This is a genomic window from Erwinia rhapontici (assembly GCF_020683125.1).
In the GTDB taxonomy this organism is placed as follows: domain Bacteria; phylum Pseudomonadota; class Gammaproteobacteria; order Enterobacterales; family Enterobacteriaceae; genus Erwinia; species Erwinia rhapontici.
In genome coordinates, this window is record NZ_CP085627.1 from 1,491,653 (window position 1) to 1,606,995 (window position 115,343).

The 115,343-nt window shown below is 53.6% G+C and carries 96 protein-coding genes (2 of these 96 running past the window's edge); 55 read left to right on the top strand and 41 right to left on the bottom strand.

The genetic code is table 11. The features are described 5' to 3' along the window. From LJN55_RS07120 to LJN55_RS07140, 5 genes are all read left to right on the top strand, one after another. Positions 1-1,029: the 3' portion of an HlyD family secretion protein gene (locus tag LJN55_RS07120; protein ID WP_133841106.1), read on the top strand. The gene continues 90 nt to the left of window position 1, outside the view; the window shows 1,029 of its 1,119 coding nt (coding positions 91-1,119); its start codon lies beyond the left edge, outside the window; its stop codon occupies positions 1,027-1,029. Next, on the top strand, positions 1,026-2,594 hold the full coding sequence (locus LJN55_RS07125) for a DHA2 family efflux MFS transporter permease subunit (RefSeq protein ID WP_227535931.1): 1,569 nt from the start codon (positions 1,026-1,028) through the stop codon (positions 2,592-2,594). The genes LJN55_RS07120 and LJN55_RS07125 overlap by 4 nt, the downstream gene beginning before the upstream one ends. A gap of 1 nt (position 2,595) precedes the next feature. Further along, complete coding sequence (locus LJN55_RS07130; RefSeq protein ID WP_159338100.1) at positions 2,596-4,146, top strand: efflux transporter outer membrane subunit; 1,551 nt, start codon at positions 2,596-2,598, stop codon at positions 4,144-4,146. Between the two features lie 618 nt (positions 4,147-4,764). Then, a complete protein-coding gene (locus tag LJN55_RS07135; RefSeq protein ID WP_159338101.1) occupies positions 4,765-6,255 on the top strand; it encodes a sugar porter family MFS transporter in 1,491 nt (496 codons plus the stop codon). Between the two features lie 133 nt (positions 6,256-6,388). Next, complete coding sequence (locus tag LJN55_RS07140; protein ID WP_133841102.1) at positions 6,389-7,981, top strand: ABC-F family ATPase; 1,593 nt, start codon at positions 6,389-6,391, stop codon at positions 7,979-7,981. 149 nt (positions 7,982-8,130) lie between these two features. Here LJN55_RS07140 and LJN55_RS07145 read toward each other — a convergent pair whose 3' ends face one another. From LJN55_RS07145 to moeA, 3 genes are read right to left on the bottom strand one after another with little or no spacing between them, the layout of a single operon-like run. Further along, positions 8,131-9,693 carry a sensor domain-containing diguanylate cyclase gene (locus tag LJN55_RS07145; protein WP_227535932.1) on the bottom strand — a complete coding sequence of 521 codons (1,563 nt, stop codon included), beginning with the start codon at positions 9,691-9,693 and terminating at the stop codon, positions 8,131-8,133. A 36-nt stretch (positions 9,694-9,729) separates the two neighbouring features. Further along, positions 9,730-10,500: a molybdopterin-synthase adenylyltransferase MoeB gene (moeB, locus tag LJN55_RS07150; protein WP_227535933.1), complete on the bottom strand. Its 771-nt coding sequence runs from the start codon at positions 10,498-10,500 to the stop codon at positions 9,730-9,732. A gap of 1 nt (position 10,501) precedes the next feature. Then, positions 10,502-11,737, bottom strand: coding sequence for a molybdopterin molybdotransferase MoeA (gene moeA / locus LJN55_RS07155; protein ID WP_227535934.1), 1,236 nt, complete (start codon positions 11,735-11,737; stop codon positions 10,502-10,504). Between the two features lie 261 nt (positions 11,738-11,998). Here moeA and LJN55_RS07160 point away from each other — a divergent pair, with 261 nt between their 5' ends. From LJN55_RS07160 to LJN55_RS07185, 6 genes are all read left to right on the top strand, one after another. Further along, a complete protein-coding gene (locus LJN55_RS07160; RefSeq protein WP_133841098.1) occupies positions 11,999-12,955 on the top strand; it encodes an isoaspartyl peptidase/L-asparaginase family protein in 957 nt (318 codons plus the stop codon). Further along, positions 12,955-14,805, top strand: a complete 1,851-nt coding sequence (gene gsiA / locus LJN55_RS07165) for a glutathione ABC transporter ATP-binding protein GsiA (protein ID WP_133841097.1) — start codon at positions 12,955-12,957, stop codon at positions 14,803-14,805. The genes LJN55_RS07160 and gsiA overlap by 1 nt, the downstream gene beginning before the upstream one ends. 40 nt (positions 14,806-14,845) lie before the next feature. Next, complete coding sequence (gene gsiB / locus LJN55_RS07170; protein ID WP_227535935.1) at positions 14,846-16,384, top strand: glutathione ABC transporter substrate-binding protein GsiB; 1,539 nt, start codon at positions 14,846-14,848, stop codon at positions 16,382-16,384. A 41-nt stretch (positions 16,385-16,425) separates the two neighbouring features. Continuing rightward, a complete protein-coding gene (gsiC, locus tag LJN55_RS07175; protein ID WP_133841096.1) occupies positions 16,426-17,346 on the top strand; it encodes a glutathione ABC transporter permease GsiC in 921 nt (306 codons plus the stop codon). A gap of 9 nt (positions 17,347-17,355) precedes the next feature. Further along, positions 17,356-18,261 (top strand): glutathione ABC transporter permease GsiD, encoded by a 906-nt coding sequence (gene gsiD / locus LJN55_RS07180; RefSeq protein WP_171149435.1) that lies wholly within the window; start codon positions 17,356-17,358, stop codon positions 18,259-18,261. A 99-nt stretch (positions 18,262-18,360) separates the two neighbouring features. Beyond that, positions 18,361-19,026 carry a DUF3313 domain-containing protein gene (locus LJN55_RS07185; protein ID WP_227535936.1) on the top strand — a complete coding sequence of 222 codons (666 nt, stop codon included), beginning with the start codon at positions 18,361-18,363 and terminating at the stop codon, positions 19,024-19,026. Positions 19,027-19,107: 81 nt separating this feature from the next. On the opposite strand, the gene LJN55_RS07190 is transcribed toward LJN55_RS07185, so the two are convergent. After that, entirely contained in the window at positions 19,108-19,833 is a 726-nt protein-coding gene (locus tag LJN55_RS07190) for a DUF3053 domain-containing protein (protein ID WP_159338108.1), read from the bottom strand. Between the two features lie 124 nt (positions 19,834-19,957). Here LJN55_RS07190 and LJN55_RS07195 point away from each other — a divergent pair, with 124 nt between their 5' ends. Continuing rightward, positions 19,958-21,064, top strand: a complete 1,107-nt coding sequence (locus tag LJN55_RS07195; RefSeq protein ID WP_407647786.1) for a PQQ-dependent sugar dehydrogenase — start codon at positions 19,958-19,960, stop codon at positions 21,062-21,064. Positions 21,065-21,111: 47 nt separating this feature from the next. On the opposite strand, the gene LJN55_RS07200 is transcribed toward LJN55_RS07195, so the two are convergent. Beyond that, the gene (locus LJN55_RS07200; protein WP_133841092.1) at positions 21,112-21,768 is read right to left on the bottom strand and encodes an HAD family hydrolase; all 657 of its coding nucleotides are present in this window, start codon (positions 21,766-21,768) and stop codon (positions 21,112-21,114) included. A gap of 274 nt (positions 21,769-22,042) precedes the next feature. Here LJN55_RS07200 and LJN55_RS07205 point away from each other — a divergent pair, with 274 nt between their 5' ends. Further along, entirely contained in the window at positions 22,043-23,248 is a 1,206-nt protein-coding gene (locus tag LJN55_RS07205; RefSeq protein WP_227535937.1) for a serine hydrolase, read from the top strand. Between the two features lie 257 nt (positions 23,249-23,505). On the opposite strand, the gene LJN55_RS07210 is transcribed toward LJN55_RS07205, so the two are convergent. The 4 genes from LJN55_RS07210 to LJN55_RS07225 form a co-directional block, all read right to left on the bottom strand. Next, entirely contained in the window at positions 23,506-24,789 is a 1,284-nt protein-coding gene (locus LJN55_RS07210; protein WP_159338109.1) for an HAAAP family serine/threonine permease, read from the bottom strand. Positions 24,790-25,352: 563 nt separating this feature from the next. Then, entirely contained in the window at positions 25,353-25,958 is a 606-nt protein-coding gene (gene ybjG, locus LJN55_RS07215) for an undecaprenyl-diphosphate phosphatase (RefSeq protein ID WP_227536357.1), read from the bottom strand. Then, the gene (locus LJN55_RS07220; protein WP_133841089.1) at positions 25,958-26,698 is read right to left on the bottom strand and encodes a phosphatase PAP2 family protein; all 741 of its coding nucleotides are present in this window, start codon (positions 26,696-26,698) and stop codon (positions 25,958-25,960) included. Before LJN55_RS07220 ends, ybjG begins: the two co-directional genes overlap by 1 nt. 217 nt (positions 26,699-26,915) lie before the next feature. Continuing rightward, the gene (locus tag LJN55_RS07225) at positions 26,916-28,604 is read right to left on the bottom strand and encodes an aspartate:alanine antiporter (protein WP_133841088.1); all 1,689 of its coding nucleotides are present in this window, start codon (positions 28,602-28,604) and stop codon (positions 26,916-26,918) included. Positions 28,605-28,901: 297 nt separating this feature from the next. On the opposite strand from LJN55_RS07225, the gene ybjM reads away from it, so the two are divergent. Further along, a complete protein-coding gene (ybjM, locus tag LJN55_RS07230; protein WP_159338111.1) occupies positions 28,902-29,288 on the top strand; it encodes an inner membrane protein YbjM in 387 nt (128 codons plus the stop codon). A 127-nt stretch (positions 29,289-29,415) separates the two neighbouring features. On the opposite strand, the gene LJN55_RS07235 is transcribed toward ybjM, so the two are convergent. Then, entirely contained in the window at positions 29,416-29,679 is a 264-nt protein-coding gene (locus LJN55_RS07235; RefSeq protein WP_200640794.1) for a GrxA family glutaredoxin, read from the bottom strand. Positions 29,680-29,881: 202 nt separating this feature from the next. Between LJN55_RS07235 and LJN55_RS07240 the strand changes: the two genes are divergently transcribed. The 9 genes from LJN55_RS07240 (at position 29,882) to potI (ending at position 37,806) form a co-directional block, all read left to right on the top strand. After that, on the top strand, positions 29,882-30,169 hold the full coding sequence (locus LJN55_RS07240; protein WP_133841085.1) for a YbjC family protein: 288 nt from the start codon (positions 29,882-29,884) through the stop codon (positions 30,167-30,169). Further along, on the top strand, positions 30,153-30,875 hold the full coding sequence (nfsA, locus tag LJN55_RS07245; RefSeq protein WP_227535939.1) for an oxygen-insensitive NADPH nitroreductase: 723 nt from the start codon (positions 30,153-30,155) through the stop codon (positions 30,873-30,875). The genes LJN55_RS07240 and nfsA overlap by 17 nt, the downstream gene beginning before the upstream one ends. Before the next feature lie 24 nt (positions 30,876-30,899). Further along, on the top strand, positions 30,900-31,802 hold the full coding sequence (gene rimK, locus LJN55_RS07250; RefSeq protein WP_227535940.1) for a 30S ribosomal protein S6--L-glutamate ligase: 903 nt from the start codon (positions 30,900-30,902) through the stop codon (positions 31,800-31,802). Between the two features lie 121 nt (positions 31,803-31,923). Then, entirely contained in the window at positions 31,924-32,499 is a 576-nt protein-coding gene (locus tag LJN55_RS07255) for a YceI family protein (RefSeq protein ID WP_227535941.1), read from the top strand. A gap of 192 nt (positions 32,500-32,691) precedes the next feature. Then, the gene (locus LJN55_RS07260; RefSeq protein WP_227535942.1) at positions 32,692-33,171 is read left to right on the top strand and encodes a YbjN domain-containing protein; all 480 of its coding nucleotides are present in this window, start codon (positions 32,692-32,694) and stop codon (positions 33,169-33,171) included. A gap of 462 nt (positions 33,172-33,633) precedes the next feature. After that, positions 33,634-34,740 carry a spermidine/putrescine ABC transporter substrate-binding protein PotF gene (gene potF / locus LJN55_RS07265; protein WP_133841080.1) on the top strand — a complete coding sequence of 369 codons (1,107 nt, stop codon included), beginning with the start codon at positions 33,634-33,636 and terminating at the stop codon, positions 34,738-34,740. Positions 34,741-34,868: 128 nt separating this feature from the next. Then, positions 34,869-36,002 carry a putrescine ABC transporter ATP-binding subunit PotG gene (gene potG, locus LJN55_RS07270; protein ID WP_159338129.1) on the top strand — a complete coding sequence of 378 codons (1,134 nt, stop codon included), beginning with the start codon at positions 34,869-34,871 and terminating at the stop codon, positions 36,000-36,002. A gap of 2 nt (positions 36,003-36,004) precedes the next feature. Continuing rightward, positions 36,005-36,964 carry a putrescine ABC transporter permease PotH gene (gene potH / locus LJN55_RS07275; RefSeq protein ID WP_227535943.1) on the top strand — a complete coding sequence of 320 codons (960 nt, stop codon included), beginning with the start codon at positions 36,005-36,007 and terminating at the stop codon, positions 36,962-36,964. Next, positions 36,961-37,806, top strand: a complete 846-nt coding sequence (gene potI / locus LJN55_RS07280) for a putrescine ABC transporter permease PotI (RefSeq protein WP_133841077.1) — start codon at positions 36,961-36,963, stop codon at positions 37,804-37,806. Before potH ends, potI begins: the two co-directional genes overlap by 4 nt. 130 nt (positions 37,807-37,936) lie before the next feature. Here the strand turns inward: potI and LJN55_RS07285 are convergent, their stop codons facing one another. From LJN55_RS07285 to LJN55_RS07295, 3 genes are read right to left on the bottom strand one after another with little or no spacing between them, the layout of a single operon-like run. Continuing rightward, positions 37,937-39,040, bottom strand: a complete 1,104-nt coding sequence (locus tag LJN55_RS07285; protein ID WP_227535944.1) for an amidohydrolase — start codon at positions 39,038-39,040, stop codon at positions 37,937-37,939. 24 nt (positions 39,041-39,064) lie between these two features. Then, the gene (locus tag LJN55_RS07290; RefSeq protein ID WP_133841075.1) at positions 39,065-39,538 is read right to left on the bottom strand and encodes a YjiG family protein; all 474 of its coding nucleotides are present in this window, start codon (positions 39,536-39,538) and stop codon (positions 39,065-39,067) included. Then, complete coding sequence (locus LJN55_RS07295) at positions 39,528-40,199, bottom strand: nucleoside recognition domain-containing protein (protein ID WP_133841074.1); 672 nt, start codon at positions 40,197-40,199, stop codon at positions 39,528-39,530. Before LJN55_RS07295 ends, LJN55_RS07290 begins: the two co-directional genes overlap by 11 nt. Before the next feature lie 379 nt (positions 40,200-40,578). On the opposite strand from LJN55_RS07295, the gene LJN55_RS07300 reads away from it, so the two are divergent. Beyond that, on the top strand, positions 40,579-41,052 hold the full coding sequence (locus tag LJN55_RS07300; protein WP_227535945.1) for a YbjO family protein: 474 nt from the start codon (positions 40,579-40,581) through the stop codon (positions 41,050-41,052). A 55-nt stretch (positions 41,053-41,107) separates the two neighbouring features. Further along, on the top strand, positions 41,108-42,235 hold the full coding sequence (rlmC, locus tag LJN55_RS07305) for a 23S rRNA (uracil(747)-C(5))-methyltransferase RlmC (protein WP_133841072.1): 1,128 nt from the start codon (positions 41,108-41,110) through the stop codon (positions 42,233-42,235). A 129-nt stretch (positions 42,236-42,364) separates the two neighbouring features. Here the strand turns inward: rlmC and LJN55_RS07310 are convergent, their stop codons facing one another. The 8 genes from LJN55_RS07310 to LJN55_RS07345 form a co-directional block, all read right to left on the bottom strand. Beyond that, positions 42,365-43,096 carry an arginine ABC transporter substrate-binding protein gene (locus LJN55_RS07310; protein WP_133841071.1) on the bottom strand — a complete coding sequence of 244 codons (732 nt, stop codon included), beginning with the start codon at positions 43,094-43,096 and terminating at the stop codon, positions 42,365-42,367. 138 nt (positions 43,097-43,234) lie between these two features. Beyond that, the gene (gene artM, locus LJN55_RS07315; RefSeq protein ID WP_133841070.1) at positions 43,235-43,903 is read right to left on the bottom strand and encodes an arginine ABC transporter permease ArtM; all 669 of its coding nucleotides are present in this window, start codon (positions 43,901-43,903) and stop codon (positions 43,235-43,237) included. Then, entirely contained in the window at positions 43,903-44,619 is a 717-nt protein-coding gene (gene artQ, locus LJN55_RS07320) for an arginine ABC transporter permease ArtQ (RefSeq protein WP_133841069.1), read from the bottom strand. The genes artM and artQ overlap by 1 nt, the downstream gene beginning before the upstream one ends. A gap of 3 nt (positions 44,620-44,622) precedes the next feature. Then, positions 44,623-45,354, bottom strand: coding sequence for an arginine ABC transporter substrate-binding protein (gene artJ / locus LJN55_RS07325; RefSeq protein ID WP_159338115.1), 732 nt, complete (start codon positions 45,352-45,354; stop codon positions 44,623-44,625). Positions 45,355-45,369: 15 nt separating this feature from the next. Continuing rightward, entirely contained in the window at positions 45,370-46,098 is a 729-nt protein-coding gene (gene artP, locus LJN55_RS07330) for an arginine ABC transporter ATP-binding protein ArtP (RefSeq protein ID WP_133841067.1), read from the bottom strand. A gap of 271 nt (positions 46,099-46,369) precedes the next feature. Beyond that, positions 46,370-46,804, bottom strand: a complete 435-nt coding sequence (locus tag LJN55_RS07335) for a hypothetical protein (RefSeq protein ID WP_227535946.1) — start codon at positions 46,802-46,804, stop codon at positions 46,370-46,372. 57 nt (positions 46,805-46,861) lie between these two features. Further along, positions 46,862-47,155: a type VI secretion system tube protein Hcp gene (locus LJN55_RS07340; RefSeq protein WP_227535947.1), complete on the bottom strand. Its 294-nt coding sequence runs from the start codon at positions 47,153-47,155 to the stop codon at positions 46,862-46,864. Between the two features lie 254 nt (positions 47,156-47,409). Next, positions 47,410-47,940 (bottom strand): lipoprotein, encoded by a 531-nt coding sequence (locus LJN55_RS07345; RefSeq protein WP_159338118.1) that lies wholly within the window; start codon positions 47,938-47,940, stop codon positions 47,410-47,412. Positions 47,941-48,040: 100 nt separating this feature from the next. On the opposite strand from LJN55_RS07345, the gene LJN55_RS07350 reads away from it, so the two are divergent. Together LJN55_RS07350 and LJN55_RS07355 are read left to right on the top strand one after the other, a co-directional pair. Further along, positions 48,041-48,364, top strand: coding sequence for a heavy metal-binding domain-containing protein (locus LJN55_RS07350; RefSeq protein WP_159338119.1), 324 nt, complete (start codon positions 48,041-48,043; stop codon positions 48,362-48,364). Then, positions 48,364-49,206 carry an N-acetylmuramoyl-L-alanine amidase gene (locus LJN55_RS07355; RefSeq protein WP_159338120.1) on the top strand — a complete coding sequence of 281 codons (843 nt, stop codon included), beginning with the start codon at positions 48,364-48,366 and terminating at the stop codon, positions 49,204-49,206. Before LJN55_RS07350 ends, LJN55_RS07355 begins: the two co-directional genes overlap by 1 nt. 1 nt (position 49,207) lies before the next feature. Here the strand turns inward: LJN55_RS07355 and ltaE are convergent, their stop codons facing one another. From ltaE to hcp, 4 genes are all read right to left on the bottom strand, one after another. Then, positions 49,208-50,212, bottom strand: coding sequence for a low-specificity L-threonine aldolase (ltaE, locus tag LJN55_RS07360; RefSeq protein ID WP_159338121.1), 1,005 nt, complete (start codon positions 50,210-50,212; stop codon positions 49,208-49,210). 65 nt (positions 50,213-50,277) lie between these two features. Beyond that, positions 50,278-51,999, bottom strand: coding sequence for a ubiquinone-dependent pyruvate dehydrogenase (gene poxB, locus LJN55_RS07365; protein ID WP_133841061.1), 1,722 nt, complete (start codon positions 51,997-51,999; stop codon positions 50,278-50,280). 131 nt (positions 52,000-52,130) lie between these two features. Beyond that, positions 52,131-53,111 carry an NADH oxidoreductase gene (hcr, locus tag LJN55_RS07370; RefSeq protein WP_133841060.1) on the bottom strand — a complete coding sequence of 327 codons (981 nt, stop codon included), beginning with the start codon at positions 53,109-53,111 and terminating at the stop codon, positions 52,131-52,133. Positions 53,112-53,114: 3 nt separating this feature from the next. Next, positions 53,115-54,767 (bottom strand): hydroxylamine reductase, encoded by a 1,653-nt coding sequence (hcp, locus tag LJN55_RS07375; RefSeq protein ID WP_133841059.1) that lies wholly within the window; start codon positions 54,765-54,767, stop codon positions 53,115-53,117. 199 nt (positions 54,768-54,966) lie between these two features. On the opposite strand from hcp, the gene LJN55_RS07380 reads away from it, so the two are divergent. After that, complete coding sequence (locus LJN55_RS07380; protein ID WP_227535948.1) at positions 54,967-56,625, top strand: ATP-dependent nuclease; 1,659 nt, start codon at positions 54,967-54,969, stop codon at positions 56,623-56,625. A gap of 146 nt (positions 56,626-56,771) precedes the next feature. On the opposite strand, the gene cspD is transcribed toward LJN55_RS07380, so the two are convergent. After that, positions 56,772-56,999 (bottom strand): cold shock-like protein CspD, encoded by a 228-nt coding sequence (gene cspD / locus LJN55_RS07385; protein ID WP_133841057.1) that lies wholly within the window; start codon positions 56,997-56,999, stop codon positions 56,772-56,774. Between the two features lie 321 nt (positions 57,000-57,320). Here cspD and clpS point away from each other — a divergent pair, with 321 nt between their 5' ends. Both clpS and clpA read left to right on the top strand, forming a co-directional pair. Then, positions 57,321-57,641: an ATP-dependent Clp protease adapter ClpS gene (gene clpS, locus LJN55_RS07390; RefSeq protein WP_133841056.1), complete on the top strand. Its 321-nt coding sequence runs from the start codon at positions 57,321-57,323 to the stop codon at positions 57,639-57,641. Positions 57,642-57,672: 31 nt separating this feature from the next. After that, entirely contained in the window at positions 57,673-59,949 is a 2,277-nt protein-coding gene (gene clpA / locus LJN55_RS07395) for an ATP-dependent Clp protease ATP-binding subunit ClpA (RefSeq protein WP_167864867.1), read from the top strand. 58 nt (positions 59,950-60,007) lie between these two features. On the opposite strand, the gene LJN55_RS07400 is transcribed toward clpA, so the two are convergent. The 7 genes from LJN55_RS07400 to trxB form a co-directional block, all read right to left on the bottom strand. Then, a complete protein-coding gene (locus LJN55_RS07400; protein ID WP_227535949.1) occupies positions 60,008-60,835 on the bottom strand; it encodes an alpha/beta fold hydrolase in 828 nt (275 codons plus the stop codon). A 7-nt stretch (positions 60,836-60,842) separates the two neighbouring features. Beyond that, complete coding sequence (locus LJN55_RS07405; RefSeq protein ID WP_227535950.1) at positions 60,843-63,299, bottom strand: autotransporter family protein; 2,457 nt, start codon at positions 63,297-63,299, stop codon at positions 60,843-60,845. Positions 63,300-63,501: 202 nt separating this feature from the next. Further along, positions 63,502-63,720, bottom strand: a complete 219-nt coding sequence (infA, locus tag LJN55_RS07410) for a translation initiation factor IF-1 (RefSeq protein WP_002211347.1) — start codon at positions 63,718-63,720, stop codon at positions 63,502-63,504. Positions 63,721-64,080: 360 nt separating this feature from the next. Next, positions 64,081-64,773: a leucyl/phenylalanyl-tRNA--protein transferase gene (gene aat, locus LJN55_RS07415; protein ID WP_227535951.1), complete on the bottom strand. Its 693-nt coding sequence runs from the start codon at positions 64,771-64,773 to the stop codon at positions 64,081-64,083. 32 nt (positions 64,774-64,805) lie between these two features. Beyond that, positions 64,806-66,536: a heme ABC transporter ATP-binding protein/permease CydC gene (gene cydC, locus LJN55_RS07420; protein ID WP_227535952.1), complete on the bottom strand. Its 1,731-nt coding sequence runs from the start codon at positions 66,534-66,536 to the stop codon at positions 64,806-64,808. Next, positions 66,533-68,302, bottom strand: coding sequence for a heme ABC transporter permease/ATP-binding protein CydD (gene cydD, locus LJN55_RS07425; RefSeq protein WP_227535953.1), 1,770 nt, complete (start codon positions 68,300-68,302; stop codon positions 66,533-66,535). The genes cydC and cydD overlap by 4 nt, the downstream gene beginning before the upstream one ends. Positions 68,303-68,449: 147 nt before the next feature. Further along, positions 68,450-69,415 carry a thioredoxin-disulfide reductase gene (trxB, locus tag LJN55_RS07430; RefSeq protein WP_227535954.1) on the bottom strand — a complete coding sequence of 322 codons (966 nt, stop codon included), beginning with the start codon at positions 69,413-69,415 and terminating at the stop codon, positions 68,450-68,452. Positions 69,416-69,938: 523 nt separating this feature from the next. On the opposite strand from trxB, the gene lrp reads away from it, so the two are divergent. From lrp to LJN55_RS07460, 6 genes are all read left to right on the top strand, one after another. Next, positions 69,939-70,433: a leucine-responsive transcriptional regulator Lrp gene (gene lrp, locus LJN55_RS07435; protein ID WP_133841047.1), complete on the top strand. Its 495-nt coding sequence runs from the start codon at positions 69,939-69,941 to the stop codon at positions 70,431-70,433. Positions 70,434-70,552: 119 nt separating this feature from the next. Further along, positions 70,553-73,912, top strand: a complete 3,360-nt coding sequence (locus LJN55_RS07440) for a DNA translocase FtsK 4TM domain-containing protein (protein WP_227535955.1) — start codon at positions 70,553-70,555, stop codon at positions 73,910-73,912. Between the two features lie 197 nt (positions 73,913-74,109). Next, a complete protein-coding gene (gene lolA, locus LJN55_RS07445; protein WP_133841045.1) occupies positions 74,110-74,721 on the top strand; it encodes an outer membrane lipoprotein chaperone LolA in 612 nt (203 codons plus the stop codon). Positions 74,722-74,728: 7 nt separating this feature from the next. Then, complete coding sequence (locus LJN55_RS07450; RefSeq protein ID WP_167864862.1) at positions 74,729-76,072, top strand: replication-associated recombination protein A; 1,344 nt, start codon at positions 74,729-74,731, stop codon at positions 76,070-76,072. A gap of 96 nt (positions 76,073-76,168) precedes the next feature. Beyond that, positions 76,169-77,461: a serine--tRNA ligase gene (gene serS, locus LJN55_RS07455; RefSeq protein ID WP_133841043.1), complete on the top strand. Its 1,293-nt coding sequence runs from the start codon at positions 76,169-76,171 to the stop codon at positions 77,459-77,461. Positions 77,462-77,789: 328 nt separating this feature from the next. Next, on the top strand, positions 77,790-78,944 hold the full coding sequence (locus tag LJN55_RS07460) for an MFS transporter (protein ID WP_227535956.1): 1,155 nt from the start codon (positions 77,790-77,792) through the stop codon (positions 78,942-78,944). A gap of 64 nt (positions 78,945-79,008) precedes the next feature. On the opposite strand, the gene pflA is transcribed toward LJN55_RS07460, so the two are convergent. The 4 genes from pflA to ycaO all read right to left on the bottom strand — a co-directional run bounded on the left by pflA (position 79,009) and on the right by ycaO (position 85,242). Next, positions 79,009-79,749 (bottom strand): pyruvate formate lyase 1-activating protein, encoded by a 741-nt coding sequence (gene pflA, locus LJN55_RS07465; RefSeq protein WP_133841041.1) that lies wholly within the window; start codon positions 79,747-79,749, stop codon positions 79,009-79,011. 136 nt (positions 79,750-79,885) lie between these two features. Next, a complete protein-coding gene (gene pflB / locus LJN55_RS07470) occupies positions 79,886-82,168 on the bottom strand; it encodes a formate C-acetyltransferase (RefSeq protein WP_133841040.1) in 2,283 nt (760 codons plus the stop codon). 89 nt (positions 82,169-82,257) lie between these two features. Then, positions 82,258-83,115, bottom strand: coding sequence for a formate transporter FocA (gene focA, locus LJN55_RS07475; RefSeq protein ID WP_159337134.1), 858 nt, complete (start codon positions 83,113-83,115; stop codon positions 82,258-82,260). Between the two features lie 369 nt (positions 83,116-83,484). Next, positions 83,485-85,242 (bottom strand): 30S ribosomal protein S12 methylthiotransferase accessory factor YcaO, encoded by a 1,758-nt coding sequence (ycaO, locus tag LJN55_RS07480; RefSeq protein ID WP_159337133.1) that lies wholly within the window; start codon positions 85,240-85,242, stop codon positions 83,485-83,487. A gap of 309 nt (positions 85,243-85,551) precedes the next feature. Between ycaO and serC the strand changes: the two genes are divergently transcribed. From serC to LJN55_RS07540, 12 genes are all read left to right on the top strand, one after another. Next, positions 85,552-86,637 carry a 3-phosphoserine/phosphohydroxythreonine transaminase gene (gene serC / locus LJN55_RS07485; RefSeq protein WP_133841037.1) on the top strand — a complete coding sequence of 362 codons (1,086 nt, stop codon included), beginning with the start codon at positions 85,552-85,554 and terminating at the stop codon, positions 86,635-86,637. Between the two features lie 89 nt (positions 86,638-86,726). Beyond that, positions 86,727-88,013, top strand: a complete 1,287-nt coding sequence (gene aroA, locus LJN55_RS07490) for a 3-phosphoshikimate 1-carboxyvinyltransferase (RefSeq protein ID WP_133841036.1) — start codon at positions 86,727-86,729, stop codon at positions 88,011-88,013. 148 nt (positions 88,014-88,161) lie between these two features. Next, on the top strand, positions 88,162-88,845 hold the full coding sequence (gene cmk / locus LJN55_RS07495; RefSeq protein WP_133841035.1) for a (d)CMP kinase: 684 nt from the start codon (positions 88,162-88,164) through the stop codon (positions 88,843-88,845). Between the two features lie 153 nt (positions 88,846-88,998). Beyond that, entirely contained in the window at positions 88,999-90,672 is a 1,674-nt protein-coding gene (gene rpsA / locus LJN55_RS07500; protein WP_133841034.1) for a 30S ribosomal protein S1, read from the top strand. 80 nt (positions 90,673-90,752) lie between these two features. Continuing rightward, on the top strand, positions 90,753-91,040 hold the full coding sequence (ihfB, locus tag LJN55_RS07505; protein ID WP_062743871.1) for an integration host factor subunit beta: 288 nt from the start codon (positions 90,753-90,755) through the stop codon (positions 91,038-91,040). Positions 91,041-91,250: 210 nt separating this feature from the next. After that, positions 91,251-93,515 (top strand): ComEC family protein, encoded by a 2,265-nt coding sequence (locus LJN55_RS07510; protein ID WP_227535957.1) that lies wholly within the window; start codon positions 91,251-91,253, stop codon positions 93,513-93,515. A gap of 35 nt (positions 93,516-93,550) precedes the next feature. After that, entirely contained in the window at positions 93,551-95,299 is a 1,749-nt protein-coding gene (msbA, locus tag LJN55_RS07515) for a lipid A ABC transporter ATP-binding protein/permease MsbA (protein WP_167864859.1), read from the top strand. Further along, positions 95,296-96,276, top strand: a complete 981-nt coding sequence (gene lpxK / locus LJN55_RS07520) for a tetraacyldisaccharide 4'-kinase (protein ID WP_227535958.1) — start codon at positions 95,296-95,298, stop codon at positions 96,274-96,276. Before msbA ends, lpxK begins: the two co-directional genes overlap by 4 nt. Before the next feature lie 62 nt (positions 96,277-96,338). After that, complete coding sequence (locus LJN55_RS07525) at positions 96,339-97,547, top strand: winged helix-turn-helix domain-containing protein (protein WP_227535959.1); 1,209 nt, start codon at positions 96,339-96,341, stop codon at positions 97,545-97,547. Positions 97,548-97,642: 95 nt separating this feature from the next. Then, positions 97,643-97,825, top strand: coding sequence for a Trm112 family protein (locus tag LJN55_RS07530; protein WP_023654621.1), 183 nt, complete (start codon positions 97,643-97,645; stop codon positions 97,823-97,825). Further along, a complete protein-coding gene (gene kdsB, locus LJN55_RS07535; protein ID WP_133841029.1) occupies positions 97,822-98,568 on the top strand; it encodes a 3-deoxy-manno-octulosonate cytidylyltransferase in 747 nt (248 codons plus the stop codon). The genes LJN55_RS07530 and kdsB overlap by 4 nt, the downstream gene beginning before the upstream one ends. A gap of 117 nt (positions 98,569-98,685) precedes the next feature. Further along, positions 98,686-99,579 carry a YcbJ family phosphotransferase gene (locus LJN55_RS07540; RefSeq protein ID WP_227535960.1) on the top strand — a complete coding sequence of 298 codons (894 nt, stop codon included), beginning with the start codon at positions 98,686-98,688 and terminating at the stop codon, positions 99,577-99,579. Here LJN55_RS07540 and elyC read toward each other — a convergent pair. Then, on the bottom strand, positions 99,556-100,344 hold the full coding sequence (elyC, locus tag LJN55_RS07545; RefSeq protein WP_133842089.1) for an envelope biogenesis factor ElyC: 789 nt from the start codon (positions 100,342-100,344) through the stop codon (positions 99,556-99,558). The genes LJN55_RS07540 and elyC overlap by 24 nt on opposite strands. A gap of 234 nt (positions 100,345-100,578) precedes the next feature. Between elyC and cmoM the strand changes: the two genes are divergently transcribed. The 7 genes from cmoM to LJN55_RS07580 all read left to right on the top strand — a co-directional run bounded on the left by cmoM (position 100,579) and on the right by LJN55_RS07580 (position 111,271). Further along, positions 100,579-101,367 carry a tRNA uridine 5-oxyacetic acid(34) methyltransferase CmoM gene (gene cmoM, locus LJN55_RS07550; RefSeq protein WP_133841027.1) on the top strand — a complete coding sequence of 263 codons (789 nt, stop codon included), beginning with the start codon at positions 100,579-100,581 and terminating at the stop codon, positions 101,365-101,367. Next, positions 101,360-102,682 carry a chromosome partition protein MukF gene (mukF, locus tag LJN55_RS07555; protein ID WP_133841026.1) on the top strand — a complete coding sequence of 441 codons (1,323 nt, stop codon included), beginning with the start codon at positions 101,360-101,362 and terminating at the stop codon, positions 102,680-102,682. Before cmoM ends, mukF begins: the two co-directional genes overlap by 8 nt. Then, the gene (gene mukE / locus LJN55_RS07560; RefSeq protein WP_227535961.1) at positions 102,663-103,388 is read left to right on the top strand and encodes a chromosome partition protein MukE; all 726 of its coding nucleotides are present in this window, start codon (positions 102,663-102,665) and stop codon (positions 103,386-103,388) included. Before mukF ends, mukE begins: the two co-directional genes overlap by 20 nt. After that, positions 103,389-107,834, top strand: coding sequence for a chromosome partition protein MukB (gene mukB, locus LJN55_RS07565; RefSeq protein WP_159337128.1), 4,446 nt, complete (start codon positions 103,389-103,391; stop codon positions 107,832-107,834). It abuts the gene before it with no gap. Between the two features lie 175 nt (positions 107,835-108,009). Next, positions 108,010-109,863: a L,D-transpeptidase gene (gene ldtD, locus LJN55_RS07570; RefSeq protein ID WP_133841023.1), complete on the top strand. Its 1,854-nt coding sequence runs from the start codon at positions 108,010-108,012 to the stop codon at positions 109,861-109,863. 187 nt (positions 109,864-110,050) lie between these two features. Beyond that, positions 110,051-110,599, top strand: coding sequence for a YcbK family protein (locus tag LJN55_RS07575; protein ID WP_133841022.1), 549 nt, complete (start codon positions 110,051-110,053; stop codon positions 110,597-110,599). A gap of 42 nt (positions 110,600-110,641) precedes the next feature. Beyond that, positions 110,642-111,271, top strand: a complete 630-nt coding sequence (locus tag LJN55_RS07580; protein WP_227535962.1) for an MBL fold metallo-hydrolase — start codon at positions 110,642-110,644, stop codon at positions 111,269-111,271. Positions 111,272-111,371: 100 nt separating this feature from the next. Here LJN55_RS07580 and LJN55_RS07585 read toward each other — a convergent pair whose 3' ends face one another. The 3 genes from LJN55_RS07585 to asnS form a co-directional block, all read right to left on the bottom strand. Continuing rightward, complete coding sequence (locus LJN55_RS07585; RefSeq protein WP_227535963.1) at positions 111,372-112,562, bottom strand: amino acid aminotransferase; 1,191 nt, start codon at positions 112,560-112,562, stop codon at positions 111,372-111,374. 189 nt (positions 112,563-112,751) lie between these two features. Next, positions 112,752-113,861, bottom strand: a complete 1,110-nt coding sequence (ompC, locus tag LJN55_RS07590) for a porin OmpC (protein WP_320443519.1) — start codon at positions 113,859-113,861, stop codon at positions 112,752-112,754. A 300-nt stretch (positions 113,862-114,161) separates the two neighbouring features. Then, positions 114,162-115,343 carry the 3' portion of an asparagine--tRNA ligase gene (gene asnS / locus LJN55_RS07595; protein ID WP_133841019.1) on the bottom strand. The gene runs 219 nt beyond the window's last position, so only the last 1,182 of its 1,401 coding nucleotides appear in the window; its start codon lies off the right edge, out of view; it ends in the stop codon at positions 114,162-114,164.

Here is a 115,343-nt window from a genome sequence, read left to right on the forward strand (position 1 = left end):
GGTAAAAAGCCTCTGGTTATTCTGGCGATAGTGGTTGTCGTGATGATTATCGTGGCGCTGTGGTTCTGGCTGACCACGCGCAATATTGAAACCACCGATGATGCTTTCACTGAAGCGGATGCGGTGACCATTGCGCCGAAAGCCTCTGGCTATGTCACCGAGCTGCGGGTTAAAGATAACCAGCGAGTGAAGAAGGGCGATCTGCTGGTAGTGATCGATCCGCGTGATACCACTGCCCAGCGCGATCAGGCGAAAGCGCAGCTCGGCCTGGCTCAGGCACAGCTGCATCAGGCGCAGGCTCAACTGGAACTGGCACGGGTACAGTACCCGGCACAGAAAGACCAGGCGCTGGCACAGCTCGCCAGTGCGCAGGCCAATTATATGAATGCTCAGGCTGACGATAAGCGCCAGCGTGGCGTCGACCCGCGTGCCACGTCACAGCGCAATATCGATACAGCAAACGCCCAGTTACGCAGTGCCAGAGCTGAACTGGCGAATGCCCAGGCGCAGGTTGAAGTCGCTTCTCAGGTGGCTTTGCAGATCCGTCAGCAGGAAACCAATGTTGAAGCGCGGCAGAGCCAGGTTGAACAGGCACAGGCACAGCTCAATACTGCGAATCTGAATCTCTCTTATACCGAAGTCCGTGCCCCTTACGACGGTTTTGTCACCAAACGTAATGTACAGGTGGGGACGCTGGTGCAGGCAGGCTCGTCGCTGTTCTCACTGGTATCACCCGACGTATGGATTGTGGCTAACTTTAAAGAGTCGCAGCTGGCACGGATGAAACCGGGCGACAGAGTGGAGATTAGTGTCGATGCCTGGCCGGACCTCAAGCTGGAGGGACATGTCGACAGCGTACAGATGGGCAGTGGTTCCCGCTTCTCTGCTTTCCCTTCTGAGAATGCTACTGGCAACTACGTGAAAATCGTGCAGCGCGTGCCGGTGAAAATCGTGATTGATAAAGGGCTGGATCCGAACCATCCGCTTCCGATTGGTCTGTCGGTTGAACCTAAGGTCACGCTGGAATGAATCCCGGCCAGAACTGGAAGCCCGCCAGTAACCCCTGGCTGGTCGCGATGACCGTGACGCTTGCGGTGTTCATGGAGATCCTCGACACCACCATCGTTAACGTTGCCCTGCCGCATGTGGCCGGATCGCTCTCGGCCAGTTATGACGAATCCACCTGGGTGCTGACCTCCTATCTGGTGGCCAACGGCATCGTGCTACCGATTTCAGCCTTCCTGAGTCGTTTGCTGGGCCGTAAGCAGTTTTTCCTCATCTGTATTGTGATGTTTACCGTCTGCTCATTCCTGTGCGGCATTGCGACTGAACTGTGGCAGATCATTCTGTTCCGCGTATTACAGGGATTCTTCGGCGGCGGGTTACAGCCTGTGCAGCAGTCTGTGCTGCTGGATTATTTTAAGCCGGAGGATCGCGGTAAGGCGTTCGGTCTGTCGTCGATTGCGGTGATCGTGGCGCCGGTTCTCGGACCGACGCTTGGCGGTTGGATCACCGATAACTACAGCTGGCGCTGGGTGTTCTTCATCAATATTCCGGTGGGGATCCTCAGCGTGCTGGCGATCTACCAGCTGCTGGAAGATCCGCCGTGGGAGCGTAAAAAGGCGAAGGGCAAACTGAGCGTCGACTATATCGGCATCAGTCTGATCACACTCGGCCTTGGCTGCCTGCAGGTGATGATGGACCGTGGCGAAGATGAAGACTGGTTCCAGTCGGGGTTTATCGTTACCTTCGCGCTGTTGGCGCTGACCGGAATTGTCGGAGCGATTTACTGGTTGCTGTATGCCAAAAAGCCGGTGGTCGATCTGCTCGTGCTGAAAGATCGTAATTTTGCGGTGGCCTGCCTGCTGATGGCGGGTATGGCTGCCATCCTGTATGGCAGTTCGGTGGTTATCCCTCAACTGGCACAGCAGGACCTGGGGTATACCGCCACGCTCTCGGGGCTGGTGTTGTCGCCCGGGGCGGTGCTGATTGTGCTGTCGATCCCGCTGGTGCTGAAGCTGATGCCCATCGTGCAGACGCGTCTGCTGATTGCCTTTGGCTTTGCATTGCTCGGGGTGTCGTTTATCTACTCATCGACCCTGACGCCGGATATCGACTTCACCACGCTGGTCATCATGCGCAGTTTCCAGACCATTGGCCTCGGCTTCCTATTTGTACCGCTGACCACCATCGCGTTTGTCACTATTCCGCAGCGGCTGAATGCCGATGCCTCGGCGCTGTTTACCATGTTTCGTAATGTGGCGGGATCGATTGGTATTTCGCTATCGACGGCGATGATCACCGAACGCTCCCAGGCGCGTAGCGCGCAATTGGTACATAACATGACCCCACTCAATGAGCCGTTTAACCTGACGGTTGAGCGTTGGGCCCAGGGCGTCAGGGACTATGTGCATATGGCGGGTGACCCGGTGACCATCGCCACCGGGCAGTTGTATAAACAGATGATCGTGCAGGCGCGTTTCCTCGCCTATATCGATGTTTTTATGGGCCTCAGTATTGTTGCCCTGGTCCTTATTCCATTTTGTCTGTTACTGGCGCCTATCAAGAGCCAGGGCAGTGCAGGAGCACACTGACATGAACGTTCCTCCTTCTTTTTTGCGTTCGCGCAGTGGTGGGCTGATAGCCGTTGCACTGATGCTCAGTGGCTGTGCCGTTGGCCCGGATTACCAGGCGCCGAAGCCCGCCACACCGGAGCGTTTTAACAGTATGCAGCCGGACGGTATCTCCGCGCCGCTGGCGGCAGCGACTAACCCGAACTGGTGGAAGTCATTTAACGATCCGCAGCTGGACAGCCTGATCGCACGTGCCATTAAAGGCAATTTATCCCTGCAGCAGGCGGTACTGCGTATCGCTGGCGCACGTCAGCAGCTGAACCAGGCACGCGGTGCCTGGGCACCTTCTGTGAACGGTAACGCCCGTTTTACCCGCCAACAGTTGGGCATTAAAGGCGAACTGGAGTCCGAAGGGGTCTACGACCAGATTGACCAGGCGGGAAGCGAAACCGATTTAAAACCGGCGCTAGACAGCCTGTCTAAGCCGGTCGGGCTGTATCAGGGCAGTTTTGACGCTTCGTGGGAGCTGGATCTGTGGGGCAAAGTGCGTCGTCAGGTCGAAATGGCCGATGCGCAGCAGCAACAATCGGTAGAAAACCGTAATGATGCGCTGGTGTCACTGGAGGCCGAAGTGGCGCGGGCTTACCTGCAGCTGCGGGGCGCGCAAGCCATTACCCGTACCCTGCAAACACAGATTGACGTGGCGGAGCAGACACTGGAGCTGACGCAGAGCCAGCAGCGTAATGGGCTGGCACCGCAGACCAATGTGGAGAACTCCCGCGCCCAGGTGAATTCACTGCGCGCTCAACTGCCGCAGTATCAGGCGCAGATCCACCAGGCGATGAACGGTCTGGCCGTGCTGACGGGCAGAGTCCCAGGCGCACTGGATGCGGAGTTAATGACCGCCAAACCGCTGCCGGCTCTGCCGAAAGCGGTGCCGGTCGGCGTACCGTCTGAGCTGGCGCGTCGTCGCCCGGATGTGCGTGAAGCGGAAGCCAGCCTGCACGCGGCGACCGCCAATATTGGTGTTTCTGTGGCGCAGCTATTTCCCAGTCTGTCACTGACCGGGCAGTTTGGCATGCGTAACAGCGATGCCAGCTATCTGGATAACTGGAGCAGTCATTTCTACAGCTACGGACCGTCCGTCACCATCCCGATCTTCCAGGGTGGGCGGCTGGTATCCAGTGTGAAGCTGGCCCGTGCGCAGCAGGCGAGCGCGGCGCTGGGTTATCGTCAGACGGTGCTGACGGCGTTGCAGGATGTGGAAAATGCGCTGGTCAGCTATCGCAGCGACCAGCAGCAGGTGGAAGGGCTGGATGACACTGTGGCGGCGTTACAGCGTGCCTTTACGCTGGCCAGCGACAGCTATCGCCAGGGGATCTCGACCTTTATTGAGGCGCTGGATGCACAGCGTCAGCTGGCGCAGGCGCAACAGCAGGCGGAACAGGCACGGGTACAGAGCACGCTTGACCTGGTCGCGCTGTATAAAGCGCTGGGCGGCGGCTGGGAAGCGTATCAAAACGTGAACATGCCGGATTATTCGGTATTTGGCCCCGCAGAAAACCCACAGTAAGTTTTTATCTTTCTAAAAAAACGCGGCTCTCATCAGGGGCCGCGTTTTTTTTGGTTTGAATCTCATCGCCTTTTTCCCTCAAAAAATGCAAGAAATGAGAGTTTACTCCATTTCACTCTTTTAACCTGTGTAAGCCATAACGATGGAATTCCTGTTTATTTTCATTATGTTTGACCATAAATGAGAGGCCTGTTCTGCGAAAAGAGAGTTTTTTATTATTCTATGATAATTAATTATCATTTTCTTAATTTGTTGTAATTAATGGAATTTATGAAAGAGATTTACGAGATTATCTGTTTTTTGGTTTGATATTTTCCTATCATTTCTTTATTTTAAATGAAATGAATAATTATTATTTCATTCTGGATGAAATGTTCTCAAATATTTTTTTCGCCAATTAGATCACATTAATACAACGTCATTGGCATGTTTATGTGATGGGTGTCGCAATTAAAATGAAATAATGCGATGTAACGCTCAAAATTTAATTTTCATTGTTAATTAAAATGAAAGAAATAGTCTAAATTAAGATTCAGAGGCGGTGAGCGGTTGAGCAAAATAATGATTTACCCCTCTGCATCCTACTAACCAGGTCGATGAGAGGTCACTGTAGTCACCATGGCAAAAGAACAATATTTAACACCTAACCGGGCATCAGGGCCCAACAGCAACACCAAAACAGAACCCTTTGTTAAGGTCATTGCGTTGGTTGCCACTCTCGGCGGATTACTCTTCGGTTATGACACCGGCGTTATCTCCGGCGCGCTGCTGTTTATGGGCGACGAATTACACCTTACTCCCTTCACTACCGGACTGGTCACCAGTTCACTGCTGTTTGGTGCAGCCTTCGGCGCACTGTTTTCCGGGCATTTCGCGGCTTCTGCCGGGCGTAAAAAAATCATTATCATTTTGGCGATTATTTTCGCTGTCGGCGCAATGGGGACCGCCCTGGCACCGAACGTGGAATGGATGATCTTCTTCCGACTGGTGCTAGGGGTGGCCGTTGGTGGTGCATCCGCCACGGTGCCGATCTACATTGCAGAGATCGCACCAGCGAATAAGCGTGGGCAACTGGTGACGATTCAGGAGCTGATGATTGTCTCCGGCCAGATGCTGGCTTATATCTCGAATGCCGGATTTAACGCCGCGTGGGGTGGCCATGAAACCTGGCGCTGGATGCTGGCCGTGGCCACCATTCCTGCAGTGCTGCTGTGGTTTGGCATGATGTTTATGCCGGACACACCACGCTGGTATGCGATGAAAGGACGCCTGGCAGAAGCGCGTAAAGTGCTGGAACGCACCCGTGCCAAAGAGGACGTTGACTGGGAGCTGGAGGAGATTACTGAAACGCTGGAAGATGAGGACAAAGCCCAGACGCGAGCCAGCGTGCGTGAGCTGAAAAAGCCCTGGCTGTTTAAGCTATTCCTGATCGGTATCGGGGTGGCGGTGATCCAGCAAACCTCCGGTGTAAATACCATCATGTACTATGCACCGACGATGCTAAAAGCGGTGGGAATGAGTACGGATGCAGCGTTGTTTGCCACCATCGCTAACGGGGCTATCTCAGTGCTGATGACCTTCGTCGGTATCTGGCTGTTGGGTAAAATTGGCCGGCGAACGATGGTCAAAATCGGCCAGTTTGGCTGTACCGCCTGTCTGTTCTTTATCGGTGCCGTCAGCTATTTCATGCCTGAGACCATCAACGGTCAGGTGGATATGCTACGCAGCTACATGGTTCTCTTGGGAATGCTGATGTTCCTGAGCTTTCAGCAGGGGGCGTTATCGCCCGTCACCTGGCTGTTGCTGTCAGAGATCTTCCCAACAAGGCTGCGCGGTGTCTTTATGGGCGGTGCGGTCTTTGCCATGTGGATTGCCAACTTCCTGATATCTCTTGCCTTCCCGATGCTGCTTGCCAGCGTGGGGCTGTCAGGTGCGTTCTTTATCTTTGGCTTGATTGGTATTGTCGGGGCGGTATTTGTTATCAAATGCATCCCGGAAACACGCAATCGCAGCCTTGAGCAGATAGAACATTATCTGCATGACTGGCTCAGTAACGAGGAAGAGAGCAAAGCATTAACCGCGTCGAAACGTAAAGCAGAAAGTCATTAACCGCCAGGGCCGGGTTTCTTCCCGGCCCTGATGTTCCCCCTCTCCAGGATTTCCCGCTGTATGCCCCGCGCCTTTTTTTTGGCATAATGCGTGCTGACTCACATACTCACATTAAAAATTAAAGGCTATCTCTGTGCTAGTTTCCAGCAACGTCACCATGCAGTTTGGCAGTAAGCCGCTGTTCGAAAACATCTCTGTCAAATTTGGCGGCGGCAACCGCTATGGCCTGATTGGCGCCAACGGCAGCGGCAAATCCACCTTTATGAAAATTCTGGGCGGCGATCTGGTGCCATCTGGCGGCAACGTTGCTCTTGATCCGAACGAACGCCTGGGTAAATTACGCCAGGACCAGTTCGCCTTTGAACAGTATTCGGTGCTGGATACTGTGATCATGGGTCACGGCGAGCTGTGGGCGGTGAAAGAAAAGCGCGATGCGATCTATGCGCTGCCGGAAATGAGCGAAGAAGACGGCTACAAAGTCGCCGATCTCGAAGAGAAGTATGGCGAGATGGATGGCTACACTGCGGAAGCGCGTGCTGGTGAACTGTTGCTGGGCGTGGGGATTCCGCTGGAACAGCATTACGGCCCGATGAGCGAAGTGGCTCCCGGCTGGAAACTGCGTGTGCTGTTGGCACAGGCGCTGTTCTCTAACCCAGAAATTCTGCTGCTTGACGAACCAACGAACAACCTGGACATCGATACTATTCGCTGGCTGGAGCAGGTGCTGAACGAGCGTAACAGCACCATGATCATCATTTCGCATGACCGTCACTTCCTGAATATGGTGTGTACGCACATGGCGGATCTGGATTACGGCGAACTGCGCGTCTATCCAGGTAACTACGATGAATATATGACGGCGGCCACCCAGGCCCGCGATCGTCTGTTGTCGGATAACGCCAAGAAGAAAGCGCAGATCAACGAACTGCAATCCTTCGTCAGCCGCTTCAGCGCCAACGCCTCTAAATCTCGTCAGGCAACGTCACGCGCCAAGCAGATTGATAAGATCAAGCTGGACGAAGTCAAAGCCTCCAGCCGTCAGAACCCGTTTATCCGTTTCGAGCAGGACAAGAAGCTGTTCCGTAATGCCTTGACGCTGGAAGCGGTGACCAAAGGTTTCGACAATGGTCCCCTGTTTAAGAACGTCAACATGCTGCTGGAAGTGGGCGAAAAGCTGGCGATTCTGGGGCCAAACGGTATCGGTAAAACCACGCTGCTGAAAACCCTGATCGGCGAACTGCTGCCAGAAAACGGGACGGTGAAATGGTCTGAAAACGCGCAGATTGGTTACTATGCGCAGGATCATGCGCATGACTTTGCCGACGACCTTACCGTGTTCGACTGGATGAGCCAGTGGAAGCAGGACGGTGATGACGAGCAGGCCGTACGCGGTATTCTCGGCCGCCTGCTGTTCAGCCAGGACGATATTAAGAAGCCTGCGAAGGTGCTGTCCGGTGGTGAAAAGGGCCGTATGCTGTTTGGTAAGCTGATGATGCAGAAGCCTAACGTGCTGATCATGGATGAGCCAACCAACCACCTCGATATGGAATCCATCGAAGCGCTGAACATGGCGTTGGAAATGTACGAAGGTACGTTGATCTTCGTGTCTCACGACCGTGAATTCGTCAGCTCGCTGGCGACCCGCGTGATTGAAATGACACCGGGCAAAATCAACGACTTTACCGGTGACTACGAAGATTACCTGCGTAGCCAGGGTATCGTTTAAGGTCCAGTGGCTGCGGGCTGACCGAAACAGAAGGTCAGCCCCTAAGGAAGACCCGCACGGGATGACCATTTTCCCGGTCACCTCCACGCCAAACCCGTAGGGGTCGACCATTTGTTTCGGTCGACCCGTGCCAGGGTTAGCACGATTTATCAGGTCTCTGCCTCAGATTGATTTTCCGCCACCCGGTTTTTCCCCGCCTTTTTCGCTGCATAAAGCGCTTTATCCGCTTCCGCAATCAGCGCCAGACTGACATCAACATTGCGTTCGGCGTTTACCACATGCACCCCCACGCTGATGGTGACCACATTCCCCGTTTTTTCGGCATGCTGATGAGGAATAGCAAGGTTGGCGATGGCCGCGATGGCCTGATGAGCGAAGCGAAGTGCGGCAGCACGATCTGCCCCTGGCATCACCACCGCAAACTCTTCCCCCCCATAGCGGGCAACCAGATCCTCGGGTCTGCGGGGTAAATGCGCCAGCGTATCACCCACCTGTTTCAGGCAGTCATCACCTGCCAGATGCCCGTAGCTATCATTGAATAGCTTGAAGTTGTCGACATCTATCATCAGCAGCGCCAGCGGACTGTGCAGTTTTGCCGAACGCTCCGCGCTACGTTGCAGATAGAGATCAAACTGCCGCCGGTTGGCTAATCCGGTCAGGCTGTCTACCAGCGCCAGCGTCTGCAGAGTCCGGTTCATTGAGGTCAGCCTGTCGCGCACCAGGGTCAGCTCCAGCTGATTTTTCAGGTTAAGTGAAATATGGCGCAGCACCAGAAAACCGAGCAGGGCGATCACCAGCAGCAGAATGGTGCAGAGCGTAATAAAGATGCTGATATCGGAGAACCACACTTCCAGCAGATGGTTTTTGTCGTAGCCTGCGGCCACCACCAACGGATACCGTTTCAGGCTGGAGTAACCAAACACCCGTTCGATGCCATCCAGCGTAGAGCCATAAATGGCGGTACCGCTGGTCGCATTTTTGAGCAGGCTGGTAAACAGCGGGCCGCCGGAAATATTGCGATTAATGGTGTCATCGGAGAAAGGACGAACGTACAGAATTGTGCCGTCTTTCAGCATCAGCGCCAGCACATCGTGCTGGCCGAGGTTGTAGTAGCTGTACGCCTGCTTGAAGTAGCTCAGCCTGACGCTGGCCAGTAGCACACCCCGAAAAGAACCATCGTAATTATCCAGACGCATGGACACCGGGATAATGAGATCCCCGGTCGTTCTGCTGCGGATCACTTTGCCAATGTGCATCTGTGTGCTGCTGTTCTGCTGGTGATAAAGATAATATTCGCGGTCCTTGTTATTGCCGCGTTTGGGGATATTGCCATCTGAGGTCACCAGCCAGCGGCCCTGGGCGTCAAAGATAAACAGACCATGCAACTGTGGCAGACTGGCTTTACGATTGGTCAGGAGCTCACGCAGGTACTCGGTCTGATCGTCGCGCAGGCCGATCAGAGAGATGCGGTCACGCAGATCCTGTAATGTCAGATCAACCTGTAAGAAGGTATCTTCCGCCTGGCGGGAAAGGGACTGGGAGAGATTACGCGCATCATCCTTCGAGGTTGAAATCATGCGGTTCCACGAGCTCCACACAATCCAGCTGTTAATTGCAATCACCGCCGTGACAATCACCAATAGAAAAATAATCATCATCTGACGTAATGATGATTTTTCACTCGCGCTTATCCCACTTTGCTCATCAATCATGTGCTAATCAATCCTTTATGCATCCAGGCATTCAACTTAACTATAGTGCTGGTTGATGATGCCGCACACTTCACACGCCGGATCTTTGGCCAATGTCATACTTCGAAACTGTAAGGTCATTGCATCATACAACAGCAGTTTTCCTGCCACCGGGCTGCCGTATTGTGTCAGGACGCGGATCGCCTCCATCGCCTGCAATGAGCCGATCACGCCCACCAATGGCGCCATCACACCCGCTTCCACACAACTCAGGGTCGCTGTACCAAACAGGCGGCTGACACATCGGTAACAGGGTTCATCGTGGCCCCAGGTGAAGACGCTGATCTGGCCTTCCATGCGGATCGCCGCACCGGATACCAGCGGAATTTTGCGCACATGGCACAACCGGTTGAGCTGCTCACGCGTTTCCAGGTTATCGCAACAGTCCACCACCAGGTGATGCGCGGCGATCTGATCGCCCAGTGGCTGATCGTCCAGTCGGTCGTTGATGGCTTCAAGGGATATCAGGGAATTGATGGCCGCCAGCCGCAGCCGTGCTGAGTCCACCTTTGCCATACCGACCTGCGCTTCGCCGTGCAGGATTTGACGTTGCAGATTCGACACCGACACGTGGTCGAAATCGAGCAGTGTCAGATGACCCACACCGGCCGAAGCGAGGTACTGGCTGGCGCTACAGCCCAGCCCGCCCAACCCGACCACCAGCACCCGGGCAGCCTTCAGCCGCTCCTGTCCGTCAAAATCGAAGCCGCGCAGCACGATCTGGCGATTGTAGCGCAGCATCTCTTCATCATTCAGTTCGGGAAACATATCAGCCTTCCAACAGGGAATTGAACGGTTCGACTTCCACCCATTCTCCCACGTCGACGTTGCCGCGATCCCGTTCCAGAACAATAAAGCAGTTAGCCTGTTGGAAGGAACTGAAGATATGTGAGCCCTGATGGCCGGTGGTGGCTACCTCCAGCTCGCCTTGCCCATTGCGCTGCAAAATACCGCGCTGAAAGTCGAGGCGGCCGGGGGATTTCTTCAGAAAGCTGGCGCTCCGCACCCGCTGACGTGACGGCAATGCCGGGCCTGCCTGCCCCGTCAGCTTCGCCAGTAATGGCTGCACCAGCTGGTAAAAGGTCACCACCGCCGAGACCGGATTGCCAGGCAGACCGCAGAACCAGCTGTTCGGCAGGCGACCGAAAGCAAAGGGCTTACCGGGTTTCATTGCCAGCTTCCAGAAGCCGATTTCACCCAGTTCTTCCAGCATCTGCCGGGTGTAATCTGCTGCACCCACCGATACGCCGCCGCTGCTGATCACCACATCCGCACGGCTGTCTGCTTCAATAAAGGCGGCACGCAGCGCAGCCGGTTCATCACGGATAATCCCGAGATCGATCACCTCGCAGCCGAGTTTGTTCAGCATCAGCTGCACGGCGAAGCGGTTAGTATCGTATATCTGGCCCGCAGCCAGCGGCTGACCCACCGGCTGTAACTCATCGCCGGTGGAGAACAGGGCAACCCGTAGCTTACGCAGCACCGCGACCTGGGCAATGCCCAGCGAGGCGAGCAGCGGTAGTTCGGCCGCACCCAGTTTGATTCCCGCTTCCAGTACCTGGGTTCCCTGGCGGATATCTTCACCGACCCGGCGGATATTTTGCCCGGCACTGATGTCGGCAGTGATGCGGATGGCCTCACCTTCCTGCTCAGTCTGTTCCTGCATCACTACCGCGTCACAGCCCGCAGGCAGCGGCGCACCGGTCATAATTCGAATGCAGGTCCCGGCAGGCCAGTTGCCATTGAACGGGCTACCGGCAAAAGCCCTCCCCGCCACGGGCAGCGTGCTTCCCGCGGTGAGATCGGCCATGCGCAGGGCATAACCGTCCATGGCGGAATTGTCGAATGGGGGGACATCGATGGGGGAGATCACCGCGCTGGCGGTAATACGACCCGCGGCATCCGGTAAAGCCACGGTGTCATGTTGCTGAACAGGGATCACGCGCGCCAGCAACGTGCTGATTGCATCATCAAGCGAGATTAACCCCGCAGTGAAAGCTTCCATTGAGTTATTTCTCCAGGATTCGGGCAAAAAACTGATGGGATCATTATGGCGTGAATCGGTCGCAGGGTCACGTTTGCCCGTCTGCGTAAGCCATAACCGTCTATAAAGTTTATCTTAGAATTAATGGTTATTATCAGGGTGCGAACTTTCTGCTTTACATCGCTATATTGCCTGCCTATAGTCAAAAACTGCTTTTTTTCGACAAATATATTCTAACTCAGTGTTTTTCATGCTGATTTGGCACACAGGGTAAAATGAATTATGGCCATAGCGACGATTGCAATTCACGGTGGTGCAGGAGCTATCGCGCGTGCCAGCATGGATGCAGAGAAAGAGCTGCTCTATCGCCAGGCGCTGTTGCAGATCGTTGCCAGCGGGCAGGCATTGCTGGCGGCGGGGTGCAGTGCACTGGATGTGGTGACCGAGGCAGTGCGCCAGCTGGAAGAGTGTTCACTGTTTAATGCCGGGGTCGGCTCAGTCTTTACGCATGAAGGCACGCATGAGCTGGATGCCAGCGTCATGGATGGCCGCACGCGAGAAGCCGGGGCTGTGGCGGGTGTTACCCGCGTGCGTAATCCGGTGCTGGCGGCACGCACGGTGCTGGAAAACAGTCCTCATGTGTTGTTTATCGGCCAGGGTGCGGAATCGTTTGCGGCATCACATGGCCTCGAAATGGTCGAAAATGCGTTTTTCTCCACGCCAGAGCGCCGTGCACAGCTTGAGCGCGCCATCGCCACACAACAAACTCTGTTGGATCACGATGGTGATGCGTCTGGCGAACCGCTGGATCCTGACCGCAAGTTTGGCACGGTGGGGGCGGTTGCCCTCGACCAGGCGGGCAATCTTGCAGCGGCAACCTCTACGGGCGGCATGACTAACAAGCAGGTGGGTCGTGTCGGTGACTCCCCCTTACCTGGCGCAGGATGCTACGCCAGCGACAGCGTGGCCGTCTCCTGTACGGGTACCGGGGAAGTGTTTATGCGCACGCTGGCGGCCTATGATATCGCCGCGCTGATGGCGTACGCCGGACTGTCGTTACAACAGGCCAGTGACAAAGTGATCCACGAAAATATTCCTGCACTGGGCGGCAGCGGTGGGCTGATTGCCATCGACGCTGCTGGCAACGTGGTGCTGCCGTTTAACAGCGAAGGCATGTATCGCGCTTATGCCGTGGTGGGTGAACGGCCAGTGGTCGCCATTTATCGGGAGGAGCCCTGATGAGTGAGTTACCCCATCAGGATGATGTGGTGCTGTCGGTAAGCGACCTCAGCGTCAGCTTCCAGCATGAAGGCCAGCGTATTCAGGCCGTCAATAACCTGTCACTGGAGGTCCGCCGTGGCGAAACGCTGGCGATTGTTGGTGAGTCCGGTTCCGGTAAATCGGTCACCTCTCTGGCCCTGATGCGGCTGGTGGAGCAGGGCGGCGGGAAAATTGACAACGGGGAGATGTGGCTACGTCGTCGCAATCATCAGTTGGTCAATCTGGCCACACAGTCGCCGTCGCAGTTGCGCACCCTGCGCGGTGCCGATATGGCGATGATTTTCCAGGAGCCGATGACCTCGCTGAACCCGGTATTCCCGGTGGGTGAGCAGATTGCAGAATCCATTCGTCTCCATCAGGGCAAAAGCCACGCCGGGGCGCTGGCCGAGGCGCAGCGGATGCTCGACCTCGTGCGTATCCCTGAAGCAAAAAACGTGCTGGCGCGCTATCCGCATCAGCTTTCTGGCGGGATGCGTCAGCGTGTGATGATCGCGATGGCGCTCTCCTGCCGTCCTGCGCTGTTGATTGCCGATGAACCCACTACCGCGCTGGATGTGACCATTCAGGCACAAATACTCCAGCTGATCCGCGTGCTGCAAAAAGAGATGCAGATGGGGGTGATCTTTATCACTCACGATATGGGCGTGGTGGCCGAGATGGCCGACCGCGTTCAGGTCATGTATCGCGGTGATGTGGTGGAAACCGGCAGCGTCGAGGCGATCTTCAGTCACCCTCAACAGCCCTATACGCGTGCGCTGCTGGCAGCCGTACCGAAACTGGGGGCGATGACCGGGCGTCACTGGCCAGCCAAATTCCCGTTGGTCAGTGAAGGTGAATCCGTGGCAGAGCAGCCGCAGGATACGGTAAACCCGCAGGATACGCCGATTCTTCAGGTGCGCGACCTGGTGACGCGTTTTGATATTCGTGGCGGCCTGCTCAACCGGGTACAGCGCCGTGTGCATGCGGTAGAGAAGGTGAGCTTTGATCTGCGCCCCGGCGAAACGCTGGCGCTGGTGGGAGAGTCCGGCTGCGGCAAGTCCACCACCGGGCGTTCGCTGCTGCGGCTGGTTGAAAGCCAGGGCGGCAGCATCACTTTCAACGGCCAGCGTATCGATAATCTGACTGGGAGCGCGTTGTCGCATCTGCGGCGTGATATTCAGTTTATTTTCCAGGACCCTTATGCGTCGCTCGACCCGCGCCTGACGGTGGGGTTTTCGATCATGGAACCGCTGCTGGTGCACGGCATTGCCCGTGGGCGGGAGGCCGAGCAGCGCGTGGCCGCCCTGTTAGAGCGCGTCGGCCTGCTGCCTGAACACGCCCAGCGCTATCCCCATGAATTTTCCGGCGGGCAGCGACAACGCATCTGTATTGCCCGCGCGCTGGCGCTTAATCCGAAAGTCGTGATCGCCGATGAAGCGGTTTCCGCGCTGGATGTGTCGATCCAGGCACAGATTATTAATTTGATGCTCGATTTGCAGCGTGAATTTGGCATTGCGTTTCTGTTTATCTCGCACGATATGGCGGTGGTGGAACGAATCAGCCACCGTGTGGCGGTGATGTTCCTTGGGCAGATTGTGGAAATCGGTCCGCGCCAGGCGGTGTTCGAACATCCCCAGCATCCTTACACTCGTAAGCTGATGGCCGCTGTACCGGTGGCCGACCCTGCGCACCGGAGACGTGAACGCGCACTGCTCGTTGATGAAATACCCAGCCCAATCCACGCCCTCGGTGATGAGCCGGATGTGGCACCGCTGGTAGAGGTGAGCGCCGGGCATTACGTGGCGCGCCATGCCATAAATCGCAGCTAGAACCTGTTTACTCCAGAGTAGAACGACAATAAGGGATGACATGATGAATCACTACACGCGTAAATTGCTGTTAACTGCTGGCCTGCTCGGCAGCGTTGTTGCACTGCCTGCCTGGGCGGCGAAAGATGTCACCATTGCAGTCGCCTCAAACTTCACCACCCTGGACCCGTACGACGCGAATGACACGCTGTCGCAGGCCGTGGCAAAGTCGTTTTATCAGGGGTTGTTTGGCTTTGATAAAGAGATGAAGCTGGAAAACGTGCTGGCAGAAAGTTACCAGGCCAGCCCGGATGGACTGAGCTATACCATCAAACTAAAAACCGGTGTTAACTTCCAGGATGGCACCCCGTTTAATGCTGAAGCGGTAAAAGCCAACCTCGACCGTGCCAGTAACCCGGACAATCATCTCAAGCGGTATAACCTGTTTAAAACCATCGCCAGCACCGAAGTGGTGGACGCTAATACGGTAAAAATCACGCTTAAGCAACCGTTCTCTGCCTTTATCAACACCCTGGCCAGCCCGGCAGCGGCGATGATCTCCCCGGATGCGCTGAAGAAATACGGTAAGGATATCGGCTTCCACCCGGTCGGCACCGGTCCTTACGAGTTCGTCACCTGGAATCAGACTGATTTTGTGAAAGTGAAGAAGTTTGCGGGTTACTGGAAAGCGGGCTATCCGAAGCTGGACAGCATTACCTGGCGCCCGGTCGTGGATAACAACACCCGTTCCGCGATGCTGCAAACGGGCGAAGCCAACTTTGCTTTCCCTATCCCGTTTGAGCAGGCGAAACTGCTGGAGAAAAACAGCAAACTGGATCTGGTGACCTCGCCATCGATCATGCAGCGTTACATCAGCTTTAACGTGACGCAGAAGCCGTTTGATAACCCGAAAGTGCGTGAAGCGATCAACTACGCGATTAACCGTGAGGCGCTGGCGAAAGTGGCCTTCGCCGGTTATGCCACCCCGGCAACCGGTATTGTACCGCCGTCGATCCAGTACTCACAAAGCTACCCGGCCCCGGAATACAACCCGGCTAAAGCGCGTGAACTGTTGAAGGAATCGGGCTATCCGAACGGCTTTACTACCGCACTGTGGTCTTCGCATAATCACAGCACTGCGCAGAAGGTGTTGCAATTCACCCAGCAGCAGCTGGCACAGGTGGGCATCAAAGTGGAACTGACGGCGATGGATGCCGGTCAGCGTGCGGCACAGGTTGAAGATAAAGGCCAGAAAGAGAGCGGCGTGCGCATGTTCTACACTGGCTGGTCTGCCTCTACCGGGGAAGCCAACTGGGCCTTAACGCCGCTGTTCGCCACGCAGTCCTGGCCGCCAACCATCTTTAACACCGCTTTCTACAGCAACACACAGGTGGATAAAGATCTGGCTGATGCGCTGAATACGACTGACGGCGAGAAAAAAGCCGCGCTGTACAAAGATGCGCAGGACCGTATCTGGAAAGATCAGCCTTGGGCACCGCTGGTCGTGGAAAAGCTGGTTTCGGCAAACACCAAAAACCTGACCGGGTTCTATGTAATGCCGGATACCTCGTTCAGCTTTGACGATGCTGACCTGAAGTAATGGACTAACGCGCCTCCCGTCAGGGAGGCGCAGGGTACAAGATGCTTAACTATTTTCTCAAACGCTTACTGGGGCTGATCCCCACGCTGCTGATCGTGGCGGTGCTGGTGTTCCTGTTTGTTCACCTGCTGCCCGGCGATCCGGCGCGACTGATTGCCGGGCGCGAAGCCGATGCCGATGTGGTGGCGATGGTGCGCCAGCAACTGGGGCTGGATTTGCCTTTGCCGCAGCAGTTCTGGCAGTACATCACCCATGCCGTGCGCGGGGATTTTGGCATCTCGATGGTGTCGAAACGCCCGGTCTCGGAAGAGATCGCCCAACGCTTTCTGCCGACGCTGTGGCTGACCCTGAGCAGCATGGTGTGGTCAGTGATTTTTGGTATGGCCATTGGCATTGTCTCTGCCGTATGGCGCAACCGCTGGCCGGACAGGCTGGGGATGACGCTGGCGGTTTCAGGGATCTCTTTCCCGGCGTTTGCGCTGGGCATCCTGCTGATGCAGGTTTTTTCCGTGGAGCTTGGCTGGCTGCCGACCGTCGGCGCCGATAGCTGGCAACACTATATTTTACCCTCCATTACCCTCGGCGCTGCCGTAGCGGCGGTGATGGCACGCTTTACCCGAGCCTCTTTCGTTGAGGTGATGCAGGAAGACTATATGCGTACCGCACGCGCTAAGGGCGTGCGTGAATCGGTGGTGGTGATCAAACACGGCCTGCGCAATGCGATGATCCCTGTGGTCACGATGATGGGCCTGCAATTTGGCTTCCTGCTGGGGGGCTCCATCGTGGTCGAGGTGGTGTTTAACTGGCCAGGGCTGGGGCGGCTGCTGGTTGATTCGGTGGAAATGCGTGATTACCCGGTTATTCAGGCCGAAGTGCTGCTGTTTTCGCTGGAGTTTATCTTGATTAACCTGGTGGTCGATATGCTGTATGCCGCGATCAACCCCGCCATTCGCTACAAGTAAGGATGCATGATGATTAACTGGCGACGTAACGCCGTACTCTCAGCGCTGCCGGGTATCAGTCCCCATCGCGTCCGTACCCCGTGGCGTGAGTTCTGGCGGCGTTTTCGTCGCCAGCATGTGGCGATGATTGCCGCTGTTTTTGTGCTGCTGCTGATCCTGATTGCGCTGTTTGCACCGCTTCTCGCCCCGTTCGATGCCGAGAACTTTTTTGATTACGATCGGCTGAATGAAGGGCCGTCGCTGGTCCACTGGTTTGGCGTGGATGCGCTGGGGCGTGATATTTTCAGTCGCGTGCTGCTGGGTAGCCGGCTATCACTGGTCGCGGGTTTCTTCTCGGTAGCGGTGGGTGCCGCGATAGGCACGCTGCTGGGGCTGTTAGCCGGTTACTACGAAGGCTGGTGGGACCGCATCATTATGCGTATCTGCGATGTGCTGTTCGCGTTTCCCGGCATTCTGCTGGCGATCGCCGTGGTGGCGGTGATGGGCAACGGCATGTCGAATGTGATTCTGGCGGTGGCGATATTCAGTATTCCGGCCTTTGCCCGCCTTGTCCGCGGCAATACGCTGGTGCTGAAGCATTTGACGTATATTGAGTCGGCACGCAGTATCGGCGCATCGGATCTGACTATCATCCTGCGGCACATTCTGCCGGGGACGCTGTCGTCGATTGTGGTTTATTTCACTATGCGTATTGGTACTTCAATCATTTCGGCAGCCAGCCTGTCATTTCTTGGGCTGGGCGCGCAGCCGCCGACCCCGGAGTGGGGGGCGATGCTCAATGAGGCTCAGGCTGATATGGTGCTGGCACCGCACGTGGCGATTTTCCCCAGTCTGGCGATCTTCCTGACCGTGCTCGCTTTTAATCTGCTGGGGGATGGCCTGCGGGATGCGCTGGATCCGAAGCTAAAAACCTGACGCTGACCGCAGTCAGATCAACTATTTTGCTTATCCCGCTGGTGAAAGGTCAGGCGCGCTCTATGCTTGAATAACCTTCACTGAGCAAGGAATTTGGCAATGCAGAATTTGCGTCTCCCTCTGGTCGCCGGGCTGGCAACGTTGTGTCTTGTGCTGGCCGGCTGTTCGTCAAAAGTAGCTGATACCACACAATATTCCGGTTTTTTGCCGGATTATTCCCGCCTGAAAGCATCGGAGTCTCCCAGCGGTCATGAGACGTTGCGCTGGGTTTCGCCTGATTTTAAACTGTCTGATTATCGCGGCATTTATTACACCCCGGTGGTCTATTACCCGGCAGCAAAACCGACTGCCCGCGTCAGCCAACCCACGCTGGACCAGGTGCGCAGTTATCTCGACCAGCAGTTGAAAAATGCGGTCGCGCAGCGTAAAACGCTGGTGAATCAGTCCGGCCCCGGCACGCTGATCATGAAAACGGCGATCACGGCGGTGAATGCCGAAAATCAGGATATGAAGTTCTATGAAGTGGTGCCGGTGGCGGCGGTCGTTGCCAGCACGATGGCGGCCTCCGGGCATCGTACTCAGAACAGTGTGCTGTTCCTGGAAACGCAGTTGCTGGATGCGAAAACCGGCAAACCGGTGGTGGAAGTGATCCGCAAGGCTTACGGAAAAACCGTGCCTAACAGCAATGCACCGATCAATCTGAGCGAGCTGAAAAGCGGTATCGATGAGATGGTACGGGACGTTGTGACTTTCCCTGCGCAGTAAAGTACTCGTTGTTGGCCGACCGCAACACTCGGTCGGCCACTTTTATCTTGATGCTGTAACGGGTGAACTTTCTGCCCGGATTTAACGGATCATGCTTTGTAACTGACCGGCGGTTTTCATCAGATCCATGACTAACGGCTGGAGTTTTTGCTGAATGGCATTGTACTGATCCAGAGCTTTCTGGTCGGTAAACTGCACGATATTCCCGGATACGGTGACTTTGTCTCCCTGCTGTTTCAACAGATCCACCTGGCTCACCAGCAGCGTCAGCACCTCCGGGACCTGCGTGGCAACCTGCAACGCCGCATCACCCGGTGCAACAATCACTTTAGCCCACACCTGGTCATAAACCGCCTTCAGATCGTCCGGCTGTTTCAGCGCGGCATGTTTGCTTTCGCTATCCGCACGCAGCTTCTCCAGCACCGGTTTCCAGGCGGCACTTTGATCGGCCATTTTTTTGAGGTCATCGCGCTTAGCCATCAGGTTGCTGACGGTATTCACACCCCTGAACTGGGCAAAAACTTCGCCCAGGGAGGCGCTGAACACGTTGCCCATCCCCTTGTGATAATCCGTCAGTAACGCATAGTCGCTGGCATAGGGGCCGAATGCTTTGGTCTCCTCGTCCGTCAGGGTAGGGACGGCAACCTGCGATTTTGCCAGCACGCGTGTTTGCAGGAATTCAATAAATGCCTTGCGCTGTTCTGGCTCTTTGTCGCCGCAGCCGCTTAATGTCAGCAGCAGGGCCATCATGATCAACGGTAGCAGTAAAAAACGGATGAAACCCGTCTGTGGTAATCGTGAAGTCATCAGACATATCCCTTGTAGTATTGAAAAAATAGCCCGGGGAATATAGCGCACTGAACCGGATAATTCGGCAATTATTGGTAATTTAACTACGTTTAATTAACAAATAGCGATAAGGAGCATAACGATGAGAGGTTGCCTGGCGGCGTTAACGATGGTGTCAGCGTTATTACTCAGCCCAGCGATACGGGCTGAAAAAGTCCATGCTGAGGTGCTACAGGATGGGTTGGATCATCCCTGGTCGCTGGCCTTTCTACCGGATAACCAGGGGATGTTGATCACCGAACGTTCCGGCCAGTTACGCCGCTGGCAGGCCGGAGCGGGGCTGTCTGAACCGATTGGTGGTGTGCCTGAGGTCTGGGCGCAGCGCCAGGGCGGATTGCTGGATGTGGTACTGGCACCTGATTTCTCCAGCAGCCGCCGCGTCTGGCTCAGTTATACCGTCGCCGGGCAGGACGGCCGCGCCGGAGCGGCAGTTGGCTATGGCCGGCTCAGCGAGGATCATCGCCAGCTGAGTGACTTCCGCGAAGTGCTGCGGCAGCAGGGGATGTCAACCGGTGCCAATCTGGGGACACGCCTGGCCTTTGACCGCAGCGGCCATCTGTTTATCGCTTTTGGTGATAATTTCCAGGCTGAAAAAGCGCAGGATTTGTCGGCTCTGCAAGGCAAGATTGTTCGTCTTAACGCCGATGGCTCTGTTCCGGCCGATAATCCACTGACCACTAAAGCAGGGGCTCGGCCTGAAATCTGGAGCTGGGGGATGCGTAATCCGCAGGGACTTGCCCTGAATCCGGCCAGCGGTGAAATCTGGGAGAGTGAACACGGTCCGCGTGGCGGCGATGAAGTGAATATCCCACACCGGGGCAATAATTACGGCTGGCCGCTGGCGACATGGGGGATTGATTACAGTGGTGAAAAAGTCCCCGGCTCGAAAGGAGGCCGCGTGGCGGGAACCGAGCAACCCGTCTGGTACTGGAAAGTCTCTCCGGCGATTAGTGGTATGGCGTTTTACAGCGGCACACGCTTCCCACAGTGGAAAGATTCACTGTTTATCGGTGCACTGAAAGAGAAAAACCTGATCCGCCTGAGCCTTAATGGCAATCGGGTTGAGGGGCAGGAACGTTTGCTGGCAGACCGTGGTGAGCGTATTCGTGATGTACGTACCGGGCCGGATGGCTGGCTGTATGTGCTGACTGACGAGGCGAATGGCAAACTGCTGAAGGTGGGATTGTAGCCTTAAGCAACAAAGCAGGGCTGACCGGAAGCGATCAGCCCTGAACGTTAACGAAGCCAGTGACAGATTTCCCAGCCGCGCTGCTGAGCCAGCAGGCTGAGCGGTTCGGCAGGGTTGATAACCCAGGCATGGTCCGCATGTTCCAGCATCGGCAGGTCGTTGATGGAATCACTGTAAGCCCAGGTGCGGGAATAGGTCGGCGTTTGCGCCTGTTGCAACCAGTCGTTCAGACGGCTGACTTTGCCCTCTTTATAGGTCATGGTGCCATAGGTCTGGCCGCTGTAGCGGTCATCAACGATCTCCACGCCAATCGCCAGTGCACCGCACGCGCCCAACTGTTCTGCGATCGGTGTAACCAGATGTTCACCACTGGCCGAGATAACAATGACGGTATCGCCACGTTCCTGATGCCAGCGCATTCGCTCGCGGGCGGCAGGGTAGACGCGTGGCAGGATGTCTCGCTGAATAAAGCGGCGGATCCAGCCGGATACCGTGGCGGCTGACATCCCAGCCAGCGGGGAGAGTGTGGTATGCATATAGGCTTCCATCGACAGCGAGCCTTGATAGTATTGTTCCATCAGAGCCCGCTCTTCATCGATCAGAGCGGCAGGGGCAAACCCCTGGGAAACCAGCCAGCGCAGCCACAGGCCGGTACTGTCTTCACAAATCAGTGTTTCATCAAGATCAAACAGCGCTAAATCCATCGTCGTGACTCCTCTTGCAGACTTTTCTCAGATTAGCGGATTTTTGTGACAGGCTTAACTGTTCGCCGATAATTCGGATTTACGCCCGTTTTACTCTTTGTGAAAATGACGCTAGATTGTGCCTTATTGCAGGAAAAATCTGCCATATTGAATAAACTCTAGAAATCTTTACGGTAAAATTGTTCTTTTTCAGGATGTAACACCTTAGTGTAGGGAGTTAGTCTCCTGGCTTTAATTTTAATCATTGTCTTTCAAATGGATACCTGGTCACGACATGAAGAATATTCCCCTGTCATCCCGTGTTTATACACTGGCTACCACCTCCACGCTGTTGCTATTAACGCTATCCCCCGTCAGAGCAGAGCAGGCACCTGCCGCTCCGCAGATTGAGGCGAAAGCCTGGGTGCTGATGGACTATAACAGCGGTAAAGTGCTCACCGAGTCTAATGCCGATCAGCGCCTTGACCCGGCCAGCCTGACGAAAATGATGGCAAGCTATGTTACCGGGCAGGCTCTGAAAGCAGGCAAAATCAGCAACGATGATATGGTGACCGTTGGCAAAGACGCGTGGGCCACCGGTAACCCGGTATTGCAGGGGTCATCCCTTATGTTCCTGAAACCCGGCGACCGTATCCCGGTTTCAGAGCTGAATAAAGGCATTGTGATCCAGTCCGGTAACGATGCCAGTATTGCTCTGGCCGATCATGTGGCGGGCAGCCAGGATTCGTTTGTTGGCTTGATGAATAACTACGTGAAGGCGCTGGGGCTGCAAAATACCCATTTCAAAACAGTGCACGGGCTGGATTCCTCCGGTCAGTACAGCACTGCTCGCGATATGGCGCTGATCGGCCAGGCGTTGATTCGCGATGTGCCGGAAGAGTATGCCCTGCACAAAGAGAAAGAATTTACCTTCAATAAGATTCGCCAGCACAACCGCAACCGCCTGCTGTGGAGTACCAATTTGCACGTTGACGGTATCAAGACGGGTCATACGTCCGGTGCCGGCAACAACCTGGTGGCTTCCGCGACGGACGGTGATATGCGCCTGATCTCCGTGGTGCTGGGTGCGGCTACCGATGCGATTCGTTTCCGCGAAAGTGAAAAGCTGCTGACCTGGGGCTTCCGTTTTTTTGAGACCATCACGCCGATTAAAGCGGGGAACGCATTTGCCACCCAGCGCGTCTGGTTTGGCGACCGGAAAGAGGTCAGTCTTGGTGTGGCGAAGGATGCTTCAATTACGCTGCCAAGAGGGCAGATGAAAAATCTGAAGGCCAGTTTCACACTGACCCAACCGCAGCTGACGGCGCCGCTGGCTAAGCATCAGGTCGTTGGGACAATTGACTTCCAGTTGGATGGCAAATCGATTGAGCAACGCCCGCTTGTGGTGCTGGAGGAAGTGAAAGAGGGGGGATTCTTTAGCCGCATGTGGGACTTCGTGATGATGAAGATGAATAGCTGGTTTGGTAGCTGGTTCGCGTAAATCGTCAACGTATTGGGCAAGGCGTGCCTTGCCCCTACATACGACTTCGGGATTTTACAGGGCGAGGCGTGCCTCGCCCCTACATACGGCTTCGGGATTTTACAGGGCGAGGCGTGCCTCGCCCCTACATACGGCTTCGGGATTTTGCAGGGCGAGGCGTGCCTTGCCCCGACAAAGCGGGTGTGGGATTTTGCAGAGCGAGGCGTGCCTTGCTCCGACAAAGCGGTAGGGGTCAGGCATGCCTGACCCTGTGAACATCAGATCAGGTCATACGCCACGGCGGAAATTGCCACCAGGCCTACCAGCACGACAAACACATTGCTCAGCTTGCCGCTGTATTTGCGCATCGCCGGGACTTTGTTAATCGCGTACATCGGCATCAGGAACAACAGCACGGCGATGATGGGGCCACCCAGGCTCTCAATCAGGCCGAGAATGCTTGGATCGAGTGTTGCCACAATCCAGGTCGTCACCAGCATAAACAGCGCGGTAAAGCGGTTCAGTTTATGCTCGGCAATGGTTTTACCCCGGCTGCGCAGCATCTTATTCACCGTACCATTAAAGCCTTCACGTGCACCCAGATAGTGGCCCAGGAAGGATTTGGTAATGGCCACCATCGCAATAATTGGTGCCAGCCACGCCATCAGCGGGGTGTCAAAGTGGTTCGCCAGATAAGACAGAATAGAGATGTTCTGGGACTTGGCTTCCGCCAGGTTTTCCGGTGTCAGGCTCAATACACAGCTGAACACGAAGAACATCACGGTAAGCACCATCATGATATGGCTGCGTGCCAGAATGCGTGAGCATTTTGGTTCAGCCTGGTCGCCGTACTCTTCGCGTTTGGCAACGGCAAAGGCAGAGATAATCGGTGAGTGGTTGAAGGAGAACACCATGACCGGGATGGCCAGCCACAAAGTCATCATCAGACCTTTTCCGCTGCCACTCAGGCTGACGTTGTCGAAGATTGCGCTGCTCCAGTGTGGGATCAGGTATAACGCCAGCAGCATCAGTACCAGAACAAACGGATAAACCAGCACGCTCATCGTTTTGACGATGATCTCTTTACCAAAACGCACAATCGTCATCAGACCGACAATCAGAATCAGAGACAGCAGCGCACGTGGCGGTGCCTGAATCTGCAACTGGTGAGTCATGAAGCTTTCCACGGTATTGGTGATCGCCACGCTGTAGACCAGCAGGATCGGATAGATGGCAAAGAAGTAGAGCAGGGTGATCAGCTTACCGGCACCCACGCCAAAATGTTCTTCAACCACTTCAGTAATATCTTCGCCCGGATTACGGCCAGACAAGACGAAGCGGCAGAGTCCACGGTGAGCAAAATAGGTCATCGGGAAGGCCAGTACGGCCATGATGATCAACGGGATCAGGCCACCAATTCCGGCATTGATTGGCAGAAACAGTACGCCCGCACCAATCGCCGTACCATAAAGGCCGAGCATCCACATAGTGTCAGTTTTACGCCACGCGCTGGCATCCTGCGTTGCTTCGGGGCTCAACACCGCCGTTTGGGATGTGTCCATGATTTCTCCAGGGTTGAAATGTTAAAACAATTAACTAAATCGTATTCCTTCCGCGATATCAGAATTAACCCCTGATTACGGCTTTAATTAATTACTCTGATTTTATGGCGCACACTCTACCACTAGAAAAAATAGAAGAAAGCACTGTCTTTGGGGTTACCGGTGATCGAAATCACATTTCCATCACCTTTTTTAGTGTGAACATCTGTAGGGTGGGTTTTTGAAGGGGTTATTGACCAGGTAATGAGTGTTTAAACAGGTATTTACACTGATTTTTATCATTTTGGTATGGTGAAATAGTGAGCGTAGGCGGCGAAAATATCAGCTTTGTTTTTCGTAATTTTTTAATTATCAATGGGTTGTATTTTTTTTAGTGGAGTGGTTTGCGGTTAATTTAAGCGCCTTGCGCAACACGCATAATATCTGGGAGATAGGTTGATGATGTTGCGCAATAAGCAAAAAGTGATTTGCATGAAATAGCCGTGCATTTTTTAAAAAAACAGGGAGAGGTGTGATCTGCATCAAAGTAAAAGAGCCTGAATAATCAGGCCCATCATGTTGGATTAATCGCGTACCCATCCTTTACTGATGGGGAAGGCAAACAACGCCCGATAGAGAGAAGAGAGGCGGGGTAGCAATGTCGCGCCAAACAACTGCCAGAATATTTGCGCAAACAGGCAGGAGAGCAGTCCCACCAGCATGCCACCCAGCATATCCAGCGGCCAGTGTACGCCCAGATAAACGCGCGACCACGCAATGGCTGCGCCAGTCACCATCAAAATCGCGCCTGACCACAGGCGGTGCCAGCAGATAAAGGCAATGGCAAAGGTAAAGATCACCGTACCGTGATCGCTGGGGTAAGAGTCATCCGGCGCATGTGACAGGAACTGATGCCCCAGACCAATAGCAAAAGGGCGCGGGTGTGGGAAGAGTTGCGCCAGGCACCAGGAAATCGCAAGGGCGTAAAGCAGTGCTATGCCGGTTTTAACCACCAGCACACGTTGTGAAGTGAGCTGGCTGCGAGGCCCCCACAGCCACAGGCCCACGATCAGCAGGGGAACAATGGCGATCACATCGCGGGCAATAAAGGTGGCCAGGTCGATCAGCCATTCGGGTGACGCCGTGTTGGCATTGACCCAAAGAAACAGTGCCCGGTTCAGCTCTTCCATCATGTTGATTTCCTCGTCTTGTTAAGCAGATACGTTACGCATCCGAAAGTCACACATTGCGTCAGCCAGACCCACCATGCTGCCCACAGGTTGTGGGAGAGAAAGTGGGCGCCGCGCATAATCTGTCCAAAGCCCATCACCATGCCAACGGCCAGGGCTGCCCACCAGCAGGCCCAGGCCAGGCGTGTGCGTTGTGGGTAGAACAGAAAAAACAGCGCCAGGGCACTGAAGCCGCTGGATGCATGGCCGCCGGGGAAACAGCGTCCCGGCCCGCTGTTCACCGGGACAGCGCCGAACAACGGGTATGAGACCGCCTTCCCCCCAAATTCCACCAGATCCCACGGACAGGAGTGGGCACTGGTGGCCTTGAGTACGCCCACCACCAGCGGGCCAATGCCCATCAACAATGCCACTAATACCCAGCGTGGCTGACGGCGTACCACGCCGGCCAGCAGCAGTACGATACCCCCGCCAATGACCATCTGTTTAAGCAGCCGATGGTTAATCAAATCAAGCCAGTGATTATCTTTCCACGGAAATTGCTGTGTCAGCGGGTCAAACCACAGGCGAGTGATCGCCATATCGATGCTTTCACTGCGCGACAACCAGATAAACACCATGGCGCTGAGGATCAGTAGCACGAATTGCTTAAGGTAAAAGTGTGTGGGCAAGGGGTAAAGAGAATCGCTCTTAATTACACGATTCGTTTGGCTTTTGTTGAGAATTAATGATGATTTCATGACAGTTTGGCGACCAGGGGAGCATGGTGCTACTTTGCCGTGAGGGGCTTAAGGAAACATTAAGAAGGCCGCAGAAAATCGGACAGGAGCAGAAAAGAAAAAAACCCGAAAATCATAAGATTAACGGGCTCCACAATAAGGGGATTTCAAAGAAAAGCAGTGGCATAAATTAAGACTTCACGCCGTCACAAAAGTTCTCTGAAATCGATTAATTATTTTATCCGCCTAAAATCGGCCAGATTATCACGATTAATGTTCCAGCCAGCGTCAGTAAAACGTTAGCAATGGCATAGGTTCCTGCATAGCCCAGTGCCGGGATGTTACTGCGTGCAGTATCGCTGATTATTTCCATCGCCGGGGCGCAGGTGCGGGCACCCATAATGGCGCCAAACAGCAGGGCGCGGTTCATTTTCAGTACCCAGGCACCGAACAGGAAGCAGATAATCACCGGCACCAGACTGACAACCAGCCCGGCACCCAGCATCAGCAGACCGGTTTCGCCTAAACCGTGGGTGATGCCGCTACCGGCGCTTAAACCGACACCCGCCATAAATACCATCAGCCCGAACTCTTTCACCATCGTCAGCGCGCCCTGAGGAATGTAGCCAAAGGTTGGATGATTGGCACGCAGGAATCCCAGCATAATACCGGCAAACAGCAGACCTGCCGCGTTGCCAATGCCGAAACTAAAGCTGCTGAACTGGAAGGTGATCATCCCGATCATCAGGCCGACGATAAAGAAGGCACAAAATGCCAGCAGGTCGGTCATCTGACTGTGAATCGAGATAAAGCCGATGCGGTCGGCGACGGATTTCACGCGTCGTGCTTCACCGCTGATGTGCAACACATCGCCTTTGTTCAGGATAATGTTGTCGTCGATAGGCATTTCGATCTGGCTGCGGATCACCCGGTTAAGGAAGCAGCCGTGGTCTGTCAGCTTCAACTGGCTCAGACGTTTATTCACGGCATTGTTATTCTTAACCACGATCTCTTCATTGACGATGCGCATATCCAGCAGGTCGCGGTCGAACACTTCTTTTCCGTTACGGAAGCTCGGATCCAGGCGGGAATGCGCGTCAGGATAGCCTACCAGCGAGATCTCATCGCCAGGTTGGAGCAGGGCATCGCCGTCGGGGTTGGCGAGAATGCCATTACGGCGAATTCGCTCAATGTAGCAGCCGGTTTGACGGTAGATACCCAGCTCACGCAGATTCTTCCCATCGCTCCAGGCAACCAGTTCCGGGCCAACGCGATAGGCGCGGATCACTGGCAAATAGACTTTGCGCTGGCTGTCCGGGTCCAGCCCACGTTCGCGGGCAATCTGCTGTGCGCTGGTCGGCAGGTCCTGATGCTGTAATTTAGGCAGGTAACGTGCACCAATAATCAAACTTACCAGGCCCATCAGGTAGGTCAGCGCATAGCCAAGGCTAAGATGATCCTGTGCCAGCGTCAGGCTTTTCTCGTCGGTGAGGGTTTGCCGCAGGGTATCGCCCGCGCCAACCAGCACCGGCGTGGAGGTCATTGAACCGGCCAGCATCCCGGCGGTCAGGCCGATATCCCAGCCGAACAGTTTCCCGAGTCCAAGCGCAAGTATCATCGCACTGGTGACCATGACAATCGCCAGCATGAGATAGTTTTTTCCATCGCGGAAGAAAATAGAGAAAAAATTCGGCCCGGCTTCCACGCCGACACAAAAAATAAATAACATAAAGCCGAGATTGAGTGCTTCAGTATTAATCGAAAAATGCTGCTGGCCGAGCAGTAATGAAACAACTAAAACACCAATAGAATTACCCAGTTGAACAGATCCTAACCGAAGTTTGCCTAAACATAACCCCAGGGCGAGTACGACAAATAATAACAGAATGTAATTTCCACTTAACAAATCTGCGATGTTTATATTCACGGTTTAACTTCTTGTTTACCAGTAACCTATTGAAGAAAAGGGGTTTATACGCTAGATTCCACCCTGTGTTCGTCATTCGTCTGCTGTGGGTTAACAGGACTTGCCAACAGCCAGATAAATTGCACCACTATGTTAATCCCTATGCCGATTGACAGCCAGTCTCCGGCACGCTTATTTGTTACCCGTTCTGTTTTTATAGAATAGGCTGACCAAAACCGGCAATTACCCATAGTGACTGAAATGGCTAATTGATGCGTTGAATTGAATTGGGTTTTAAATAACCTGGAGAAAATTCCCGTGTGGATAAAAGGTATCCGTTGGACAGGCCTGATTGCCTGTAGCGCACTCTATGGTGCTATCTATATCGCCGTGCGCTATCCGCTGCCCGCAGGGTACATCGGGCATGCGCAGTTGGGTCTGTTGTTGTTTGTGCTGCCGGGCGCACTGGCCGCGTTGACCTCAAAAGAGTCCCCACTGACCGCAATGGTGATTGCTATCGCACTGGCGTCCCCTCCTTGCCTGGTGCTGATGCAGTCTGACGGTTTTAACTCTGTGGGCCTTGGGCAGGAGATTGCGTTTATCGCCAGTGCGGTATTCTGGTGCGGGTCTGGCACATTGGGCGTGATGCTGTGGCGCACGCTGATGGATATCCATCACCAGCAGGATGGAAAAGGGCGTTTATAGCATTGCTGCAAAAGCAAAGGGCCGATCTCAACGATCGGCCCTGACAGTCATCATGGCTGCGGTGATACGGGTCGATCGGAAAATATGATCGACCCCTACGGTAATCATCCCCGCAAGGCGGTGATGATTACTGGAACAGGCCCAGATTGTCTTTGGCATAGGCTTCGAAATCAGTGCAGCCGCCAATATGGGTTGAATCGAGGAAGATCTGCGGCACGGTTTCTACCGGTTTACCCACCGTCTTCTCTAAGTCAGCTTTAGTGATCCCTTCCGCGTGAATATCGATGTAGCGGAAATTGAAGTCTTCACGTTCTTCAGTCAGTTTTTCAGCCAGCTCGGTCGCGCGAACACAGTAAGGGCAGCCAGGGCGTCCAAAAATCACTGCAAACATAGGTTTCTCCTCAAAGGGTCAGAATTTTATGTGATTAACATCACATTTCATTGCTCAATGGCGCTTATGATGCCCGCATCCTCCGGTGAAAGGAAGAAGGAATTACCTGTTACTCTGATTCGCAGCACCTATGCACAAGGGCATAATCTACGCTTTAATACCCCCTTTCAGCAGGAATATCGTCATCAGCAGGAGAGCCGTTATGCGTGCCTTTAGTCAACTGCCCCGGGCGGTGTTAGTTCTCGAAGTATTCGGTATTTTGCTCTTGATCCTGTCTTACCTCACGTTACATGAAATGCTACCCTTGCCGTCGCCTTTTACCGGTAAGCTTGCAGCAACGCTGATGATCTTTGCCGGTATTGCCCTGATGCTGCCTGCCGCCACGGTGATGATGTGGCGGACAGCGAAGGTGATGGCACCCGAACTTTTTAACACGCGCCGTTCGCGTGATAAGCCCAAATCAGGAGATTCCCATGACGCCGACCATTGAACTACTGCGTTCACACCGTTCGATTCGCGCCTACAGCGACCAGGTTATCACCGCAGAGCAGCGTGCCGCGATTCTGGATGCTGCACAGTCGGCCTCCACCTCCAGCTTTTTACAGTGCTCCTCGATTATTCGTATTACGGATACTGAGACGCGCAATGCGCTGGTCGCTTTGAGCGGCGGCCAAAAATACGTTGCCGAGGCCGCCGAATTTTGGGTGTTTTGTGCCGATTTCAATCGTAACCAGCAGATCTGCCCGGACGCCGAATTAGGGCTGGCAGAACAGCTGCTATTGGGTTGTATCGATACGGCGTTGATGGCGCAGAATGCTCTGGTCGCTGCCGAATCGCTCGGTTTCGGCGGCTGCTTTATTGGTGGCATCCGTAACCATATTGCTGATGTGACGGAGCTGCTGGGCCTGCCGAAGTTTGTGCTGCCGCTGTTTGGCCTTTGCCTGGGCAGCCCGGAGCAGGACCCGGACCATAAACCGCGCATGCCTGCGGGGCTGTTGATGCATGAAAACCGCTATCAGCCGATCGATCCTGCGTTACTGGCGCAATATGACCGCGAACTGGTGGCCTATTACCAGTCACGCGACAGCAACCGTCGCTCGGAAAGCTGGAGCGAGCACATTCAGAAGACGCTGATCAAGGAGAGCCGTCCGTTTATTCTTGATTACCTGCATCAGCAGGGCTGGGCTACGCGCTAATCCTTTTGGCCCCGGAGGCTATTGGTGAAAATTGCTATTCTTTCCCGTGATGGTTCGCTTTACTCGTGTCAACGTCTGCTGGAGGCCGCGCGAGCGCGTGGTCACAGCATTGACGTCATCGACCCGCTCTCCTGCTATATGAATATCAATCCTGGTGCATCGGCTATCCATTACCGGGGTCGCCAGCTGTCACATTATGACGCGGTTATTCCACGCATTGGTTCGGCCACCACGTTTTACGGCACGGCGGTACTGCGCCAGTTTGAAATGTGTGGCAGCTACCCGCTGAATGAATCGCTGGCGATAGCCAGGGCGCGTGACAAGCTGCGCTCGCTGCAACTCCTGGCGCGAGCGGGGATTGCCATGCCGATCACCGGATTTGCCCATTCACCGGATGACACCCGCGATTTGATCGAGATGGTGGGCGGTGCGCCGTTGGTGGTCAAGCTGGTGGAAGGTACCCAGGGGATTGGAGTGGTGCTGGCAGAAACCCGCCAGGCTGCGGAAAGTGTGATTGATGCTTTTCGCGGTCTGAATGCTCATATTCTGGTACAGGAGTTTATCAAAGAGGCGCGCGGGCGTGACGTGCGTTGCCTGGTGATCGGTGGGAAAGTGGTGGGTGCGATCGAGCGTGAGGCAAAAGAAGGTGATTTTCGTTCTAACCTGCATCGCGGCGGCACTGCCCGGCGTGTGACGATCAGCGACAGCGAGCGAGAGATAGCGATTAAAGCGGCCACCACGCTGGGGCTTGATGTGGCCGGCGTCGATATTCTGCGTGCCAGCCGGGGACCGCTGGTGATGGAAGTTAACGCATCTCCTGGATTAGAAGGTATTGAGAAAACCACCGGCCTGGATATTGCGGCGATGATGATTGGCTGGATTGAAGAGCAGGCCCAGCCGGGTTTTTGTTTGAAAACCGGTGGTTAACCTCAAGAAGCGATCTTATTCAACAGAGGGGTGACGCTGTAAAAGGGTAATGCAGAGAGTACCGTGAATAAAATCATGCGGTCAGGTGTTTACGCTATGACGTCTAAAGAGAGGTTTACCCATGATGCGTTCTTGCTGCTTTCTGAGTTTTTTACTGCTGATCAGCCCGGTTCTGTATGCTGCGCCTGAAACCTATGTCATCTCGACGGACAAAACTGCCATCGGGCTGTCCTGGCGCGCGTTTGGCCACGCGTTTTCTCAGGCGCATTTAGAGGGGGTGACGGGAACGGTGATACTGGATCCCATGGCGGACTGGGACGATCATATTGAGGTGAAAATACCGGTCGCCACGCTGGTTGCGTCAAACATCCTCCTCACCAGTCAGATGAAAAGTGCCCTGTTTTTTGATGCGGTTCATTATCCCTGGATACGCTTTACCAGCAGCCGCGTGGTGGCACTGGAGCAGGGGCAGTTCAGAATTTTCGGTCTTTTATCCGTCAAAGATGTTCGTCGTCCGATCATCATGGAGGCGACGCTGGATAATCACGGTGTGTTATCGCCAGAGGCACAAACGCTGGCACTGCATGCATCCACCGCGATTTCGCGCAGTGCATTTCGGGTTGATCGCCTTGTCGGCATTGTTGACGATCGGGTGGCAATTGACCTGACGATTGCGGCGCACGCCACGCGGCCATAATATTCGTTGGTCTGAATGCTGCAGCGGCAGGGGGCGTTCTGTTGTTGCCTCAGGCGGCGTGGCCAGGAAGTGTCTCCCTGAGTTAATGCTTAAAACCAGCTGCTGGCGTCATATTTCTGTCGTAATCATGGTTTTTGGCGGCGTTTTTACGTAAGCTAGGGCGCAATTTTATTGCGGCATGAGACAAAGAATATGGATTCACTCGTCGTTCCGGATCTCGACGTATTGCGACGTTGGCTGGATCAGCAAAGCATCACCTGGTTTGAGTGTGATTCATGCCAGGCACTACATCTGCCGCATATGCAGAATTTTGATGGGGTGTTTGATGCCAAACTCGATTTGGTGGATAACGTCATTCTGTTTTCGGCTCTGGCTGAAGTTAAACCCACGGCCCTGATCCCGCTGCTGGGCGAATTGTCACAGATCAATGCCAGTTCGCTGACGGTGAAAGCGTTCCTTGATATTCAGGATGATAATCTGCCCAAACTGATTGTCTGCCAGTCGCTGAGTGTGACCGCCGGGCTGACCTACGGCCAGTTTGTCCATTTTATGAAGCAGAGCGAAGAACAAATTTCGATGATCGTCATGGAGGCTTTTGCCAATCATCTGCTGATGATCGGTGAAGATGACGATCGGACGCCTGTAAGCGGTGGCAATTCTGTGCTGCATTAAGCCGAAGGTTTCATTTCCTGGTTTCCTGCGGGCGGACATGGTTTCCGCCCGTTTTGATCTCATTCCGTGTTTCTGCCCAAAAACCTGCATCAACAGCTGTTTTTAGCGCCACTTCCTGTAAAACCATAACCACTTTTTATTCTGCATTTTGCCCTATATTGCCAGATATCTGTCGCTGTTTATGCCGTGAATGGCGTATCACATAGAGGAAACATGCATAAAAAATCGATAAAAGGCGTTTTTTACGCTAGGGGCTGGTCTGATCCTGATACTGGGGCTATTCTTGCGTGGCTGCATTACGCGTGCAACGTCCCCAGATATATAGGTTTTTAGTATTAACGGGCCGGTGAATAATGATTCATTCTTTAGCCTTAATTCTTCAAACTTTATCTATCAAGAAAGCAGGTGTTCACCGGTTCACCTGCCCGGCAAAATGTTTATCTCTGTTCATGAGGATGGAAAATGTTCAACCAACGTAAAAAATGGTTGTCAGGTGTGGTAGCGGGTACGCTGATGGCGATCTCTGCTGGCTCACTGGCCGCAGACAAGACGCTGCACGTTTATAACTGGTCTGATTATATTGCGCCGGGTACGGTGGCGGATTTTGAAAAGCAAACCGGTATCAAAGTGGTGTACGACGTATTCGACTCCAATGAAGTACTGGAAGGCAAACTGATGGCCGGTAGCACCGGTTATGACGTCGTTGTGCCGTCCTCCAGCTTCCTTGCGCGTCAGCTTCAGTCGGGTGTGTTCCAGCCGCTGGACAGAAGCAAACTGCCGAACTACAAAAATCTCGACCCTGATTTGATGAAAAAGCTCGAGCAGCACGATCCGGGCAACAAATATGCGATCCCTTATCTGTGGGCGACCACCGGGATTGGCTATAACGTTGAGAAAGTGAAAGCCGCTCTGGGTAAAGATGCCCCGGTCGACAGCTGGGATCTGGTCCTGAAGCCGGAAAATCTCGAAAAGCTGAAGAGCTGTGGCGTCTCCTTCCTCGATGCACCTGAGGAGATCTTCGCGACTGTGCTGAACTACATGGGCAAAGATCCGAACAGCAGCGATGCAAAAGATTATACGGCGGCGACCGATCTGCTGTTGAAACTGCGTCCGAGCATTCGCTATTTCCACTCTTCCCAGTACATCAACGATCTGGCAAACGGCAATACCTGCGTGGCGATTGGTTGGGCGGGTGATATTCTCCAGGCGAAAAACCGCGCTGTAGAAGCGAAGAACGGCGTGAATATCGCCTACAGCATTCCTAAGCAGGGCGCGCTGGCGTTCTTCGATATGCTGGCGATCCCGAAAGATGCGAAAAACGTCGATGAAGCCTATCAGTTTATTAACTATCTGATGGAACCGAAAGTGATGGCGCAGATTTCCAATACGGTGTTTTACGCCAGTGGTGTAAAGGCTTCCCTGCCGTTTGTTGATGCGGCTATTCGCGACAACCCGGGAATCTATCCAACCCCTGAAACCATGGCGAAACTGTTCACCCTGAAGGTGCAGGATCCGAAACTTGACCGTGTGCGTACGCGTGCATGGACTAAAGTTAAAAGTGGTAAGTAAGCCATAACCGTTTCACACTCGTTAAGCAGCAGAGGCGCGGTTACCGGCCTCTGTTTTGTTTTTTTTAGGGCAGGGCAGACGTCAACCCGCACAGCGGCCCCGCCTTTTAGCGCCGGAGTATAATGGTAGTGAATGACGCGATCCCCCGTCCTCAAAGCAAAGCAGGTAAGGCGCTGACGCCACTGCTGGAGATCCGCAATCTGACGAAATCTTTCGATGGTCAGCATGCGGTGGATGATGTGAACCTCACCATCTATAAAGGCGAGATTTTCGCTCTGTTAGGTGCCTCAGGCTGCGGTAAATCAACGCTGCTGCGTATGCTGGCCGGTTTTGAAGCGCCAACGCAGGGGCAAATCGTGCTGGATGGCCTCGATCTTTCCCATGTGCCACCGTATCAGCGACCCATTAATATGATGTTCCAGTCCTACGCCCTGTTCCCCCATATGACGGTGGAGCAGAATATCGCCTTTGGACTGAAACAGGACCGTCTTCCGAAAGCCGAGATTGCCGAGCGTGTGGCTGAGATGCTGACGCTGGTGCATATGCAGGAGTTTGCCAAACGTAAGCCTCATCAGCTCTCTGGCGGTCAGCGTCAGCGTGTCGCACTGGCTCGTAGCCTGGCAAAACGCCCTAAACTGCTGCTGCTGGATGAACCGATGGGCGCGCTGGATAAAAAATTGCGTGACCGCATGCAGCATGAAGTGGTGGATATCCTTGAACGCGTTGGGGCGACCTGCGTCATGGTGACCCACGACCAGGAAGAAGCCATGACCATGGCGGGCCGCATTGCGATTATGAATCGTGGCAAGTTTGTGCAGATCGGTGAGCCGGAAGAGATTTACGAGCACCCGACCACGCGTTTCAGTGCCGAATTTATCGGGTCAGTTAACCTGTTCGAAGGACTGCTGCGTGAGCGTCTGGAGGATGGGCTGATTATTGAGAGCCCGGGCCTGATCCATCCGCTGAAAGTAGCTTCTGACGTGTCGGTGGTTGATGGCGTTCCGGTGTCCGTGGCGCTGCGCCCGGAAAAAGTGATGTTATGCGATGAGATCCCGGCCGATGGCTGCAACTTTGCCGTGGGTGAAGTGGTGCATATTGCCTACCTGGGCGATCTGTCGATTTATCATGTCCGTCTGCATAGTGGGCAGATGATCAGTGCCCAGTTGCAGAATGCCTATCGCTTCCGTAAGGATACTCCGACCTGGGGTGACGAAGTGCGTCTTTGCTGGGATGCCGATAGCTGTGTGGTCTTAACGGTATAATCATGAGCCAATTTTCTGAACGCCCTCCCGAGCCGCCAAGCGGCCAGCAAACCGGCATTAAAGGCCTGTTGACGCGCCTGTCGATGGCGCACGGCCGTAAGCTGGTGATTGGACTGCCTTACCTCTGGCTGTCGCTGCTGTTTCTGCTGCCGTTTCTGATTGTTCTGAAGATCAGTTTTGCCGATATCGCCCGTTCAAGCCCGCCCTATACCGAGCTGTTAAGCTGGGCGGACGGCCAGTTGAACATGGCGCTGAACTTCGGCAACTACCTGATGCTGACTGAGGACCCGCTGTATATCGATGCCTACCTGCATTCATTGCAGGTGGCGGGGATTGCCACGCTGATCTGTTTAGCGATTGGTTATCCGCTGGCATGGGCGGTGGCACATGCTTCACCTTCTACGCGCAATATCCTGCTGTTGCTGGTGATCCTGCCGTCCTGGACCTCGTTCCTGGTGCGCGTTTATGCGTGGATGGGCATCCTCAATAATAACGGTATTCTGAATCGATTCCTGATGTGGACGGGGGTGATCGATCATCCGATCACCATTCTTTATACCGACCTGGCGGTGTATATCGGTATTGTTTACTGCTATCTGCCGTTTATGGTGCTGCCGATTTACACCGCGCTGACACGTATTGATTACTCGCTGGTGGAAGCCTCGCTCGATCTCGGCGCACGTCCGATAAGAACCTTCTTCAGTGTGATTGTGCCGCTGACCAAAGGCGGCATTATCGCCGGGTCGATGCTGGTGTTTATTCCGGCGGTAGGGGAGTACGTGATCCCGGAACTGCTGGGGGGCCCGGACAGCATTATGATCGGGCGCGTGGTGTGGATGGAGTTCTTTAACAACCGTGACTGGCCTGTCGCATCGGCCCTGGCGGTGATTATTCTGTTGATCCTGATCCTGCCGATTATCTTGTTCCATAAACATCAGAATAAAGAGGGGGATAAAGCGTGAGTCAGCTACCGGTTATTCGCTCAAAGTGGCGCACGGCTATCCTTGCCGTCTGTTTCTTCTTCCTGTACGCACCAATGCTGTTGCTGGTGATTTATTCGTTTAACTCATCGCAACTGGCGGCATGGGAGGGCTTCTCGCTGCGCTGGTATCAGGTACTGTTTAACGACGATGCCATGATCCGTGCGGTAACGCTTAGCCTGTCCCTTGCCGGGCTGTCGGCGACGGCAGCGGTGATCCTCGGGACTATCGCTGCGATGGTGATTGTGCGCTTCGGCCGCTTTAAAGGCTCCACTGGCTTTGCCTTTATCCTGACGGCACCGCTGGTCATGCCGGACGTGATCACCGGGCTTTCGCTGCTGCTGTTGTTTGTGGCCATGGCGAATGCGTTCGGCTGGCCTGCTGAGCGCGGGATGCTGACGATCTGGCTGGCCCACGTCACCTTCTGCACCGCCTATGTGGCGGTGGTGATTAACTCGCGTCTGCGTGAGCTGGATCGCTCGATTGAAGAGGCGGCGATGGATCTGGGGGCGACGCCACTGAAGGTGTTTTTTGTGATCACGGTTCCGATGATTGCGCCTGCCATTGTCACCGGCTGGCTGCTGGCATTTACCCTGTCGCTTGACGATCTGGTGATCTCCAACTTCGTCACCGGGCCAGGTGCTAATACGTTACCGATGCAGATATTTGCCACCGTGCGCCGTGGGATTAACCCCGAGATTAACGCGCTGGCAACCTTGATTCTGCTGGTGGTGGGGATTGTTGGCTTTATTGCCTGGCGTTTGATGGCCAGTAAAGAGAAGCAGCGCCTGAAAGACATTCAGAGGGCGCGCGCCGGGCATTAATCCGCGTTTAAGCAAGACCTGTCGTGGCTGACCTTCTGTTTCTTCCAGCCTGCGACGTTATGCCGCAATGAAAACGGGACGACCGGAAAAAGGTCGTCCCGTTATCTCTACGAGGTTCCTTGGCGATCAATCACCCAAGCACCTTCTTCACACAGGCTTTGAAAATCTTAATCCCCACCGGCAATGAATTCAGATCAAAATGCATATCCGGATGGTGCAATCCAGGAACTAACCCGGTGCCCAGGCCCCAGAAACCGGCCTTCACTGAAGGACGCTGCACCGGATAGTGGAAGAAATCTTCACTGCCCGGCGTGGAGCGCGGTTCAAGTAAAGCGTCCTGACCCAATACCTCGACAATCGCGCCGGAGATCAGCGCACTCATCTCATCATCAATTTCGGCTGCGGGCATGGCTTTCCGTACCTGCACTTCAGCCTGCGCGCCAAAGGCGGCAACGCTGTGCTCAATGGCACGCTGCACACGATGTTGCAGTTCGATCATATCCTCGTTCTTTGCGGCCCGAAGATCGAACACCACGCGTGCTTCATCCGGGATCGAGTTAGTCACGCCTGCATCGCAGAGGAAACGCGTGGCTTTAACGCTCCACACGCTGTTCGGTGCCATATGAATCGCATTTACTGCCTGCACTGCGCTAACGCCAGCATCCAGCGCATTGACGCCAAGGTGTGGGCGAGCGCCGTGCGCGGTCTGGCCGCGGATAATGGCTTCAACGGTCACACAGGCTGAGTAATACACGGCAGGGATCGCTGTGCCAACCGCGCACTCTTCCGCCGGACGGACGTGGAAACCGAGGATCATATCGACATCATCAATTGCCCCGCCGTCGATCATCGCCAGCGCGCCGGTTCCCAGTTCTTCAGCAGGCTGGAAAATCAGTTTCAGGCGACCTTTTTTAATCGCCTGCTCGGCGATCAGTTCCTGGGCGGCGGTGAGCACCACTGAAGAATGACCGTCGTGGCCGCAGGTATGGCGGGCGCAGGGAATGCCGTTGATGATATGCCCCAGCGCATCCATATCGGCACGCAGTGCCAGAGTCGGGCCTGGAACACCGCTGTCCAGCACAGCGACAATGCCGGTGGTGGCATTAAAATGATCCTGAACCTCATAACCGGCGGCTTTAAGCTGCTGGCTGATGTAGGCCGAGGTCTTAAACTCCTGGAAACCCAACTCCGGGATTTCGTGCAGGTAGTGGTAATGTTCTAACACTTTTGACACGTTATACACTCCATTCAGCTTCTGTTACGCAATGACTCGCATCACCAGCATCGCGATGACCGAGTTCATAATGCTGGTCAGCATTAACAGCGGCCAGTATTTTTTCGGCACGTCGGAAACACCGAGCAGGCGGCCCATATACTGTAACTGAGAACCCATTAAAAAGATCGCCGGGGCCAGAATAGTGATATCTCCCCCGGTCAGCACGCCTTTCGCCAGCAGGCTGATAGCAACGCCGGTTCCGGCAGAGGAGGAGAGCCAGGCGGTCAGCAGTACGGTAACCGCTTCACCGGGCAGGCCGAACAGCCCCATGACGGGCGCGAAAACGGTACCAATCAGTTTCATCACGCCGAGCAGGTTCAGCACTTCAGCAATGACATAAGCCATCACCACGTTCGGCATTAAATTATGAATGGCAATATGAAAGCCTTTACGTGCACCAATCACAAAGATATCGAAGGGATTATTAGAAACGCTAACCTGAGGGTTATTCTGCATGTTGGAAATCTCGCTTGTAAACGGTATTCAGCATCAGACGGACAAAAGCGCCGCCAACAAATTTCAGTACGAACATCAGCACCAGCGGGACCAGTACCGGTGTGGCCAGCGAAGCAAATAACGCCGACCCGATAGAGAAGTAGTTATTAATCAGCCCGGCGCCGGAATATTGCCAGGCCGCCATGATCACTACATCTTTTTTCGTCACCTGTTTGTTGTCGTACAGCTCTTTCGTTAATGCCGCACCTGCATCGGTGCTTTGTAAATCGGTAATTAAGGCCAGCCCTGTGCGTCCTGGAATACCTAACAGGGGACGTAACAGTGGCGTCAGCAATTTATGGGCCGCGCGAATGGCGCCGTAATGAGTGAAGATCTCCAGTAGCCCCAGCGCCAGCATCACGGTTGGCACCAGCGACAATGCAAACAGGAAGCCGGCTTTGGCACTGAGTCCGCCCGCACCGACAAAGGTATTATGGGCCGGATCTTTCATGGTGCCGAAACTGCCACCCAGTGTGGTGAAATCAAATGCACCCAGCCATGCCATGCCGTCGACGTTAAACAGCAGGCCGGAAAAAAACAGTATGGCTAATATTAATGCCAGCCATGCCCCTTTGCCGACTGACCACTTTTCACCCGACAGGGTTATTTTATCTTCAGACATCTGGTTCCTACTCCCCGGTATTCATCAAAGGTTATGCAAATAGCCCATAGCGGATTTTTCGTTCCATATAGTGGAATTATTGACCGACCTGGACTAAAAATAATGTGGTTGCTGCCGATAACGATCGAACCACCGGGTTCGGATTGCAGATATCGTGCCAGAATGCATTCATATCATTAATCTTACGGAATGAACTGAGGCAGGGCGGGTTAATTTCGCTATAAGATAAAAGTGAAAAACCGATTATTTATTTTCAACGATGAAATAAAAGACACTTTTTTTCTTTTCTCAGTGGGAATATTCTTGTGAGTGCAACCGTAAGACACCATGATGGATCAGTTGCACCATCACAGGGCGTGGCAGCAGCAGGAGGGAAGAAATGTCTGAAGTGATAAGAGAGAGCAAAACGCTGTTCAGCGGCGCGGCAAGCATTCCGGTGCCCGTATGGATTGCGGGTATCACCATTATTGCTACCCGCTGCCTCGGCGTATTGCTGCTCGCTAACGAGCTGGGGTTGATGGAGCTGATGAACTTTGTGCATCGCAGTGCACAGGCCTGGGATTCAACGCTGATCTTTATTGCCAGCCAGCTGATCTTCTTTATCGAGCTGCGCTGTGCCATTGCCCTGATGCGCGGGCACAGCTGGGGGCGCTGGGGTTTCCTGGCAGCTCAGGTGCTGGTGCTGATCTATATGTTTGTGGCGTCTATGGGCTGGGTCTATCCGGAGATTTTCAGCATTAATAGCGATAATGATAGTCAGGTCGTTCCCTCTCTCCTGGTACAAAAGCTTCCCGATATCCTGGTGTTGTTGCTGCTTTTTGTGCCGCAAAGTAGCCGACGGTTTTATCGTTAATCCTCCACTGCTATACTGTCCGACTGCATTTCGCTTCCCAGATCAGGCTTCCATCATGCATTGCGCGCTTTATGACGCCGGCCGTTGCCGTTCCTGCCAGTGGCTGGAGACACCTTACTCCCGGCAAGTTTCTCAAAAACAGTCACATTTACAGCAATTGTTGGCATGTTTTCCGGTTGGTCAGTGGTTGCCGCCTGCGCTCTCTCCGCTACAAAAATTCCGCAATAAAGCCAAAATGGTGGTCAGCGGCAGCGTCGAACGCCCTCTGCTGGGTATGTTGCATCGTGATGGTACGCCAGTCGATCTGAGCGACTGTCCGCTCTATCCTGACAGTTTTGCCAGCGTGTTTGCTGAACTACGCCCGTTTATTGCCCGTGCCGGGCTGACGCCCTATAACGTGGCACGCAGGCGAGGTGAACTGAAATATATCCTGTTGACCGAAAGCCGGCATAACGGGCAACTGATGCTACGTTTTGTTCTGCGCTCAACCACCAAACTGGCGCAGCTGCGCGCCGCACTGCCCGAGCTTCAGCGCGCATTGCCTCAATTGGCGGTGATTTCTGCCAATATTCAACCTGTGGCGATGGCGATTATGGAGGGGGAGGAAGAGATTCCATTAACGGATAATCAGGTCCTTGCCGAACAACTCAACGACGTGCCGCTGTCAGTACTGCCGAAAAGCTTTTTTCAGACCAATCCACGGGTGGCGGCCGAACTGTATGCCACTGCGCGAGTCTGGGTCAGAGAATTGCAGGTGAGTGCTATGTGGGATCTGTTCTGCGGTGTGGGTGGTTTTGGTCTGCATTGTGCGACGCCCGAGATGCAGTTGACGGGGATCGAGATCAGCCAGGAGGCGATTGCCTGTGCGCAGCGGTCTGCGGAACAGATGGGACTGAAACAAGTGAGCTTTGCAGCACTGGACTCCACCGCTTTTGCCACCGGAGAGGGCAGCGTGCCGGAGCTGGTGCTGGTCAATCCACCGCGCCGCGGAATTGGTGCCGGGCTTTGCGCGTATCTGGAAAAAATGGCACCGCCTTGGATACTCTATTCCAGCTGTAATGCCGAAACGATGGCCACCGATATCGGACGCCTGAAAGCCTATCGCATCATCAAAGTTCAGATCTTTGATATGTTTCCGCACACCGCGCATTACGAAGTGTTGACGCTGTTGCAGCGGGTGTAAAGCGGGTCGGGCATGCCCGACCCCTACGATGATACCACTATATGGGGCGTGGCATGCCGCGCCCTGATGCCTTACGATGACGTCAGAATGTGGGTAGGGGCGTGGCATGCCGCGCCCTGATGCCGAAAATTACTCGGGGAACCACTGCTTATTGAGTTTATCAATCGTTCCGTCAGCTTTCAGTGCAGCCAGCGCGGTGTCCAGCTTCTTCAGCAGCGCATCATTATCTTTACGTACCGCAATACCCAGACCCGTGCCGAAATAACTGCTGTCCGTAATATGCTCGCCGACGGCGCTGAGATTAGGGTTGGTCTTAAGCCAGGCGCCGACCACTGCGGTGTCACCCAAAATGCCATCCAGGCGATTATTTTTCAGGTCGAGGATCGCGTTCTGGTAGCTGTCATAGGCCACCGCCGTGATGTCCGGCTGCTTATCATGCAGGTACTTCTGGTGAGTGGTGCCGTTCTCAATACCTACACGTTTACCCTTCAGCTGATCCAGGCTGGTGAACTTGCCTTTCTGCGCAATAATAATCGCTGAGTTGGCGTAGTAAGGTTGAGTAAAGCTGACCTGTTTCTGGCGCTCTTCAGTGATATCCATACCGGAAATCACGGCATCGTAGCGGCGGAACTTCAGCGCAGGAACCAGACTGTCAAAGGGATTATTGGTGAAGCTGCACTCCGCCTGCATCTGTTTGCACAGTGCTTTCGCCAGATCGATATCGAAGCCGACAATCTGGTTATCGCTGTTCAGGGATTCAAAGGGAGGGTAGGTCGCGGAGGAGGCAAAACGAATCTTGTCTGCAGCCTGCGTTCCTAAGGCAACGCTGGCCAGCAAGGCTGCCAGAACGAGTTTTTTCATCTATTAATTCCTTTAGGTCTCATTGTCCTGACCAGTATCGACGACAGAAGCTGTTCGTTATCCGTTGATTAAAGAGCTACGAAGGCTTTTTTTTCATGAATGCCCGAGGCGCGGGTGCGGATCGGGCATCGGTAAGCATCAATTCCGCTGTTCGAACGCCAGTGCCCGGCGCTCAATCATGCGCATTATCAGGGTGAGTAATCCGTTTACGCACAGATAAATCACCCCGGCGGCGGCAAACACGCTGACATCGTAGGTGCGTCCGTAAAGCATTTGCCCGTGACCCATGACTTCCATCAGCGTAATGGTGTAGGCCAGCGAGGTACTTTTAAACACCAGCACCACCTCATTGGAGTATGAGGAGAGCGCACGTTTGAATGCATACGGCAGCAAAATTCGCAGTTGATCGCGGCGGTTCATGCCCAGCGCCGCACAGGACTGCCATTGCCCGGCAGGAATAGCACGCACCGCGCCGTGGAACAGCAGTGTGGTATAGGCCGCGCTGTTCAGTGACAGGGCCAGCAGCGCACACAACCAGGGTTGTGAAAGCAGGCTCCATAACCAGTGAATATTCTGGATCGCCGGGAACTGTCCTGGTCCGTAGTAGATCAGGAAGATCTGCACCAGCAGTGGGGTGCCGGTAAACAGGGTGATATAGGCGCGAGTCATCTGGTTCAGAACCGGGACTTTTAACGCCAGGATCACGGTAAACACCAGGGCCAGAATCAACGCCAGCAGCAGTGACGCTACGGTGAGCATCAGGCTGGTATTCAAACCTTTCAGCAGTTCAGGGAAATAACTCAACATCAGCAGTCTCCCCGCTCAAAGCGTGTGGTGCGCAGTTCAATGCGTTTCAGGACGAATTGGCTGAACAGGGTGATCAGCAGGTAAATCCCCGCCGCGATAACGTACCAGGTAAAAGGTTCCTGGGTGCGGGTCGCGATGCTTTTGGTCTGCAACATAATATCGTTAACGCTAATCAGGGAGACCAGCGCGGTATCTTTCAACAGCACTAACCACTGATTGCCGAGGCCGGGCAGCGCATGGCGCCACATCTGCGGCATAATCAGGCGGAAGAAGATAGCGGTCTTCTTCATTCCCAGCGCTTGTCCTGACTCCCACTGGCCTGACGGTACGGCTTTCAGCGCACCGCGCAGGGTTTGTGATGCATAAGAGGAGTAGAGGATAGCCAGCGCAATCACCCCGCAAAGAAACGGGCTGACGTCAAAATTCTCAATGGCGACCTGAACCGGGATTTGAACGAACCCCAGGTTAACGGTGAAGCCGTCCGACAGCGTCAGCAGCAGCTGTGAGGCACCGAAGTAGATAAACAGCACCACAAGGATTTCCGGCAGGCCGCGAAACAGCGTGACCAGTCCGGTTCCCAGCCAGGCGAGGGGACGCCAGCGCGCAGATTCCCAGACGGCGAAAATCATCGCCAGTATTAAACCGGCAATCAGTGCACAAACGGCCAGGCCGACGGTCATCCCGGCGGCGCTGGCGAGAGTATAAAGTTCGCTCATTAATTACTGCTGAAACCACTTGCTGTAGATAGTCTTATAGGTGCCGTTGGCTTTCACCTTGTCCAGCGCCGCGTCGAATTTGCTCTGAAGCTCGGTATTACCCTGACGCACGGCAATGCCGAGGCCGGTGCCGAAGTAGGCTTTATCCGTCACTTTCTCGCCCATTGGCGTAAGATTTGGGTTCTGTTTCAGCCATTCGTTGACCACCGCTGTATCACCAAATACCGCATCGATACGGCCATTTTTCAGGTCGAGGATCGCGTTCTGATAGCTGTCGTATGGCACAACGTTAATAGCAGGCAGCTTTTCGCTCAGGTATTTCTGGTGTGTGGTGCCGTTCTGCACACCCACGCGTTTGCCTTTCAGTGCATCTACGCTGCTGACTTTATCTTTCTGGATAATAAACAGCGCAGAGTTGTCGTAATAGGCTTTGGTGAACAGGACCTGTTTTTCACGCTCAGGCGTGATATCCATACCGGCCATCACTGCATCAAAACGACGGAATTTCAGACTGGGGATCAGGCTGTCGAACGCCTGGTTGGTGAAGGTACATTCGGCACCGATTTCGCGGCACAGCGCGTTGGCCAGATCGACATCAAACCCCTGGATCTTATTATCAGAATCCACGAATTCGAAAGGAGGGTAAGACGCCTCAGTAGCAAAACGAAGGGTTTGAGTGGCGCTGGCGCTCAGGCTGAAACCGGCTAACAGTGCGGCAATGACAATTTTTTTCATCGTTATGTCCTGCAATTAATGCGAAAGATAATGGGCAAACGCCTCGGTTTGCGGCTGTGTAAAGCGGCTGGCATCACCCTGTTCGACAATATAGCCATTTTCCATATACACCACGCGGCTGGCCGTTTTACGCGCCACTTCCACTTCATGGGTGACGATCACCTGGGTGATATTGGTCTGCGCCAGTTCACGAATGATGCTGACGATCTGGGCGGTGATTTCCGGGTCCAGTGCAGCGGTGGGTTCATCGAACAGCAGCACAGCCGGTTCCATCATCAGAGCACGAGCAATGGCTACGCGCTGCTGCTGGCCACCGGACAGGTGCAGAGGATAACGGTCGGCAAAGGTCGTCAGACGCAGGCGATCGAGCAGTTTCGCAGCACGTTCATGTGCCTGCGCTTTGCTTAAGCCCAGCACGCGGCAGGGGGCTTCGATCAGGTTCTGAACGACAGTCAGGTGAGGCCAGAGATTATACTGTTGGAACACCATACCGACGTTTTGACGCAGTTCGCGTATTGCCACGTCGCCAGGGGGTTTTGTGAAGTCAAAGCGATTGCCAGCGATTTCCAGCGTACCGGAACGCGGCATCTCCAGCAGGTTTAACACACGCAGGAGAGAGCTCTTCCCGGCACCGCTTGGCCCCAGCAATACCAGCGTCTCACCCTGAGGGCAAGCCAGCTGAATGTCAAAAAGCGCCTGGTGGGCACCGTAATAGCAGTTAATACCGTTTAGTTGAATACTCATGCGCAAAAAGTGAATAGCAATTGATGCCGCGAATCTTAACGTCGACAGCATAGTTATGCAATCATTGTGCGTTAAAATTTATTTATGCGGGCAGGGTGATTAAATAGTAGCACAAGATAGCGCGATGTTACGGTTTTCACTGAAATGTATCGGGGCCGTTATGCAATTATGTGCGCGGGATCGGATCAATGACGGGCGGTACATATCTGTTGTTTATTTTGTCAGCAAATGAATGAGATGTGCTGCCGCATCACGGAGCGGCAGCGGTGGGTTAGCAGATCAGATCGTCACCCAGACCATAGGTACATGCGTAGGGATCAGTCCATTGATTGCCTTTATGGAAAAAAGTGGCTGATTCGCCATTATCAAAAATAACAAATCCCAGTCCACTGGACTGTATCTGCCAGTCACCTTTTGAGCCGTCTTTAAATTTTATCGTACCAAATGAAATGCAGGGTGAGTGATATTCATGAAGTAAGTTTCCGTTTTCTTTCGACTCGGTCGCCTGATTAAAGAAGCGGATTATTTGATTTTTTGATGGTCTGAATACTTTACAAGCCTCAATTTCATTTTTATCTTCACGCCCCTCGTCATGTTTTCCAATTCCTTTTATTTCAACGTGACTTACCACCCTTCCCTGAGTCTGCATAGAAAAAGCGAGGAAGAGAAATAGAGCTACGTTGAGTTTTTTATTTGGTTTTACCATTTTGCTGTACTAGCCTCTGTAGCAGTTTTTCTACCAATTTCAGGGTGGCGGTATATCTCAGACATGGAAATATTTAACGTACTCACCCGCTTTACGAGTGGTTAGTATGACTTCTGAAATATGCTTATCGTTAAGGCAACACTGAAGAAGATTGGGGCTGGATTTGTCAATGTGGTGGTCGAAAAAGAGATCCTTGACGGTTGATTTCCCGCACCTCCGCCACTCCCTGTGCATATTGGCGGTCTGGCTGACAGACCATTCCCAACGGATGACATCAATTTCGCCTTTATGTAAATGATCCTGAGACTCACCCTCAATACCATTGAATTTAATGAAAGTATCATGAGCCATGTTGCGTCCTTTTTTTTGATGAAAATCATAAAGTCGATAGCTGTTCAATTAACACTATTGCGTTAGTTAATCGATTAATAAATTAAATATTCACAGCAAGTAAAGGTACGGCCAATCGCCGACAGATATAAATCGTAAATCCATGATTTTTATTTAGGGCAGGCGTGCGTGGTGTGAGTAAAGGGTATGACGGGAGTGAATCAGAATGGGTCAGTCAAACATCGTGCCGCCAGCCAGCGGCACGTATTCGTGACTTATTTTTGCAGCAGTTGGACGAGTGAGCCGCCGGAAAGATGCGGATTAGGGCCCAGATAGCGCACATCACTGACGGACCAGCAGGTGCCCTCACGAACCATCAGCACTTCATCCTGCCAGCTTGTATCACCCCGTTTCAGCGTGACGCGCAACGGGATGTTACGGGCATCGGTATTCGGGATAGTCGAAGCATCCGCCACGCTGGCGTCCGTAGCACCCTGGCTCTGACTTGAGAAGATATCTCCCGTCAGCAGTGCGGTTTTATTCGGTTTCGTCTGTGCGTTAATCAGAGACTGATAGAGCGCATCACTGAGTAGCGGGCGGTACTTTGCCAGCAGTTGAGCATCCGGCAATCCCGGTGAAGGTTGTTGTGTACGCAGATCGTAGAACTGCTGCGCTACGCTGTCCGGGCCGCCATCAGCACAGGGCCCCACCCGGGTACCAATGTCCTTATAGGCAGGTTCTACGGTAGTACAGGCACTCAGTAACAGCGCAAGGGGTACCACGGAAGCAAAGGGTAGGTATTTCATTCTGATTTCCTTATTGTTATCAGCGAGTGTGCTTTATCATTGATTATAGCCGCTGAGTATAGTTGCAAGAGCGAAGTGAACACTGAACAAGGAGAGCGACATGAAATTTTCCACAACGCCAACGCTGGAAGGCCAGCCCATTACTGAATATTGCGGTGTCGTCACCGGCGAGGCGATTCTTGGCGCCAACATTTTTAAAGACTTTTTTGCCGGCATCCGTGACATCGTCGGCGGCCGTTCCGGGGCGTATGAGAAAGAACTGCGTAAGGCGCGCCAGATAGCCTTTAGCGAGCTGGAAGCACAGGCGAAAGCGCTGGGGGCCGATGCCGTTGTCGGAATCGATATTGATTATGAAACCGTGGGCAAAGACAGCAGTATGCTGATGGTCAGTGTCAGTGGCACCGCAGTGAAACTGCATCACTGATGCGTCCGTTGTCTATCGTTCGCCCGCTGTTGCTGCTGCTGGCGGTCTTTCTGTATACCTCTATTACCCCGAAAGGGCTGCAACCGCATCAGGGATACACGGTGGATACCCGGCAGGAAGCTTACGGTGCGCGCCCGCGCGTCAAAGTACTGGTGATCCACTATACGGCCGGGGACTTCCCGCGTTCGCTGAATACGCTAACCGACCGTCGGGTAAGCGCTCACTATCTTTTACCGGCAACGCCACCGAAATATGATGGTCAGCCGCTGGTATGGCGACTGGTGCCGGAGGCGATGCTGGCGTGGCATGCCGGGGAGAGTTTCTGGCGCGGCGCAACCCGGCTGAATGATACCTCCATCGGTATTGAGCTGGAGAATCAGGGCTGGCACCGTGAGGGCGGCGTTGTGGTCTGGCAGCCGTTCCCACAGTCGCAGATGGATGCACTGTTGCCGCTGGTGCGTGACATTGTGCAGCGCTACGGTATTCAGCCACAGGACGTGGTGGCGCACAGTGATATTGCTCCGTTGCGTAAACAGGACCCTGGCCCGCTGTTTCCCTGGCAGTGGTTTGCCGGGCAGGGTATTGGTGCATGGCCTGATGCAGAAAGGGTGACATTCTGGCTGGCGGGTCGCCCACCGACACAGCGCGTGGATAAAACCCGCCTGCTGGATCTGTTAGCCCGTTATGGTTATGAGGTGACGCCGCAGATGAAACCGTATCAGCAGCAGGCGTTGATCGCCGCCTTTCAAATGCACTTTCGCCCGTCAGATTACAGCGGCGTGGCCGATGCTGAAACCGAAGCCATTGCCGCTGCGTTACTGGAGAAATACGGTTCTGACTAATTTACTGCGCGGCTAAAAATGCCTGCCACTGGCTGACCAGCTGTTGCAGTGCATCACGGTCGGCATCCAGGTGGGTTACCAGACGCGTCACGGGTCCGGGGCTGAGGAGAATACCGCGTTCGCGCATCCACGGCCCCAGCGTGGCAACCTGCGCTTCTGGCAGCCGCAGGAACACCATGTTGGTATCGTGACGGGTGACATCCACGCCGATGCCACGCAGTGCCTCTGCCAGCCAGGCGGCATTGTCGTGGTCATCTTTTAAGCGGGCGACGTTATGCTCCAGCGCATACAGCCCGGCGGCGGCCAGAATTCCCGCCTGACGCATGCCACCGCCTGTCATCTTCCGCCAGCGGCGAGCGCGATGAATAAATTCCTCACTGCCGCACAACAGCGATCCTACCGGCGTTCCCAGCCCTTTAGACAGGCAGATCGTCAGCGTATCGCAATAGCGTGCAAGTGCCTCCAGCGGCACGTCCAGCGCCACCGCCGCGTTGAAAATACGTGCACCATCGATATGCAGCGCCAGTTGACGTTCGCGGGTAAAATCCCATGCCTGTTGCAGATAGGCAATCGGCAGCACCTTGCCGTTATGGGTATTCTCCAGGCTTAACAGGCGAGTGATAGCGAAATGGACATCATCGGGTTTGATAAACTGCGCCACCACATCCAGCGGTAACGATCCGTCAGCGGCTGCAAGGATCGGCTGGGGCTGTATGCTGCCCAGCACCGCCGCGCCGCCTGCTTCGTATTTGTAGTTATGTGCCAGCTGACCGACGATATACTCTTCACCACGCTGACAGTGGCAAAGCAGGGCGACCAGATTCGCCTGGGTACCTGTGGGCAGGAACAGGGCGGCGGCCTTGCCGCTCAGGCGAGCAGCCTCTGATTCCAGTTGATTGACGGTGGGGTCATCACCATAAACATCATCGCCGGTTTCAGCCGACATCATGGCATTCAGCATCGCCTGGCTGGGGCGGGTCACGGTATCACTACGCAGGTCAATCACGCTCAACTCTCCTGTCAACAGTAAAACGGACGCCGCAGCGTCCGTGAAAAGGCCTTCACTCTTTTTTACCGCAGCCAGTTGGTTTTTGCCAGATCAACCACTTCGTCACCGCGACCATTAATAATTGCGCGCAGCATATACAGGCTGAAGCCTTTCGCCTGTTCGAGTTTGATTTGCGGCGGCATCGCCAGCTCCTCTTTGGCGGTGACCACGTCGATCAGTGCCGGGCCATCATGTGCCAGCGCCTGTTGTATGGCGTCGTCCAGTTGCGATGCCTGTTCAACCCGAATGCCTTTCACTCCGCAGGCGTTAGCAATCGCCGCGAAGTTGGGGTTTTCCAGGTCGGTGCCGTCGGTGAGATAGCCGCCAGACTTCATCTCCATTGCCACAAACCCCAATACGCTGTTGTTAAACACCACGATTTTGACCGGCAACTTTAGCTGTGCCAGTGAGAGGAAATCGCCCATCAACATGCTGAATCCTCCGTCACCACACAGCGCGATGGTTTGACGGCCAGGATCTATGGCCTGGGCACCAATGGCCTGCGGCATCGCATTGGCCATTGAACCGTGACTGAATGATCCAAGCAGGCGGCGTTTGCCGTTCATTTTCAGATAACGGGCTGCCCAGACGGTTGGGGTGCCGACATCACAGGTGAAGATCGCATCTTCGCTGGCGTAGCGACTGATCTGCTGTGCCAGATACTGCGGATGGATCGGTTGTTTATCGTTAGCGGTGGCCAGCGCATCCAGCTCTTTACGCGCTTTGGCGTAGTGCTCCAGCGCCTGATCGAGGAAGCCGCGTTCGGTTTTCACACTGAGCTGTGGCAGTAAGGCCGTGAGCGTGGCCTTGACATCACCGACCAGCGCCATATCCAGCGCACAGTGGCTGCCCAGACTGCCGGGATTGATATCGATCTGAATGATTTTCGCATTGGCCGGATAAAAAGCCCGGTAAGGGAACTGGCTACCGAGGATCAGCAGCGTGTCAGCATTCATCATTGCGTGGTAGCCGGAGGAGAAGCCGATTAATCCGGTCATACCCACGTCGTAGGGATTGTCGTATTCGATATGTTCTTTGCCGCGCAGGGCGTGCACCACCGGGGCTTTCAGGGTTTCAGCCAGTGCCAACACTTCGCTGTGCGCGCCTGCACAGCCGCTGCCGCACAGCAGGGTGATATTGCCGCCCTGATTGAGCGCAGCAGCCAGTTTCTCCAGCTCAGCGGCAACGGGCTGCACCTGCGGTAACTGCGGAGGATACCAGTCGGCACTGGCGGTTTCCGGGGCCAGCTGGAGAGCAATATCCCCCGGTACCACCACCACGGAAACGCCTTTATTGAGGATCGCTTTACGCATGGCAATCCCCAGCACCTGAGGGAGTTGCTCAGGGTTAGAGACCAGTTCGCAGTAGTGGCTGCATTCACGAAACAACTCTTGTGGATGGGTTTCCTGAAAGTAGTTGCTGCCGATTTCCGCTGACGGAATATGTGCGGCAATCGCTAATACCGGCACGTGGTTGCGGTGACAGTCGAACAGACCATTGATGAGATGCAGGTTACCGGGCCCACAGGATCCGGCACAGACCGCCAGTTCTCCAGTAAGGTGAGCTTCAGCGCCAGCGGCAAACGCCGCCACTTCTTCGTGACGCGTGGGCATCCAGCGAATGGTTCCCATACGATTAAGGCTGTCACTCAAGCCGTTCAGTGAGTCGCCCGTGACGCCCCAGATACGTTTTACGCCCGCACTTTCCAGTGTTTTTGCGACCAGGGCTGCAACAGTTTGCTTCATGCGTTCTCCTCAGTGATGGGGATGTCCTTTGACGGGAAGATAAAGTTCACGGTTACAAGCTTAGTTTAGGATGCGCCGGGCAGGTGATACCGTGTGAAACAAGCGGTTTCACACGGGAGTCAAACGTGAGATCAGGCGAGGACGATATCGCTTTCTGGATAGCAGCTGCATGCCAGTACGTAACCCTGGCTAATCTCGGTGTCACTAAGTGTCTGCTGGCTGCGGGTTTGGTAGTGGCCTTCCGTCACGCGGGTTTTACAGCAGCCGCACACGCCCGAGCGACAGGCAGCGGCAACGGGGAGTTTATGGTGTTCCATCGCGGCCAGCAGTGACCAGCCTGACGGAAAGGTGTCAGCCTGTAAGCGCATCGGGCTGCGCAGGGTAAACTGCGTCTCTTCTTTGGCGACATCGGCTACCGGGGTGAACTGTTCTGTGAAAATCGTCTTTGCCCCCAGTGCCTTCACATCATGTTGCAGGCTCGCCATATAGGCCTCGGGTCCGCAGATCATCACGGTACGCCGAACCATATCAGGCACCAGTGCGGCCAGGCGCATACGATCCAGGCGGCCGGATAGCATCGCTTCCGTGCCGCTATTTTCAGCGATAATCGTCAACGTTAACCACGGCTGCATGGCGCTGAGTTCATGGGCAAAAATGACATCCTGCGGTGAGCGAACGCTGTACAGTAGTTGCACATTGCAGGCCGGGCGCTGCGCATGTAGCCAGCGGCACATCGACATCATCGGTGTGATGCCGCAGCCTGCCGCCAGAAAGAGATAATGGCTGGCGGGATGGCGCTGACAGCTGAAATCTCCCTGAGGATCGGACAGCCAAATATCGTTTCCCGGGCGAACATCTCGCGTCAACCAGCCCGAGCCTTTGCCCTGTTCGATCTGCCGCACGGTGAGCGTGATAAACGGGCTTTGTCCTGGGGTGGATGACAGCGTATATGCACGCATTTCATCGCTGTTACCGATTTTCACCAGCGCGAACTGGCCCGCCTGCCAGCGATAGAAGTCATGGTTAATCAGCGCAAGCGTCCAGACATCGGGGGTTTCCTGCTGCACATGGTGAACCTGCATGCGCCAGGGGCATAGTATCGTTGAATTCATGAGTTACTCCACGTTGCCGAGGATGGTGGCCAGATCGTTTTCCACGCTGCTAACCGGGATCATACCGAACTCTTTTTGCAACAGTGCCAGCAGGTTATCGGTGAGGAATGCCGGGGAGGTTGGGCCGGTACGAATGTTTTTTACCCCCAGTGATAACAGCGTGAGCAGTACGACAATGGCTTTTTGTTCAAACCACGAAAGCAGCAGTGACAGCGGCAGGTCGTTGACGCCGCAGTTGAGTTTTTCTGCCAGTCTGACCGCCAGCATAATGGCCGCGTAGCTGTCGTTACACTGGCCCACGTCCAGCAGGCGTGGTAACCCTTCGATATGGCCAAACTCCAGTTTATTGAAGCGGTATTTCCCGCAGGCCAGCGTCAGCACCAGGCAGTCCTGTGGGATCGCCAGCGCCATATCCGTGTAATAGCTACGCTGGTCACGGCTGCCATCACAGCCACCCACCAGGAACACATGGCGCAGTTTCTGGCGGCTTACCAGGTCGATGATACTGTCACAGGCATCCAGCAGCACTTTACGCCCGAAGCCGACAGTGATCTCATGAGGAATTTCACTCCAGGGGAAGCCCGGCATACTCTCTGCCTGGTCGATGACGGCAGAGAAATCGTCACCTTCCAGGTGATTGACGCCAGGCCAGCCGACGATGCTGCGTGTCCAGATACGCTGCTGATAATCGCCTACCAGCGGGTCAATAATGCAGTTGGAGGTCATCACTATCGGGCCTGGGAAGCGGGCAAACTCCGTTTGCTGGTTCTGCCAGCCACTGCCGTAGTTACCCACCAGATGCGGGTATTTTTTGAGTTCCGGGTAGCCGTGGGCAGGTAACATCTCGCCGTGGGTGAAAACGTTAATGCCTCTTCCGGCGGTCTGCTCCAGCAGGAACTGGAGGTCTTTCAGGTCGTGACCAGAAATCAGGATCGCCTTGCCGGCCACCGGGCGGACATTGACGGTGACGGGCTGCGGATCGCCATAAACCGTCGTTTGCGCTTCATCCAGCATCCCCATAATGGTGAAGTTCATTTTGCCGATCTGCATGGCGCAGGCCACCAGATCGTTGGTGGCAGAAGGGTTTGTCCCCAGCCAGGCCATGATCTGATGATACTCAGCATAGATCGCGTTATCGAAGCGGTTATGGACGTGTGCATGCTCCATGTAGGCTGCCGCCCCTTTTAGTCCATAGAGACAGAGCAGACGCAACCCGAGGGTATCGGCATCCGCGCCACCCTCGTTCAGTGCAAACTGTGCGGCCTGCTGCTGCAACCCGGCGATTTCATGGCTTGCCAGGTTGAGCGCGGCGAGCGGGTGATCGAGAAGCAGGCTACCCCCTCTCTGCACGCAGCGCTGTTGCAGACGATCGCGCAGGGCGATCGCTTCAAACGCATAATCAACGATACGCGCGGAATCAAAGTTGACGTTAGTCAGCGTGGAGAAAAACGCGCGCGGGGCGAAATTATCCACTTCGTGATCGATAATTCCCAGACTGCGTGCCTGAAGTGCCCAGGCTGACAAGCCCTGAAGCACCGCCACCAGCAGATCCTGTAGATCGGACGTTTCCGCTGTTTTACCGCACATACCTTGCGCGTAAGCACAGCCGTCGCCGACCGGAGTACGCATTGTTTGCTCACATTGAATACAGAACATGGTCTCACCTTTTATAAGATGTATTTAATATACATCTTTATGTATGAGATTACGGCCCGGGATACAAGCAGCCGTAAAGATTAACCTGCCCTGGTTTGATCTGGCGCAATTCTGCAAAGGCAAATAGCGTTTTTTCTCCGTGGCTTGACCCACCGACGCAGGCCGACCATTCTCAATACAAAAACAAAAAGGGGCAAAGATGATTCTGGAAAAAATGGCCATCGTCGGCTTTCGTGGCATCAACCGCTTGTCGTTGCCGCTGGAAGGAAACAACGTTCTGATTGGCGAAAATGCCTGGGGGAAATCCAGCCTGCTGGATGCGCTGACGCTGTTGCTGGCTCCTCAGCAGGATCTGTACCAGTTCAGGCGCCATGATTTTCATTACCTGCCGGGTGAACAGCATCGTCGGGAACGCGATGTGCAGATCGTACTGACGTTTTGCGAACGCGAGGTGGGTGAGGCGGAAGCGGTGCAGTATCAGCCGCTTTCCTCCCTGTGGTGGCGCGGTGAAGGCGGATTGCGCCGTCTTGAACTCTGTATCGAGGGGCGGCTGCTGGACGAAGAACAGGTGGTGACCCGGCGACAGTTTCGAGATGCCCGGGGACAAAGCATCATTAGCGGCGACCAGGCGACGGAGGCGATAACAGCACTGATCCGCCTGCATCCCGTGCTGCGCCTGCGCGATGCACGTTTCAGCCGACGCCAGCCACACGAAGCAGCACCGGCTGCGCCGCTGACTGAACTGACAAGTATGATGGAAGATCTGATGCGTGACGGGGCGATCTGCCCGCAAAATCTGACGGATACCGCACTGCGCGAAGGGCTGAATACCCTGCAACAACTGGTGGAACACTATTTTTCTTTTCAGTCGCCCCAGGCATCACCTCCAGCCAGCCGCATCCCTCACCAGCAGCGTGAATCCGTTAGCGGCTGGCGTCATCTGCGGGAGATGAATCAACTGATTGCCGGGGGCGACCGCAGCCGTCGACTGATCTTGTTGCGGATGTTTGCCCTGCTGGTTCAGGCGCGCGCTGCGCGACAGTTGGATGCACAGGCCCGGCCGTTATTGCTGGTGGAAGACCCGGAAACCCGTCTGCACCCGACCATGCTGGCCGTGGCCTGGGAGTTACTCTCACTGCTGCCCCTGCAAAAAATCGTCACCACCAACTCGGGTGAACTGCTGTCGCAAGTGCCGGTGGAGCAGGTGTGTCGCCTGGTACGCGAGCCACAGCGCGTAGCCGCGTGGCGTATTGGCCCCGCAGGCATGAGCGCTGAGGACAGCCGACGCATCGCTTTTCACATTCGTTTTAACCGCCCGTCTTCGCTGTTTTCCCGCTGCTGGTTGCTGGTGGAAGGTGAAACAGAGGTGTGGGTGATGAACGAGCTGGCGCGCCAGTGCGGTTATCATTTTGCGGCAGAAGGCGTGAAGGTGATTGAGTTCGCCCAGTCCGGGTTAAAGCCGTTGCTGAAATTCGCTCAGCGTATGGGCATTGAATGGCATGTTCTCACCGATGGCGATGATGCCGGAAAGAAATATGCTGCTACGGCTCGCAGTATGCTGGGTGAGGCGCGGGCAGACGAACACCAGCACCTGACGCAATTACCCGCACTGGATATGGAGCATTTCCTGTACAAAGCGGGTTTTGCTGCGGTCTATCATCGTATCGCCAGGCTGCCTCCCAATGTACCGATGAATATGCGGCGAATTATTGGCAAGGCCCTCCAGCACGCTTCCAAGCCGGAGCTGGCCATTTCAGTGGCGATGGATGCTGCTGAGCGCGGAACGGACTCGGTTCCCCCGTTGCTGCGTAATATGTTTGCCAGCGTGCAGTGGCTGGCGCGAGGGAAAGCGGATTAATGCCGTTATTTCCGTTCATGGCATTCTGCCTGGGTTGAAAAGCGCATCTGTCCACCCATATTAGGAGAGTGAGCAGAGCGCCCAATAAAAATGCCAGCATCACTGGCTGGCATTTTGTCGCAGGGTTGTACAAAATGAGTAAGGGGTCATGCGCTGATAGCGATGGCCTCTTCAACAGGGACGATGAGGCTGGCATGATTGCCTTTTGGGCCCTGATGCAAATCAAACTGGACTTGTTGCCCGGCTTTCAGCGTTCTGTAACCGTCCATCTTAATCGTTGAGTAGTGAGCGAAAATATCCTCGCCGCCGCCCACCGGACAGATGAAACCGAAGCCTTTGGCGTTATTAAACCACTTAACAGTACCCGTCTCCATGCTTCTACATCCCTCGCAAGACATTCAAATTGAGTGAGGTGTCCAGGTTTAAAAACCTGACGGCTGGTTAATCTTCATTCAGCCTGTGTTTGTACTGTAGAGAATTAGCATCAAGGGTCAAGCAATCGGGCGGTTATGATGGGGATGAAATCATCAAAATTTGAAGCAGTTAACGCTATTGCGAATTTTGTGATGAAGGTCGCGATTGATGATTTCTGTACACAATTTCAACCGCGCTGTACAACATTGTGCTCATGTTATTCCTAACATGAATGATGTTAGTCTGGCGTAAGTAAGCAATGTTGATCACACTGGGTAGGTATGGGAAAGACTAACGATTGGCTTAATTTTGAAAAGCTTGCAGACGATAAAGTCCGTGAGGAGCTCAAGCCACCCTCGATGTATAAAGTTATTCTGAATAATGACGATTATACGCCTATGGAATTTGTTATTGACGTTCTGCAAAAGTTCTTTTCTTATGATGTTGAACGTGCAACGCAACTGATGCTCGCGGTTCACTACCAGGGAAAGGCGATATGCGGTGTGTTTACTGCTGAAGTCGCAGAGACTAAAGTCGCTAATGTGAACAAGTATGCCAGGGAAAATGAGCATCCGTTGCTTTGTACGCTGGAAAAAGCCTGAATAAGGCGATCTATTTGTGGGGGAGGTGCCTATGCTCAATCAAGAACTGGAACTCAGTTTAAACATGGCTTTCGCCAGAGCGCGCGAGCACCGACATGAGTTTATGACCGTCGAGCATTTGTTACTGGCATTGCTCAGTAACCCGTCGGCCAGAGAGGCACTGGAAGCCTGTACGGTGGATATTGTCGCGTTACGGCAGGAGCTCGAAGCTTTCATTGAACAAACCACCCCGGTCTTGCCGGTGAGCGAAGAAGAGCGCGACACACAGCCGACGCTAAGTTTCCAACGCGTACTGCAACGTGCTGTTTTCCACGTGCAGTCATCCGGCCGCAGCGAAGTTGCGGGCGCTAACGTACTGGTCGCGATCTTTAGCGAGCAGGAGTCGCAGGCTGCTTATCTGCTGCGCAAACATGAAGTCAGTCGTCTTGATGTGGTGAACTACATCTCACACGGCACACGCAAAGATGAACCAGGCCCGGCATCGGGTGCTGAGAATCCGGTTAATGAAGAGCAAGCAGGCGGGGAGGAACGTATGGAAAACTTCACCACCAACCTTAACCAGCTTGCTCGTGTTGGCGGAATTGACCCGCTGATCGGCCGTGATAAAGAGCTGGAGCGCGCCGTTCAGGTTCTCTGCCGCCGTCGTAAAAATAACCCACTGCTGGTGGGCGAATCTGGGGTCGGTAAAACGGCAATTGCGGAAGGTCTTGCCTGGCGTATTGTGCAGGGTGATGTGCCGGAAGTGATGAAAGATTGCACCATCTATTCACTGGATATTGGTTCTCTGCTGGCGGGCACCAAATACCGTGGTGACTTTGAGAAACGCTTTAAAGCGTTACTGAAACAGCTTGAGCAGGACACCAGCAGCATTCTGTTTATCGATGAAATTCATACGATTATTGGTGCTGGCGCGGCATCAGGCGGTCAGGTGGATGCCGCGAATCTGATTAAACCGCTGCTGTCGGGTGGGAAAATTCGCGTGATGGGTTCTACCACTTACCAGGAATTCAGTAATATTTTCGAAAAAGATCGTGCGCTGGCACGTCGCTTCCAGAAAATCGATATTACTGAGCCAACGGTTGAGGAAACGGTGCAGATCATCAATGGTCTGAAGCCGAAGTACGAAGCGCACCATGACGTTCGCTATACTGCAAAAGCGGTGCGTGCGGCGGTGGAGCTGGCGGTGAAATACATCAACGACCGTCATCTGCCCGATAAGGCGATTGATGTAATTGATGAAGCCGGTGCCCGTGCGCGTCTGATGCCGGTCAGCAAACGCAAAAAAACCGTCAACGTGTCGGATATCGAAACGGTGGTGGCGCGTATTGCCCGTATTCCTGAGAAGAGCGTGTCGGCTTCCGACCGTGACTCACTGAAAACGCTCGGCGATCGCCTGAAGATGCTGGTATTTGGCCAGGATAATGCCATTGAAGTGCTGACCGAAGCGATCAAAATGAGCCGTGCAGGTTTGGGCCAGGATCGTAAACCTGTTGGTTCCTTCCTGTTTGCCGGCCCGACCGGTGTCGGGAAAACCGAGGTAACGGTTCAGCTGGCGAAAGCGTTGGGTATTGAGCTGCTGCGTTTTGACATGTCTGAGTATATGGAACGGCACACCGTCAGTCGTCTGATTGGTGCGCCTCCGGGCTATGTTGGTTTCGATCAGGGCGGCCTGTTAACCGATGCGGTGATCAAACATCCACATGCGGTGGTGTTGCTGGATGAGATTGAGAAAGCACACCCGGATGTCTTCAACCTGCTGTTGCAGGTGATGGATAACGGCATGCTGACGGATAATAACGGCCGTAAAGCGGACTTCCGTAATGTGGTGGTCGTGATGACCACGAACGCCGGGGTACGTGAAACGGAACGTAAATCTATCGGCCTGATCCAGCAGGACAACAGTACCGATGCGATGGAAGAGATCAAAAAGATCTTCACACCAGAGTTCCGTAACCGTCTGGATAATATTATCTGGTTCAAACATCTCGACCAGGTTGTGATCCATCAGGTTGTCGACAAGTTTATCGTCGAACTCCAGGCCCAGTTGGATGCGAAAGGTGTCTCGCTGGAAGTCAGTGATGACGCCCGTGACTGGCTGGCAGAGAAAGGCTACGACAAGGCAATGGGCGCACGCCCAATGGCCCGTACCGTTCAGGAAAGCCTGAAAAAACCGTTAGCTAATGAGCTGCTGTTTGGTTCACTGGTTGATGGAGGATCGGTGTCGGTAGCGCTGGATAAAGATAAAAACCAACTGACCTATCACTTCCTGAGTGCACAGAAGCGTAAAGCGGAGGGGACCGTGCATTAATTTGCCGGACCTGCGCGAATAAAAAAGCCTGATGATGATTCATCAGGCTTTTTTTTGTCTATTTACAGGCGGGCTGTTGCGCCAGTAGGGCGGCCCAGTGCGTTTCCCAATGACCCCCGTGTGTCAGCCCAGGAACCTCAACGATTTGTACGCAGGAAGAGTGGCTGGCATCCGCATAGCCTTGTGCCACGCTGTGCGGCACCACCCGATCCTCACTGCCAGAGAAGTGGATCTGCGGTAGCCCTGCCAGCGTGGGGGCAACGTCTTTAGCATTCAGTGACTGCGGCATCGGGCTGGCGTGGTGCAGACGGTTCACCTCATCCATATCGAGATTTCCCGCCACCGTGCGCAGCGACTGCACATCATGGCGCCGCGCCGCGACTAACGCAGCCACCGCGCCACCACCCGAGTAGCCGACCAGCACCAGAGGCTGACCGGGTGCCTGGCGGGCAATCTGCGTGATGGCATCATTCATTGCGTTAATCACCTCCGGGCCGAAGCGATGGTCGGTCCACCAGCTTTGGTCACAGGCGGGATTGCGCGTCATGGGGATGTACTGACAGGGACGTGCCAGATACGCCACATTTACGGCAGGGTCGGCAGCGGTAAGTTTGAGCGCAGTAGGGTTAAACGGCGTGGGATCGCGTGAGGGCTGGCTGGGGGTGACCCAGGCAAAACCATCACCTTCAATATAGAGATGCACAGGCTGGTCGGGATCGCTGATGCGACCCCACCAGCGGAGTACAAATGGCACGGCGTTGATTTCACCCTGCTGTAAACCCGCCGCACGCGCAATGGCGTCGGCGGTGGCAGCACGGTTATCGGTGGCGCAGCCGGTCAGCAGGCTGCACCAAAGTAACCCAACGCAGAGGGATGTTAATTTCACCCGTGACTTAGAACAGCTTACGCACTTGCAGACTGACGGTCTGACCCATGAACTGCGGTGCAGTTTGCAGGTCGTAACGCGCTTCCAGGGTCAGGTCATCGGCATGAGCCAGTGAAACACCGACGCTGGTATCTGCACTGTCTGCAGCCTGGCGGGCACCCTGCGAGGTAAAGCGGGTTTCCCCCAGACTGTCCGCGCTGAAACCGGAATTAGTGGTCATCGGGCTGCGATCGTACTGATGGCTCCACATTACCTGGACAAACGGAGACAGGTCGCCGGCAGGCGTTGACCAGCTGTGCGCCAGTTTACCGCCGAGGCTGCTTTCGACCGACTGGCTGTGGGCGCTGTCGACATCCAGCGCACTGCCGTTGTCGCTATTTTCCTGATAGCTGCCCTGATGAAGGTAGCTGTAGCTCAGGCTGGCCAGCGGGGTCAGGGTGGTGTTAGCCCCTAATGCCAGCGGGTAACCGACCTCCGACTTCAGTGCCACCTGCTGCCCGGTAAAGTGCGCGCTGGCGTTGTCGTTGAAGCCGTCGAAGGCCACCTGACGCTGGCTGTCGTAAGACTGACGGGTCAGGCTGGTGCTGAGGTTAACAAACCACGGCTCGCCGCTGTAGGTGGCATAAAGAATGCCGCCCCATGCGTCAACGTCGCTGCTGCTGCCTTTGACGTTGTCCTGGCCTTTAACGGAGGTGCGGCTGTAGCTTAACGCCGCACCGGCACGCCAGCTATCCAGAATCTGACGGTCAGCACCCAGCACCAGGCCGCCGTAATGGGCGCGGTAACCGCTGACGTTATCGACCATGCCCTGACGCGCGCTGCCGTAGAAAGGTTTGCCCCATGCTGCCCAGTCGAGGCTGTCGTCACCGGTGGCGACACCACGTGCGCTGGCGCCCGGGGTGATGCGCAGGCCGTCCAGATGCGTGCCAACCACGCCCAGGGCATCCATGGATGCGGCCGAGGTGGCGGCGGATGCCATGCTGTTCTGGCCTGGCGAAAGCTGCTCGCCGATGCGGTTGGCTTCTGCTTCCGTGGTGATGGTTTTTGAGGCGTTGAAGAGATTCAGCAGCGCAGGGGAGGAGATGCCGCTGTAGCTCGACAGACCATTCAGTGACGAGATGGCATTGCCAGTTGTCGGAAGCGGTCTGCCCGTGCTTGGGGTATTGCCACCACCGTTGTTATTACCGCCACCGCTGTTATTACCGCCGGACAGATAGACGACCAGGTTGTCGGTATTACTGACTTCGTCGCTAATCGCTGTACCTGTCACTGTGCCATTAAATGTGTCAGCACTGTAGTGCAGCTTGCTGGCATTATAATCGGCAGTACTGGCTTTGATCACCACATAGCGCTGACCATCGGCAAAACCATAGCTGCCTGTATTGAGTAATTTGATTGAAGACCCTGCATCAATCACCGCATTTCCTCTGACGTTCAGGCGTCCATAGCCACTATCCAGCGCGCTTCCCAGCGCCTGGGAGGCATCGGAAACCCCAATACGCAGGATCGCGTTAGCGGTCTGATGGTAGTTGCCGTCGACCTTCAGACTCTCATTAACCAGAACATCAGCGTTGTTGGTCAGGATATGAGTGCCACCCAGATACACGTTGTCGTTCAGCAGCAGCTGTCCCGTCTGGAAACGCACATCTGCCCCTGTGCTGTTTATCGCACCAATCGGTGAGGATGTTGGTAATGAGAATGAATAAATCATCTGATTACTACCGATCAGCGAACCGCGACGATTTACGCCCCCGTTGATCACCAGAGCATTACTGGTATTGTTGACAATGTCACCGGCGATGGTTCCGCTGTTGTTGATCGCGCCAATCGTACCTTTGTTGAGAATGGCAATGCTATCAGATGAGTTCAGCCCGTTACCATACACGCCAATATAACCATCGTTATTCAGAGTCGTTATCACGCCAACGTTAAAAATAGCTTTTGTTCCCCCGATGATTTCACCGGTATCGGTGTTAGTCAGCGTAGTGATCGTACCGAAGTTAGCGATCCCTGACATCGGATCCGACGTGCTTGATGTGTTGTTGCCAGAGGTGATTAGCCCGCTGTTTACCAGAGAACCAATCGTGTTGTCGTTTTCCAGCGCAATGAAATCTGTTGAGTTCATTACCCCTGAGTTTTTCAGAGAGGAAAGCGTTCCCCCGCCACCGTTATAGAAAGCAAGCTTGGAGTCGTTGTAGATACTGCCCTGATTATCCACTAAATCGGTATCTTTCATATTGGCTACGGTAGCAAGATACGACATGGATGTGGTAGTTGAACTCAAGGTTGCCGCAGGCTCAATCGTCAGAATATCGGTAGAGACGGTGAGCTGATTAATGACAGCTGAGTGACTAATTATCTCTTCGGTTTGTGCCGGGTCGGCGTGAGCAAGGTTAAAACATTGAGCCGCCGCCAGCGCAACAACCAGCGGCTTGAGTGGGAAAGAATACAGCGATTTATTCATTGTGTTTGCCACCATCAGAGTTAACAAGACGGTTTTCTCCGTCCGTTTTATAGGAATTATCTGATTTATCGGCAGCATTGAGAGGCACTTTAGATGTGCAAATCACTATATTTCAGGCATAAAAAAACCGGACTGAAAGCAGTCCGGTTTGGCGTAGCGGTACTGCTGGCGATTAACGCGGCAGCACCTCAGAATGGGTCACTTAGCGACTACGGAAGACAATGCGGCCTTTGCTCAGGTCGTACGGGGTCAGCTCTACAGTGACTTTGTCGCCCGTCAGGATGCGGATGTAGTTTTTGCGCATTTTACCGGAGATATGAGCGGTAACCACGTGACCGTTTTCCAATTCAACGCGGAACATGGTGTTAGGTAACGTATCGAGTACGGTACCCTGCATTTCAATATTGTCTTCTTTGGCCATCGAATCCTCTAGGTGGACTACCTTAGTTTTGAACCGGCGAGATAATGCCGAATTTCACGTATTAAGTAAAGAATTGCGGATGAATTCATCCACATCAATCCCTCTGACGCGCACCTGGCGCAGACGGATTACGAATTAATCTGGAGTCAGTGACGTCAGCGTGGGGGAACAGCGGGCTAAGAATCTGTTTAAAATATGCTTTGGTCGCACGATTAAAACAGTTCTGAAAAGGTGCGTTGAGATTCCCAGCCTGGTATTCCGCATCACCATCTTGTACCGGTGAAAGGCGGACGACATACCAAACGCGCATATTATATCACTGTTCTTGCCCTGTTGCGTGCAAAACATAGAAGGATTGCATTAAAAAAGCCGGTGTGGCTGCCAGCAATCAGCAGAAAGAGGCTGATGCGCCAGAGAATGGACATATTGCAGGTAGGTCGCGCGGGGAATTTCCTGCGCGCCCAGAGAGAGGGTATGAGGATTAAGCACCTGGCAGTCGATTAACTTGCCACCCTGTTGCTGAAAGTACTCACTGAAGACCAGCAATGCCGTTTTTGAGGCATTCTCGCTGCGGCTGAACATCGATTCACCGCAAAAAATTTGCCCCAGTTCCAGCCCGTACATACCGCCGACCAGGTCTTCACCACGCCATACTTCTATCGACTGTGCGTGGCCCAGCTCATGCAACTTTTGCCAGGCGCGTTTCACCTCATGGGTGATCCAGGTTCCTTCATTACGATCGCTGGCGCAGCCTTCTATCACCTGCTGAAATTGTTGATTCAGTGTGACCTGATAAGGGGATTTTTGATGAAAGCGTTTCATACTGCGGCTGAGATGGAAATGTTCAGGCAGCAGCACTGCCCGCGGATCGGGTGACCACCAGAGGATGGGATCGCCAGGGGAAAACCACGGAAAAATGCCCCGATGATAAGCGTTAAGCAAACGCTGCGGACTGAGGTCTCCCCCCATTGCCAGCAGGCCATTGGGTTCCCGCAACGCCATTTCTGGCGGCGGGAAATTAAGCGATTCACGTGAGAGCTGGATCAGGCGCATCGGGCAATACTCATCAGCACGAGAGGTAATGACTATAGCGCAAAGCGCTGCAGAAATGTCCAGTATCGGCCCTGTTTTGAGACTAATTCCTGGTGATTGCCTTGTTCAATAATCTGGCCGCTATCCATAACACAAATTCGATCGAAATGTGCCAGACCCCGCAGACGGTGCGTCACCATAATCAGGGTTTTCCCGCGGGCGACCTGGCGCAGCAAAGCCAGGATCTGCTGTTCGGTTTCTGCATCCAGGCCTTCCGTCGGTTCATCCAGTAACATTAAATCGCCGCCGTGCAGCAACGCGCGCGCCAGACCCAGTCGGCGAAGCTCCCCACCGGAAAGCTGACGACCGCCTTCACCCAGCCAGGCATTGAGTCCCTGATCATTATCCAGCAGTGTCTCCAGCCCGACCTGATGAAGGGCATCACACAGCTGCTCATCGTGGCATGCCGGTGCGGCCAGCAGCAGATTGTCACGCAGGCTGGCGCTGAACAGATGCACACGCTGGGTGACCACGCTGGTGCGGGCACGTAAATCGGCTTCACTCCAGTCAGTCAGCGGCTGTCCATTCAACAGGATAGTCCCTTGTTGCGGGTCCCAGGCGCGGGTAAGTAGTTGCAACAGCGTGGACTTGCCGCAGCCAGTCCGACCGAGCAGGGCGATATGTTCGCCAGCGCCAATCTCAAACGTCAGCCCGGCAATGGCGTACGGGCCTTCGCCGTAACGGAAGCTGACATCACTCAGGCTCAGCGCCGCACCAGCACCCTGCGATGTTCCACTTTCTGCTGTGAAGTTAACGGCCGGGCGCTGTTCGATAATCTGTGAAACGCGTTTTGCTGAGGCGATAACGTGGCCGAGATGCTGGAATGCGGTGCCGACCGGGGCCAGCGCTTCAAAGGCGGCCAGTGCACAGAAGACAAACAGCGCAATGTAAGCACCGGGATAAGGATCGCCGCCGATGCCAGCAGCACTTAACCACAACAGCAGCGTGACGGCGATGCCACCCATCAACATCACCAGTCCCTGAGACATCCCGGTCAGGCTCGCCTGACGCTGTTGCGCTGCCAGCCAGGCCTGCTCGGTGGCATTCATTGTGCTGCGGAACTGGCTGGCAGCCCCATACAGACTTAATTCGGCTTGCCCCTGAAGCCAGCGGGTCAGGCCGCTGCGATATTCGCCACGCAGGCGAGTTAAATCAGCGCCTACCGGCAGCCCGGCACGGTAAAACACAGGAGGGATAACAATCAGCGTCAGCAGCATCAGTGCGCCAAGGGTCAGTGCCAGACTGGTATCCAGCCAGCTCAGGCCGATCGTCACCACCACAATGACGGCCAGCGCCCCCACCAACGGTGAAATGACACGCAGATAGAGATGATCCAGCGTATCCACATCCGCCACCAGACGGTTGAGCAAATCGCCTTCACGGAAACGGGCGATACCGGCAGGAGAGAGCGGCAGCAGCTTGCTGAAGGTGAATACCCGCAGATGCTGAAGCACACGGAAGGTAGTGTCGTGGCTGACCAGGCGCTCCAGGTAGCGTGCCACCGTACGGCTGATTGCCGTGCCGCGAACCCCGGCGGCAGGAAGCATATAGTTAAAGCTGTAGATCCCGGCGACGCCCGCCAGAGACGTCGCGGCGAGGAACCAGCCCGACAGCGTCAGCAGGCCGATACTGGCCAGTAGCGTCAGCACAGCCAGCACAATGCCCGCCAGTAACCGCAGGATATGGCGACGATAGAGTCTTAAAAACGGCAGCAGGGTTTTCATTCGAGCGATCCTCCTCGCTGGGCCATCAGGTCTGCAAATGGGCCTGGTTGATGGGCCAGAGCCTCCCAGCTTCCTGTCTGAACAATTTCGCCTTTGCGCATCAGCCAGATTTCATCCCACTGATCCAGGCGATCGAGCTGGTGGGTGATCAACAGCGTACTCTGGGCATGAGAAGCCTGTAACAGCGCGTGGTTAACATGCTGTTCACTGTGCGCATCGAGGCTGGCATCAGGTTCATCCAGCAGCAGCAGCTGGCAGGGCTTCATCAACGCACGTGCAACGGCAACACGCTGCGCCTGGCCAACAGAAAGCCCCGCAGCCTGATCACCGGTTTCACTGTCAAGACCCGCGGGTAACTGTGAGAGGAATTCATTCACACCAGCCAGTGCCAGCACCTGGTGCAGACGGGCTTCATCGCTATTACCGCTCAGCAAAATGTTCTGCCGCAGTGTACCGGCGGGAAGGTGCGGGTTTTGGCCCACCCAGGCCAGCTGCAACTGCCAGTGCGGCAGAGCGATATCTCGCAGCTCTGTGCCATTAATCAGCAGCGAACCGCGATAGGGCAGGTAGCCGAGCAGCACATTCATCAGCGAAGTTTTGCCCGCACCGCTTTGCCCGACCAGCGCCACGCGTTGTCCCGGTTGTAAAGTAAAACTCAGTGGACCCGCAAGCTGTGTGCCTTCTGCCGTGGTGATGACCAGGTCCTGGGCCACCAGACTCAATCCATTACTCAGGTCCGGAGTCAGCGATCCACGTTCAACTGAGGCAGACTCACTCTCTTCAAGGAAGGTTTGCAGCGCATCGGCGGCGCCAATCGCCTGTGCCTTGGCATGGTAGTAAGTCCCAAGGTCACGCAGTGGCTGGTAAAATTCAGGGGCGAGTATCAGCACGAGGAACCCGGCAAACAGGGTAACCGGGGGGCTGTAGTGACCAAAATTGAAGACGCCAAGATAAGAGAAACCGAAATAGACCGCGATCAGGGCAATGGAGATTGACGCGAAGAACTCCAGCACCGCCGAGGACAGAAACGCCATGCGCAGCACTTCCATGGTGCGCAGACGGAACTGCTCAGACGCTTCTGCGATGGTGGCGGTTTCAGCCTGTGCGCGGTGAAACAGACGTAACGTTTCCAGCCCGCGCAGACGGTCAAGGAACTGACCGCCCAGACGTGCCAGCGCCTGAAAGTTACGGCGGTTTGCATCGGCAGCACCCATTCCCACCATTGCCATAAATAAGGGGATCAATGGTGCAGTCGCCAGCAGGATCAGCGAGGCTGCCCAGTTCACCGGGAACAGCAGGATCAGTACCAGCAATGGGATGATCCCCGCCAGCATCATCTGCGGCAAATAGCGCGCATAGTAATCCTGCATCTCCTCAATCTGTTCCAGCAGCAATGTGGCCCAGCTCCCGGCGGGTTTACCCTGAATCCAGGCGGGTCCGAGATCAGACAGACGGTTCAATACCTGACGGCGCAGGGTCTGGCGGATAGCCTGGCCGGTTTTGAAACCGATCTTTTCGCGCAGCCATGCCAGAAAGGCACGACCCGCAAAGCAGGCCAGTAGCAGAATAAAATGCAGCAGCTGGCTATCACGCGGCTGATGGTCAATCAGCAGGGCCTGAAGCAGCGAGGCAAGAAACCAGGCCTGGGCTAAGATCAGCAGGGCGCTCAATGTGCCTAGCAGGTATGAGAGGCGCAGCCAGCGATGGCCATGCACACTCTGACTTTTCAGCCAGCGGGTGAGTTGTTGTTGTCGTGTTTTATTCATCTGTTGCCGTATTGCCCTGACGTAAACAGTAGTGAGGCAAAGGCCCCAGGAAGATAGGTGTCAAGCGCGGCAATGTTACAATGCGGAGGATAAAAAGGCGACAATTGCTCGTCGCCTTAGGCAAGATTAGCTCAGAGTTTTAACAACTTACTGATTATTTTTAACTAAACCGTCAAGATAACGCTCTGCGTCCAGGGCGGCCATACAGCCCGTTCCGGCAGAGGTAATCGCCTGGCGGTAAATATGGTCCATCACATCACCTGCGGCGAATACGCCCGGAATGCTGGTCTGCGTGGCATTACCCTGAAGTCCGGACTGGACTTTGATGTAACCATTTTCCAGTGCTAACTGACCATTAAAGATAGCGGTGTTCGGGCTGTGACCGATAGCAACGAACAAGCCTGCGACTTCCAGTGTTTTAGTCTGATCGTCTTTGGTGGAGCGCAGACACAATGAGCTGACGCCCATCTGATCGCCCAGCACTTCATCCAGCGTGTGGTCAGTATGCAGCACGATATTGCCGTTTTTGACCTTTTCATTCAGACGGTCAATCAGGATTTTTTCCGCACGGAAGCTATCGCGACGGTGGATCAGATGCACTTCGGCGGCGATATTCGCCAGATAAAGCGCTTCTTCCACTGCGGTGTTACCACCGCCAATCACCGCGACTTTTTGGTTACGGTAGAAGAAACCGTCACAGGTGGCGCAGGCTGAAACACCGCGACCTTTGAACGCTTCCTCTGAAGGCAGACCCAGGTAACGAGCGGATGCACCGGTAGCAATAATCAGTGCATCAGCAGTGTACACACCTTCATCGCCGGTCAGCCGGAACGGGCGGTTTTGCAGATCCACGCTGTGGATATGATCGAAAATGATCTCGGTGTTAAATTTCACCGCGTGCTCGTGCATGCGTTCCATCAGCAGTGGCCCGGTCAGCTCGTTCGGATCGCCTGGCCAGTTTTCCACGTCGGTGGTGGTGGTCAGCTGACCCCCTTTTTCCAGACCGGTGATCAGCACCGGGTTCAGGTTAGCGCGGGCTGCATACACGGCAGCGGTATAACCTGCCGGGCCTGAGCCCAGAATCAGTAATTTACTGTGTTTAGCCGTACCCATGAGACCCTCATTAATTGACTGGCAAACCTATACCCGGATTGTAGGGAATTTAGCGAGGCAAAAAAAGCATTCTGCGATTTTGTTAACAATTAATGAAAAAGGTCTGGCCAATCGTTGTCCGTATGACAGGGTGAGGGTGGAAAAATAGCATTTCAGCCATTTTTTGTCATTTTGGCGACAAAATTGTCATTGAAAAACAGAGAGACAGCATTCGCTTTGGCATGTTGTACTGATTTTGTTTGTTTTGCTTTGACAATCGGCTGCGCTTTTGCGAAAACATTATGGGAAGCAGAGTGTATTTGGTCACCTAAGTCAGGGTTTCATCCCGGATTTTGCGTTTATCGCCCGATATACTCAGCCTGTTATTTGGAATGACGCATGGTGTGGACAGACAACATGCGTCATGCAGATAGAGCGTTTAATACCGCGACAGGCTCGATGTCTTCACTTAGATCAACCCTGTTACATTGAGTCGTTCAGGGTATGGCAGGTAAAGGGAAGAAATTTAAGAGAGACAATAATAATGGTAGACAATAAAAAACGGCCGGGTAAAGATCTCGACAGAATTGACCGCAACATCCTGAATGAACTGCAGAAAGATGGGCGTATTTCTAACGTCGAGCTTTCCAAGCGCGTAGGCCTATCACCCACGCCGTGCCTTGAGCGCGTTCGCCGTCTGGAGCGACAGAACTTCATTCTCGGCTACACTGCTCAGTTAAATCCGCACTATCTGGATGCATCACTTCTGGTATTCGTTGAGATTACTCTGAATCGTGGTGCGCCTGATGTGTTTGAGCAGTTTAACGCCGCAGTACAAAAACTTGAGGAAACTCAAGAGTGTCACCTCGTTTCCGGTGATTTTGACTATCTGCTAAAAACCCGTGTTCCAGATATGTCTGCGTACCGTAAATTGCTGGGCGAAACCTTGCTACGTCTGCCGGGTGTGAACGATACCCGTACTTATGTGGTCATGGAAGAAGTGAAACAAAGTAACCGGTTAGTGATTAAAACCCGGTAACACAGGGCAGGTGCAAAACCTGTTAGTTTTCGGTACACTCCTGTGAATTCATACAGGTTCAGCGCCGGGCATGCCCGGCGCTGTTACCTCCATAGTTTACAGGCACCTGGAGAGTACTCTTGAGCCAGGAATACACAGAAGATAAAGACGTTTCGTTAGAACCGTTGAGCAGCGGGCGTCGCCTGCTGGAAGCGCTATTAATTGTTGTTGCTCTTTTCGCCATTTATCTGATGGTGGCGCTGGTGAGCTTCAATCCTTCCGATCCCAGTTGGTCACAAACCGCCTGGCACGAACCTATCCACAACATCGGTGGTGGCGTTGGGGCGTGGCTTGCAGATACGCTATTCTTTATCTTTGGCGTGATGGCTTATGCGCTTCCTCCCGTGATTTTAGGCCTGTGCTGGATCACGTTCAGCCGACGCCACTTCCAGGATTACATTGACTATTTTGCCGTTGGTTTGCGCATGATTGGCGTGCTGGCGCTGGTGGTTACTTCCTGTGGTCTGGCCGCATTGAATGCTGACGATATTTGGTATTTTGCGTCGGGTGGTGTGATTGGCAGCTTGTTAAGCAATGCGATGGCTCCCTATTTTAGCGGGCCGGGCGGCACGCTAACCCTGCTGTGCATCTGGGCAGCGGGGCTGACGCTCTATACCGGCTGGTCATGGCTGACGATTGCCGAGAAGATTGGTGGCGTGGTGATGGGAGTACTGACTTTCGCCAGTAATCGCTCACGTGCTGATGAGAAATGGCATGAAGAAGACGATGAAGATGAAGTGGATGCGCCGGTAGCGGTACGCAGTGCACCGATGCATGCTGACGATCACTACGACGTACTGCTGACGAAACCACAGCCTGTTCACGCAGATGATGAGGAGGGCGAGCAGGACGATCCGCTGCTGGCCAAACCGACATCCAGCGATGTTGTTTCGGTTCCTGCGCAGCAATCTGCGATTGCCCCCGTTGCGCCGGTCATTGCTCCTGCTCAGGAATACGCAGCCCAGGCTGAGGTGCAGGTTTCCACACCAGTGGCACCGCCACAACCATCGCTCTATCGTTTTGAAGTGCCAGCAGAAGCCAGGACGCCAGCGCCTTCGCTACCGGTTGATGAAGAAGACGGTCCGCAGATGGGCAACTGGCAGGATACCTCAGCGGCTTCGCCGTTTGATTTCTCCACACCACATGCCTCTCATCCAGCCTCAGTAGCTGCTGCTGCAACCGGAGCTGCGCTTGGTGCTGTTGCACAGTCAGCCAGCAGTAATATGCCGTTTATGCCGGGCTTTACGGCAACCAGTGGCGATGATCTTAATCCCCAGGTTAAGCAGGGTATCGGCCCTGAACTGCCGCGCCCAAATCCAGTAAAATTGCCGACACGCCGCGAATTGGCTTCTTACGGCATTAAGTTGCCTTCGCAGCGCATGGCGGAAGAAAAAGCCAAAGAGCAGGAGTCCCTGCAGCCAGAGGTTGCTGAAGGAGATGCCTGGCAGGCTGTCACGCCTGACGAGCAGGATGATGCGGAACAGGCACAGCTACGTGAAGCGTTCCTGGCACGGGAACAGCAGCGTTACGGCGAAGAGTTTGCTGCTGAAGATGAAGAAGCACTGCAACAGGCGGCGCTGGCGCGTCAGTTTGCTGAACAGCAGCAGCAGCGTTATGCCGCCGAAACGTCAGGCCAAAGCCCAACCTTTACGCTTGATACCTCCGGTGCTTTCGATTTCTCACCGATGGACGATCTGGTCAATGACGGCCCGACTGAGCCATTGTTTACGCTGTCGGCAGCACCTGAAACAGAGTCCGTTGCCCCCGTTCAGTCACAGTGGCAACAGCCCGAAGAGGCGCAACCGCAGGCTCCCATTGCGCAGACTTCTCCTGCCTGGCAACCCGCTGCTGCACCTCCTGTGACGGCCCAGCCAGTGAAGCCGCAAGAACCGGATATGGACAGTTTGATCCATCCGTTCCTGATGCGTCATGAGCAGCCAACGTACAAACCAACCACGCCGCTGCCAACGCTCGATTTGTTAGCGTCGCCGCCAGCCGAAACGGAACCGGTAGACCAGTTTGCGCTTGAGCAGACCGCTCGTTTGATTGAGGCGCGGCTGGCTGACTATCGCGTGAAGGCTGAGGTGGTTGGGTACTCACCGGGTCCGGTTATCACCCGCTTTGAGCTGGATTTGGCGCCGGGCGTAAAAGCTGCGCGTATCTCTAACCTGTCGCGGGATCTGGCTCGCTCATTGTCAGCTGTTGCCGTGCGTGTGGTGGAAGTCATCCCTGGCCGTCCATATGTGGGGCTGGAGTTGCCTAATCTGAATCGCCAGACGGTTTATCTGCGAGAAGTGCTGGATTGCCCGGCATTCCGTGATAATCCCTCCCCGTTGTCGATTGTGCTGGGCAAAGATATTTCCGGCGATCCAGTGGTAGCCGATTTGGGCAAAATGCCTCACTTGCTGGTTGCCGGTACGACCGGTTCCGGTAAGTCGGTAGGCGTTAATGCCATGATCCTCAGTATCTTGTATAAAGCCACGCCAAAAGAAGTGCGCTTTATTATGATCGACCCGAAAATGCTCGAATTGTCGGTGTATGAAGGCATTCCACATCTGTTAACCGATGTGGTCACCGACATGAAAGATGCGGCCAATGCGTTGCGCTGGTGTGTGGTTGAGATGGAGCGTCGTTACAAGCTGATGTCGGCACTGGGTGTGCGTAACATCGCGGGCTATAACGAGAAGGTGGATATGGCTGAGGCGATGGGGCGTCCCATCCCTGACCCGTTCTGGAAGCCAACCGACAGCATGGATATGACACCACCGGTACTGGAAAAAGAGCCTTATATCGTGGTGATGGTGGATGAGTTTGCAGACCTGATCATGACCGTCGGCAAAAAAGTGGAAGAGCTGATCGCACGTCTGGCACAGAAAGCACGTGCGGCGGGGATTCATCTGGTGCTGGCCACACAGCGACCTTCTGTGGATGTGATCACCGGTCTGATTAAGGCCAATATTCCGACACGTATTGCCTTTACGGTATCCAGTAAAATTGACTCACGTACCATTCTCGATCAGTCGGGTGCAGAATCTTTGCTGGGCATGGGTGACATGCTGTATCTGGCACCTAACTCTTCTATTCCGGTCCGAGTCCATGGTGCCTTTGTTCGCGACCAGGAAGTGCATGCCGTCGTGAAAGACTGGAAGGCACGCGAACGTCCTCAGTATAAAGAAGGTATCCTTAGCGGCGGCGACGATACTGAATCGGGTGCGGGTGGCGTTGACGGTGACGAAGAGCTGGACCAGTTGTTCGACCAGGCCGTTGAGTTCGTTGTCGACAAGCGTCGCGCCTCGATTTCCGGCGTTCAGCGGCAATTCCGTATCGGTTATAACCGTGCTGCGCGTATCATTGAACAGATGGAAGCGCAGGGAATTGTTTCGTCACCGGGGCATAACGGGAACCGCGAGGTGCTGGCACCACCTCCGCATGAGCGTTAAGTCTTCTTGTTTCGCTCACCATCAACGGGTCAGGCACTGCCTGGCCCGTTGAATTCCTGACAGCAGTCCCAATATTTGTAGGATACGGACTGGGAGATTCAGTTTTTTCTCCTGTTGTTGTTATCAGCGCCTGGCTAAAGTTATCCACGTCATGCTTAACCCGAACGGGATACAAGAGTTTCAATAAGGATGCCGTAATGAAAAAATTAATGATTTCCTGCTGTGTGTTGGCTGCTTTTTCCTCGGTTACCGCCTGGGCTGATGCATCTGGCGATTTGCAGCAACGCCTGGATAAGGTGAAAAGTTTCCATGCCACGTTTAGTCAAAAAGTAACCGACAGCACCGGTGCATCGGTGCAGGATGGCGAAGGTGAGATGTGGGTTCAGCGTCCGAACCTGTTCAACTGGCATATGACAGCGCCGGATGAAAGCACCCTGATTTCCGATGGTAAAACGTTATGGTTCTACAATCCGTTTGTTGAGCAGGTTAGCGCCAGCTGGGTGAAAGATGCCACCAGCAATACCCCCTTTATGCTGATTGCACGTAACCAGGCGAGTGACTGGAAGCAATACAACGTTGCGCAAAAAGGGGATGACTTCTCTCTGACGCCAAAAAATGCTGATGGCAACCTGAAGCAGTTCACCATCAACGTGGCGACCAATGGCACCATCAATCAGTTCAGCGCGGTAGAGCAGGATGGGCAGCGCAGCAGTTATACGTTGAAAAGCCAGCAAAATGGCAGCATCAGTGCCGATAAGTTCAAGTTCACACCACCTAAGGGTGTAACTGTGGACGACCAGCGTCAGTGAGGTTTGCGTGAGTAACCTGTCCCTCGACTTTTCCCGTAATGAGTTTCAGCCTCTGGCCGCGCGTATGCGGCCACGTACGCTGGCCGAGTATATTGGCCAACAGCATCTGCTGGCAGCGGGTAAACCGCTGCCGCGCGCTATTGAGGCGGGTCATCTTCACTCGATGATTCTATGGGGACCGCCGGGGACGGGGAAAACCACGCTGGCCGAAATTATCGGTCACTATGGACAGGCTGACGTTGAGCGCATTTCCGCTGTCACCTCCGGGGTGAAAGAGATCCGTGAGGCGATTGAGCGTGCGCGGCAAAACCGCAATGCAGGTCGGCGTACCATCCTGTTTGTTGATGAAGTTCACCGTTTTAATAAAAGCCAGCAAGATGCTTTTCTGCCACATATTGAAGATGGCACCATTACCTTTATCGGTGCCACAACGGAAAATCCCTCATTCGAACTGAATTCAGCGCTGTTATCGCGTGCCCGCGTGTATCTGTTGAAATCTCTGACCACGGAAGACATTGCTGCCGTGCTGAACCAGGCGATGCAAGACGGTGAGCGTGGCTATGGTAATGACAACATCATCCTGCCTGAAAATACCCGCAATATGATTGCTGAGCTGGTCAACGGCGATGCGCGCCGCGCGCTGAATACGCTGGAAATGATGGCCGATATGGCTGAGGTGAATAGCAAAGGCAAGCGTGAACTGACGCCGCAGTTGCTCAATGAAGTGTCTGGCGAACGTAGCGCACGCTTTGATAATAAAGGTGACCGTTTCTACGATCTCATATCGGCGCTGCACAAATCAGTGCGGGGGTCGGCCCCGGATGCGGCACTTTACTGGTATGCACGGATCATTACCGCAGGCGGTGATCCGCTGTATGTCGCGCGACGTTTGCTGGCTATCGCCTCCGAAGATGTTGGCAACGCGGATCCGCGTGGCATGCAGGTAGCGATCTCTGCCTGGGATTGTTTTACTCGTGTCGGCCCGGCAGAAGGTGAGCGGGCGATCGCCCAGGCGATTGTTTACCTGGCCTGCGCGCCAAAAAGCAACGCGGTGTATAACGCTTTCAAAGCGGCCATGCGTGATGCGCGTGAAAGCCCGGATTATGATGTTCCTGAACATTTACGTAATGCGCCAACCAAACTGATGAAAGAAATGGGGCTGGGAGCGGAATACCGTTATGCCCACGATGAACCTAACGCGTATGCAGCAGGTGAGGACTATTTCCCGGCGCAAATGGCACAAACCCGCTATTACCATCCGACCACGCGTGGGCTGGAAGGGAAGATTGGTGAAAAGCTCGCCTGGTTGATTGAACAGGATCAAAATAGCCCGACAAAACGCTACCGCTGACAGTGACGTTGCGGTAAGGTTAGCAATGAATTCAACGCATTCGATATGTCGGTGCGCCCCTTCTTTTTTAACTCAATCAATCATCACAGGACAAGCATGCTCGATCCCAATCTACTGCGTACTGAGCCAGACGCAGTCGCTGAAAAACTGGCACGCCGTGGCTATAAGCTGGACGTTGATACGCTGCGCGCACATGAAGAGCGTCGTAAAGTACTGCAGGTCGAAACTGAAAATCTGCAGGCAGAGCGTAACTCGCGATCCAAATCCATCGGGCAGGCCAAAGCACGTGGGGAAGACATCGAGCCATTGCGTCAGGAAGTGAACGTACTGGGCGAACGCCTGGACGCTGCAAAAGCAGAGCTGGATGCACTGTTGACCAGCATCAATGACTTTTCAATGGCCATTCCCAATATCCCTGCGGATGTAGTTCCACTGGGCAAAGATGACAGTGAAAACCAGGAAATCAGTCGCTGGGGTGAGCCGCGCAAGTTTGACTTCGCGGTGCGCGACCACGTTGAGCTGGGCGAAATGGCCGCAGGCCTCGATTTTGCCGCCGCAGTTAAACTGACCGGTTCACGTTTTATCGTGATGAAAGGCCAGATTGCACTGATGCATCGTGCTTTGAGCCAGTTCATGCTCGATCTGCATACCGAGCAGCATGGCTACCTGGAAACCTACGTACCTTACCTGGTGAATCATGCCAGCCTGTACGGCACGGGCCAGTTGCCTAAATTTGGCGAAGACCTGTTCCATACACGTCCGTTGGAAGAAGAAGCCTCCAGCAGCAACTATGCTCTGATCCCGACCTCCGAAGTCCCGCTGACCAACCTGGTACGCGATGAGATTCTGGAAGAAGAATCACTGCCGATCAAAATGACCGCACATACGCCATGTTTCCGTTCCGAAGCTGGCGCGTATGGTCGTGACACTCGTGGTCTGATCCGCATGCATCAGTTCGATAAAGTTGAAATGGTGCATATTACACGCCCTGAAGACTCAATGGATGCGCTGGAAGAACTGGTGGGTCACGCAGAGAAAGTGCTGCAACTGCTGAACCTGCCATACCGTAAAGTACTGCTCTGTACTGGTGACATGGGCTTTGGTTCTCACAAAACTTACGATCTGGAAGTGTGGTTGCCAGCGCAGGATACCTACCGTGAGATCTCGTCCTGCTCCAATATGGGCGATTTCCAGGCGCGTCGTATGAAAGCACGCTGCCGTCCACGTGGTGAGAAAGCAACACGCCTGGTACACACCCTGAATGGCTCTGGCCTGGCAGTGGGTCGTACTCTGGTTGCGGTGCTGGAAAACTACCAGCAGGCTGATGGCCGTATCGCCGTACCGGATGTTCTGCGTCCGTATATGAAAGGCCTGGAGTTTATTGGCTGATCCACGCACAGGTTCGAGGCTGTACCAGCAGGATAAGTCGCCCTGAACAGCGTTTTGAAAAACCCGCCACTGGCGGGTTTTTTATTGTCAGAGATTGAGCAAAAATAATGATGGATAATAGTGATGCTATTCTGACTTATTACATGTGAATTCAATAAGATAATTCCGTCGACAGTCCTCTGCTAAACAGCTCTAAGCCATTGAAGATAAAAATTTTAAATCGCGTAGCTACAAATCGTGCTATTGCCTTTTTATTGTGCTTTTCCAATCGTCTACTCAGTGGCATGATGCGCGCAAAATCTCCCTCGTTTTCGGTCCCCCAACTACTATGTCCACCTGGTCACGTCCTGTTTTGGTGCTGCTGTGCGGCTTGCTGCTGCTAACAGTCTCTATTGCTGTGCTCAATACGCTGGTGCCGCTCTGGCTCACGCATGATGCACTGCCGACCTGGCAGGTGGGGATGGTCAGCTCGTCATATTACTGCGGGAACCTGCTGGGAACGCTGATGGCGGGTTGGGTGATCAAACGCTATGGCTTTAACCGTAGCTACTATCTCGCCTCTCTGGTCTTTGCTCTGGCAACGCTGGCACTGGCGCTGGGTACCGGCTTCTGGTCCTGGACACTATGGCGCTTTGTGGCCGGTATTGGCTGTGCGCTGATCTGGGTTGTGGTGGAAAGTGCGCTGCTGTGTAACGGGACGCTGCGTAACCGTGGGCGACTGCTGGCTGCCTATATGATCATTTATTATATTGGCACGGTTATCGGGCAATTACTGGTCAGCAAAGTCTCGACTGAATTGATGCACGTTCTCCCCTGGGTCAGCAGTGTGATACTGGCGGCGGTTCTGCCATTGGTCTTTTGTCGTGTCACTGCCAGCCAGGAAGGTGACGAAGAAACACCTGCAGGGCGGCTGTGGCCGATGCTGCGCCGCCGTAATGCCCGTCTTGGTATCAATGGCTGTATTATTTCAGGCATTGTTCTGGGGTCGTTATATGGTCTGATGCCGCTTTACCTTTCGCATCAGGGGATGAGTGACTCAACGGTAGGTTACTGGATGGCGTTACTGGTGAGCGCCGGTATTATTGGCCAGTGGCCGGTAGGCCGCCTTGCAGATCGTTATGGGCGCCTTTTGGTGTTGCGGGTGCAGGTGTTTGTGGTGATCCTCGGCGCTCTGGCGATGCTGAGTAATGCTGCGATGGCACCTGCCTTGTTTATTCTCGGCTGTGCAGGCTTTACTCTTTATCCAGTGGCGATGTCCTGGGCGTGTGAAACCGTTGCCCACCATGAACTGGTTGCGATGAATCAGGCGCTGCTGCTGAGTTATACCGTTGGCAGTCTGGTGGGGCCGACGATGACCTCAATGTTGATGCAAAGCTATTCAGACCGCTTGCTGTTTGTAATGATTGCCGCGGTCGCAATGGTGTATCTGGCGATGTTGCTGCGTAAGGCCGATCACCACGCCAATCCTGTGGCACACGCATAAAACAGACATTAAAAAGGCTGACTTCTGGCCAGCCTTTTTAATCACTAAAATTGAGTCCGAACCGCTAATACATCACGTAGTGACCGTAGCTTTCGAGAATACTTTTGACCCGTTCCATCGTGTCGGCTTTCGGTGGATGAACGCCGTCCAGCTTGTACTCTTCCCCCATTGCGACCCACTTATGTTTGCCCAGTTCGTGATAGGGCAGCAGTTCGATTTTCTCAACATTGCCCATATCGCGTGTGAACTCACCCAGACGATGAGCCGATTCATCATCATCAGAATAGCCTGGCACAACAACATAGCGGATCCAGGTGCGAATGTTACGCTTGGACAGATAACGAGCAAAATCGAGTGTGCGGTGGTTGGATACGCCGACCAGAATCTGGTGGACATCATCATTGATCTGCTTAAGGTCGAGCATCACCAGATCGGTAACGTCAAGCAGTTCGTCAATCACCGGGTCATAGCGGCGAACAAAACCGTTAGTATCCAGGCAGGTATTAATCCCTTCAGCTTTACAGGCACGGAACCAGTCACGTACGAATTCGGCTTGCAGGATAGCTTCCCCGCCTGACGCGGTAACACCACCGCCAGAAGCATTCATGAAGTGGCGATATGACACCACGTCTTTCATCAGTTCTTCTACGGTGATTTCTTTGCCGCCGTGCGTATCCCAGGTATCACGGTTATGGCAATACAGGCAGCGCATCAGGCAGCCCTGGAAGAAGGTGATAAAACGGATGCCGGGGCCGTCAACGGTCCCGCAGGATTCAAAAGAGTGGATGCGACCGAGTACTGACATTGCGATGAATTCTCCACGGTGACACAGTCTTTAGCTGTGTTAAGTCTGTTTTGGCAGGCGTCCGTATCAGGCGACTGACAAAACCGGCTGGAGGTGAGCAGGCCCCCTTACGGGAGCCTGTATAGAGCGCAGCGACTTACATAGACTGTGTAAAGGTACGTGTAATCACGTCCTGCTGCTGCTCTTTAGTCAGTGAGTTGAAGCGTACTGCATAGCCTGATACGCGAATGGTGAGCTGCGGGTATTTTTCCGGGTTCTCCATTGCTTCTAGTAGCATTTCACGGTTCATCACATTGACGTTCAAGTGTTGACCACCTTCGATGCTGGCTTCGTGATGGAAGTAACCATCCATCAGACCCGCAAGGTTGGTTTTGCGTACGTCGTCATTTTTGCCCAGTGCGTTTGGCACGATGGAGAAGGTGTAAGAGATACCATCTTTCGCGTAAGCAAACGGCAGTTTTGCAACCGAGGTAAGAGAGGCAACCGCACCTTTCTGATCGCGACCATGCATTGGGTTTGCACCTGGCCCGAATGGTGCGCCAGCACGACGTCCGTCCGGGGTATTACCCGTTTTCTTACCATACACCACGTTAGAGGTAATGGTCAGTACGGATTGAGTTGGCACTGCATTACGGTAGGTTTGCAGTTTCTGAATTTTCTTCATGAAACGTTCAACCAGGTCGCAGGCAATGTCATCCACACGTGAATCGTTGTTACCAAACTGCGGGTATTCACCTTCGATTTTGAAGTCTACAGCCAGACCATCTTCATCACGAATGGTGGATACTTTGGCGTATTTGATAGCAGACAGGGAGTCAGCCGCAACGGACAGACCTGCGATACCGCAAGCCATAGTACGGTAAACATCACGGTCATGCAGTGCCATCAGTGACGCTTCATAGCTGTATTTATCGTGCATATAGTGGATAACATTCAGCGCAGTGACGTACTGTTTTGCCAGCCAGTCCATAAAGTGATCCATACGGTTCATCACTTTATCGTAGTCCAGCACTTCATCCATCATTGGCGCTTCTTTTGGGCCAACCTGCATTTTCATTTTTTCATCCACGCCGCCGTTAATGGCATACAGCATGGTTTTCGCCAGGTTGGCACGTGCACCGAAGAACTGCATTTGTTTGCCGACGATCATCGGGCTTACGCAGCAGGCAATAGCGTAATCATCATTGTCAAAATCAGGGCGCATCAGATCATCATTCTCATACTGCAGAGAAGAGGTATCGATGGACACTTTTGCCGCGTATTTTTTGAAGTTCAGTGGCAGTTTTTCAGACCACAGAATGGTCATGTTTGGTTCCGGTGAAGGACCCATGGTGTAAAGGGTATTCAGGAAACGGAAGGTGTTTTTAGTCACCATGGTACGGCCGTCAACGCCCATACCTGCCAGTGATTCTGTCGCCCAGATTGGGTCACCTGAGAACAGTTCATCGTATTCAGGAGTACGCAGGAAGCGTACCATACGCAGCTTCATCACCAGGTGGTCGATCAGTTCCTGTGCTTCCAACTCGTTAATCACGCCTGCTTTCAGGTCGCGTTCAAAGTAGATATCCAGGAAGGTCGATACGCGACCAAAGGACATCGCTGCACCGTTCTGGGATTTCACCGCAGCAAGGTAACCGAAGTAGGTCCACTGTACCGCTTCTTTTGCATTGGTAGCCGGACCAGAGATATCACAGCCATATTTTGCTGCCATCTCTTTAATCTGCTGGAGTGCGTGATGCTGGTCGGCAATTTCTTCGCGCAGGCGAATTGTCGCTTCCAGGTTAACACCGTTTTCCATATCGCTCTGCAGTGAGGTGAACTGAGCGAATTTATCTTTCATCAATGCATCGATACCGTACAGCGCTACACGGCGGTAGTCACCAATGATACGGCCACGACCGTATGCGTCAGGCAGACCCGTCAGCACACCTGATTTACGGCAGCGCATAATATCTGGAGTGTAGACATCGAATACACCCTGGTTATGGGTTTTACGGTATTCGGTGAAGATTTTTTTCACGGTAGGATCAAGTTCGCGGCCATACACTTTGCACGAACCTTCAACCATTTTAATTCCGCCGAAAGGGATCAGCGCGCGTTTCAGTGGAGCTTCTGTCTGCAGACCAACGATTTTTTCCAGGCTTTTATTGATATAGCCCGCATCATGAGAGGTAATGGTTGATGGCAGGTCGGTATCAAAGTCAACCGGTGCATGAGTGCGGTTTTCTTGTTTGATGCCTTCCATCACTTTGTCCCACAGGGCAGTTGTTGCCTCAGTGGCACCGGCCAGGAACGCTTCGTCGCCTTCATACGGTGTGTAGTTTTTCTGGATGAAGTCACGGACGTTAACGCTGGTCTGCCATTCGCCCTGTGCAAAGCTTTCCCAGGCTGTCGCCATTTTTTGATTAAGCTCGGTCATTTGATACCTACCTTATAACGTGAAGTTCGTTGTACGTTCCCGCCGTGTGACATCACACCGACGGTTGCAAAATTCTGTTAGTGGGTGAATCAGTGATGATCGCCATCACGCAGATAAATTACCCAGTAAGTTAAACCAACAAGCAAACCACCACCGATGATATTGCCCAGGGTAACCGGGATCAGGTTATCGGTAATAAAATGGCCAACGGTGAGGTGCGAAAACTGCTCTGCACTTGCTCCGGTAGCTTGCCAGAATTCGGGAGTCGCAAAGTCTTTAATGATGATCGCCATCGGGACGAGAAACATGTTGGCGATGCTGTGCTCAAATCCACTGGCAACAAACATCGCAACCGGCAGTACCATGGCAAACATTTTATCCATCAGACTACGACCGGAGTAACTCATCCATACTGCCATGCACACCATCAGATTCGCCAAAATGCCAAGGCAGACTGCTTCAGTGAAGGTATGGTGCATTTTGTGGTCAGCGGTTTGCAGGACATTCAGTCCCCAGGCACCGTTGGCCGCCATGTATTGCCCGGCAAACCAAATCAGAGCGACAAATAAGATGGCACCGATAAAGTTACCGACGTAGACGATAATCCAGTTGCGTGCGAGCTGCGCCCAACTGATACGACCGCTGGCTTTAGCAACCACGGTGAGAACAGTGGAAGTAAACAGGTCAGCACCGCAAACCACAACCAACATCAGACCCAGTGAAAAGCAGATACCACCAACCAGTTTTGCCAGCCCCCATGGGACAGCAGCCGTACCCGTTGTCGCAGTAATATAGAAAGCAAAGGCGATGGAAATGAAGACTCCAGCGGTAATTGCCAGAAAAAATGTGGTGAAGGGGTGTTTCGTTGCTTTATAGACACCTGCATCTTCAGCAACTTTCGCCATTTCTGACGGTAATAATAAATCAAAGGGGTTGCCAGCTTTCACACTAACGTCCTCCCAAAAGTAATCAGCGAGGAAAGTCTAACAAAGGAGTATAGGAAAGAATTTGATGTGGATCATATAGGCCCGGCTAATTCGCGGATAAGACCCTATTTTTATCATGGGTTTATTGTTTAAGTTGTTGTTTTTATTCAAATAAAACTTTTTTAATTATTAAAAAAATATTTGAGTCTCAGATGTGTTTCGCGAAAGAGTGGGTGAATAAACGAGAGTAAATATAGCCAGGTTGTAACAATTAAAAAGGTAACAGCCTGCGCTGTTACCTTTTATTAACCTGCAGATAGAGATCGGCTGCGGTGAAATAATCTTGTCTGTTTATAACCCCCTTTAACCGGGTGCTATTTTTATAGTCAATTATTTCCAGTAAAGACGTTTGGCCGCCTGAAGTTTTTCATAAGCCGCCAGCAGAGATTGGTGTGCCGGGAACGCTTTCAGATCGTTATCAACCGCCTGCAAACCATAAAATGGCGCTTCACCACTGATAGCTGCTGAAGCTGTGTCTACGGCTTCCTGCCCATACATACGGACGAATGCCGTATGATACTGCAAAGGGTCGCGACCTTCTTCCTGGCTCAATAACAGCAGTGTTTGCAGGCAGCGATAGTAGTTGGCGCGTTCGGCGCTGAAGATCGACTGATTGAACTCCATGGTCCATTCCGTCCAAATCAATGCCTGTTCCAGATCGCCTGCTGCCAGTGCTAACATCGCCTTAAGTTCACCAATACGCAGTGTGTACCAGCCGTTATCTTTACCCGTTGCAAGGCCCAGCAGTTCGCGTACACGTGTGAAGTCGTCATGGCCGTCTTCATCCAGCTGCTCCAGCAGAGACAGATAGTCTTCTTTTTCCCAGCTGCTTTCCGGCAGGCTGAGTAGTGTATCGCGCAGGTAAGCACCCATGCTGTTGTTCGCCAGCAGCAGGTCTTCTGCCGGGTAGATATCAGACATGCCCGGCACGATGATGCGGCAAGCGTACACATCCAGATGCTCATAGTCCGCGATGTAAACTTCCTGATCTTCTGACTTGAAGATGTCCATCAGTGTCGAGAACTCTTCTTCAGTGCTGCCTTTAAAGCTCCAGTCAACAAACGGATAATCGGCGTCATCCTTAAACATATCCCACGAGATCAGACCGCTGGAATCGATAAAGTGTGTTTCCAGGTTGGCGTGTTCCGCCACTTCTTCATCGTCGAAGGTCGGCGGTGTGAACACATCCAAATCTTTGAGGCCACGACCTTGAAGCAGTTCGGTGACGGTACGCTCAAGCGCTACGCCAAAGTCAGGGTGAGCACCAAAGGAGGCGAAGCACGTGCCATTAGCAGGGTTAAACAGCACCACACAGATAACAGGATATTTACCGCCCAGTGAGGCGTCGTAAGAGAAGATTGGGAAACCTTCTGCTTCCAGCGAGGCGATGGCTTCGACAACGCCCGGATAACGATTTAACACGTCTTGCGGAATGGCTGGCAGGCTGATTGATTCCGCGATAATACGGTTTTTAATATAGCGCTCGAATACCTCTGACAGCCCCTGAACGCGGGCTTCGTTGGCGGTATTACCGGCAGACATACCGTTTGATACATACAGGTTGCCGATAATGTTCATCGGGATGTAAACGGTTTGCTGATCCGACTGACGGGTAAACGGCAGGCCACAGATGCCGCGTGCGGCATTGCCCGACTGCAAGTCAACCAGTTCGCTGGCGCTCACTTCGTTTTCCGGGTCGTAGAATTTACGCAGTCGTGGATCCAGAATGCCTTCTGGCAATTGGTCATCTTCCGGCAGTGGGAACCACTTCTCGTTAGGGTAGTGAACGAAGTCGCCGTTAGCGATCTTCTCGCCTAACCAGAAGTCAGCGAAGAAATAGTTGGTGGACAGGCGTTCAAAGTATTCGCCCAGCGCAGAGGCCAGAGCCGCTTTTTTGCTCGCGCCTTTACCATTGGTAAAACACAGCGGGCAGTCGCGATCGCGGATATGAACTGACCAGACATTCGGGACCGGGTTCAGCCAGGATGCTTCTTCGATGTTGAAGCCAAGATCCTGCAGTTTTTGCTGAAAGCGTGCGATGGAAACTTCCAACGCGGCGTCTTTGCCTGGGATATAAGTTTGAGTCATTTTGCCCACTCGTTATTGATTGTGCGGAAAGCGCGCAATGATACGGGGTTTCCGGCGGAATCGCTATCCGACATCATTAATTTCATGAACGCAAGAATGCCATTTTAGGATGAAAAGATAACGGGTCTGTTTTTCAAACAGGAAAACACCTCACAAAATATCGTCTGCTGTTGCATTTCCCCTACAAGCTGTTGCGGCACAGGCCGGTGAACTGGTCGGTCGACCTGATAAATCATTGCAGCAACGGGGTGGCAATGATAAAACCGATAGAGGAATCAAAACCGATTGATCTGAAAGTGGTGAGGGGAAATGAGTCAGGTTTTCAATTTTAGCTCAGGCCCGGCTATGTTGCCGGTAGAAGTACTTCGTCGCGCTGAACAGGAACTCTGCAACTGGCAGGGTTTAGGAACCTCCGTAATGGAGATCAGCCACCGTAGTAAGGAATTTATTCAGGTCGCGGAAGAGGCTGAAAAAGATTTTCGTGATCTGCTGAAAATCCCCTCCAACTATAAAGTTTTATTCTGCCATGGCGGTGCACGCGCTCAGTTTGCTGCCATCCCGATGAATCTGTTGGGGCAGCATGCTACGGCGGACTATGTTGATGGCGGTTATTGGGCAGCCAGCGCAGTAAAAGAGGCTCAGAAATACTGCACGCCAAATGTGATCGATGCCAAAACGACGATTGATGGCCTGCGCGGTATCAAACCAATGAGCGAGTGGGCACTGTCTGATGATGCTGCCTACGTTCATTACTGCCCGAACGAAACGATCGACGGTATCGCTATCCCGGAAACCCCGGACTTTGGTGATAAAGTGGTAGTGGCCGATCTTTCTTCCACGATTCTGTCGTCCCCGATCGATGTTAGTCGTTACGGCGTGTTGTATGCCGGCGCACAGAAAAATATTGGTCCTGCCGGGTTAACACTGGTCGTTGTGCGTGAAGATCTGTTGGGTCAGGCGCGTAAAGAATTGCCTTCCATCCTGGATTATAAGGTCCTGGCGGATAACGAATCTATGTTCAACACGCCACCGACCTTTGCCTGGTATCTGTCCGGCTTGGTGTTTAAGTGGCTGAAAGAGCAGGGCGGCGTGGCGGAACTGGATAAACGTAACCAGGCAAAAGCCGATCTGCTGTATGGCACCATCGATAACAGCAGTTTCTATCGCAACGATGTGGTAGCCGCTAACCGTTCACGTATGAACGTACCCTTCCAACTGGCTGATGCCACACTGGACAAACTGTTCCTTGAAGAGTCATTTGCAGCAGGTCTGCATGCTCTGAAAGGCCACCGTGTGGTCGGCGGCATGCGTGCTTCGATCTACAATGCGATGCCGTTGCAGGGCGTGAAAACGCTCACCGATTTTATGGTCGACTTCGAACGTCGCCACGGCTAAGGTACGCCTGCATTGGCAGTAAGTTTTGAATCTGAAACCCCGCAGCCCAGCGGGGTTTCATTGTAATTATTTTGGAGAATACGTTTCACATGCAGGATTCCCTGACGTTACAACCTATCGCCCTGGTCGATGGCACCGTTAACCTTCCCGGCTCTAAGAGTGTGTCTAACCGCGCGCTGCTGCTGGCCGCACTGGCAAAAGGCACCACCCGCCTGACGAATCTGCTTGATAGCGACGATGTTCGCCATATGCTGAATGCACTACAGGCGTTGGGTGTTCATTTCACACTGTCTGCCGATCGCACGGTGTGTGAAGTCGAAGGTCAGGGCGGTGCACTTCAGGCAGAAGGCGCGCTGGAACTGTTTCTTGGCAATGCCGGAACGGCAATGCGCCCTCTGGCGGCGGCACTGTGCCTGGGCAGCAACGACATCGTTCTGACCGGTGAGCCTCGCATGAAAGAACGTCCGATTGGCCACTTGGTTGATGCTTTACGTCAAGGGGGGGCCGATGTCGAATACCTTGAGCAGGAAGATTACCCGCCGCTGCGCCTGAAAGGCGGGTTCCGCGGTGGCGAAGTCGCCGTCGATGGTAGCGTTTCCAGTCAGTTTCTGACGGCGTTGCTGATGACCGCACCGTTAGCCGAAAACGATACTCGCATTGTGATTAAAGGCGATTTGGTATCAAAACCCTATATCGATATCACGCTCAACCTGATGGCGACTTTTGGCGTTAACGTTGAGAATGAAGATTACCGCGCGTTCCACATTCGTGGCCAGCAGCAGTATCAGGCACCCGGCGACTACCTGGTTGAAGGTGATGCATCCTCTGCGTCTTATTTCCTTGCCGCGGCAGCAATCAAAGGTGGAACGGTGAAAGTTACCGGTATTGGCCGTAACAGTATGCAGGGCGATATTCGTTTTGCCGACGTACTGGAAAAAATGGGCGCCAGCGTGGAGTGGGGCGATGATTTTATTGCCTGTACGCGTGGGGATCTTAATGCTATCGATCTGGATATGAATCATATCCCTGATGCTGCGATGACCATTGCAACAGCTGCCCTGTTTGCGAAAGGTACAACGGTTATGCGCAATATCTATAACTGGCGTGTGAAAGAGACCGACCGTCTGGCGGCGATGGCCATTGAACTGCGTAAAGTGGGTGCTGAAGTTGAAGAAGGCCATGACTTCATTCGCATTACACCACCCGCGCAGGTTAAATTTGCTGAAATTGGAACCTATAACGATCATCGTATGGCGATGTGTTTCTCCCTGGTTGCTCTTTCCTCAACGCCAGTGACCATTCTTGATCCAAAATGCACGGCGAAAACGTTTCCCGACTACTTCGAACAGCTCGCCCGTATCAGTCAACTGGCGTAACGGGCATCTTCGTCAGGAATGCGTGCCGCCTATGACAGAATACGGTGCGCAACCAACGCAGTTGCAGCTTCATGCATGAGGGGTATAATGCGCGTCGATATTTGTCTGGGCACCCGTTGCCCAGGCATTCCACCGACAGGAGAACGACATGATGGCAATAGCCCCAGTGATCACCATTGATGGCCCAAGTGGTGCAGGGAAAGGTACATTGTGTAAAGCGATGGCCGAGGCGTTGCAGTGGCACCTGTTGGACTCCGGTGCAATTTATCGCGTTCTGGCCCTGGCTGCGCTGCATCATCAGGTGGATATGGCTTCTGAAGAAGCTTTGGTTCCTATCGCCGCCCATCTTGATGTGCGTTTTGTTTCTAACAACGGCGAAATGGAAGTGATTCTGGAAGGTGAAGATGTTACCGGTGAAATCCGAACTCAGGATGTCAGTAACACCGCCTCCAAAGTGGCCGCATTCCCTCGTGTGCGTGAAGCATTGCTGCGTCGTCAGCGTGGTTTCCGGGATTTTCCGGGATTGATTGCCGATGGTCGCGATATGGGCACGGTGGTTTTCCCTGATGCACCAGTGAAAATTTTTCTTGATGCCAGCTCTGAAGAACGTGCTAACCGTCGTATGCTACAGTTGCAGGAAAAGGGCTTTAGTGTTAACTTTGAGCGCCTTTTATCTGAGATAAAAGAGCGTGATGAGCGAGATCGTAATCGAGCCATTGCACCACTGGTGCCGGCTGATGATGCGTTAGTGCTTGATTCGACAACGATGTCGATCGAGCAGGTTATCGACATCGCATTAAAGTATGCGCGTGAGAAGCTCGCGCTGGCGTAAATATCAACTACGCTTAATGACCTCTGCATGAGCTTCGGCTTGCAGAATGATTTATCTAACTCTGTGATATGGATGTCATGGAGCATGTGAAACAACCCCACCCGGCAGGATGTCAGGTGGACGTTAAATTGAAGAATCCTGAAGATTATCAATATGACTGAATCTTTTGCTGAACTATTTGAAGAATCCCTAAAAACAATCGAAACCCGTCCGGGTTCCATCGTTCGTGGCGTTGTTGTCTCTATCGACAAAGACGTAGTCCTGGTTGATGCGGGTCTGAAATCTGAATCTGCGATCCCTGCAGAGCAGTTCAAGAACGCAGCCGGCGAACTGGAAATCCAGGTAGGCGACGAAGTTGACGTTGCGCTGGATGCAGTGGAAGACGGCTTCGGTGAAACTCTGCTGTCTCGTGAGAAAGCTAAACGTCACGAAGCATGGATTACACTGGAAAAAGCTTACGAAGATGCTGAAACTGTTACCGGTGTTATCAACGGCAAAGTTAAAGGTGGCTTCACAGTTGAGCTGAATGGCATTCGTGCGTTCCTGCCAGGTTCACTGGTAGACGTTCGTCCAGTGCGCGATACACTGCACCTGGAAGGCAAAGAGCTTGAGTTCAAAGTCATCAAGCTGGATCAGAAACGTAACAACGTTGTCGTTTCACGTCGTGCGGTTATCGAATCCGAAAACAGCGCAGAGCGCGATCAGCTGCTGGAAAACCTGCAGGAAGGCATGGAAGTTAAAGGTATCGTTAAGAACCTTACTGACTACGGTGCATTCGTTGATCTGGGCGGCGTTGACGGCCTGCTGCACATCACTGATATGGCATGGAAACGCGTTAAGCATCCAAGCGAAATCGTGAATGTTGGCGATGAAATTACCGTTAAAGTTCTGAAATTCGACCGCGAGCGTACCCGTGTTTCTCTGGGTCTGAAGCAGCTGGGCGAAGATCCATGGGTTGCTATCGCGAAACGTTACCCAGAAGGCACTAAGCTGACTGGTCGTGTAACTAACCTGACCGACTACGGCTGCTTCGTTGAAATCGAAGAAGGCGTTGAAGGCCTGGTACACGTTTCTGAAATGGACTGGACCAACAAAAACATTCACCCATCTAAAGTTGTTAACGTTGGTGATGTTGTTGAAGTTATGGTTCTGGACATCGACGAAGAACGTCGTCGTATCTCCCTGGGTCTGAAGCAGTGCAAATCTAACCCATGGCAGCAGTTTGCAGAAACCCACAACAAGGGCGACCGTGTTGAAGGTAAAATCAAGTCAATCACTGACTTTGGTATCTTCATCGGCCTGGACGGCGGCATCGACGGCCTGGTTCACCTGTCTGACATCTCCTGGAACGCTACCGGAGAAGAAGCAGTTCGTGAATACAAGAAAGGCGACGAAATCGCTGCTGTTGTTCTGCAGGTTGACGCAGAGCGCGAGCGTATCTCCCTGGGCGTTAAGCAGCTGGCAGAAGATCCGTTCAACAACTACATCTCTCTGAACAAGAAAGGTGCAATTGTTAACGGTAAAGTGACTGCAGTTGACGCTAAAGGTGCTACAGTTGAATTGGCAGACGGCGTTGAAGGTTACCTGCGTGCTTCTGAAGCATCGCTGGACCGCGTAGAAGACGCAACTCTGGTTCTGAACGTTGGCGACGATGTTGAAGCTAAGTTCACCGGTGTAGACCGTAAAAACCGCGTTGTTAGCCTGTCTGTTCGTGCAAAAGACCAGGCTGATGAGAAAGAAGCAATCAATACTGTTAACACCAAACAGGAAGAAAGCAACTTCTCTAGCGCAATGGCTGAAGCTTTCAAAGCAGCTAAAGGCGAGTAATCGCTTTCAGGGCAGCGCAAGCTGCCCTGTACCGTCGTTACTGTCAGAACTTTTCCTAACAAGGATTAACCGGAGGTTATATGACCAAGTCAGAACTGATTGAAAGACTTGCCGGCCAGCACTCTCATATTCCGGCGAAAGTCGTTGAGGATGCGGTAAAAGAGATGCTTGAGCATATGGCAACAACGTTGTCAGATGGCGAACGCATTGAAATCCGGGGATTTGGCAGCTTCTCTTTACACTATCGTGCACCTCGTACTGGCCGTAACCCGAAAACGGGTGACAAAGTGGAGTTGGAAGGCAAATACGTTCCACACTTCAAGCCAGGTAAAGAGTTGCGTGATCGCGCTAATATTTACGGCGGTTAATACCTTAGGGTATTGCGATGAATCGATAAAACGACACTCCGGTGTCGTTTTTTTTTGCCCAAAATAAAACCATTGGTTTATGCACAAAATCTTGATGACATTTGCAAATAGCGAAAATTGTTTGCGAGGTGTTTTCCACATCCTTTCCGGGTGATATGACTTTCAGGAGTGATTGCTGCACACTGGTCATCATTGATACAGGGAGGTGTCATGTTGATAACTGTGAACCGGCTGGCATGGAGTGTCATTGCTGCAACGCTACCGCTGAGTTTCCTGTCTAAGCTTCCTGCTGCTGTCTACGACCTGCCCGTTTTGTCCGCAGCTGTTCTCATGGCGCTGTCCGGATGGCGTTGTGCAAAATTGGTCGCGCTGATATTAGTCTTGTTCCTCTGGGCAGTCTGTGCTGGGCGGGTCATGTTGGATCAAATAGAACAGCTGACGCACGGGCAGTTGAAAGCAGAAATTGTCGTAGAAAACGTACTACCCGATGGGAAGATGGTTAAAGTACGGCTGCTGCGCTACAAAGACAGGATTCTGTTCCCTCCGATTTATGCCGCCTTGAAAGTTCCGCCGCAGGAGATAGCCTTTTGCGCCGGACAGCACTGGAACATGGAACTTGTTCTGCGTCCAGTGCATGCTCAGCTCAATGAAGGAGGATTTGACCGACAGCGTTTTGCGCTGGCTAATCATACGCCACTCACTGGCAGAGTGGTGTCGACAGAGGTTATTGATTCACAGTGCAGCTGGCGTGCCAGGGTGATTAATGCAACGCAAAAGAACTATGGTCATCTGACGTGGCAGGCATTGATTTCTGCACTGGCCTTTGGCGAAAGAGCGGAAGTCGACAGGGAAACAAATCTGCTATTGCGTGAAACTGGCACGGCACATCTGATGGCGATTTCAGGTATGCATATTGCCCTTGCCGCGAGTTTCGGCTGGTTATTATCGCGTGGTGTTCAGTTCCTGTTGCCTGCCTGGTGTATTGGCTACCGATTGCCTATGTATTGCAGCCTGATGATTGCATTAGCCTATTGTTGGTTATCCGGTGGCAATCCCCCCGCGCTGCGGGCAATGCTGTCTTTACTGGTCTGGAGTACGCTTCGTTTGCGTTTTATCCACTGCCATAGTTGGCAGGTATGGTGCCTGTGCATCGCTTTGATCCTGTTTTTTGATCCATTAAGCGTACTTTCTGACAGTCTTTGGCTGTCAGCGCTGGCGGTAGCGGGTCTGTTACTGTGGTTTCACTTTTTTCCTCTACCTCGCCGTTTTAACCGTGGTAAACGCTGGCTGCTCTTGCGTTTACTGCATCTTCAAATTGGAATGCTACTGTTATTAATGCCACTACAAGCGATGCTGTTTCATGGGTTTAGCTTGAGCGCGTTGGTAGCAAATTTGTGGGCAGTGCCGTTAATCACGATGCTGACAGTGCCTTTGATTCTTGTGGCGATCGTGTGCAATCCGTTGCCGTGGGTCAGCCCGCTACTGTGGCAATGGGTTGACCACTCTCTGGCTCTGGTTTTTATTCCTCTTCAACATTTACCTCGCGGCTGGTTTCCTTTGGACCAAACATTGGGCGCTGCCAGCCTGTTATGCTGGCTGATACTTTTGAGTCTGCGTTTCGGCTGGTGGCGTACCTCACCTGTCAGCCTGTTTAGTGCGGCTCTTTTGCTGTGCAGCTGGCGCGAAGTAGGATCCCATCCGCATTGGCGTGTTGATATGTTAGATGTTGGCCATGGGTTAGCCGTCGTTGTCTCTCGTAACGGCGAGGCAACGCTATACGATACCGGTAACCGCTGGCCAGGAGGGGATGCTGCCCGTAGTCAGATCCTGCCCTGGCTCAACTGGCAGGGATTAAACGTCACCGATGTTATTATTAGTCACGGCCATCTTGACCATATTGGCGGGCTGGAAACTGTGCAGGCTGCATTCCCGGCGGCGCGTGTACGCAGCGCTCTGGCGCGTAGGGGGCACTTACCCTGTCGCAAAGGTACTCGCTGGCGCTGGCAGGAACTTCAGTTCAGCGTTCTCTGGCCACCCGAGGCGGAAAAAGGTGAGGGGAACAACCAATCCTGTGTCGTCGCCATCACGGACGGAAAATGGCGAGTGCTACTGACAGGAGACATTGAGGCCCCGGCAGAGCTAAAACTGGTCGCAGAACAGCGTGCCAGCCTGTCGGCGGATCTGTTGCAAGTTCCACATCACGGTAGCAGAACATCCTCTTCTCCACCTTTCTTACGCGCGGTGGGCGCCACAGCGGCGGTCGCATCAGCCGCGCGTTACAGTGCCTGGCGGCTACCAGCTGCGAAGATTATCCAGCGTTACGATAAAAATCACGTCGAATGGCATGATACGGCCCTTTCGGGACAGATCAGCGCCCATTTTTTTGTTGATAACTGGCAACTTATGGGGTTAAGAGAACAAATAATGAACCGTTGGTATCATCAGTGGTTTGGCGTAGTCAGGGATTCCAGGTAGAATGAGCGGCTATTTCATTCAAAGCTGGTTAAATAATGCATCTGGATAAAGATCTCTCCACCTGGCAGACCTTCCGTCGACTCTGGCCAATGATTGTGCCATATAAGGCGGGATTGATTGTGGCTGCAGTCGCACTGATTCTTAATGCGGCTGGCGATACACTCATGCTGTCACTGCTGAAGCCTTTACTCGATGATGGTTTTGGTAAAGCGAACAACGCCGTACTGCTATGGATGCCGCTTGTCGTAATGGGTCTGATGCTCGTTCGCGGCGTTACCAGCTACGTTTCCAGTTACTGTATTTCCTGGGTGTCTGGCAATGTGGTCATGGGCATGCGCCGCCGCCTGTTCAGCCATATGATGGGCATGCCGGTCGCCTTTTTCGACCAGCAGTCTACCGGTACGCTGCTATCGCGCATCACCTATGATTCTGAACAGGTTGCCTCATCCTCTTCCGGTGCCCTGGTGACTGTGGTGCGTGAGGGTGCTTCGATTATCGGCCTGTTTATCTTGATGTTTTACTACAGCTGGCAGCTGTCGCTGATCCTGATCGTTCTGGCGCCGATCGTTTCATTTGCTATTCGTACGGTCTCAAAGCGTTTCCGCAATATCAGTAAAAATATGCAAAACACCATGGGCCAGGTGACGACCAGCGCTGAACAGATGTTGAAAGGGCATAAAGAAGTACTGATCTTTGGTGGTCAGGAGATCGAAAGCGAGCGCTTTAACCGTGTGAGTAATCGCATGCGTCAGCAGGGGATGAAACTGGTTTCAGCATCCTCTATTTCAGACCCGATTATTCAGATGATCGCCTCGCTGGCACTGGCCTTTGTGCTGTATGCCGCGAGCTTCCCGAGTGTGATGGAGACCCTGACGGCGGGTACGATCACCGTGGTGTTCTCGTCAATGATTGCCCTGATGCGTCCGCTGAAATCACTGACTAACGTCAATGCTCAGTTCCAGCGCGGTATGGCTGCCTGTCAGACGTTGTTCTCCATTCTCGATAGCGAACAGGAAGTGGATACCGGTAAGCGCATAGTTGAGCGGGCAAAGGGCGACATTGAGTTCCGTGAGGTAACATTTACCTATCCTGGTCGCGAAGTGCCTGCCCTGCGAAATATCAATCTGACGATCCCTGAGGGTAAGACGGTGGCTCTGGTCGGGCGCTCGGGTTCAGGTAAATCAACGCTGGCGAGCCTGCTGACCCGTTTCTATGATGTGCAGCAGGGGGCCGTCCTGATGGATGGACATGACCTGCGTGAATATACCCTTGCCTCACTGCGTAATCAGGTGGCGCTGGTATCGCAAAATGTGCATTTGTTCAATGACACCATTGCCAATAATATTGCCTATGCGCGCGAGGAACAGTACAGCCGCGAAGATATTGAGAAAGCGGCAACGATGGCCCATGCCATGGACTTTATCGGCAAGATGGAGAATGGCCTGGATACGATGATTGGTGAGAATGGTGTATTGCTCTCAGGGGGGCAGCGCCAGCGTATTGCCATTGCCCGTGCCCTGCTGCGTGACAGCCCGATTCTGATCCTGGATGAAGCCACCTCGGCTCTGGATACCGAATCTGAGCGTGCTATTCAGTCAGCCCTGGACGAACTGCAAAAGAACCGGACTTCGCTGGTGATTGCCCACCGTCTTTCCACGATTGAAAAAGCGGATGAGATTGTAGTGGTTGAAGATGGTCAAATCGTTGAGCGTGGCAGTCACGAGATGTTGCTGGCAGAACGTGGTGTTTACGCGCAGCTGCATAAGATGCAATTTGGCCAATGATTGAACGCATCTGGAGCGGCCGCTCTGCGCTTTATCTGTTGTTGTTGCCTTTCAGCCTGTTATACGGGCTGATTAGTAATGTGCTCCGTCTTAGCTATTGCTGGGGCTGGCGTAAAGTGTGGCGTGCACCCGTTCCGGTGGTGATCGTCGGTAATCTTACTGCCGGCGGGAATGGTAAAACGCCAGTGGTCATCTGGCTGGTACAGGCACTGCAACAGCGGGGTTTTCGCGTTGGGGTGGTGTCTCGTGGTTATGGTGGTAAAGCAGAAAGCTATCCGCTGGTGCTGGGCGAAGAGACGACTACCCGTGAAGCCGGTGATGAACCGGTTCTGATCTATCAGCGTACCGGGGCGGCGGTCGCGGTCGCACCCCAGCGCCGTCAGGCCGTAGAGGCGTTGGTGAGCGGTGGCGGGGTCGATGTGATTATCACTGATGATGGATTACAGCACTATGCTCTGGCGCGTGATGTTGAAATCGTCGTCGTTGATGGTGAACGTCGCTTTGGTAATGGCTGGTGGTTGCCCGCAGGTCCCATGCGGGAACGCGCTTCTCGCCTGAAAAGTGTGACTGCCGTCATCGCCAACGGTGGCCATGCACAGCCGGGTGAACTGTCGATGCAACTGGTGCCGGGCCAGGCGGTAAACCTGCGTTCAGGGGAACGTCGTCCGGCCGCACAACTGCAAAATGTGGTGGCAATGGCCGGTATTGGCCATCCGCCACGTTTTTACAACACGCTGCGTCAGCAGGGGGTTGTGATCCAAAAAGAGGTCTCTTTCGCTGACCATCAGAATTACACTGCCGCTACTCTGAATGCCCTGATAACGGAAGGACAGACACTGTTGATGACAGAGAAAGATGCGGTCAAAGCGCGCGCTTTTGCCACTGACAACTGGTGGTATTTACCGGTTGATGCCATGCTTCCCGATGAGCAGACCATCGTATTGCTAAACAAAATCAGTGCATTAATTCCACGTTAATTCAGTCCACAACTCTCCACATCGCGCTACACTAAAGCCATCTGAACTTTACGGATGGCATCATGACGGCGGTAACTCTTTCTCTTGTTCAGGCGCGCCAGCTTCAGCTGGCGGCTCAGGGCCTGCTGCGGCCACCTTCACATAAAGCCCGGTTTGACGATCTACTGTCGGCGGTACGCCGAATGTCACTGCTGCAAATCGATACCATCCATGTGGTGGCGCGTAGCCCTTACCTTGTGCTATTCAGCCGTCTCGGCGAGTATCCGCACATCTGGCTTGAGCAGGCGCTGGCACAGCGAAACCTGTTTGAATATTGGGCACATGAAGCCTGCTTTATTCCCATTGAGGATTACCCTCTGCTGCGTCACCGCATGCTGAACCCCTCAGCATTAGGCTGGAAGTACAGCCAGACATGGATGGATGAGCATCAGCAGGATATCACCCATTTGCTGGCACATATCCGTGAAAATGGCGCGGTTCGTTCGGCGGATTTTACCGTTCCGGCAGGGCAGAAGCCTGGTTGGTGGGCGTGGAAACCTCATAAGCGCCACCTGGAAAATCTGTTCACCGCCGGTGAGTTGATGGTCAGTGAACGTCGTCAGTTTCAGCGCGTTTATGACCTGCGTGAGCGGATGATGCCAGATTGGGATGATGCACAGCATGCACTCACCGAAGCAGAAGCGGTACAGCGTATGCTGGATAACAGTGCGTACAGTCTGGGGATCTTTCGTCTGGCCTGGCTGGCAGATTATTACCGTCTGAAACGGGCGCCAGTTATCCAGGCCATCGATCGCTGGCTGGAGCAGGAAACAGTACGTGAGGTACAGGTTGAAGATCTCGGCACGATGTATGTCCATCACAGTCTGTTTACACAACTGGCTCACCCGCAAGCCGCTACTCATACTGCTATTCTGTCGCCATTTGACCCACTGGTGTGGGATCGCAAACGCGCGCTTGAACTGTTTGATTTTGACTATCGCCTGGAATGTTACACCCCGGAGGAAAAACGGCAGTATGGATACTTTGTCCTGCCTGTTTTGCATCGAGGTGCGTTAAAAGCACGACTGGATGCCCGTATGCAGCGCAAAACAAAAGTGCTGGAGGTCAAACAATTATGGCTGGAGCGGCACACACGCGTCAGCCAGCAGTTCGTGGATGATGTGCAGCGTGCTCTGACGAAATTTGCACGCTGGCAGGGGGCGGAGATGATCGAGGTCAATAAACTCCCTGACGCAATGGGTTCCTGCTGGCCAACTCGCTGGGAAATATAATCCGGGGCATGTTTTTCGTGGTGAGCGGGTAACTGCACCAGTACAGCTATGGTATTCTTAGCCCATTGCAAAATTGGATTTATCGCGGAGGATTTATGGATCATCGTCTACTCGAAATCGTTGCTTGTCCGGTCTGTCATGGCAAGTTGTACTACAACAAAGAGCAGCAGGAACTCATCTGCAAACCAGATGGTCTGGCGTATCCGGTACGTGACGGTATTCCTGTGCTGCTGGAAGTTGAAGCACGCGCATTGACACTTGAAGAGAGCCATCCATGAGTTTTGTTGCCATTATTCCTGCCCGCTTTGCTTCCACCCGTTTGCCGGGTAAACCCCTGGTCGATATTCACGGCAAACCGATGGTGGTTCACGTGATGGAACGTGCACTGGAATCCGGTGCTGAACGGGTAATTGTAGCCACGGATAATCAGGATGTGGCACGCGCGGTTGAAGCTGCGGGTGGTGAAGTCTGTATGACCCGTCCTGACCATCAGTCCGGCACTGAACGCCTTGCCGAAGTAATTGATCACTACCAGTTCCCGGATGACACGGTGATTGTTAATGTTCAGGGTGATGAGCCCATGATCCCACCGGTTATTATTCGCCAGGTGGCGGATAATCTGGCCAGCAGCACTGCGGGTATGGCAACGCTGGCGGTGCCGATTGAATCAGCGGAAGAAGCCTTTAACCCGAATGCGGTGAAGGTGGTACGTGATGCCAACGGTTATGCGCTGTACTTCTCACGAGCCACTATCCCGTGGGATCGTGAGCGCTTTGCGGCTTCCCATGATACTATCGGTGACCACTTCCTGCGCCATATTGGTATCTACGGTTATCGTGCCGGATTTATCCGCCGTTATGTCCGATGGGAAGCCAGTCCGCTGGAGCAGATCGAGCTGCTGGAGCAGCTGCGAGTGCTTTGGTACGGCGAAAAAATCCATGTTGATGTGGCAAAAGCCATTCCCAGCGTGGGTGTTGATACGCCAGAGGATTTGCTACGCGTTCGCGCAGCCATGCAGTAAATCCGCGTCGGGGCCACAGTGCTGGCCCCGCACTTTATACGACGAATTTGATCCAGTTCGGAGCAAATCTCATCCATTCGCACCATCATAAGACCTCTTGCCTGATAAGGAGGGCAGATGGAACAACTGCGATCTGAACTGGCACTGGTACTGGGCGAACCCGTCAGCCGGGTGGAGTGTATCAGCCAGCAGCCTTACGCCAGTCTTTATACTCTTTACGATGACAGTGGTCATTCACTGCCGTTAGTGGCGAAATACTTCAATATGAAGGGCATTGCAGCCCAGGAAGCGCATAAGCTCTCAATGCTGATGCGTGAAGGGAAGGTGCGTGTGCCTGCCGTATATGGTTTGGTGATCAGCCAGCAGCCGCCCCTGCATGAAGTCTTACTGATAGAGCGTATTGGTGGCGTTTCCGTTGAGGCGCCCACGCGTACGCCCGAGCGCTGGCAGCAGCTGCAGGAACAGATTGTTGAAGGGATGCTCGGCTGGCATCGTATCGACAGTCATGGGCTGGTGGGAACGGTAGATAGCACCCAGCAGAACCGATGGCCCGCCTGGTATGCGCAGCGAGTGGAGGTGTTGTGGGCGACGCTCAACTACCTGCGACCGGCATTGCTGAGTATGGATGACCGACGTGTGCTTTATCGCAGCCGTCAGAGTCTGCACGCACTGTTTAAAGATTTTGACGATCCCTGTGTTCTGGTCCACGGCAACCTGGTGCTCAGCAGCATAATGAAAGAGGCCTGGGGGGATCAGTTACTGGCGATGATCAATCCCGGTACGATACTTTGGGCACCACGAGAATTCGAACTGTTTCCGCTATGCGCATCTGGCGCAGGCGACGGCATCGTCAGTGAATACTTGCGGCGAGCCCCCGTAGCGGAAGGGTTTGTTGCACGCCGTTGGTTCTATAGTCTTTGGGAGGAAATTGCGCGGCTCATTCACACCGCGCAGTTTGACCGTGCGCGTTTTACGGCAGCCAGCCAGTCACTCCTTCCCTGGCTCGACTGACGGTTTGGCGGCGGGTTTCAGCCATTGCCACAAACGCCCCAGGCTTTCGTAGATCGCGCGCTCGCTGTGGCCCAGCCAGAATGATGAAGGTAAAACCCGCTCCCAGAAGTTCAGTGGTGATGTGACTGCCAACTGGTTTGCAGGCGCAGGCCAGGGGGCCAGGCCCTGACGCTGGAAGAAGATCATGGCCCGCGGCAGATGGTTAGCGGAGGTCACCAGCGCAAATGGGCGCTGCCCGACAATATGGGAAACTTCCAGGGCTTCCTGCTCAGTGTCACTGGGTTTATCCAGCGTAATAATCGCACTTTGCGGTACGCCCAGTGATTGTGCCACGAGTGAGGCCACTGCTGCTGAACTCATCGGGTTGCCCTGCGCATGTCCGCCGGTCACAATCAGTTTTGCCCCTGGGTTCGCCTGTAAAATACGAATGCCCTCTGTGAGGCGTGGCAAGCTATTGTTGAGCATATTTGAGCTGGGTGCCCATTGCGGATTCCATGTGTAGCCACCGCCGAGAACCACAACATATTCCACCGGGTGCTGATTGTGCCAGGTGGGATAGTTATTCTCGATGGGGGCCAGCAGTCTGTCAGCAACAGGTTGCAGGCTGATCAGCAACAGAATAGCCCAGGCAACGGAGATGAGTGTTTTGCCGCTTTTCTGCCAGCGGCTGAACCAGAGTAAGATAATCCCTAGTGCCATCACCAGCAGCAGCATTGGCAGTGGAAGCAGCAGGCCGCCAACAATTTTTTTCAGTGCAAAAAACATCAAAAAGGGTTCCTTTTGTCCGAAAAAACATCACACAATCACGAAGCGATGACTGAAAGGTTCATTATTTGCCAGTGTATGCCAAAATACCCCGCATCTTTCAAGCTACAGACGCGCTGACGCATTCCCTTCACTTCGCTGAATGACGTGAATGAGCACAGTGTAACGTCTGAACGCCGCTCGAAATAGCCGGGTAACCCCGTAGAATAAAGCCCTGAATGCCGGAGTCGTTGTATGCAGGATCGCAACTTTGATGATATCGCAGAAAAATTTTCTCAGAATATTTACGGTACCACCAAAGGCCGTATTCGCCAGGCCATTCTCTGGGAGGATCTTGATGCGTTGTTAACATCGTTCCCTGACGGTCCTTTATCGGTGCTGGATGCAGGGGGCGGAGAAGGGCAAACCGGCTGTGGCATTGCAGCCCGGGGTCATCAGGTGCTGCTTTGTGATGTCTCCGAAGAGATGTTGTCCCGTGCCCGCCGCCTCGCCGATGAAAAAGGTGTGAGCGGTAACATGCAATTCGAACAAATTAGCGCTCAGCAGGTCGGTCAACATTTGGATAAACCGGTTGATCTGGTATTGTTTCACGCGGTGCTGGAATGGGTGGCGGAACCTCAGCAGGTGCTGGCGGCGTTGTATGATGCACTGAAGCCTGGTGGTGTCCTGTCGCTCATGTTCTATAACCTCAATGGTTTGCTGATGCAGACGATGGTGCTCGGCAACTTCGGCTATTTACAAACGGGGTTGGCCAAACGTAAAAAGAAAACCTTGTCTCCGGACTACCCAAGGGATCCTGAACAGGTGTATGGCTGGCTACAAGAGTGTGGCTTTACGATTGAGCACAAAACCGGCATCCGCGTTTTTCACGACTACATGCGTGATAAAACCAAACAGATCGATCGTTTTGATGAGGTTCTGGCCCTGGAAAAGCAATACTGCCGCCAGGAGCCGTTTTTAAGTTTAGGGCGTTATATCCACGTTACAGCGCGGAAACCCATAAGGCAGACGAACTATGAGTGAATTTTCCCAGACTGTACCGGAGCTGGTAGCCTGGGCGCGAAAAAATGATTTTTCCGTCTCATTGCCAACCGAACGTCTGGCTTTTTTGCTGGCGATTGCCACCCTTAATGGGGAGCGCATGGATGGCGAAATGAGTGAAGGCGAACTGATTGATGCCTTCCGCCATGTCAGTGAAGGCTTCGAACAGACCAGCGAAACTGTCGTGGTACGTGCCAACAATGCCATTAACGATATGGTGCGCCAGCGCTTGCTCAATCGTTTTACCAGCGAACATGCAGAAGGTAATGCGATCTATCGTCTGACGCCGTTGGGCATCGGCATTACCGACTATTATATTCGCCAGCGTGAATTCTCCACCCTGCGTCTCTCTTTGCAGTTGTCGATCGTAGCGGGTGAGCTAAAACGTGCCGCCGATGCTGCTGATGAAGATGGCGACGAGTTTCACTGGCACCGCAACGTGTTCGCTCCGTTGAAATATTCGGTGGCAGAGATCTTCGACAGCATTGATATCACCCAGCGCATCATGGATGAACAACAACAGGGCGTTAAAGATGATATTGCTCAGTTACTCAACAAAGACTGGCGTGCGGCGATATCCAGCTGTGAACTGTTGCTGAACGAAACGTCCGGTACGCTGCGTGAACTTCAGGATACCCTGGAGGCTGCGGGCGATAAGCTACAGGCCAATCTGTTGCGCATCCAGGATGCCACGATGAATAGCCCCGATCTCGGCTTCGTCGACAAGCTGGTGTATGACCTGCAAAACAAGCTCGACCGCATTATCAGCTGGGGCCAGCAGGCGATTGACCTGTGGATCGGCTATGACCGCCACGTGCATAAATTTATCCGTACCGCGATTGATATGGATAAGAACCGCGTCTTTGCCCAACGTTTACGTCAGTCGGTACAGAATTACTTCGATCAGCCCTGGGCGCTGACCTATGCCAATGCTGACCGCCTGTACGATATGCGTGATGAAGAACTGACGCTGCGCAGTGAGGAAGTGACGGGTGAACTGCCTTCTGAACTGGAATACGAAGAGTTCAATGCTATCCGTGAACAGCTGGCGGCGATGATTGAAGAAGCACTGGCCATCTACAGGACACAGCAAAAGCCGCTGGATCTTGGGGCGGTGATTCGTGATTACCTGACACAATACCCGCGCGTACGTCACTTTGACGTGGCACGTATTGTCGTCGATCAGGCTGTACGCTTAGGCGTGGCCGAAGCAGATTTCTCTGGCCTGGCTGCAAAATGGCAGGCGATTAATGATTACGGAGCCAAGGTGCAGGCACATGTCATCGACAAATATTGAACAAGTGATGCCAGTTAAACTGGCGCAGGCACTGGCCAACCCGATTTTCCCGGCACTGGACAGCCAGTTACGCGCAGGGCGCCATATTGGTATTGAAGAGTTAGATCAACACGTCTTTCTGATGGACTACCAGGAATTTCTGGAAGAGTTCTATGCCCGTTACAACGTTGAGCTGATCCGTGCGCCGGAAGGTTTTTTCTACCTGCGGCCACGTTCCACCACGCTGATCCCGCGTTCAGTGTTGTCCGAGCTGGATATGATGGTGGGTAAAATCTTATGTTATCTCTACCTCAGCCCGGAACGTCTGGCCAATGAAGGGATCTTTACCCAGCAAGAACTGCACGACGAGTTGATGTCGCTGGCCGATGAAAGCAAATTGCTGAAGCTGGTTAACCAGCGTTCTACCGGCTCAGACCTTGACCGCCAGAAACTTCAGGAGAAAATGCGCGCGTCGCTTAATCGCCTGCGTCGCCTGGGAATGGTGTGGTTTATGGGTAATGACAGCAGTAAATTCCGTATCACCGAATCCGTCTTCCGCTTTGGCGCCGATGTGCGCAGCGGTGACGATGCGCGTGAAGCGCAGCTGCGGATGATCCGCGACGGTGAGGCGATGCAGCTTGACGGTGGCCTGGCGCTGAATGATGAAAGCGAAGACGGTGAAAGTGACACTGAAAACAGTGTGCCGGACAGCGCGGAGGAAGAATAAATGATTGAACGTGGAAAGTTTCGCTCGCTGACGCTGATTAACTGGAACGGTTTTTTTGCCCGTACTTTTGACCTCGACGAATTGGTGACAACGCTGTCAGGTGGGAACGGTGCAGGTAAGTCGACCACGATGGCGGCATTTGTTACTGCGCTCATCCCCGACCTGACACTGCTGCATTTCCGTAACACTACTGAAGCCGGGGCAACCTCAGGTTCCCGTGATAAAGGCCTGCACGGCAAACTGCGCCCAGGCGTTTGTTACGCTGTGCTCGATGTGGTGAACTCGCTGCATCAGCGCGTGCTTGTTGGGGTCCGACTGCAACAGGTTGCCGGCCGTGACCGTAAAGTGGATATCAAACCTTTTAGTATTCATGGCCTACCGACCTCCATTAACCCGACCGAAATTCTGACTGAGACGGTGAATGCCCGTCAGGCGCGTGTGGTGCCAATCAGTGAACTGAAAGAGCGGTTTGAAGCGATGGAGAGTGTGCAGTTTAAACAGTACAACTCCATTACGGATTACCATTCTGTGATGTTTGACCTCGGTATTGTGGCGCGTCGTTTACGCTCTGCCGCTGACCGTAGCAAGTATTACCGCCTGATTGAAGCCTCGCTGTACGGGGGGATCTCCAGTGCGATCACGCGTTCCCTGCGAGATTACCTGCTGCCTGAAAACAGCGGAGTACGTAAAGCGTTCCAGGACATGGAAGCCGCACTGCGTGAAAACCGCATGACGCTGGAAGCGATTCGCGTGACCCAGTCTGACCGCGATCTCTTTAAGCATCTGATCTCAGAAGCGACCAGCTACGTGGCGGCAGACTATATGCGTCATGCCAACGAGCGCCGTATCCATCTGGATGGTGCGATGCAGGTGCGTAATGATCTTTTCACCAGTCGTAAACAGTTATCCGCTGAGCAATATCGTCATATTGAGATGGCGCGGGAACTGAGTGAGCACAATGCCGCTGAAAGCGATCTGGAAACAGATTATCAGGGTGCCAGCGACCATCTCAATCTGGTTCAGACGGCACTGCGTCAGCAGGAAAAAATTGACCGCTACGATGCCGATCTCGAAGAGCTGACCTTCCGCCTCGAAGAGCAGAATGAGGTCGTCGCTGAAGCGCGTGAAGTGCATGAAGAAAATGAAGCGCGTAGCGAAAATGCTGAGCTGGAAGTGGATGAGCTGAAAAATCAGCTGGCTGATTACCAGCAGGCGCTGGATGTGCAGCAGACGCGCGCCATCCAGTATCAGCAGGCGTTGCAGGCACTTCAGCGTGCTCAGGAAATCTGCCAGATACGCGACCTCAGCGTGGATAACGCAGATGAATGGCAGGAAACCTTCCAGGCGAAAGAGCAGGAAGCGACCGACAAACTGCTGATGCTGGAACAAAAAATGAGTGTGGCGCAGGCCGCACACAGCCAGTTTGAGCAGGCGTTTGAACTGGTGAGTAAAATTGCCGGCCCGGTTAGCCGTAGCGAAGCCTGGCAGGTAGGGCGCGATCTGCTCCGTGATGCCAGCAACCAGCGTTATCATGCCGAACAACTACAGCCGCTGCGCAGCCGCCTGAGTGAACTGGCACAGCGTGTACGTGAACAGCAGGATGCCGAACGCCTGCTGAGTGACTTCTGCAAGCGACACGGTCAGCATGATGCCAGTGAGCTGGAGTCCTTACAGGCTGAACTGGAAGCACAGATTGAGCTGTTAAGCGAAAGCGTGGCGGACGCCGGTGAGCGCCGTATGACACTGCGCCAGGAGCTGGAGCAGCTCCGTGAACGCATTGCGCGTTTGACTAAACAAGCGCCGCAGTGGCTGGCCGCGCAGGAAATCCTCTCGCAGTTGAGTGAACAAACGGGCCAGGCGCTGGAAAACAGCCAGCAGGTCACCGAGTTTATGCAGCAACTGCTGGAGCGTGAGCGTGAAACCACGGTAGAACGTGATGAAGTATCAGCCCGTAAGCGCGACATTGAGAAGCAGATTGAGCGTCTCAGCCAGCCGGGCGGGGCAGAAGACGCTCGCCTGAACAACCTCGCCGAACGTTTTGGTGGCGTGCTGCTGTCAGAAATTTATGATGATGTCACCATTGATGATGCGCCGTACTTCTCAGCATTGTATGGCCCGGCTCGTCATGCCATTGTGGTGCCTGACCTGTCACTGATCCGCGATCAGCTCGACGGTCTGGACGATTGCCCGGAAGATCTCTACCTGATCGAAGGGGATCCGCAGTCGTTTGATGACAGCGTATTTAATGTCGAAGAGCTGGAAAAAGCCGTCGTGGTGAAAGCGGGGGATCGCCAGTGGCGCTATTCTCGTTTCCCGAAAGTACCGCTGTTTGGTCGTGCTGCGCGTGAAAACCAGTTAGATGTGCTGCACGCTGAGCGCGAGGCGCTGGCCGAACGTTACGCTACGCTGTCATTTGATGTTCAGAAAACCCAGCGTCTGCATCAGTCCTTTAGCCGCTTTATCGGCAGCCACCTTGGCGTAGCGTTTGAGTCCGACCCTGAAGCAGAAATGCGCCTGCTCAATACCCGCCGTAACGAGGTGGAGCGTGCGCTGACGAATCATGAAAGCGAAAACCAGCAGCAGCGCCAGCAGTTCGAACAGGCGAAAGAGGGCGTTGCCCAGCTTAACCGTCTGTTGCCTCGCGTCAGCCTGCTGCTGGATGATACGTTACAGGATCGTCATGAAGAGATTCAGGAAAAGCTGGATGAAGCGCAGGAAGCCGCGCGCTTTGTGCAGCAGCATGGTGCTCAACTGACGAAGCTGGAACCCATTCTCTCTGTCCTGCAGAGCGATCCTGAGCAGCATGACCAGTTAAAACTGGACTACCAGCAGGCGCAGCAGCAGCAGCGCGATGCGCGTCAGCAAGCCTTTGCCCTGACCGAAGTGGTTCAGCGTCGTGCGCACTTTGGCTACATTGATTCTGCAGGTATGCTCAACGGCACCAGCGACCTCAATGAGAAGCTGCGCCAGCGCCTTGAACAGGCGGAAGGTGAACGTACCCGCGCCCGTGAGCAGCTACGTCAGCATCAAACCCAGTTAGCGCAATACTCCCAGGTTCTGGCCTCGCTGAAAAGCTCCTATGACGCGAAACGCGACATGTTGAAGGAGCTTCAGCAGGAGATGCTCGATATCGGCGTGCAGGCGGATGCCTCCGCTGAAGAGCGGGCGCGGCTGCGTCGTGACGAACTCTACAGTGCCCTGAGCAACAACCGACTGCGTCGTAATCAGCTGGAAAAACAGCTGACCTTCTGTGAAGCCGAAATCGATGCGTTGCAGAAAAAACTACGCCGTCTGGAGCGCGAGTACCAGATAGGCCGTGAGCAGGTTGTGAGTGCGAAGGCGGGCTGGGTTGCGGTACTGCGACTGGTGAAAGACAATGGCGTTGAGCGCCGTCTGCACCGTCGTGAGCTGGCGTATCTCGGCGGTGACGAGCTGCGCTCCATGTCGGATAAGGCGTTAGGTGCGCTGCGTCTGGCGGTAGCGGATAACGAACATCTGCGCGACGTGCTGCGTCTGTCGGAGGATCCGAAGCGGCCGGAGCGTAAAATTCAGTTCTTCATTGCGGTTTATCAGCATCTGCGTGAGCGTATCCGTCAGGATATCATTCGCACCGATGATCCGGTCGAAGCCATTGAGCAGATGGAAATTGAGCTGAATCGCCTGACGGAAGAGCTGACTGCCCGTGAGCAGATGCTGGCCATCAGCTCGCGCAGCGTGTCGAACATTATTCGCAAAACGATTCAGCGCGAACAGAATCGTATTCGTCAGTTGAACCAGGGCTTGCAGGCCGTGAGTTTCGGGCAGGTGAAGAGTGTGCGTCTCAACGTTAACGTGCGGGAAGCTCACTCTACGCTGCTTGATGTGCTGTCTGAGCAGCATGAACAGCATCAGGATCTGTTTAAGAGCAATCGTCTGACCTTCTCCGAAGCACTGGCAAAACTCTACCAGCGCCTGAACCCACAAATCGATATGGGCCAGCGTACACCGCAGACCATTGGTGAGGAGCTGCTGGATTACCGCAACTATCTTGAGATGGAAGTGGAAGTTAACCGTGGCTCTGACGGCTGGTTGCGTGCAGAAAGTGGGGCGTTATCGACAGGGGAAGCGATTGGTACCGGTATGTCGATTCTGGTGATGGTGGTACAAAGCTGGGAGGAAGAGTCACGCCGTCTGCGCGGGAAAGATATCTCCCCTTGCCGTCTGCTGTTCCTTGATGAGGCCGCGCGTCTGGATGCAAAATCCATTGCCACCTTATTCGAGCTGTGTGACCGACTGGAGATGCAGCTGATTATCGCGGCACCGGAAAATATCAGCCCTGAAAAAGGCACCACTTACAAACTGGTTCGTAAGGTCTTCAATAATACTGAACATGTTCACGTTGTTGGGCTGCGTGGATTTGCTGCAGAACCGACGATAACGGCAAAAGATGTTGAGGCAGGAGCCTGATTCACGAAATCCTGTAAAAAATAATGGTACGCAGTGGTAAAATTTCTGTGTCCAGATTACTCTGCATAACGGCATTTGCAACGTAAGAGGCAAATGCCGTTTTCTGTTTCTATACTTATAACAACGACTAATTGCTGCGGGTTACTCATCCGGCAGTCTTAACAGGGAGCAAGGGATGTTGCTGCAGAAATCGTTTTCCACCCAGGTTGTTGCACTGGGTTGTAGTCTTTTGTGCTGGCTGGTGCCGGTGTCTTCTTCTGTGGCGGGAATTCCACCCGTCTCTGCTCCGATTGTGCAAAGTATCAGCGTCTCGCAGAGTGCATCGCATATCAGCGGCTTGTTCTCTCAGGGGATGGCGCCGTTCTATCTGAAAAACCTTGCACCGTTGTATGCCAGTCGTGGCATGCAGCCAATGTGGCAGGATGAGCAGGCGGTAAAACAGTTCCAGCAACAGCTGGCTGAGGTCGCGATTTCCGGTGTTCAGCCGCAGTTCTCCCACTGGGTAAAACAGCTGACGGATCCGAATATTACTGGCATGGCACGTGATGTGGTGTTGTCTGATGCCATGTTGGGTTATCTGCAGTTTACTTCTGGCGTTCCCAGCAAAGGGGAAACCTGGCTGTACAGCAATGTACCTTATAAGATGGAGGCCCCGTCTGTCGCGGTGATTAATCTGTGGCAAAACGCGGTAGTTCAGAATCGTCTCAATGGTTTTGTTCTCTCACTGGCCCCGCAGCATCCGCAGTATGTGCGTATGCATCAGGCATTAAAAACGCTGCTGGCAGAAAACCGTCCCTGGCCACAACTGGTTGATAAGCAGACCCTGCGTCCTGGCCAGATCAGCAATGATGTGCCTGTGCTGCGCGATATTCTTAAACGTACCGGCATGATGTCGGCAGACAGCGAGCCACCAAAACCCACGGAAGAAGTAGTGGGCCCTATTGATGCGCCGTTGGTGCATGATGATGATAATGCCCAGCCTGATGCCCCTGTGCAGGCGAACGTTGATAACAATGTCGTGGTCAGCCCGTCTGCAATGCCGTCAGAAAATAATCCTCAGACTGCCGTTCCTCAGAATGTCGGTAATGTGCAGGGAACTGCCGCACCTATCAATGCTGATAATGTTTATACTCCGGACCTGGTCGCCGCACTGAAACGCTTCCAGACCTGGCAGGGGTTAGAGGCCGATGGTGCGATAGGTGCTCGCACCCGCGAATGGTTAAATGTTTCCCCACAACGTCGTGCATCGCTGCTGGCATTGAATATCCAGCGTCTGCGACTGCTGCCGGATGATATGCATAACGGCATTATGGTGAACATTCCTAATTACTCACTGGCCTACTATGTCAACGGTAATGAAATTCTCTCTTCCCGAGTGATTGTCGGCCGCCCTGACCGTAAAACGCCGTTGATGCGCAGCGCGCTGAATAACGTTGTCCTCAACCCGCCGTGGAATGTGCCCACCACCTTAGTGCGCAAGGATATTGTGCCGAAGGTCAAACAGGACCCGATGTACCTGTATAAGCACAATTATACGTTACTGTCGGGTTGGAGCAGTGATGCTCAGGTGGTTGATCCTTCGATGATTGACTGGAGCATGGTTTCTGCCGCTTCGTTCCCGTACCGCATTCGTCAGGCACCGGGCCCGACGAATTCACTGGGGCGCTATAAATTCAACATGCCGAGTTCGGATGCGATCTACCTGCACGACACACCAAATCACGGTCTTTTCCAGAAAGATATTCGTGCTCTCAGTTCTGGCTGTGTACGTGTGAACCGGGCATCCGATCTGGCTAATTTGTTGCTGCAGGATGTGGGCTGGAACGACACGCGGATTTCCAGCACCTTGAAAGAGGGGGATACACGCTATGTGTCCATCCGTCATCGTATCCCGGTGAACCTCTATTATCTGACCGCCTGGGTGGCAGATGATGGCCAGCCGCAATTTCGTACAGATATTTACAATTATGACAATACGGCACGTTCTGGTGCGCAGGTGCTAACGCAGGCTGGTCAATTATTGCTCTAATGATTGATTAATCAGCAGTTCCCGTGCAGGGAATAGTTATGCTAAAAAGCCGGTGTAAAGGGTGTGATGCCAATCTTTGCGCCGGTTTTACTTTTGTTGGGTTGACGTAGGTATTCTCCCCCGGTAAGGTTCAAAACGGTGTAATTAGTGCACTGTTCCGAATTCTTTAGCTGGGTAATACTGATTCATGGATAAATTCGACTCTCATCGCCGTAAGTGGCTGACGTTAGGCGGCGCGGCGCTCGGTGTGGCATTGCTCCCCGGGCAGGCCTTCGCCTCGCTTTCAACTTCCCGCCCGCGTGTATTAACGCTTAATAATCTCAATACCGGCGAAAACCTTAAAACGGAATTTTTTAACGGTAAAAGCTATGACAAGGATGAACTGGCACGACTGAATCATTTCTTCCGTGACTACCGGGCCAATAAAAGTAAAAGCATCGATCCCCATCTTTTTGACCAACTCTTCCGTCTGCAATCGCTGCTCGATAGTCGTAAACCGGTGCAGCTAATCTCTGGCTACCGTTCTCTCGGCACCAATAACTCATTACGGTCGCATACCCGTGGTGTAGCGAAACATAGCTACCACACGCTGGGGCAGGCGATGGATTTCCACATTGAAGGAATTTCGTTAAGCAATATACGCAAAGCCGCACTTTCGCTGCGGGCGGGTGGTGTAGGATACTACCCAAGTAGTAACTTTGTGCATATTGATACCGGGCCGGTTCGGAACTGGTAAAACGAAATTCCGGCACCCTGTGGTGACCGGTAACGGAGAGTTATGGACTATCATATTATCCCGGTCACTGCGTTCTCGCAGAATTGTTCGGTGATCTGGTGTACGGAATCAAATGAAGCTGCGCTGGTGGATCCGGGTGGCGACGCAGAGACAATTAAACGTGAAGTGGCTGCGCTGGGTGTTAACCTGACCCAATTACTGCTGACGCACGGTCACCTTGACCATGTCGGTGCCGCTGCTGAACTGGCCGCACATTATTCTCTACCGATTGTAGGGCCACATAAAGCCGATAAATTCTGGCTTGATAGCCTGCCGACACAAAGCCAGATGTTTGGTTTTGCCGAATGTCCTCCCCTGGTCCCCGATCGCTGGCTGGAAGAGGGTGAGACTGTGCAGGTAGGGCAGACCTCTCTGGAAGTGCTGCTTTGCCCGGGGCATACGCCGGGACACATTGTGTTCTTTGACCGTGCAGGGCGGCTGCTGGTCTCTGGCGATGTGATTTTCAGTGGCGGGGTAGGACGATCTGATTTCCCCCAGGGCAGCCACAGCGACCTGATAGCCTCTATTCATAACAAACTGTTGCCACTGGGGGATGACGTCACCTTCATTCCAGGCCACGGACCGATGTCGACGCTGGGGCGTGAACGAATCAGTAATCCGTTCCTGCAATAATCGCATCTCGGCATTGGTGCCATAAAAAAGCCTGCTTAAGCAGGCTTTTTTGATCGCGATAATGTTCAGCAGTGGGGCAACGAAAGACCCACCGGCTAAATTACAAAACCGCGACGATGGCTTCACACAGTGGAGACATATTGTCAGGTGTCATCCCCGCCACGTTCACACGGCCCGAATTTACCGCGTAGACGCCAAACTCATCTCGCAGGCGCACAACCTGATCTTTCGTCAGGCCGCTGAATGAAAACATCCCATTCTGATCGATGATAAAGCTGAAATCGCCTTTCGCGCCTTTCTCTTGCAGGGTATTCACAAACAGCTGACGCATACGCTGAATACGCTCGCGCATGCTGGTCAGCTCCTGCTCCCACAAGGCACGCAGCGCGCTGTTGCCGAGAATGGTGGCGACGACGGCTGCACCGTGTGCGGGTGGGTTGGAGTAGTTGGCACGAATGGTGGCTTTCACCTGGCTGAAGGCGGTATCCACGATGGCTGCATCAGCAGCGACCAGCGTGAAAGCACCGACGCGCTCATTGTAGAGGCCGAAGTTTTTAGAGTACGAGCTGCATACAATCAGTTCCTGATGGCTGGCAGCAAACGCACGCAGGCCTTCGGCATCTTCTTCCAGACCACGGGCAAAGCCCTGATAGGCAAAGTCGAATAGCGGTAACCAGCCTTTCGCCAGTGACAGTTCAGCCAGCTGGGCCCACTGAGCGGCCGTTGGGTCAATGCCGGTTGGGTTGTGGCAGCAGCCATGGAACAGAACGATATCACCCGCCTGCGCAGCGCTCAGGCTGTTTAGCAAGCCGTCAAAGTCCAGCGCATGCTGTGCAGCATCGTAGTAGTTGTATTCACACACTTCCAGGCCGGCAGCGGCAAAGACATTTTTGTGGTTTGGCCAGCTTGGGTTGCTCACCCAGATGCGTTTAGCGCTGGTCTGGGTGGCGATGAAATCGGCGGCTACGCGCAGAGCACCAGTACCACCAGGCGTCTGTGCGGTACGTGCACGATGGTTGCTGATAAGGGCGCTGTCTGCTCCGAACAACAGCGCCTGGGTGCAGCGGCCAAAATCGGCGATACCATCAATGCTGAGATAGTTTTTGGTGGTTTCGTTTTCCAGCAGATACTGTTCAGCCTTTTTCACGCTGGTCAGTACCGGCGTTTTGCCGGTTTCATCTTTATACACGCCAATACCGAGGTTGATCTTATTTGTGCGGTCATCAGCGCGGAACAGATCGGCTAAACCAAGAATAGGGTCGGCGGGTGCAGCTGCAATACGTTCAAACATAGTCGAAGTCCGTTAGCTTAGTCTAAAGCGAAGTGAGGACTCAGGTTACCGCCACAAGTGGCAAATTACCAACCGTTTGCATCAAAAAAACAGCAGAAAGCGAGTGGGGAAGGGAGAAAAACAAAAAAGGGGCCGAAGCCCCTTTTTGATGCACTTTTAATCGCGACCGGAGTCGCGATTAAATGGCAATTAGAACTGGTACACCAGGCCAACACCAACGGTGTTGTCAGTGTTCACACCCAGAAGGCGGGTTTCATCAGTTGCGTCAACCAAGTTGATTTTGTAATCAACATAGGTGGACATGTTTTTGTTGAAGTAGTAGTAAGAGCCTACAGAAATATATTTGTACAGGTCTACGTCGCCGACACCACCTTCGATATCTTTCGCTTTATCCTGTACGTATGCCAGGGATGGACGCAGACCGAAATCAAACTGGTACTGTGCCACAGCTTCGAATTTCTGCTCTTTATTCACTGCACCGTCAGCTACAGTAACGCCATTCACTTTGGCGGTGACCCAGGTAGAGTTACGGGTTTCACCGTACATGGCTGCGAGGTAAACGTTGTTCGCGTCATATTTAACCGCAGTAGACCATGCTTCAGCTGACTTGCTGCCATTGCCGAAGAATGCAGCCTGCTGGCCATTGGTACGGTCAGACTTGGTGTAAGCTGCAGTTACTGCTACGCCCACTGGAGAGGTGTAGGTTACAGAAGAACCCCAGCCGTCACCATTCGCGTCACCGGCATCACGGCCGTCAGCGCTGTCTTCATTTTTGCCCTGGTATTGCAGAGCGAAGTCCAGACCGTCAACCAGACCGAAGAAGTTACTGTTACGGTAAGTTGCCAGACCGTTAGAACGACCAACCATGAAGTTGTCAGAGATACCGGTGTCGCCACCGAATACTGGCAGCACGTCGGTCCATGCCAGTGGATCGTAGCCTACACCGTAGTTACGGCCGTAGTCGAATGAACCGAACTCACCGAATTTCAGACCGGCGAAGCCAACGCGAGTTTTAGAGCCTTCGGTGCCCTGGTTTTCTGCAACGTTAGCCTGGATGTTGTATTCCCACTGGCCGTAACCGGTCAGCTGGTCGTTAATCTGAGTTTCACCTTTGAAGCCGAAACGAACATAAGATGCATCACCGTCAGCACCGTTGCTGTTAGTGAAAGTGTGACGCGCATCAACTTTACCGTACAGGTCCAGTTTGTTGCCATCTTTGTTATAGATTTCTGCTGCGTTAGCGGCACCAGCAGCCAACAGTGCTGGGATCACTACTGCAAGAATGTTGCGCTTCATCATTTTGTTATTACCCTCATTGGAGTTATTTGGACACCTGCCACTGCCGTCAATAATTCTTTACAGAACCAAGATGAGAGTTTGGTGTCTTCCTGTGTCTGCACGCATCTTTCCATTCGCAGCCTGGTTAATCTAGCCCGAAAATGCTACTAATCTCTTATTCTGGTAACAAAGAGAAAATATGTATTACAAAATGTAAAATTTACGGAACTTTGTGAACCAACTCTAAATTTACAAAAATAAAAAAAGGCCAGCGAGGCTGACCTTAGTATATATATGAATTTCTTATATTTAATGCAGAAATCAGAACGTCGCGTTGCGTGGGGTACGTGGGAAGGCGATAACATCCCTTACATTTTGTACACCGGTGACATAGGCGATTAATCGTTCGAAACCTAATCCGAAACCTGAATGTGGGACCGTACCGTAACGACGCAGGTCGCGGTACCACCAGTAATCTTCTTTATTCAGGCCCATTTCGGCCAGACGCGCATCCAGCACATCCAGACGCTCTTCACGCTGAGAACCACCAATGATTTCACCAATTCCTGGTGCCAGAACATCCATCGCGGCAACGGTTTTGCCATCGTCGTTCAAACGCATATAGAAAGCTTTGATATCTTTCGGGTAGTTCTTCACCACCACCGGTGCTTTAAAGTGTTTCTCTGCCAGATAACGTTCGTGCTCAGAGGAGAGATCAATACCCCAGGAGACGGCGTTTTCAAACGTCTGACCTGACGCCAGCAGGATCTCGACAGCTTCGGTGTAATCCACCTGCGCGAAATCGGTAGTCACAAAACGCTCGAGGCGCGAAATGGCATCTTTGTCTACGCGCTCGGCGAAGAAGGCCATATCATCAGCGCGCTCTTCAAGTACCGCTTTAAACGCGTACTTCAGCATTGCTTCTGCCAGGGCAGCGTTATCTTCCAGGTTGGCGAAGGCCATTTCCGGCTCCAGCATCCAGAATTCCGCCAGGTGACGGCTGGTGTGGGAGTTTTCCGCACGGAAGGTTGGGCCAAAGGTGTAGATTTTGGAAATCGCGCTGGCATAGGTCTCGCCATTAAGCTGACCTGATACGGTCAGAAACGCTTCTTTGCCGAAGAAATCTTCGTCGTAATTAACTTTACCTTCCGGCGTGCGCGGCAGATTTTCCAGATCGAGCGTCGATACACGGAACATTTCACCCGCGCCTTCGGTATCGGACGCGGTAATCAGCGGCGTGGACACCCAGAAGAAGCCCTGCTCATCGAAGAAACGGTGCAGTGCCTGTGCCAGCGTATGGCGCACACGGGCGACTGCGCCAATCAGATTGGTACGCGGGCGCAAGTGGGCCACTTCACGCAGATATTCAATGCTGTGGCGCTTAGCGGCCATTGGGTAAGTATCCGGGTCATCAACCCAGCCGATGACTTCCACGTGGGTGGCCTGAATTTCAAAACTCTGACCTTCACCCGGAGATTCAACCACTTTGCCGGTAATAACCAC

Coding starts and splice junctions, on each gene's coding strand:
- cspD (WP_133841057.1), bottom strand. CDS start 56,999: ATGGAGACGGGTACTGTTAAGTGGTTTAATAACGCCAAAGGCTTCGGT.
- LJN55_RS07575 (WP_133841022.1), top strand. CDS start 110,051: ATGGATAAATTCGACTCTCATCGCCGTAAGTGGCTGACGTTAGGCGGC.
- ldtD (WP_133841023.1), top strand. CDS start 108,010: ATGTTGCTGCAGAAATCGTTTTCCACCCAGGTTGTTGCACTGGGTTGT.
- LJN55_RS07200 (WP_133841092.1), bottom strand. CDS start 21,768: ATGGATTTAGCGCTGTTTGATCTTGATGAAACACTGATTTGTGAAGAC.
- pflB (WP_133841040.1), bottom strand. CDS start 82,168: ATGACCGAGCTTAATCAAAAAATGGCGACAGCCTGGGAAAGCTTTGCA.
- LJN55_RS07525 (WP_227535959.1), top strand. CDS start 96,339: ATGACGGCGGTAACTCTTTCTCTTGTTCAGGCGCGCCAGCTTCAGCTG.
- LJN55_RS07210 (WP_159338109.1), bottom strand. CDS start 24,789: ATGGACACATCCCAAACGGCGGTGTTGAGCCCCGAAGCAACGCAGGAT.
- LJN55_RS07295 (WP_133841074.1), bottom strand. CDS start 40,199: ATGTCTGAAGATAAAATAACCCTGTCGGGTGAAAAGTGGTCAGTCGGC.
- LJN55_RS07380 (WP_227535948.1), top strand. CDS start 54,967: ATGATTCTGGAAAAAATGGCCATCGTCGGCTTTCGTGGCATCAACCGC.
- moeA (WP_227535934.1), bottom strand. CDS start 11,737: ATGGAAGCTTTCACTGCGGGGTTAATCTCGCTTGATGATGCAATCAGC.
- hcp (WP_133841059.1), bottom strand. CDS start 54,767: ATGTTCTGTATTCAATGTGAGCAAACAATGCGTACTCCGGTCGGCGAC.
- LJN55_RS07205 (WP_227535937.1), top strand. CDS start 22,043: ATGAAGAATATTCCCCTGTCATCCCGTGTTTATACACTGGCTACCACC.
- LJN55_RS07585 (WP_227535963.1), bottom strand. CDS start 112,562: ATGTTTGAACGTATTGCAGCTGCACCCGCCGACCCTATTCTTGGTTTA.
- LJN55_RS07340 (WP_227535947.1), bottom strand. CDS start 47,155: ATGGCTCATGATACTTTCATTAAATTCAATGGTATTGAGGGTGAGTCT.
- ycaO (WP_159337133.1), bottom strand. CDS start 85,242: ATGACTCAAACTTATATCCCAGGCAAAGACGCCGCGTTGGAAGTTTCC.
- LJN55_RS07190 (WP_159338108.1), bottom strand. CDS start 19,833: ATGACTTCACGATTACCACAGACGGGTTTCATCCGTTTTTTACTGCTA.
- nfsA (WP_227535939.1), top strand. CDS start 30,153: ATGACGCCGACCATTGAACTACTGCGTTCACACCGTTCGATTCGCGCC.
- ybjG (WP_227536357.1), bottom strand. CDS start 25,958: ATGGAAGAGCTGAACCGGGCACTGTTTCTTTGGGTCAATGCCAACACG.
- artJ (WP_159338115.1), bottom strand. CDS start 45,354: ATGAAAAAAATTGTCATTGCCGCACTGTTAGCCGGTTTCAGCCTGAGC.
- trxB (WP_227535954.1), bottom strand. CDS start 69,415: ATGGGTACGGCTAAACACAGTAAATTACTGATTCTGGGCTCAGGCCCG.
- LJN55_RS07460 (WP_227535956.1), top strand. CDS start 77,790: ATGTCCACCTGGTCACGTCCTGTTTTGGTGCTGCTGTGCGGCTTGCTG.
- elyC (WP_133842089.1), bottom strand. CDS start 100,344: ATGTTTTTTGCACTGAAAAAAATTGTTGGCGGCCTGCTGCTTCCACTG.
- clpS (WP_133841056.1), top strand. CDS start 57,321: ATGGGAAAGACTAACGATTGGCTTAATTTTGAAAAGCTTGCAGACGAT.
- aroA (WP_133841036.1), top strand. CDS start 86,727: ATGCAGGATTCCCTGACGTTACAACCTATCGCCCTGGTCGATGGCACC.
- mukE (WP_227535961.1), top strand. CDS start 102,663: ATGTCATCGACAAATATTGAACAAGTGATGCCAGTTAAACTGGCGCAG.
- LJN55_RS07345 (WP_159338118.1), bottom strand. CDS start 47,940: ATGAAATACCTACCCTTTGCTTCCGTGGTACCCCTTGCGCTGTTACTG.
- hcr (WP_133841060.1), bottom strand. CDS start 53,111: ATGAATTCAACGATACTATGCCCCTGGCGCATGCAGGTTCACCATGTG.
- LJN55_RS07405 (WP_227535950.1), bottom strand. CDS start 63,299: ATGAATAAATCGCTGTATTCTTTCCCACTCAAGCCGCTGGTTGTTGCG.
- artQ (WP_133841069.1), bottom strand. CDS start 44,619: ATGAGCGAACTTTATACTCTCGCCAGCGCCGCCGGGATGACCGTCGGC.
- LJN55_RS07335 (WP_227535946.1), bottom strand. CDS start 46,804: ATGGTAAAACCAAATAAAAAACTCAACGTAGCTCTATTTCTCTTCCTC.
- LJN55_RS07255 (WP_227535941.1), top strand. CDS start 31,924: ATGATGCGTTCTTGCTGCTTTCTGAGTTTTTTACTGCTGATCAGCCCG.
- LJN55_RS07135 (WP_159338101.1), top strand. CDS start 4,765: ATGGCAAAAGAACAATATTTAACACCTAACCGGGCATCAGGGCCCAAC.
- LJN55_RS07310 (WP_133841071.1), bottom strand. CDS start 43,096: ATGAAAAAACTCGTTCTGGCAGCCTTGCTGGCCAGCGTTGCCTTAGGA.
- gsiA (WP_133841097.1), top strand. CDS start 12,955: ATGAGTGAGTTACCCCATCAGGATGATGTGGTGCTGTCGGTAAGCGAC.
- moeB (WP_227535933.1), bottom strand. CDS start 10,500: ATGTTTCCCGAACTGAATGATGAAGAGATGCTGCGCTACAATCGCCAG.
- mukB (WP_159337128.1), top strand. CDS start 103,389: ATGATTGAACGTGGAAAGTTTCGCTCGCTGACGCTGATTAACTGGAAC.
- LJN55_RS07195 (WP_407647786.1), top strand. CDS start 19,958: ATGAGAGGTTGCCTGGCGGCGTTAACGATGGTGTCAGCGTTATTACTC.
- LJN55_RS07160 (WP_133841098.1), top strand. CDS start 11,999: ATGGCCATAGCGACGATTGCAATTCACGGTGGTGCAGGAGCTATCGCG.
- potH (WP_227535943.1), top strand. CDS start 36,005: ATGAGCCAATTTTCTGAACGCCCTCCCGAGCCGCCAAGCGGCCAGCAA.
- cmk (WP_133841035.1), top strand. CDS start 88,162: ATGATGGCAATAGCCCCAGTGATCACCATTGATGGCCCAAGTGGTGCA.
- LJN55_RS07540 (WP_227535960.1), top strand. CDS start 98,686: ATGGAACAACTGCGATCTGAACTGGCACTGGTACTGGGCGAACCCGTC.
- LJN55_RS07145 (WP_227535932.1), bottom strand. CDS start 9,693: ATGATTGATGAGCAAAGTGGGATAAGCGCGAGTGAAAAATCATCATTA.
- gsiD (WP_171149435.1), top strand. CDS start 17,356: ATGATTAACTGGCGACGTAACGCCGTACTCTCAGCGCTGCCGGGTATC.
- artP (WP_133841067.1), bottom strand. CDS start 46,098: ATGAGTATTCAACTAAACGGTATTAACTGCTATTACGGTGCCCACCAG.
- rlmC (WP_133841072.1), top strand. CDS start 41,108: ATGCATTGCGCGCTTTATGACGCCGGCCGTTGCCGTTCCTGCCAGTGG.
- rpsA (WP_133841034.1), top strand. CDS start 88,999: ATGACTGAATCTTTTGCTGAACTATTTGAAGAATCCCTAAAAACAATC.
- ompC (WP_320443519.1), bottom strand. CDS start 113,861: ATGATGAAGCGCAACATTCTTGCAGTAGTGATCCCAGCACTGTTGGCT.
- gsiC (WP_133841096.1), top strand. CDS start 16,426: ATGCTTAACTATTTTCTCAAACGCTTACTGGGGCTGATCCCCACGCTG.
- kdsB (WP_133841029.1), top strand. CDS start 97,822: ATGAGTTTTGTTGCCATTATTCCTGCCCGCTTTGCTTCCACCCGTTTG.
- mukF (WP_133841026.1), top strand. CDS start 101,360: ATGAGTGAATTTTCCCAGACTGTACCGGAGCTGGTAGCCTGGGCGCGA.
- ihfB (WP_062743871.1), top strand. CDS start 90,753: ATGACCAAGTCAGAACTGATTGAAAGACTTGCCGGCCAGCACTCTCAT.
- LJN55_RS07300 (WP_227535945.1), top strand. CDS start 40,579: ATGTCTGAAGTGATAAGAGAGAGCAAAACGCTGTTCAGCGGCGCGGCA.
- LJN55_RS07240 (WP_133841085.1), top strand. CDS start 29,882: ATGCGTGCCTTTAGTCAACTGCCCCGGGCGGTGTTAGTTCTCGAAGTA.
- LJN55_RS07355 (WP_159338120.1), top strand. CDS start 48,364: ATGCGTCCGTTGTCTATCGTTCGCCCGCTGTTGCTGCTGCTGGCGGTC.
- msbA (WP_167864859.1), top strand. CDS start 93,551: ATGCATCTGGATAAAGATCTCTCCACCTGGCAGACCTTCCGTCGACTC.
- LJN55_RS07510 (WP_227535957.1), top strand. CDS start 91,251: ATGTTGATAACTGTGAACCGGCTGGCATGGAGTGTCATTGCTGCAACG.
- infA (WP_002211347.1), bottom strand. CDS start 63,720: ATGGCCAAAGAAGACAATATTGAAATGCAGGGTACCGTACTCGATACG.
- gsiB (WP_227535935.1), top strand. CDS start 14,846: ATGATGAATCACTACACGCGTAAATTGCTGTTAACTGCTGGCCTGCTC.
- clpA (WP_167864867.1), top strand. CDS start 57,673: ATGCTCAATCAAGAACTGGAACTCAGTTTAAACATGGCTTTCGCCAGA.
- LJN55_RS07130 (WP_159338100.1), top strand. CDS start 2,596: ATGAACGTTCCTCCTTCTTTTTTGCGTTCGCGCAGTGGTGGGCTGATA.
- serC (WP_133841037.1), top strand. CDS start 85,552: ATGAGTCAGGTTTTCAATTTTAGCTCAGGCCCGGCTATGTTGCCGGTA.
- lpxK (WP_227535958.1), top strand. CDS start 95,296: ATGATTGAACGCATCTGGAGCGGCCGCTCTGCGCTTTATCTGTTGTTG.
- aat (WP_227535951.1), bottom strand. CDS start 64,773: ATGCGCCTGATCCAGCTCTCACGTGAATCGCTTAATTTCCCGCCGCCA.
- LJN55_RS07350 (WP_159338119.1), top strand. CDS start 48,041: ATGAAATTTTCCACAACGCCAACGCTGGAAGGCCAGCCCATTACTGAA.
- cydD (WP_227535953.1), bottom strand. CDS start 68,302: ATGAATAAAACACGACAACAACAACTCACCCGCTGGCTGAAAAGTCAG.
- pflA (WP_133841041.1), bottom strand. CDS start 79,749: ATGTCAGTACTCGGTCGCATCCACTCTTTTGAATCCTGCGGGACCGTT.
- lolA (WP_133841045.1), top strand. CDS start 74,110: ATGAAAAAATTAATGATTTCCTGCTGTGTGTTGGCTGCTTTTTCCTCG.
- poxB (WP_133841061.1), bottom strand. CDS start 51,999: ATGAAGCAAACTGTTGCAGCCCTGGTCGCAAAAACACTGGAAAGTGCG.
- LJN55_RS07580 (WP_227535962.1), top strand. CDS start 110,642: ATGGACTATCATATTATCCCGGTCACTGCGTTCTCGCAGAATTGTTCG.
- potF (WP_133841080.1), top strand. CDS start 33,634: ATGTTCAACCAACGTAAAAAATGGTTGTCAGGTGTGGTAGCGGGTACG.
- LJN55_RS07235 (WP_200640794.1), bottom strand. CDS start 29,679: ATGTTTGCAGTGATTTTTGGACGCCCTGGCTGCCCTTACTGTGTTCGC.
- LJN55_RS07185 (WP_227535936.1), top strand. CDS start 18,361: ATGCAGAATTTGCGTCTCCCTCTGGTCGCCGGGCTGGCAACGTTGTGT.
- LJN55_RS07290 (WP_133841075.1), bottom strand. CDS start 39,538: ATGCAGAATAACCCTCAGGTTAGCGTTTCTAATAATCCCTTCGATATC.
- cydC (WP_227535952.1), bottom strand. CDS start 66,536: ATGAAAACCCTGCTGCCGTTTTTAAGACTCTATCGTCGCCATATCCTG.
- serS (WP_133841043.1), top strand. CDS start 76,169: ATGCTCGATCCCAATCTACTGCGTACTGAGCCAGACGCAGTCGCTGAA.
- cmoM (WP_133841027.1), top strand. CDS start 100,579: ATGCAGGATCGCAACTTTGATGATATCGCAGAAAAATTTTCTCAGAAT.
- LJN55_RS07530 (WP_023654621.1), top strand. CDS start 97,643: ATGGATCATCGTCTACTCGAAATCGTTGCTTGTCCGGTCTGTCATGGC.
- LJN55_RS07260 (WP_227535942.1), top strand. CDS start 32,692: ATGGATTCACTCGTCGTTCCGGATCTCGACGTATTGCGACGTTGGCTG.
- lrp (WP_133841047.1), top strand. CDS start 69,939: ATGGTAGACAATAAAAAACGGCCGGGTAAAGATCTCGACAGAATTGAC.
- artM (WP_133841070.1), bottom strand. CDS start 43,903: ATGTTGAGTTATTTCCCTGAACTGCTGAAAGGTTTGAATACCAGCCTG.
- LJN55_RS07220 (WP_133841089.1), bottom strand. CDS start 26,698: ATGAAATCATCATTAATTCTCAACAAAAGCCAAACGAATCGTGTAATT.
- LJN55_RS07125 (WP_227535931.1), top strand. CDS start 1,026: ATGAATCCCGGCCAGAACTGGAAGCCCGCCAGTAACCCCTGGCTGGTC.